The sequence below is a fragment of the Glutamicibacter sp. 363 genome, from assembly GCF_052379505.1.
GTDB lineage: Bacteria > Actinomycetota > Actinomycetes > Actinomycetales > Micrococcaceae > Glutamicibacter.
Genome location: NZ_JBQSYR010000013.1, coordinates 1 through 114,050, shown reverse-complemented (window position 1 = coordinate 114,050; position 114,050 = coordinate 1). Strand labels below are relative to the sequence as shown.

Annotated in this window: 103 protein-coding genes and 3 pseudogenes (1 of these 106 running past the window's edge); 63 read left to right on the top strand and 43 right to left on the bottom strand. The window is 61.2% G+C overall.

Annotation, left to right across the window (positions count from 1 at the left end; genetic code table 11):
• From allB to ACT3UA_RS09770, 6 genes are all read left to right on the top strand, one after another.
• Positions 1–1,037: the 3' portion of an allantoinase AllB gene (gene allB, locus ACT3UA_RS09795; protein ID WP_444616237.1), read on the top strand. Its footprint begins 343 nt before the window's first position; only the last 1,037 of its 1,380 coding nucleotides appear in the window; its start codon lies off the left edge, out of view; its stop codon occupies positions 1,035–1,037.
• A 283-nt stretch (positions 1,038–1,320) separates the two neighbouring features.
• Positions 1,321–1,638 (top strand): hypothetical protein, encoded by a 318-nt coding sequence (locus ACT3UA_RS09790; RefSeq protein WP_141393585.1) that lies wholly within the window; start codon positions 1,321–1,323, stop codon positions 1,636–1,638.
• A gap of 204 nt (positions 1,639–1,842) precedes the next feature.
• Complete coding sequence (locus ACT3UA_RS09785; protein ID WP_444616235.1) at positions 1,843–2,265, top strand: hypothetical protein; 423 nt, start codon at positions 1,843–1,845, stop codon at positions 2,263–2,265.
• A gap of 602 nt (positions 2,266–2,867) precedes the next feature.
• Positions 2,868–5,201, top strand: a complete 2,334-nt coding sequence (locus ACT3UA_RS09780) for a sigma-70 family RNA polymerase sigma factor (protein ID WP_444616233.1) — start codon at positions 2,868–2,870, stop codon at positions 5,199–5,201.
• Positions 5,202–5,693: 492 nt separating this feature from the next.
• Positions 5,694–6,317: a cyclodeaminase/cyclohydrolase family protein gene (locus ACT3UA_RS09775; protein ID WP_105552556.1), complete on the top strand. Its 624-nt coding sequence runs from the start codon at positions 5,694–5,696 to the stop codon at positions 6,315–6,317.
• Entirely contained in the window at positions 6,314–7,201 is an 888-nt protein-coding gene (locus ACT3UA_RS09770; RefSeq protein ID WP_096287972.1) for a bifunctional 5,10-methylenetetrahydrofolate dehydrogenase/5,10-methenyltetrahydrofolate cyclohydrolase, read from the top strand. Before ACT3UA_RS09775 ends, ACT3UA_RS09770 begins: the two co-directional genes overlap by 4 nt.
• Before the next feature lie 610 nt (positions 7,202–7,811).
• On the opposite strand, the gene ACT3UA_RS09765 is transcribed toward ACT3UA_RS09770, so the two are convergent.
• The 5 genes from ACT3UA_RS09765 to ACT3UA_RS09745 form a co-directional block, all read right to left on the bottom strand.
• Positions 7,812–8,513: a nucleotidyl transferase AbiEii/AbiGii toxin family protein gene (locus tag ACT3UA_RS09765; protein WP_444616230.1), complete on the bottom strand. Its 702-nt coding sequence runs from the start codon at positions 8,511–8,513 to the stop codon at positions 7,812–7,814.
• Positions 8,510–9,046, bottom strand: coding sequence for a type IV toxin-antitoxin system AbiEi family antitoxin domain-containing protein (locus tag ACT3UA_RS09760; RefSeq protein ID WP_444616228.1), 537 nt, complete (start codon positions 9,044–9,046; stop codon positions 8,510–8,512). The genes ACT3UA_RS09765 and ACT3UA_RS09760 overlap by 4 nt, the downstream gene beginning before the upstream one ends.
• A 419-nt stretch (positions 9,047–9,465) precedes the next feature.
• Positions 9,466–11,985: a GcvT family protein gene (locus ACT3UA_RS09755; protein WP_444616226.1), complete on the bottom strand. Its 2,520-nt coding sequence runs from the start codon at positions 11,983–11,985 to the stop codon at positions 9,466–9,468.
• Positions 11,986–12,056: 71 nt separating this feature from the next.
• A complete protein-coding gene (locus ACT3UA_RS09750) occupies positions 12,057–13,442 on the bottom strand; it encodes a flavin reductase family protein (protein WP_096255428.1) in 1,386 nt (461 codons plus the stop codon).
• A complete protein-coding gene (locus ACT3UA_RS09745) occupies positions 13,439–14,743 on the bottom strand; it encodes an aromatic ring-hydroxylating oxygenase subunit alpha (protein WP_096288342.1) in 1,305 nt (434 codons plus the stop codon). The genes ACT3UA_RS09750 and ACT3UA_RS09745 overlap by 4 nt, the downstream gene beginning before the upstream one ends.
• A gap of 155 nt (positions 14,744–14,898) precedes the next feature.
• Here ACT3UA_RS09745 and ACT3UA_RS09740 point away from each other — a divergent pair, with 155 nt between their 5' ends.
• From ACT3UA_RS09740 to ACT3UA_RS09730, 3 genes are all read left to right on the top strand, one after another.
• Entirely contained in the window at positions 14,899–15,837 is a 939-nt protein-coding gene (locus ACT3UA_RS09740) for a LysR family transcriptional regulator (RefSeq protein WP_444616223.1), read from the top strand.
• 129 nt (positions 15,838–15,966) lie between these two features.
• Entirely contained in the window at positions 15,967–17,181 is a 1,215-nt protein-coding gene (gene fdhA, locus ACT3UA_RS09735) for a formaldehyde dehydrogenase, glutathione-independent (protein WP_444616221.1), read from the top strand.
• Between the two features lie 233 nt (positions 17,182–17,414).
• Entirely contained in the window at positions 17,415–19,313 is a 1,899-nt protein-coding gene (locus ACT3UA_RS09730) for a BCCT family transporter (RefSeq protein ID WP_096288346.1), read from the top strand.
• Positions 19,314–19,373: 60 nt separating this feature from the next.
• On the opposite strand, the gene ACT3UA_RS09725 is transcribed toward ACT3UA_RS09730, so the two are convergent.
• On the bottom strand, positions 19,374–20,036 hold the full coding sequence (locus ACT3UA_RS09725; protein WP_096288460.1) for a GntR family transcriptional regulator: 663 nt from the start codon (positions 20,034–20,036) through the stop codon (positions 19,374–19,376).
• 664 nt (positions 20,037–20,700) lie between these two features.
• Between ACT3UA_RS09725 and purU the strand changes: the two genes are divergently transcribed.
• Positions 20,701–21,573, top strand: a complete 873-nt coding sequence (purU, locus tag ACT3UA_RS09720) for a formyltetrahydrofolate deformylase (RefSeq protein WP_096255420.1) — start codon at positions 20,701–20,703, stop codon at positions 21,571–21,573.
• 133 nt (positions 21,574–21,706) lie between these two features.
• Here purU and ACT3UA_RS09715 read toward each other — a convergent pair whose 3' ends face one another.
• Complete coding sequence (locus ACT3UA_RS09715) at positions 21,707–22,642, bottom strand: PucR family transcriptional regulator (protein WP_444616218.1); 936 nt, start codon at positions 22,640–22,642, stop codon at positions 21,707–21,709.
• Between the two features lie 277 nt (positions 22,643–22,919).
• On the opposite strand from ACT3UA_RS09715, the gene ACT3UA_RS09710 reads away from it, so the two are divergent.
• From ACT3UA_RS09710 to ACT3UA_RS09700, 3 genes are all read left to right on the top strand, one after another.
• On the top strand, positions 22,920–23,204 hold the full coding sequence (locus ACT3UA_RS09710; protein ID WP_096288350.1) for a ribbon-helix-helix domain-containing protein: 285 nt from the start codon (positions 22,920–22,922) through the stop codon (positions 23,202–23,204).
• An 8-nt stretch (positions 23,205–23,212) separates the two neighbouring features.
• Positions 23,213–23,512 (top strand): type II toxin-antitoxin system RelE/ParE family toxin, encoded by a 300-nt coding sequence (locus ACT3UA_RS09705; RefSeq protein ID WP_255248523.1) that lies wholly within the window; start codon positions 23,213–23,215, stop codon positions 23,510–23,512.
• A gap of 127 nt (positions 23,513–23,639) precedes the next feature.
• Positions 23,640–24,863 carry an amidohydrolase family protein gene (locus tag ACT3UA_RS09700; protein WP_444616216.1) on the top strand — a complete coding sequence of 408 codons (1,224 nt, stop codon included), beginning with the start codon at positions 23,640–23,642 and terminating at the stop codon, positions 24,861–24,863.
• Between the two features lie 15 nt (positions 24,864–24,878).
• On the opposite strand, the gene ACT3UA_RS09695 is transcribed toward ACT3UA_RS09700, so the two are convergent.
• Entirely contained in the window at positions 24,879–25,370 is a 492-nt protein-coding gene (locus ACT3UA_RS09695; protein WP_444616214.1) for an Lrp/AsnC family transcriptional regulator, read from the bottom strand.
• 68 nt (positions 25,371–25,438) lie between these two features.
• On the opposite strand from ACT3UA_RS09695, the gene ACT3UA_RS09690 reads away from it, so the two are divergent.
• Both ACT3UA_RS09690 and ACT3UA_RS09685 read left to right on the top strand, forming a co-directional pair.
• A complete protein-coding gene (locus ACT3UA_RS09690; RefSeq protein ID WP_444616212.1) occupies positions 25,439–26,077 on the top strand; it encodes a LysE family translocator in 639 nt (212 codons plus the stop codon).
• A gap of 66 nt (positions 26,078–26,143) precedes the next feature.
• A complete protein-coding gene (locus tag ACT3UA_RS09685) occupies positions 26,144–27,076 on the top strand; it encodes a 2-dehydropantoate 2-reductase (protein WP_444616210.1) in 933 nt (310 codons plus the stop codon).
• A 71-nt stretch (positions 27,077–27,147) separates the two neighbouring features.
• On the opposite strand, the gene ACT3UA_RS09680 is transcribed toward ACT3UA_RS09685, so the two are convergent.
• Genes ACT3UA_RS09680 through ACT3UA_RS09665 form a run of 4 tightly spaced genes read right to left on the bottom strand, consistent with a single transcriptional unit; the run spans position 27,148 to position 31,797 of the window.
• Positions 27,148–27,987: a class II fructose-bisphosphate aldolase gene (locus ACT3UA_RS09680; protein ID WP_444616208.1), complete on the bottom strand. Its 840-nt coding sequence runs from the start codon at positions 27,985–27,987 to the stop codon at positions 27,148–27,150.
• Positions 27,988–27,990: 3 nt separating this feature from the next.
• Complete coding sequence (locus ACT3UA_RS09675; RefSeq protein ID WP_096288360.1) at positions 27,991–29,373, bottom strand: GntP family transporter; 1,383 nt, start codon at positions 29,371–29,373, stop codon at positions 27,991–27,993.
• A gap of 55 nt (positions 29,374–29,428) precedes the next feature.
• Positions 29,429–30,322: an NAD(P)-dependent oxidoreductase gene (locus ACT3UA_RS09670; RefSeq protein ID WP_096288363.1), complete on the bottom strand. Its 894-nt coding sequence runs from the start codon at positions 30,320–30,322 to the stop codon at positions 29,429–29,431.
• 26 nt (positions 30,323–30,348) lie between these two features.
• Positions 30,349–31,797 carry a four-carbon acid sugar kinase family protein gene (locus ACT3UA_RS09665; protein ID WP_444616205.1) on the bottom strand — a complete coding sequence of 483 codons (1,449 nt, stop codon included), beginning with the start codon at positions 31,795–31,797 and terminating at the stop codon, positions 30,349–30,351.
• A gap of 168 nt (positions 31,798–31,965) precedes the next feature.
• On the opposite strand from ACT3UA_RS09665, the gene ACT3UA_RS09660 reads away from it, so the two are divergent.
• Positions 31,966–32,682: a FadR/GntR family transcriptional regulator gene (locus ACT3UA_RS09660; protein WP_444616203.1), complete on the top strand. Its 717-nt coding sequence runs from the start codon at positions 31,966–31,968 to the stop codon at positions 32,680–32,682.
• Positions 32,683–32,806: 124 nt separating this feature from the next.
• Here the strand turns inward: ACT3UA_RS09660 and arfB are convergent, their stop codons facing one another.
• The gene (arfB, locus tag ACT3UA_RS09655; RefSeq protein ID WP_444616201.1) at positions 32,807–33,229 is read right to left on the bottom strand and encodes an alternative ribosome rescue aminoacyl-tRNA hydrolase ArfB; all 423 of its coding nucleotides are present in this window, start codon (positions 33,227–33,229) and stop codon (positions 32,807–32,809) included.
• 117 nt (positions 33,230–33,346) lie between these two features.
• On the opposite strand from arfB, the gene ACT3UA_RS09650 reads away from it, so the two are divergent.
• On the top strand, positions 33,347–33,802 hold the full coding sequence (locus tag ACT3UA_RS09650) for a DUF6069 family protein (RefSeq protein WP_444616199.1): 456 nt from the start codon (positions 33,347–33,349) through the stop codon (positions 33,800–33,802).
• Positions 33,803–33,871: 69 nt separating this feature from the next.
• Positions 33,872–34,165, top strand: coding sequence for an antibiotic biosynthesis monooxygenase family protein (locus ACT3UA_RS09645; protein ID WP_096288373.1), 294 nt, complete (start codon positions 33,872–33,874; stop codon positions 34,163–34,165).
• A gap of 60 nt (positions 34,166–34,225) precedes the next feature.
• Here ACT3UA_RS09645 and ACT3UA_RS09640 read toward each other — a convergent pair whose 3' ends face one another.
• The 5 genes from ACT3UA_RS09640 to ACT3UA_RS09620 all read right to left on the bottom strand — a co-directional run bounded on the left by ACT3UA_RS09640 (position 34,226) and on the right by ACT3UA_RS09620 (position 39,579).
• Positions 34,226–35,791 (bottom strand): molybdopterin-dependent oxidoreductase, encoded by a 1,566-nt coding sequence (locus ACT3UA_RS09640; protein WP_444616196.1) that lies wholly within the window; start codon positions 35,789–35,791, stop codon positions 34,226–34,228.
• A gap of 114 nt (positions 35,792–35,905) precedes the next feature.
• Complete coding sequence (locus tag ACT3UA_RS09635; RefSeq protein WP_444616194.1) at positions 35,906–37,294, bottom strand: cryptochrome/photolyase family protein; 1,389 nt, start codon at positions 37,292–37,294, stop codon at positions 35,906–35,908.
• An 85-nt stretch (positions 37,295–37,379) separates the two neighbouring features.
• On the bottom strand, positions 37,380–38,123 hold the full coding sequence (locus tag ACT3UA_RS09630; RefSeq protein WP_096288379.1) for an anti-sigma factor: 744 nt from the start codon (positions 38,121–38,123) through the stop codon (positions 37,380–37,382).
• Entirely contained in the window at positions 38,124–38,714 is a 591-nt protein-coding gene (locus ACT3UA_RS09625) for a sigma-70 family RNA polymerase sigma factor (protein ID WP_096288381.1), read from the bottom strand.
• Between the two features lie 181 nt (positions 38,715–38,895).
• Positions 38,896–39,579, bottom strand: a complete 684-nt coding sequence (locus ACT3UA_RS09620) for a fasciclin domain-containing protein (protein ID WP_096288383.1) — start codon at positions 39,577–39,579, stop codon at positions 38,896–38,898.
• 425 nt (positions 39,580–40,004) lie between these two features.
• On the opposite strand from ACT3UA_RS09620, the gene ACT3UA_RS09615 reads away from it, so the two are divergent.
• Positions 40,005–40,481 carry a hypothetical protein gene (locus ACT3UA_RS09615; RefSeq protein WP_096288385.1) on the top strand — a complete coding sequence of 159 codons (477 nt, stop codon included), beginning with the start codon at positions 40,005–40,007 and terminating at the stop codon, positions 40,479–40,481.
• A gap of 176 nt (positions 40,482–40,657) precedes the next feature.
• Complete coding sequence (locus ACT3UA_RS09610; RefSeq protein WP_444616191.1) at positions 40,658–42,559, top strand: glycerophosphoryl diester phosphodiesterase membrane domain-containing protein; 1,902 nt, start codon at positions 40,658–40,660, stop codon at positions 42,557–42,559.
• Positions 42,560–42,610: 51 nt separating this feature from the next.
• Here ACT3UA_RS09610 and ACT3UA_RS09605 read toward each other — a convergent pair whose 3' ends face one another.
• From ACT3UA_RS09605 to ACT3UA_RS09595, 3 genes are read right to left on the bottom strand one after another with little or no spacing between them, the layout of a single operon-like run.
• Entirely contained in the window at positions 42,611–43,846 is a 1,236-nt protein-coding gene (locus ACT3UA_RS09605; protein WP_096288389.1) for an ABC transporter permease, read from the bottom strand.
• Positions 43,843–44,550, bottom strand: coding sequence for an ABC transporter ATP-binding protein (locus ACT3UA_RS09600; protein ID WP_444616189.1), 708 nt, complete (start codon positions 44,548–44,550; stop codon positions 43,843–43,845). Before ACT3UA_RS09600 ends, ACT3UA_RS09605 begins: the two co-directional genes overlap by 4 nt.
• A complete protein-coding gene (locus tag ACT3UA_RS09595) occupies positions 44,550–45,620 on the bottom strand; it encodes an efflux RND transporter periplasmic adaptor subunit (RefSeq protein ID WP_096288393.1) in 1,071 nt (356 codons plus the stop codon). Before ACT3UA_RS09595 ends, ACT3UA_RS09600 begins: the two co-directional genes overlap by 1 nt.
• A gap of 170 nt (positions 45,621–45,790) precedes the next feature.
• Here ACT3UA_RS09595 and ACT3UA_RS09590 point away from each other — a divergent pair, with 170 nt between their 5' ends.
• The 3 genes from ACT3UA_RS09590 to ACT3UA_RS09580 all read left to right on the top strand — a co-directional run bounded on the left by ACT3UA_RS09590 (position 45,791) and on the right by ACT3UA_RS09580 (position 49,075).
• Positions 45,791–46,108 carry a hypothetical protein gene (locus tag ACT3UA_RS09590; RefSeq protein ID WP_096288395.1) on the top strand — a complete coding sequence of 106 codons (318 nt, stop codon included), beginning with the start codon at positions 45,791–45,793 and terminating at the stop codon, positions 46,106–46,108.
• Positions 46,109–46,285: 177 nt separating this feature from the next.
• Positions 46,286–47,428, top strand: coding sequence for a phosphate ABC transporter substrate-binding protein PstS (pstS, locus tag ACT3UA_RS09585; protein WP_096288397.1), 1,143 nt, complete (start codon positions 46,286–46,288; stop codon positions 47,426–47,428).
• A gap of 279 nt (positions 47,429–47,707) precedes the next feature.
• On the top strand, positions 47,708–49,075 hold the full coding sequence (locus tag ACT3UA_RS09580) for an MFS transporter (protein WP_096288399.1): 1,368 nt from the start codon (positions 47,708–47,710) through the stop codon (positions 49,073–49,075).
• 14 nt (positions 49,076–49,089) lie between these two features.
• Here the strand turns inward: ACT3UA_RS09580 and ACT3UA_RS09575 are convergent, their stop codons facing one another.
• A complete protein-coding gene (locus tag ACT3UA_RS09575) occupies positions 49,090–49,839 on the bottom strand; it encodes a histidine phosphatase family protein (protein ID WP_444616185.1) in 750 nt (249 codons plus the stop codon).
• A gap of 24 nt (positions 49,840–49,863) precedes the next feature.
• Positions 49,864–51,096, bottom strand: coding sequence for an MFS transporter (locus ACT3UA_RS09570; RefSeq protein ID WP_444616183.1), 1,233 nt, complete (start codon positions 51,094–51,096; stop codon positions 49,864–49,866).
• Positions 51,097–51,560: 464 nt separating this feature from the next.
• Here ACT3UA_RS09570 and ACT3UA_RS09565 point away from each other — a divergent pair, with 464 nt between their 5' ends.
• Complete coding sequence (locus ACT3UA_RS09565; RefSeq protein ID WP_096288403.1) at positions 51,561–52,205, top strand: arsenate-mycothiol transferase ArsC; 645 nt, start codon at positions 51,561–51,563, stop codon at positions 52,203–52,205.
• 28 nt (positions 52,206–52,233) lie between these two features.
• Here the strand turns inward: ACT3UA_RS09565 and ACT3UA_RS09560 are convergent, their stop codons facing one another.
• From ACT3UA_RS09560 to ACT3UA_RS09545, 4 genes are read right to left on the bottom strand one after another with little or no spacing between them, the layout of a single operon-like run.
• A complete protein-coding gene (locus tag ACT3UA_RS09560; RefSeq protein WP_444616181.1) occupies positions 52,234–54,033 on the bottom strand; it encodes an ABC transporter permease subunit in 1,800 nt (599 codons plus the stop codon).
• A gap of 12 nt (positions 54,034–54,045) precedes the next feature.
• Positions 54,046–55,566: an ABC transporter substrate-binding protein gene (locus ACT3UA_RS09555; RefSeq protein ID WP_096288407.1), complete on the bottom strand. Its 1,521-nt coding sequence runs from the start codon at positions 55,564–55,566 to the stop codon at positions 54,046–54,048.
• Between the two features lie 18 nt (positions 55,567–55,584).
• Positions 55,585–56,271: an ATP-binding cassette domain-containing protein gene (locus ACT3UA_RS09550; protein WP_096288409.1), complete on the bottom strand. Its 687-nt coding sequence runs from the start codon at positions 56,269–56,271 to the stop codon at positions 55,585–55,587.
• Positions 56,268–57,005, bottom strand: coding sequence for an ATP-binding cassette domain-containing protein (locus ACT3UA_RS09545; RefSeq protein ID WP_444616178.1), 738 nt, complete (start codon positions 57,003–57,005; stop codon positions 56,268–56,270). Before ACT3UA_RS09545 ends, ACT3UA_RS09550 begins: the two co-directional genes overlap by 4 nt.
• A 313-nt stretch (positions 57,006–57,318) precedes the next feature.
• Between ACT3UA_RS09545 and ACT3UA_RS09540 the strand changes: the two genes are divergently transcribed.
• From ACT3UA_RS09540 to ACT3UA_RS09525, 4 genes and pseudogenes are all read left to right on the top strand, one after another.
• The gene (locus ACT3UA_RS09540; protein WP_176484267.1) at positions 57,319–58,317 is read left to right on the top strand and encodes a pyridoxal-phosphate dependent enzyme; all 999 of its coding nucleotides are present in this window, start codon (positions 57,319–57,321) and stop codon (positions 58,315–58,317) included.
• Positions 58,314–59,945 carry an FAD/NAD(P)-binding protein gene (locus ACT3UA_RS09535; RefSeq protein WP_096288413.1) on the top strand — a complete coding sequence of 544 codons (1,632 nt, stop codon included), beginning with the start codon at positions 58,314–58,316 and terminating at the stop codon, positions 59,943–59,945. Before ACT3UA_RS09540 ends, ACT3UA_RS09535 begins: the two co-directional genes overlap by 4 nt.
• Complete coding sequence (locus ACT3UA_RS09530) at positions 59,945–61,366, top strand: alanine racemase (protein WP_444616175.1); 1,422 nt, start codon at positions 59,945–59,947, stop codon at positions 61,364–61,366. Before ACT3UA_RS09535 ends, ACT3UA_RS09530 begins: the two co-directional genes overlap by 1 nt.
• Before the next feature lie 260 nt (positions 61,367–61,626).
• A pseudogene (locus tag ACT3UA_RS09525) lies at positions 61,627–61,923 on the top strand (transposase); the annotation flags it as partial.
• A gap of 29 nt (positions 61,924–61,952) precedes the next feature.
• Here the strand turns inward: ACT3UA_RS09525 and ACT3UA_RS09520 are convergent.
• A complete protein-coding gene (locus tag ACT3UA_RS09520; RefSeq protein ID WP_096288415.1) occupies positions 61,953–62,741 on the bottom strand; it encodes an IclR family transcriptional regulator in 789 nt (262 codons plus the stop codon).
• A 51-nt stretch (positions 62,742–62,792) separates the two neighbouring features.
• Positions 62,793–64,706 carry an FAD-binding monooxygenase gene (locus ACT3UA_RS09515; protein WP_444616173.1) on the bottom strand — a complete coding sequence of 638 codons (1,914 nt, stop codon included), beginning with the start codon at positions 64,704–64,706 and terminating at the stop codon, positions 62,793–62,795.
• A gap of 589 nt (positions 64,707–65,295) precedes the next feature.
• Here ACT3UA_RS09515 and ACT3UA_RS09510 point away from each other — a divergent pair.
• The 4 genes from ACT3UA_RS09510 (at position 65,296) to ACT3UA_RS09495 (ending at position 67,618) form a co-directional block, all read left to right on the top strand.
• Positions 65,296–65,607 carry a VOC family protein gene (locus ACT3UA_RS09510; protein ID WP_444616171.1) on the top strand — a complete coding sequence of 104 codons (312 nt, stop codon included), beginning with the start codon at positions 65,296–65,298 and terminating at the stop codon, positions 65,605–65,607.
• 22 nt (positions 65,608–65,629) lie between these two features.
• Positions 65,630–66,010 (top strand): VOC family protein, encoded by a 381-nt coding sequence (locus ACT3UA_RS09505; RefSeq protein ID WP_444616169.1) that lies wholly within the window; start codon positions 65,630–65,632, stop codon positions 66,008–66,010.
• A gap of 380 nt (positions 66,011–66,390) precedes the next feature.
• Entirely contained in the window at positions 66,391–66,522 is a 132-nt protein-coding gene (locus ACT3UA_RS09500; protein WP_444616167.1) for a hypothetical protein, read from the top strand.
• A gap of 79 nt (positions 66,523–66,601) precedes the next feature.
• Entirely contained in the window at positions 66,602–67,618 is a 1,017-nt protein-coding gene (locus tag ACT3UA_RS09495) for an Ldh family oxidoreductase (RefSeq protein ID WP_444616165.1), read from the top strand.
• Positions 67,619–67,757: 139 nt separating this feature from the next.
• Here ACT3UA_RS09495 and ACT3UA_RS09490 read toward each other — a convergent pair whose 3' ends face one another.
• Positions 67,758–68,990: a glutaminase gene (locus ACT3UA_RS09490; RefSeq protein ID WP_444616163.1), complete on the bottom strand. Its 1,233-nt coding sequence runs from the start codon at positions 68,988–68,990 to the stop codon at positions 67,758–67,760.
• Positions 68,991–69,167: 177 nt separating this feature from the next.
• On the opposite strand from ACT3UA_RS09490, the gene ACT3UA_RS09485 reads away from it, so the two are divergent.
• Positions 69,168–69,443, top strand: coding sequence for a hypothetical protein (locus ACT3UA_RS09485; RefSeq protein ID WP_444616161.1), 276 nt, complete (start codon positions 69,168–69,170; stop codon positions 69,441–69,443).
• 156 nt (positions 69,444–69,599) lie between these two features.
• Positions 69,600–70,088, top strand: a complete 489-nt coding sequence (locus tag ACT3UA_RS09480) for a hypothetical protein (protein ID WP_444616159.1) — start codon at positions 69,600–69,602, stop codon at positions 70,086–70,088.
• A gap of 19 nt (positions 70,089–70,107) precedes the next feature.
• Here ACT3UA_RS09480 and ACT3UA_RS09475 read toward each other — a convergent pair whose 3' ends face one another.
• From ACT3UA_RS09475 to ACT3UA_RS09460, 4 genes are all read right to left on the bottom strand, one after another.
• Positions 70,108–71,391, bottom strand: coding sequence for a type II toxin-antitoxin system HipA family toxin (locus ACT3UA_RS09475; protein WP_444616157.1), 1,284 nt, complete (start codon positions 71,389–71,391; stop codon positions 70,108–70,110).
• Positions 71,392–71,697: a helix-turn-helix domain-containing protein gene (locus ACT3UA_RS09470; RefSeq protein ID WP_444616155.1), complete on the bottom strand. Its 306-nt coding sequence runs from the start codon at positions 71,695–71,697 to the stop codon at positions 71,392–71,394. It abuts the gene before it with no gap.
• Between the two features lie 400 nt (positions 71,698–72,097).
• Positions 72,098–74,686: a TOTE conflict system archaeo-eukaryotic primase domain-containing protein gene (locus tag ACT3UA_RS09465; protein WP_444616153.1), complete on the bottom strand. Its 2,589-nt coding sequence runs from the start codon at positions 74,684–74,686 to the stop codon at positions 72,098–72,100.
• Positions 74,687–74,757: 71 nt separating this feature from the next.
• Complete coding sequence (locus ACT3UA_RS09460) at positions 74,758–75,720, bottom strand: hypothetical protein (protein ID WP_444616151.1); 963 nt, start codon at positions 75,718–75,720, stop codon at positions 74,758–74,760.
• Between the two features lie 35 nt (positions 75,721–75,755).
• On the opposite strand from ACT3UA_RS09460, the gene ACT3UA_RS09455 reads away from it, so the two are divergent.
• A complete protein-coding gene (locus ACT3UA_RS09455) occupies positions 75,756–76,076 on the top strand; it encodes a putative quinol monooxygenase (RefSeq protein WP_444616149.1) in 321 nt (106 codons plus the stop codon).
• 96 nt (positions 76,077–76,172) lie between these two features.
• Entirely contained in the window at positions 76,173–76,973 is an 801-nt protein-coding gene (locus tag ACT3UA_RS09450) for an IclR family transcriptional regulator (protein WP_444616147.1), read from the top strand.
• Between the two features lie 17 nt (positions 76,974–76,990).
• Here the strand turns inward: ACT3UA_RS09450 and ACT3UA_RS09445 are convergent, their stop codons facing one another.
• Both ACT3UA_RS09445 and ACT3UA_RS09440 read right to left on the bottom strand, forming a co-directional pair.
• Positions 76,991–78,577: a GMC family oxidoreductase gene (locus ACT3UA_RS09445; RefSeq protein WP_444616145.1), complete on the bottom strand. Its 1,587-nt coding sequence runs from the start codon at positions 78,575–78,577 to the stop codon at positions 76,991–76,993.
• Positions 78,574–79,023, bottom strand: coding sequence for a hypothetical protein (locus tag ACT3UA_RS09440; RefSeq protein WP_444616143.1), 450 nt, complete (start codon positions 79,021–79,023; stop codon positions 78,574–78,576). Before ACT3UA_RS09440 ends, ACT3UA_RS09445 begins: the two co-directional genes overlap by 4 nt.
• A 417-nt stretch (positions 79,024–79,440) precedes the next feature.
• Between ACT3UA_RS09440 and ACT3UA_RS09435 the strand changes: the two genes are divergently transcribed.
• The gene (locus ACT3UA_RS09435; protein ID WP_444616141.1) at positions 79,441–80,229 is read left to right on the top strand and encodes an SDR family NAD(P)-dependent oxidoreductase; all 789 of its coding nucleotides are present in this window, start codon (positions 79,441–79,443) and stop codon (positions 80,227–80,229) included.
• 148 nt (positions 80,230–80,377) lie between these two features.
• Here the strand turns inward: ACT3UA_RS09435 and ACT3UA_RS09430 are convergent, their stop codons facing one another.
• The 3 genes from ACT3UA_RS09430 to ACT3UA_RS09420 form a co-directional block, all read right to left on the bottom strand.
• Positions 80,378–80,509 carry a helix-turn-helix domain-containing protein gene (locus tag ACT3UA_RS09430; protein ID WP_444616139.1) on the bottom strand — a complete coding sequence of 44 codons (132 nt, stop codon included), beginning with the start codon at positions 80,507–80,509 and terminating at the stop codon, positions 80,378–80,380.
• Positions 80,510–80,860: 351 nt separating this feature from the next.
• Positions 80,861–81,277, bottom strand: coding sequence for a hypothetical protein (locus tag ACT3UA_RS09425; protein ID WP_444616137.1), 417 nt, complete (start codon positions 81,275–81,277; stop codon positions 80,861–80,863).
• Positions 81,278–81,310: 33 nt separating this feature from the next.
• Complete coding sequence (locus tag ACT3UA_RS09420) at positions 81,311–81,541, bottom strand: hypothetical protein (RefSeq protein WP_444616135.1); 231 nt, start codon at positions 81,539–81,541, stop codon at positions 81,311–81,313.
• 246 nt (positions 81,542–81,787) lie between these two features.
• Here ACT3UA_RS09420 and ACT3UA_RS09415 point away from each other — a divergent pair, with 246 nt between their 5' ends.
• From ACT3UA_RS09415 to ACT3UA_RS09355, 13 genes are all read left to right on the top strand, one after another.
• Positions 81,788–83,116: a C-glycoside deglycosidase beta subunit domain-containing protein gene (locus tag ACT3UA_RS09415; protein ID WP_444616133.1), complete on the top strand. Its 1,329-nt coding sequence runs from the start codon at positions 81,788–81,790 to the stop codon at positions 83,114–83,116.
• The gene (locus ACT3UA_RS09410) at positions 83,109–84,587 is read left to right on the top strand and encodes a C-glycoside deglycosidase beta subunit domain-containing protein (protein WP_444616131.1); all 1,479 of its coding nucleotides are present in this window, start codon (positions 83,109–83,111) and stop codon (positions 84,585–84,587) included. The genes ACT3UA_RS09415 and ACT3UA_RS09410 overlap by 8 nt, the downstream gene beginning before the upstream one ends.
• Positions 84,588–84,826: 239 nt before the next feature.
• Complete coding sequence (locus tag ACT3UA_RS09405) at positions 84,827–86,119, top strand: ABC transporter substrate-binding protein (protein ID WP_444616129.1); 1,293 nt, start codon at positions 84,827–84,829, stop codon at positions 86,117–86,119.
• 49 nt (positions 86,120–86,168) lie between these two features.
• A complete protein-coding gene (locus ACT3UA_RS09400; RefSeq protein WP_444616127.1) occupies positions 86,169–87,167 on the top strand; it encodes a carbohydrate ABC transporter permease in 999 nt (332 codons plus the stop codon).
• Positions 87,168–87,171: 4 nt separating this feature from the next.
• Positions 87,172–88,008: a carbohydrate ABC transporter permease gene (locus ACT3UA_RS09395; protein ID WP_444616125.1), complete on the top strand. Its 837-nt coding sequence runs from the start codon at positions 87,172–87,174 to the stop codon at positions 88,006–88,008.
• A gap of 108 nt (positions 88,009–88,116) precedes the next feature.
• Positions 88,117–88,893 (top strand): TIM barrel protein, encoded by a 777-nt coding sequence (locus ACT3UA_RS09390; RefSeq protein ID WP_444616123.1) that lies wholly within the window; start codon positions 88,117–88,119, stop codon positions 88,891–88,893.
• Complete coding sequence (locus ACT3UA_RS09385; protein WP_444616121.1) at positions 88,890–90,449, top strand: GMC oxidoreductase; 1,560 nt, start codon at positions 88,890–88,892, stop codon at positions 90,447–90,449. Before ACT3UA_RS09390 ends, ACT3UA_RS09385 begins: the two co-directional genes overlap by 4 nt.
• Before the next feature lie 40 nt (positions 90,450–90,489).
• Positions 90,490–90,885 (top strand): C-glycoside deglycosidase beta subunit domain-containing protein, encoded by a 396-nt coding sequence (locus ACT3UA_RS09380; protein ID WP_444616119.1) that lies wholly within the window; start codon positions 90,490–90,492, stop codon positions 90,883–90,885.
• On the top strand, positions 90,882–91,985 hold the full coding sequence (locus ACT3UA_RS09375) for a sugar phosphate isomerase/epimerase family protein (RefSeq protein ID WP_444616117.1): 1,104 nt from the start codon (positions 90,882–90,884) through the stop codon (positions 91,983–91,985). The genes ACT3UA_RS09380 and ACT3UA_RS09375 overlap by 4 nt, the downstream gene beginning before the upstream one ends.
• Positions 91,986–92,005: 20 nt before the next feature.
• Complete coding sequence (locus tag ACT3UA_RS09370) at positions 92,006–93,031, top strand: sugar phosphate isomerase/epimerase family protein (protein WP_444616115.1); 1,026 nt, start codon at positions 92,006–92,008, stop codon at positions 93,029–93,031.
• Between the two features lie 34 nt (positions 93,032–93,065).
• Positions 93,066–93,464 carry a C-glycoside deglycosidase beta subunit domain-containing protein gene (locus ACT3UA_RS09365; protein WP_444616113.1) on the top strand — a complete coding sequence of 133 codons (399 nt, stop codon included), beginning with the start codon at positions 93,066–93,068 and terminating at the stop codon, positions 93,462–93,464.
• Positions 93,461–94,621 carry a Gfo/Idh/MocA family protein gene (locus ACT3UA_RS09360; protein ID WP_444616111.1) on the top strand — a complete coding sequence of 387 codons (1,161 nt, stop codon included), beginning with the start codon at positions 93,461–93,463 and terminating at the stop codon, positions 94,619–94,621. The genes ACT3UA_RS09365 and ACT3UA_RS09360 overlap by 4 nt, the downstream gene beginning before the upstream one ends.
• A 9-nt stretch (positions 94,622–94,630) precedes the next feature.
• On the top strand, positions 94,631–95,635 hold the full coding sequence (locus tag ACT3UA_RS09355) for a sugar phosphate isomerase/epimerase family protein (protein ID WP_444616108.1): 1,005 nt from the start codon (positions 94,631–94,633) through the stop codon (positions 95,633–95,635).
• An 87-nt stretch (positions 95,636–95,722) separates the two neighbouring features.
• Here ACT3UA_RS09355 and ACT3UA_RS09350 read toward each other — a convergent pair whose 3' ends face one another.
• Positions 95,723–96,937, bottom strand: a complete 1,215-nt coding sequence (locus tag ACT3UA_RS09350; RefSeq protein ID WP_444616106.1) for an ROK family protein — start codon at positions 96,935–96,937, stop codon at positions 95,723–95,725.
• Between the two features lie 433 nt (positions 96,938–97,370).
• On the opposite strand from ACT3UA_RS09350, the gene ACT3UA_RS09345 reads away from it, so the two are divergent.
• The 11 genes and pseudogenes from ACT3UA_RS09345 to ACT3UA_RS09295 form a co-directional block, all read left to right on the top strand.
• Positions 97,371–98,858 carry an MFS transporter gene (locus ACT3UA_RS09345; protein ID WP_444616104.1) on the top strand — a complete coding sequence of 496 codons (1,488 nt, stop codon included), beginning with the start codon at positions 97,371–97,373 and terminating at the stop codon, positions 98,856–98,858.
• A gap of 13 nt (positions 98,859–98,871) precedes the next feature.
• Entirely contained in the window at positions 98,872–100,482 is a 1,611-nt protein-coding gene (locus tag ACT3UA_RS09340; protein ID WP_444616102.1) for a GMC oxidoreductase, read from the top strand.
• 154 nt (positions 100,483–100,636) lie between these two features.
• Positions 100,637–101,656: a VOC family protein gene (locus ACT3UA_RS09335; RefSeq protein ID WP_444616100.1), complete on the top strand. Its 1,020-nt coding sequence runs from the start codon at positions 100,637–100,639 to the stop codon at positions 101,654–101,656.
• Between the two features lie 4 nt (positions 101,657–101,660).
• Positions 101,661–102,599 carry a fumarylacetoacetate hydrolase family protein gene (locus ACT3UA_RS09330; protein WP_444616098.1) on the top strand — a complete coding sequence of 313 codons (939 nt, stop codon included), beginning with the start codon at positions 101,661–101,663 and terminating at the stop codon, positions 102,597–102,599.
• Positions 102,596–103,579, top strand: a complete 984-nt coding sequence (locus ACT3UA_RS09325; RefSeq protein ID WP_444616096.1) for a cyclase family protein — start codon at positions 102,596–102,598, stop codon at positions 103,577–103,579. The genes ACT3UA_RS09330 and ACT3UA_RS09325 overlap by 4 nt, the downstream gene beginning before the upstream one ends.
• Positions 103,580–103,615: 36 nt before the next feature.
• The gene (locus ACT3UA_RS09320; protein ID WP_444616094.1) at positions 103,616–104,740 is read left to right on the top strand and encodes an FAD-dependent monooxygenase; all 1,125 of its coding nucleotides are present in this window, start codon (positions 103,616–103,618) and stop codon (positions 104,738–104,740) included.
• The gene (locus ACT3UA_RS09315; protein ID WP_444616092.1) at positions 104,737–105,804 is read left to right on the top strand and encodes an amidohydrolase family protein; all 1,068 of its coding nucleotides are present in this window, start codon (positions 104,737–104,739) and stop codon (positions 105,802–105,804) included. Before ACT3UA_RS09320 ends, ACT3UA_RS09315 begins: the two co-directional genes overlap by 4 nt.
• Positions 105,804–106,799, top strand: a complete 996-nt coding sequence (locus ACT3UA_RS09310; RefSeq protein WP_444616090.1) for a fumarylacetoacetate hydrolase family protein — start codon at positions 105,804–105,806, stop codon at positions 106,797–106,799. Before ACT3UA_RS09315 ends, ACT3UA_RS09310 begins: the two co-directional genes overlap by 1 nt.
• 69 nt (positions 106,800–106,868) lie before the next feature.
• Positions 106,869–107,234: an SDR family oxidoreductase gene (locus ACT3UA_RS09305; RefSeq protein WP_444616088.1), complete on the top strand. Its 366-nt coding sequence runs from the start codon at positions 106,869–106,871 to the stop codon at positions 107,232–107,234.
• Positions 107,231–108,199: a LysR family transcriptional regulator gene (locus ACT3UA_RS09300; RefSeq protein WP_444616086.1), complete on the top strand. Its 969-nt coding sequence runs from the start codon at positions 107,231–107,233 to the stop codon at positions 108,197–108,199. Before ACT3UA_RS09305 ends, ACT3UA_RS09300 begins: the two co-directional genes overlap by 4 nt.
• A 249-nt stretch (positions 108,200–108,448) precedes the next feature.
• Positions 108,449–108,814: pseudogene (locus ACT3UA_RS09295) on the top strand (transposase); the annotation flags it as partial.
• 40 nt (positions 108,815–108,854) lie between these two features.
• Here ACT3UA_RS09295 and ACT3UA_RS09290 read toward each other — a convergent pair.
• Positions 108,855–110,522, bottom strand: a complete 1,668-nt coding sequence (locus tag ACT3UA_RS09290; protein ID WP_444616084.1) for an alkaline phosphatase D family protein — start codon at positions 110,520–110,522, stop codon at positions 108,855–108,857.
• Positions 110,523–110,628: 106 nt separating this feature from the next.
• Between ACT3UA_RS09290 and ACT3UA_RS09285 the strand changes: the two genes are divergently transcribed.
• Complete coding sequence (locus tag ACT3UA_RS09285; protein WP_444616082.1) at positions 110,629–111,075, top strand: SRPBCC family protein; 447 nt, start codon at positions 110,629–110,631, stop codon at positions 111,073–111,075.
• Between the two features lie 510 nt (positions 111,076–111,585).
• On the opposite strand, the pseudogene ACT3UA_RS09280 reads toward ACT3UA_RS09285, so the two are convergent.
• A pseudogene (locus ACT3UA_RS09280) lies at positions 111,586–112,433 on the bottom strand (ISL3 family transposase); the annotation flags it as partial.
• Positions 112,434–112,474: 41 nt separating this feature from the next.
• Positions 112,475–113,272: an IclR family transcriptional regulator gene (locus ACT3UA_RS09275; protein ID WP_287041613.1), complete on the bottom strand. Its 798-nt coding sequence runs from the start codon at positions 113,270–113,272 to the stop codon at positions 112,475–112,477.
• A gap of 150 nt (positions 113,273–113,422) precedes the next feature.
• Here ACT3UA_RS09275 and ACT3UA_RS09270 point away from each other — a divergent pair.
• Positions 113,423–114,050 (top strand): 2-dehydro-3-deoxygalactonokinase (locus tag ACT3UA_RS09270; protein WP_444616080.1); only part of this gene is annotated, 628 nt, incomplete at its 3' end.

The following is a 114,050-nucleotide window of genomic DNA, read 5'->3' as shown; positions in this document are numbered from 1 at the left end:
TCCCGCCCACGGTGAACCTCGAAGCGCTGGAAATCAAGCGCGAGGCTGCCAGCAAGAGCGCCTATGTCAATGTCGGCTTCTGGGGCGGCGCCATTCCGGGTAACAAGAAGGACCTGCGTCAGCTGCACGAAGCCGGCGTCTTCGGCTTCAAGTGCTTCCTGCTTCACTCCGGAGTCGACGAGTTCCCCTCGCTGACCGTCGACGAGATGGAAGAGGACATGGCAGAGCTTGCCTCCTTCGATTCGCTGATGATCGTGCACGCCGAGGACTCGGAGATCATCGATAATTCGCCGAATCCTGTCGGCGGACAGTACGCCGGATTCCTCAACTCGCGTCCGCGCGATGCGGAGAATACCGCTATTGCGCAGGTCATCGAGCGCGCCCGCAAGACCGGGGTGCGCGCCCACGTGCTGCACCTGTCCAGCTCGGATGCCCTGGAGATGATCCGCGAGGCCCGCGCCGAAGGCGTGAAGCTCACCGTGGAAACTTGTCCGCACTATCTGACGCTGCTCGCCGAGGACATCCCGGACGGCGCCACGGCCTTCAAATGCTGCCCGCCGATCCGCGAGAACGACAACCGCGAACTGCTGTGGAAGGGCCTGGAAGAAGGCATTATCGACTGCATCGTTTCGGACCACTCTCCGTCCACTGTCGATTTGAAGGACGTGGAGAATGGCGACTTCGGCGTCGCCTGGGGCGGCGTCGCCTCGCTGCAGCTGGGCCTGCCGCTGATCTGGTCCGAAGCCAAGGGGCGCGGGCTGAAGCTGGAGCAGGTGGTGCAATGGATGGGCGTGAATCCTTCCAAGCTTGCCGGGCTGAGCGCCAAGGGCGGCATCGAAACCGGCAAGGACGCGGATTTCGCGATCTTCGCTCCAGAGGACACCTTCGAGGTGGATGTGGCCAAGCTGCATCACAAGAACCCGATTTCCCCGTATCAGGGCAAGACCCTGAGTGGCGTGGTCCGCCGGTCGATCATCGCGGGGGCCGACGTGGACTTCCAGACTCCTGGCGGAAAGCTGATCCGCCGCGAGCACTAGGAACTGGCTTTTGCCGGACCCCTCTTCTGCCTTTGAACTGGCGGGAGAGGGGTTTTCTCGTGCCGGATCGCGCGCTGGCCTCCAGGCAAGGCCGCATCGTAGCCTCAACACCTCCAGATTCCAATGCTTCCGGGTACATTCACTGTTTAACTGCCCGGTGTTCGGCTCACCCATAACAAAGAGGTATCGATTGGACGAGGCACGCGCGAATTGAGCCTCCCAGCTCATAGACTGTGAGCCATATGGGGATAGAGCAGTCGTCACTTCGAGTACAGGAATGGTTATGAACGCGAATACTGCTACCTCGATAATGACCAAGAACGTCGATGACCTGGCTTTGGCCGAGGTGGTGCATGCTTCACTGGTCTTAGGCTCAATTGTCGTGGCTGTGCTCCTTGCTTTCGGGATCAAGACCTATGTCCATTGGCGGCGGCATCCCAAGACCTCCCAATCTTTCGAGCCATCGGCCGAAGAAGATGGCGCCAAGCAACCAGCACAGAGCTCGCGGCAACGTCCTGCACCGCGGATCGAAATACTGCCGACTCTCGGAGACCTGCGCGGAAGCGGACGGATGAAGCGCGGCCTCGAAGACTCAGGCTGAAGTCCCGGCGCAACGGCGTGGAGGGCCACGAACCACACGTGTGGAGGCGTGGCCAATTAAGCGGCATCTTGGCTGGAGGCAATTCGTAGATTCAATGGCGAGTCTGGGCGCTATCTAGCAGCGCCGCCGGACATCCCGAGTTCTGCGGACGGGATCAACCGCATTTCTCCGAGACATCCCGACACCGCACCGGAAGGTGAACGAGTGACTGCCCAGTTCCAGCCGCATCCGGCGTTTCAGCGATTCGTAGGCTGGGCCAACCCCAGCGCAAGGTTGCTGCTTGTTCGTGCGGCTCAGGGCACGGGAAGATTCTGGTTCGCCAACTCCTGGATCGGCGACGGGACAGGAGAGGTTCATGATTTCTCCGCCAAGTCGCACAGCGACTGCTCCGAGTTGCCGATGCTTGATCAGCAGCTGGCAGAAGATCCGAACCTCCGTGCCGCAGTCATTCTTTCTCCCGGGCACGCCGTGTGGCACTTGGCTCTGCATGCACCGGTTCAATTTGCAGAACAGCGAGATCTGTCGCTTAGCCTCGCTTGTGGGAACCGCACAGGAATTGGAGAGCAACAGCAATCGGAAAATGCGCCACCGGCGCAAGGTCCTCAACGAATGAGTAGTAGCCATTGATCGTGAAATGGGCTTTCTGTCATGAACAGATGGCATGAATTCCCTGGTGCATGACTAAGTCAGGCTGAGTGGCTAGGGGAGATTCAGCATAGCTTCGACTGGATTATTTTTCAGATCTTCCAGTTTGACAACCTGCCTAGACTCTAGAACTTGGGAGGCTGCCTGTTTCGACAAGAGGGGGTAAAAGTGGTGGGAAGCGCTACCGATGTGTTGATACAGAACAGTTACCGATGTCCCGATACAAAACAAAATTAAAAGAACTTGCCTAAACTCGCGTCATGATTCGGTGGTTGGGGACTCTTAACGTGTAGAGGCGATGAACCGGGTGCTTGGGGGACTCGAATTCACGCCGTTCGCGTCGGCGACTGAATGGCTTGCTGCTTGGGGCGCAAGCCGTTCAATCACTGGAGCAATAAAGAGCAACCACTGGTTGGGATCTGTTGAGATCCTGTGAATATCGGAACGGATGGTCTGTTTGGAGCCCCTTGGTCCTTCTTGGTGATAGGGTCTACAAATATTAACTGGATAAGTGCGAGGTTTTGAAAAATCCGCCGGGGTGAATTCGGTTAGTGGACGCATCGTTTTCGAAGTATGGGGACTTTATGGCAATTGATTCGGGAGCCGAAATTGCGGGGGCTAGCGATTCGGAACTGATTCAGGGCGCACGCGTTGGAAGCCGGGTGTGCCAAGAGCGGCTGTACCAGCGCCACAAGCAAGTTGCGCTGGCAGTTGCCTATCGGCATACCGATAATCCGTCTGAAGCAGAGGATATTGTGTCCGAAGCTTTTTTGAGAGTTTTCGCAAGCCTCAAGCATGGGTCCGGGCCGACCGAATTCTTCCGCGCGTATCTGTTGACCTCGGTTTCCAGGGAGGCCTTCTCTAGAAACAGAGCTGCGCGGCGTGAAGCCGACATCGATGAGATCGCAGAGTTCGCGAGTGAAACCCCGGATGCTGACGAAGTCATGCGGCGCGCCGAATCAGAGATCGTTATCCGCGCTTTCAAATCGCTGCCGGAGCGATGGCGTGCAGTTTTGTGGCATAACGAAGTCGATGGGCTTCCTCCCCGCGAGATCGCGACGATTCTTGGTATCACTCCCAACGCAGCGTCTGCGTTGGCCGTTAGAGCCCGTGAGGGGCTACGTGAGTCTTACCTTGCTGCCCACCTCAAAGAACATGCAGGCCTCGTTGCCGACTGCGCGTCTGCGCGCAAGCAGCTACCCGCGTTTATTCGAAATAACTTGAGTCCCAAGGCCACTCGATCCCTGAAGTCGCACCTTAAGAATTGCCCAGACTGTTCGCTTGTTTACGGCGAGCTTAAAAACATCGGCGCGCCCATGCGCAGCGTGGTGCTGCCATTGTTCGTTGGGGGAACCACTGTCTTAGGTATTTCAGCGTCAGGGGGACTGGCGCAACTCGGCGGCGGAATTACCGCCGCTACTGGTGGTTCCTCGGTTGCAGTATCGACTGCCGGTTCCGGGGCTGCAGCTGTGGTGACGGGAACCGTGAGTGCTTCGGCAGTTGCAGCTGGAGTGGGAGCTGGCCTAGCTGCGCTGGCGGTGGCCGCTTCAGCGGTCGGTATTTTGACGCCACTATTTGACGACCGTTCAACAGCACCCGTTGCATTGCCTCAGGAGCGGTCCGTTGAACAAGAGCCGGATAATGTAGATCCGATCGATGCGCCCTCCGCATTGGAGGACATCCTCATGGATCTCGTGTCATTTGAGTCCGCCACACCTGAATCGGAGGGCCGGGAGGGGCTGGACGACAGCCAAATGCGCTTGCCTCTGCAGAGTCCCGAGGGCCAGCGATCGGATCTCCCCGATAACGCCATTGCTGACTATCCTTTGAATTTGGGTAGTCCGGGCACTCCTACAATGCCTCCTGTAGAAGAAGCGTCCGATCTTCCGGCTTCTGCGCCTACGGTTGAACCGACGCCGGAGCCGACGGTGGAGCCTTCGCCGGAACCTACGGTCGAGCCTTCGCTGGAACCTACATCGGAACCAACGCCGGAGCCTTCGCCGGAACCTACGGTCGAGCCTTCGCTGGAACCTACATCGGAACCAACGCCGGAGCCTTCGCCGGAACCTACGGTCGAGCCTTCGCTGGAACCTACATCGGAACCAACGCCAGTGCCTACGGTTGAGCCGACGGTGGAGCCTTCGCCGGAACCAACGCTTGATCCGACTGTGGAGCCTTCGCTGGAACCTACATCGGAACCAACGCCAGTGCCTACGGTGGAGCCTTCACCGGAACCTACGGCGGAACCTTCGGTCGAGCCTTCGCTGGAACCTACATCGGAGCCAACGCCAGTGCCTACGGTTGAGTCGACGGTGGAGCCTTCGCCGGAACCTACGGCGGAACCTTCGGTCGAGCCTTCGCTTGTACCAACGCTTGATCCGACTGTGGGGACTTCGCTGGAACCTACATCGGAACCAACGCTTGATCCGACTGTGGAGCCTTCGCTGGAACCTACATCGGAACCAACGCCAGTGCCGACGGTTGAGCCGACGGTGGAGCCTTCGCCGGAACTTACGGTGGACCCAACGGTCGAGCCGACACCGGATCCATCCGAAGAACCGGTTGATCCAGAAGAGCCCGAATCGACATCGAGTTTTGACGTGTCGGTGGAACGAGTTAGCGACCGCTTCTTACCGCAGTATGTTTTCACAGTCGTCCCCGGAGCTGTAGCGCCCGGAGAGACCTTTGAGTTCAGCATGAAGATGGACCGCCGCTACTGGGGTTGGGCTAGCTTCGGACAGAACTGCTCGTCGAGTTCACGGTACTCGCAGCAGATGAACGTTGAATGCGTGGTCTCCGAGGACAGCCCTGTAAAACTGACGATCACGGTTCTACACGGACGCGGCAAGCTGGGTGTCCTTGTCGCGCAACCCGGAGCACCTGGATCAGGGGTCGAATTCGCTGTCCCTCGGCAGTAGCACCGGGCGGACGGGTAGGAAGCGCGCATCCGCCGTAAGCGGGTGCGCGCTAACGAAATCCCCGACGAGCAGATATCGCTTTGCGCCCGGCTATTGATTGGCTGATGGGCTCACCGATTACCGGTACGACATCATAAATATCGACCAGACAGTTCACTGCTGCTCTCATATGTTCAGGGTTTGCGGATGGCTCACCGTATCCTTGCTAACTTTTCTTTTCCAGAGAGGATCAAAAACTCTTGACCTGCATTCGGAATGTGTTTTAGGCTTCAAGGTAACCTGATATACCAATTGGATACTAAATGAAGATTTTGTGCTGGGCCCCAAGGAGGCACTTGATTCGCGCGAAATCCAACGGTCTTGAGGCCATACGAATAACCGTCACAAATGGCCGGCGCTGCACTTGCTTGCGGCTCCGACCCAGACGCAAAATCTTCTCTCCGGTTGGCCTAGGGATCCACAGCCAAGCATTCTGAGCGAGGGTAAAACCCAATGATCTCCAATGAAACAATCACCAGCTACCTTGAACGGCTCGCTTCTAAGGCGCCTACTCCGGGGGGAGGTGCTGCCGCGGCCTTGCACGCCGCCCAGGGCGCCGCGCTGGTGTCCATGGTTGCCGAGTTTACCTCCGGACCGCGATTCCGAGAGGTCGAGGACAAAGCTCAGCCGATCGCCAAACACGCACGCGTACTGATGCGTTCGGCGCTGTTCGAGGCGCAGGAAGACGAACGATTGTTCGGGGCCTTAGGCGATGCATACAGGATGCCCAAGGAGGATGAAGAGCAACAGGCAGCGCGCACCGCGGCCATACAAAGCGCCACCATTGCCGCGGCCGCACCGTTGGTCTCAACCGTTGAATCCTCCGCGGTGGTCATTGAGCTCGCCCAGCGTTTGGTCGAGATCGGAAACCGATCGGTGATCAGCGATGTGGCTGCCGCCGCCGAAGCGGCGCGAGCCGCCCTGGGTACCGCGCTGGTGACGCTGGAAATGAATATTGCGGCAATACAGGAAGCCGAACAGCGCGAACGCTTGAGCCTCGTGGCCAGCCAAGCCGCCGACGCGATCGTGGCGGCAGAAGCACTCAGCGCGCAGGTCCGCTTGGTGGTGGCTGCATGACCGCGCAACGCCTCGCCGGACAGCCGGTGGCCGCAGCCATCCGTGAACGCACCGGCCAACTCGTTTCGCGGCTGGCGAGCGAAGGGATCACCGCCCGGGTGGCGGTGGTGCTCGCAACCGACAACGAGGCAACGTCCTGGTATGTGCGCTCCATTGAACGCGCCGCCGAACGGCTCGGAGTTCACTGCCAGGTGCTCGACTTGGCCACCGGCACCCAGTCGGAGATTGCCCAAGCGATCCGTGCCTTGAACGCAGACGAGAAGGTGTACGGCATCATTCTGCAGACGCCGCTGCCCGAATCGGTTGACCCGGCCTCCCTGGTGCAGCTGATTGACCCGGCCAAGGATATTGATGGAGCCAACCCGCTGAGCCTGGGCAGGCTCAGCGTGGGCCAGCCGGCCTTTGCGCCGGCTACGGCACGTTCGGTCATCGAAATCCTCGAACACTATCAAGTCCCACTCGCCGGAGAGCACGTTGCGGTGGTGGGCCGTTCCGCGGTGGTGGGCAAACCGCTCGCCCAGCTCTTGCTGCAGCGCGACGCAACGGTGAGCATCTGCCATTCTCGAACCACCAATCTCGCCGAGATTACCAGGGGCGCGGCGGTGACCGTTGTGGCGGTTGGCCGGGCGAACCTGCTCACCGGCAACGAGGTCAGCGATTCGTCGGTAGTCATCGATGTGGGCACCAATGTCACCGAGGATGGCCAGCTGGTAGGCGATGTTCACGCGGAGTCGGTGCAGCCACTGGTCCGGGCGATGAGCCCGGTGCCCGGGGGAGTAGGCACGGTAACCACCGCCCTGTTGATCCTGCACGCAACGCAGGCGGCGCTAGCCGCCCTTGAAAATGCCGCATCGAAAGGAGCTCCCATGGCCGGACGCAGGTAGCTGTTCGCCAGCGTTTAGGGCACAAGTGCAAGGCAAGCCAGCCCGCATGGTTGCTTAGGACGTTGAACCGGCAGGTACAAGGCAACAATAGTATCTTCACGGTGCGCGTTGGCCTGGATCCGGAGTGGGATCTGGCGCCGGCGCAGCGCTGGAAAAAATAGCCGCTGCATCATCGCTTGGAAGGCCGATGATGCAGCGGCTTTCTTTGTGTTCCAGAGATTTTTGCCGTTCGAGCGTTGGCGTGGCCTGCCCACCGCAAACGGCCCATGCCGTGTTGCGGGTGGTTCAGATCAACGGGCAGTGCAATTCGAAGGGCCGCCACCTTGTAAATGAGCCAGGTGTATGCGGTTGAATGAGCTCCACGTAGAACTGGGACAAATTGGACACCAAGTCTCGAAGTCTACTGCGGTAGTGAGAGAGCTTCGCATCATCACGGCTCAATGGTTGGGCCCAGTTGATGAAGAATGGGGGTTAGAAGTGGTAGATGGGGCGTGATCGATCTGGGCGATGAATTCGTTGACCCATTGAACGGCGGAGATGACATCAGCGGCTACGTTGAGTCCATTTGCTGCTTCGGCATAGAGGGATTCCCAGTCGGTTTCTTCAACCGCTACAGGTGGCCAAGGGTGTGCGCTTTGCGGTAAGTGAAGAGTCGGACGCAGGTTGATCGTACTTGCGTGAGATCTAGTTGCTCTTGGGTGCCCAGCAGCTGAAGGTCTACGAGGTCCCGGGCTCGGTCACTTCCAGGAGCGGTAGATGCATGGATTTTCTGGGCGATTTGATGATCTGCTGGCATTACCGGCACAGGAGCTGGGGATGGTAAGCCGAGAGAAGTGAACATGTCGATAAGGTTCTCAGCAAGAACCAGTACGGGGTGTTCCGCGTCGCCGATTTCATTGTGGCCCAGTTCAAAGGGGACGGTGCACCATGCTTTACCCTTGTAGTCGAGCTTGACGTCGAAGGGTTTCATTACATAGAAAGCCGGGACTCCTGCGGGTTTCAGTTGCTTCTTTTCAACAAGACGTCCGGTGAAGCCCTCCCATCCTTCTAGGAGGCGATCTGCGAAATCATCGCGGAACTTTGCCAGTCCACTGGCCCGTGCGGCGTCGAGGTCACGCGTGAATCGTGTTCCAGTGCCATATCGCAATGCCATAGCACTTCCACCTTTTACGGATCCTCCGGGGAGCATTTGCCCGACAATGACCAGTGCCATGGAGGTGCGTCGCCGGGTGACTAAGCTTTCCTCACCTTCTAAGTTTCTAATGCGCTGGTTGAGCGCTGTGAGATTTGCGAGTGGGGTTGGATACTTCATACGGAAAGTTCCTTACGTACCTGGCGCCATTCTGCAGAGGTGAGAAGTCCTTCGGCGCGGGCCCTGGTCGCGGCGTCTCGTAGTCGTGATGCGGGTACTTGTCCGCGGCATTCAATGAGGGCTTCGGCAACCCGTTGCGCCGGAATCCCCTGATAGTGAGTCACTTTTGTGTCTACGGAAGCTCGAACGAGATTTATATAGCTAGGCATGGCTCGACGTACGCGATGGGTTGTACCAACTGTAATCTTTCGAGGGTTCACATCCGCCAGGCCCAGGAGGGCAAGGACAGTTTCTCCTCGCAGGTGGGAATCGACGCCCGCCCGTAAGGTGGCTTCCGCGAACTGATCGTGGTCAGTTGGTGGAATGTCGGTGACCCGGTAAAGGCGGTACCCGGTGTGTTCCAAACCGCCTCGGGCGGCAAGTTTTGGCAGCTCCACCGCCGGCACACCAGCGTCGGTGGCGCCGGTGACAGTGACGTAGCCATAGTTGTCGTAGGCGATCTCTCGCAAGATGTCTCTATAGCTTTGCTTCATGTCAATATTATACCGTTAACAGTATAAAATTGACACCACTATCAGCGGGCAAAATCCCTGTGCTGTATTGCCGAAGGCCGTGACGACAGGACTCCTCAACCCAGCGAATCCTGCAGTATGCGCTCAATGATGCTCGCGGTAGGTCTATTCGCGACTGGAATGTTCAGTTAATTGCATTGTTCCGTAACTACCGGAATGCATCTATTTACTGAACATCGGACGGGTGCGGTAGTTCATCACACAGGATGCCAACGACGAAGCCCGGTCTTGAGGAACCCCGGGTAGTTCCACTGCTGATCAAACGACGCGGAAACCAGAACGCAGCGCGCGTCTCGTACCTATATATGCGTATATACGGCAAAAGGCCGGGCAGCTGTTCATTATGAACGGCTACCCGGCCTCCCGGTGGCTGGATGTTGCTAGCTGGCCGAGGTGGCCAGCGAAACTCCGCGCAGCCGGTCCATCTGCGGATCGTACAGCGGATCATCGACCACGGTGGCGGCGATCGGCTTGCCGAAGTACTCGATCGCCACCGCGTCTCCGGTCTGCACAGTCTTCGGCAGCCAGGCGTAGGCGATGGGCTTGCGCACCGTGTAGCCAAAGGTGGCGCTGGTGACATAGCCTGCCGGTTCCCCGTTCACGTACACCGGTTCCTTGCCCAGGACCACGGACACGCCATCATCGATGGTCAGGCAGCGAAGCCGCTTGGTGGCCGCGGCGGCGCGGTCCGCCAGGGCGGCCTTGCCCACGAAGTCCACGGTCTTGGTGGCCTTGACCGCGAAGCCCAGCCCGGCCTGTTCCGGCTCGTGCTCGCTGGTCATGTCGGTGCCGAAGGAGCGGAAGCCCTTCTCCAGTCGCATGGAGTTGAACGCTTCGCGTCCACCGGCGATGATGCCGTGCTCCTGGCCGGCTTCGAAAAGCACATCCCAGAGCTTGGCGCTGACATCCGCCGAGGCGTAGAGCTCCCAGCCGAATTCGCCCACATAGGACAGGCGCATTGCGGTCACCGGAATGCCGGCGATGGAGATCTGCTTGGTGCGGAAGTACTTGAGCCCCTCATTGCTCATATCGTCTTCGCTGACCTTGGCCATCACCTCTGGGGCCAGCGGGCCCCAGAGCCCGATGCAGGAAGTTCCGGCGGTAATATCGCGGACGGACACCCACTGGCCCGGGTTCGCCTCGTTGAACTTGCGGGCCTCGCGGTCCAGATAGGCGACATCCACATTCGAGTTGATGCCGGCCTGGTAGAGCTCTTCGGAGATGCGGGCCACGGTGATATCGCTGGTGATGCCGCCGGCGGCGTCCAGCAGCAGGGTGTAGCTGACCATGCCAGGTGCGCGCAGCATATTCGCTGTGGTCAGGCCCTGGAGCATCTGCCCGGCGCCCGGGCCGGCGACTTCCACGCGCTTGAGCGGGGTCATGTCGAACATCGCCACGGCGGTGCGGGTCTTCCAGGCTTCCACCGCGGCAATCGGCGAGTGGAACATGTCCGACCAGTCATCGCGCGCCGGGGCGGCCCATTCGGCGGGCAGCTGCTCGAGCAGGGAGGCATTGGCCTCGTACCAATGCGGGCGCTCCCAGCCGGTGCCTTCCAGGAAGAAGGCTCCCAGTTCCTGCTGCCGGGAGAAGAACGGGCTGGTGCGCACATTGCGCGGCTTCAGCCGCGGCTCCAGCGGGTGGCGGATATCGTAGATCTCCACGAAGTTCTGCTGCGAGGTTTCGCTGACGTACTCCTTGGTGGTTTGCATGTCCTCGAAGCGGTTCAGGTCGCAGTCGCTCAGATCGGTCTTCGAGGTGCCGGTGGTGATCAGTTCGGCTACGGCCTTGGCGATGCCCGGCGCGTGGGTGACCCACACGGCCTCGGCCACGAAGAAGCCGTCGACCTCCTTGGACTGGCCCACCAGCGAACCGCCGTCCGGGGTGAAGGAGAAGATCCCGTTGAAGCCGCGCTGGATCTGGGTATTGCGCAGATCCGGCAGCAGTTCCTTGGTCGCTTCCCATTCGGCGGCGAAGTCCTCGGGGGTGAAGTCCAGCGAGGATGGCATCCGCTCGGAGGTGATTTCCTCGGGCTTGTAGGTCCGCAGGGTGTCCAGGTCCACGGGCATCGGGCGGTGCGCGTAGGAGCCGATGCCGATGCTCTCTCCCCACTCGCGGTAGTAGAGGTCGCGATCCTGGTAGCGCAGGATCGGCCGGCTGGCGCCGGCCGGCAGTTCGTTGATGCCCGCGAGGCTCGGTGCAGGGGTGGTCCAGGCGAACTGGTGTCCCAAAGGCAGCAGCGGGATCTCGGTGCCCACCATCTTTCCGATATTCGGGCCCCAGAAACCCGCGCAGGAGACCACGATATCTGCCTCGTAGCGGTCCTCACCGCAGATGACCGCGGTGACCTTGCCGCCGGATTGCTCGATATCGGTGACCACGGTGCGGTCGCGGAATTCCACGCCCGCGGCCTTGGCGCGTTCCATCACCAATTGGGTTCCCTTGGCGGCCAGAGCCAATCCGTCGTTCGGCGTGTAGAGGCCGCCGAGGACCAGCTCGGGGTTGAGCATCGGGAACTTCTTCAGGCAGTCCTCCGCGTCGACCACGTGGGCCTCCACCTCATAGGAGCGGTTCCACCCGGCGCGGCGATGCAGATCTGCCAAGCGCGCTTCGGTGGTGGCGATCTCCAGTCCGCCTACGCGCAGGTAGGAGCCACGGCCGTCGGCGCCCACCAGAGAGTCGAGCTTCTCGATGGTGTACTGCGCGAATTCGGTCATGGATTTCGAGCCGTTGGACGAGAAGACCAGGCCCGGGGCGTGGGAGGTGGAGCCGCCGGGGATATCCAGCGGGCCCTGTTCGATAACCAGGGTATTGGTGTGGCCCAGTTGGACAAGTTCGTCCGCCAGGTTAGCGCCGACGATTCCGGCTCCGATGATGACGACCCGAGGTGAAGTTTGAGACATGGGGGACTCCTTATGTACTGATGGTGTGGTGGAGCAACTGCTGGCGGTACTGGGGGATCGGGCCGCGACGGCTAGGCATCGATGACCAGATCGGTTTGCGCGGTGGAGCAGCAGGGCAAGAACTTGCCGGCGGTGATCTCCCGGGCGCGAATGCCGCCCTGGTGGTTCATCTCCACGTCCCCTTCGAGCTTGACGACCTTGCAGGAGCCGCACATGCCTTCCTGGCAGTTGGCCCCGATGCGCACTCCGGCGCGTTGGGCTACCCCCAGGATGCGCTCATCCGAGTTGATCTTGACGTTGATCGCGGTCCGCAGGAAGGTCATGGTCAGCTCGCCTTCGCCCACGGTGGGGAAGGAGGAGGCGGCAGGCGGCTCTTCTTCGGTGACCAGCGGTTCGGCCGGCGGCAGCGGAACATCGGAGTCGACCACGACCAGCTTTTGGCCGACGGCCTCGAGGGTGCCCGTTTCGTCATAGTCCGGCTCGTACATGCTCAGCTCCGGCGGCTGGCTCTCGTAGAACTCCTCCACCGATTCGGCGACTTCTTCCGCGATGCCCTCTGCCAGTGCGATTTCTGCCTGGTATTCGAGCAGCGTCTTGCGGTCTCCGGAGAAGAATTCCATGAACACCGAGGTGTCATCCACGCCGACTTCGCGCAGCAGCTTGGTGGCCGAATTCAGATAGCCTTCCGGACCACAGGCAAACACCTTGCGCCCGTTGGCATCCGGGGCCACCGCCTCGATCATTTCAGCGGTGAGCCGTCCGGAGTATCCGTCCCAATCTGCGGGTTTTTCGCGATTTCCGAGCGAGTAGGAGACCCTGATGCGCGGATCGACCTGCTTGATGTATTCCAGCTCGCGCCAGAAGGGGAAGTCTCCGGGCACGGTGCCGTGGCAGAGCACCACCACATCGGCCTGGCCGGGCAGCGAGTGGATGGTGCGCACCATGGAGATGATCGGAGTGACCCCGGCCCCGGCGCCCAGGAACAGGAAGCGGGCGCGGCGGTCGGAATCGCCCAGGTGGAAGGCCCCGACCGGGCCGAGCATATCCAGCACCATGCCCGGACGCAGGTTCTCATGCGCCCAGGTGGATACCAGTCCCTTGGGGTCGCGCTTGATGCTGACATTGAAGGTCCAGGGCACGGTGGGCGCGCTGGAAATCGAATAGCTGCGGTCCACCGTCTCCTGGTCTTCGCCATGCACCGGGAAAGCGATGTTCAGGTACTGCCCGGCGCGGAACGCCAGCGGTGCGCCATCGAGGCGGCGGAAGACGAACGTCATCAGCCCGCCGGCTTCCTCGATGGTCTGCACGCATTCGGCCAGGAATTCCTGGGGATGCCAGGGGCCCAGTGCGCGCGCTGCGCTCGCCGGGCCTTCTTGGCTGCTGAGCACCCTGTTCCAGGGCATTTCCAGCCCGCGCAGGCGCTGGGCGCTGCTCAGGAGCTTGGCGGTACCGGTCATGCCAGGTGCTCCAAAACGCGCTGGGTGTACCAGTTGATGAATGCTTCGACCTGGTATTCGCTCTTCATGTACGGGCCGGGTTCGTAGGCGGGGCTGCTGGCTCCGGACTGGCAGAGCTCGACAAAGGCCTTGTCCTGCAGATTCGTCTGCTTCCAGGTGTGGGTGAGCGTCTCCAGATCGTAGTCGTCGCCCTCCACCGCATCGTCGGCCACGAGCCAGGTGGTGCGGACCAGAGTCTGGTGCTCGTTGATGGGGAACGCGGCGAAGGTGATCACGTGGTCGGACTGGAAGTGGAACCAGCTATTGGGCTGCAGGTGCATGGAGCAGCGGCCCAAGCGGAAGTCGCGCAGCTCGCCGAGCAGCTTCTTCGAGAGCCGGTGCCCGTCGGCGGAGAAGGACTCTCCGTCGCCATCCAGGGATTCACGGGAAATGCGGATCCCCGCGACGCGGGTGTCCAGCTCCTCGACGACTTCGTACGGGATCCCGTAGCGGCGGCAGCGTTCTTCCAACCCTGCCTGGGCTTTCTGGTTGCGTTCCCAGACTTCTTCGAGATGCGTAGGGACGGTCTCGTCGGTCAGGCCCCAGGTGGGGAACAGCGAGCAGGCTAGTTCCGGGTGGCCATCGCAGTGGTAGCACTCGCGGTTGTTCTCCATCACCAGCTTCCAGTTGCCCTCTTCGATGATGTTCTGCTGGTAGGCGACCTTGGCGCGGGAAATATCATGCGGGGCCAGGTAGGGTTCGAAAATTTCGGCGACCTGGTCGAAATCCTCAGGTGGCTCCTTGGCCAAGGACACAAAGATCAGCCCGGCGTGGATCCGGCCGTGGGCGCGCTTGAGCGCAAAGCAATTCTTGTCAAAGGTTCCCTCGCCCGGAGCCGAGGCGTGGATCAGGTTGCCCTCGGGGGAGTAGGTCCATGAGTGATAGCCGCACACCAGGTTGCCGGTGCTGCCCGAGGCTTCGGTCAGCACGCGGGCACCGCGGTGGCGGCACACATTGTGCAGCACGTTGACGCCTCCGTCATCGGTGCGCAAAACGATCAGCGAATGCGGCCCGTAGTCGAGGGTGACGTAGTCTCCGGCCTCCGGGATTTCGGCAACGCTGGCGGCAAAGAGCCAGTGGGTTCCGAAGATTGCCTGCATTTCGACCTTGAATACCGCAGGATCCGTATACAACGGTGCCTCAAGCGAGTAGCCCTTGCGCCGATTCTGAAAGAGTTCGGTAATCTCGGCGAGCTGTTCATCGCTTACCGTTGAGGCGAGCTTGCCACGCGTCGAGTGCGGAGTGCTTACCGAAGCGGTCATATTTTACTCCTAGAAGCCGGACGCCTGCAGGCGCCCATGAATGTGAAAATGGGGAAGATTCATTGTGAGTCGAATCACCATATGAGTCGAGACTAGAAACAATCGGCCAACAAGAAAAGCGCAAGAAAGTGAATGAAATCGTGCAGAATAGGTGCATGATTGATCCTCGACTCATTACCCTTCGAGTCTTCTCCTCGGCGGGCACCATTGCACGGACCGCCGAACTCACCGGATACTCGCCATCGGCGGTCTCCGCACAGCTTCGTGAGCTGCAGCGTTCCCTGGGAATCAAGCTGATGATCAAGGATGGGCGCGGGGTGCGGTTGACCGTCGCGGGCCGGCACTTTGTGGCGGGACTCGACGACATTGTGACGCAATGGGAGCTGCTGCGGTCCTCGGCGCTGTCGGCCGAGGGGCAGGTTCAGGGCGATTTCGGACTGGGCGGTTTTTCGACGGCGGCAGCGCAGCTGCTGGCCCCGCTGGCATCGACCCTGCGCAGAACGCGGCCGCATGTCGAGGTGCGGCTCGTGGAGGCCCAGCCGCAGCGCTGCCTGGATCTATTGCTGGCCGAGCGGATCGACCTCGCCGTGATCGTGGCATCGCAAACACCTGGATCAAGTGGCGGCAACGCCAAGTTCGAGCAGACGGTGCTGCTCGATGACCCGCTCGATGTGGTGCTGCCCGCGGAGCATCGGCTGGCGATGAATAAATCGGTGTCGCTCTCAGAGCTCGCCGAGGATCCGTGGATCTCGGACTCGGAGCAATCGGTCTATCGAGCCCTGTTCGTTGCCGCCTTCACCTCGCTGGGGGTCACCCCGCATATTGCCCACGAGGCGGTCGAGTGGGAAACGATGATCGCCTTCATCGGGGCGGGACTGGGAGTGGGATTGATGCCGCGCTTGGCGACCTTGGGCAGTGCGGAGAATGTGGTGCGCCGCCGAATCTCCGGAGCAATCAAGCCATCGCGGCGAATCGTCGCGGTGACGCGCAAGGGCAGCAAGGGGGCGCCGCTCATCGAGGAATCTTTGACGGTTCTGCAGAGCACCGCAAAGAGCATTATTTCCCAGCGATTGACCGAGGAATTGGACGGGTAGCCCCTCCCTCTGGCATCGGCGGGAGCGCGAGTCAAGTTTCGGTTTCCTGTTGACATAGATCACACTCATGAGGAGACTTGGCCTAATTCCAATTAGTATCCAACTGATATTTCAAGGGAAAGGTCCACCATGGGCAACTTGGCAGTAAGCTACGCCGGCGCCGGCAAGGTCGAACTCATCGATTCGCCGTATCCGGAATTTGAATTGAAGGACGGCCCGGGAGTCCACCCGGCAAATATTGGCCGCCAGGTCCACCACGGCGTCATCCTGCGCACCATCGCCACCAATATCTGCGGCTCCGACCAGCATATGGTCCGTGGCCGCACCACTGCCCCGGAGGGTCTTGTGCTGGGCCACGAGATCACCGGAGAAGTGATCGAAGTCGGTCGCGACGTGGAGTTCCTCAAGGTGGGGGACGTCGTTTCGGTGCCCTTCAACATCTCCTGCGGCCGCTGCCGCAACTGCAAGGTCGGACAGACCGGCATCTGCTTGAACGTCAACCCGGACCGTCCGGGTTCCGCCTACGGCTACGTGGACATGGGCGGATGGGTCGGCGGGCAAGCCGAATACGTGCTGGTTCCGTACGCAGACTGGAACGCGCTGAAATTCCCGGACCGTGACCAGGCCATGGAGAAGATCCTCGACCTGACAATGCTTTCGGACATCTTCCCCACCGGGTACCACGGCGCCATTGGCGCCGGAGTGACGGTCGGATCGACCGTGTATGTCGCCGGCGCCGGCCCCGTGGGCCTGGCGGCGGCGACCTCGGCGCAATTGCTCGGCGCGGCGACCGTCATCGTTGCGGATCTCAACGCCGACCGGCTAGCCCAAGCGCGCAGCTTCGGATGCGAGACGGTGGACGTCTCGCTCGGCGATCCGGGCGAGCAGATCGCACAGATCCTGGGCACGCCCGAGGTCGACTGCGGCATCGACGCTGTCGGCTTCGAGGCGCGCGGCCACGGGCACGACGCCGGGAAGGAGCAGCCGGCCACCGTGCTGAACTCGCTCATGGAGATCACCCGGGCCGGCGGCAGCCTCGGCATCCCCGGGTTGTATGTCACCGGAGATCCCGGAGCCAGCGACGAGGCGGCCAAGCAGGGTTCGCTATCCATGCGCTTCGGGCTAGGTTTTGCCAAGTCCCATACCTTCGTCACCGGCCAGTGCCCGGCGATGAAGTACAACCGAGGGCTGATGCAGGCGATTCTTTCGGACAAGGTCTCGATCGCCAAAAACGTCAACGCAACCGCCATTCCGTTGACCGACGCACCCAAGGGATATGCGGCCTTCGACGAGGGTGCGGCGCAGAAGTTCGTGCTCGACCCGCACGGACTGATCGGCGCCTAGCTCGCGGAGCGCAGCGCGGGGACGCAAGGTTTACTCCTTCGGCCCCGCGTTTGTGCCGTAGCCGGTGCATCATTCGGCGACCGCCGTGCCCCTGCCAGTTCATCGAGCACGGCGGTCGCCGCCTTTAACCTGACCGAGCAACGACTTTGTTGCGCCCGTTTTCCGGTTGCGGGCAGGCCAAGCCGCGGAGCCATTGCGGAAGGCCGTCATGTTCCACCATCAAAGGAAAATCTATGAATCGCAGTGATCAACCAGTTCAAGATCTAGTCAGCGAGCTGCATTCGGCTCGCCGGCGCAGGCCGAGAAAATACCCGTCAGGCGGGACCGACTATTGGGTTTTCGGAATTGCCGGCGCCCTGGCGCTGGCGTTCATCGCTTGGGGGTTCGCCTCGCCGACCGGTCTGGGAAACACCGCGGGCAAGGCCTTGGACTGGGTAATCACGAATACCGGTTGGATGTTCGTGATTGCGGCTACCGTCTTCACCATATTCGTGCTGGTTGTGGCGGCCAAGAACTTCGGCCGCATCCCGCTGGGTAAAGATGGCGAGAAGCCGCAATTCAGCACCATCTCCTGGATTTCCATGATGTTTGCCACCGGAATGGGCATCGGACTGGTGTTCTACGGTGTGGGTGAACCGTTGTTCTTCTACATGTCCCCTCCGCCGGGAACGGTTGAGGGGCAGAGTGCCGCGGCCGTCGGCACCGCCATGGGCACCACGCTGTTCCACTGGACGCTCTTCCCCTGGGCCATGTATGCGATTGTCGGCTTGGGCATGGCCTACGGAAGCTTCCGCTTGGGACGGCCGCAGCTGTTCTCCGCGATGTTCAGCTCAATTTTTGGCGAGCGGGTGGTCAACGGCTGGGGCGGCAAGACGATTAACATCTTGGCCATCCTGGCGACGCTTTTCGGGTCGGCTTGCTCATTGGGACTCGGTGCGCTGCAAATCGGCGGCGGAATACAGTCTGCCGGACTCCTGCCGACCGTGGGCTCCGGAGTTCTGGTCCTGATCATCGCGGTTCTCACCGCCTTGTTCGTCGGTTCGGCGGTTTCCGGCATTGAGCGCGGAATTCAATGGCTTTCGAATATCAACATGATTCTTGCGGTCATCCTCGCGGCTATCGTGTTCATCGGTGGACCAACGTTGTTCATCTTGAATGTGATTCCAAACGCGGTGGGATCCTTTATCAGTGATCTGCCTGAAATGGCTTCGCGAACGGCTTCTTCCGGCGACGGAACCATGGCCACCTGGTTGTCATCCTGGACTATCTTCTACTGGGCCTGGTGGGTTTCATGGACCCCGTTTGTCGGTCTTTTCATTGCCCGCATCTCGCGTGGCCGCAGCATCCGCCAATTTGTCACCGGAGTGCTGCTGGTGCCGTCTACGGTGACGTTGATCTGGTTCGCCATCTTCGGCGGCGGTGCGATCGGCCTGCAGGAGCGGGCGGAACGTTCCGGAGACATGGGCCAAGCAATGGCGCAGATGGTGGATGGGGTGCCGAATATCAACTTCAATTCGGTGCTTTTCGATCTGCTTGGAAGTTTGCCCTTCCCCGCATGGTTTGGAACAGTGCTCATCGCGTTGACGGTGGTATTGATCGCGATCTTCTTCGTCACCGGAGCCGACTCGGCCTCCATCGTCATGGGCGCGCTGAGCGAACGCGGTGCCGAGGAGCCGTCCAAGAAGTCGGTGATTTTCTGGGGTGTTTCGGTTGGTGCGGTGGCCGCGGTCATGCTGCTGGCCGGAGGAGACCACCCGGCTGCGGCATTGAACGGATTGAAGAACATCACCATCGTCTCGGCGCTGCCGTTCGTGCTGGTGATGCTGCTGCTCTGCGTGGCGATTTGGAGAGATCTGAGCAAGGATCCCCTGGTGCTCCGGGGCAGAGTTGCGCTTGAAGTCCTCGAACAAGCCGTGGACGATGGGATAGATCGGCACGACGGAGAGCAGTTCTGCCTGATGACCACCGAGCAGACGATCGTCACGGTCCAGAATGCGCCCCTGAACGGTGAAGCGAAGGACGTTTTTGCAGATTTGGACGAGGAATACGTTGCGGAGTTGGGCTCCCCGAATGGCCTGCCCGATTCCCTGGGCCCCGACGGGGATCTGGAAACCGAAAAGGCAGCCAAATAAGCCAAGCGCCTTGCGCACTAGGCCTGGCGGGCCGAGCAATCCGTCGCCTAGCTCGGTCCGTCAGGGTGCGCGACGCAAGGCCTGCTCAAAGTGCGTGACATGCGCCGAGACCAACCGCGCCGCCAGCTCGTCTTCGCCCTCGAGGATTGCACGCAGCAAGGCCGAATGCTCGGTGATGTGCTCGGCGATCGGCGGCATTTGGTCAATCACCAGGCACCAGATCCGCGTCACCAGATTATCCAAGCGGACGAGGGTCTCCTCAAGATGCTTGTTGGCGCTGGCCTTGTAGATGAGCCGGTGGATTTGCACATCGAGCAGCAACAGCGAACGCTGATCGACGCTCCCGTCCAGGGCATCGATCGTGTCCAGGTAGTTGGTGATCTCGGCCCTGATTCCGGCATCTTTATTGGCCGCCGCATTTCGGGCAGCCAGGGGTTCGAGACTCTGGCGGATTTCGGAAATATGGTTCAGCTCGTGGAAGTCAACGGCCGTGGCAAAGGTGCCGCGGCGCGGGTAGGAAACCACCAGGTGATCCGTTTCCAGCCGTTTCAGGGCTTCCCGGATCGGAGTGCGCCCCACGCCGAGTTCTTCGGCTAGTTGCGGCTCATGAATTGGGTGGGTGGGAGCAATTTCGAGCAGTACCAGGCGATCGCGAAGTACGCCATAGGCATGATCGGCCATCGATTGGGTACCTGTATCGGTGCCTGCGGTCTTAGGGGGCATCAAATTGTCGCTCTCTTCACTGGTCATATATCAGTTGCCAATAATCAAAGGGTATCGCTCGAGTGCCAATCGGTCACTTCCTCAGAGCTGCGAAAGAGTCGTTGCGGACCAAGCGCCAGCGGTTCACTCACCGGCGCGGCTCCAGTACGAAGTTCAGGCCTTGGCGCACTTGCGCGGCAGGCGGCCCTGAAAGCCAAGAAGGTGCGCCCGTTTGCCTGGGGGGAACGTGGATCCGTAGGGTTGCGAAATCGCTTGATGCAGCGGTTTTCCGGGCAATGAAAAATCCCCTAAGAAACTTATTGACGCTGTGACGCAGCGAACATAGACTTGTGATCAGTTATTGATATATCAGAGATTGGAATCAGGGTTTGATCTGTCGATTGCCGAAGTTGAGATGCAGAAATCAACTTCCGATTTCGGAACGGACTTTGGGCCCGTGCGGGATACTGGCATTGGATTCACCCCTAATCTAAAATCATTGCTCACAGCAGCGATACCCTGCTAGGGAGGGGTGCGGATCTTCTGGCATTGGTGAGCCAATGCAAGAAGGAGGGCGTGGTTGGTCAACAACGACAGATCGCAGGCGTAGACCACATCGATTCCCCACGAAATGTACGAGGCGTGACGGGACACTGTCATCTCGGTGAACCTAAGGAGCGGCAAAATGACCGAACTGAACAATAAATATGTCTTGACCCTCACCTGCGCAGAGCGCCCGGGGATTGTCCATGCCGTGACCGGTCTGCTGCTGAAGCACCATGGGGACATCCGGGAGCTGAAGCAGCATGATGACCAGCGTTCTGGGACGTTGTTCATGCGCATTGAGTTCGAAGTGTCCCAAACTTCCAATGTCGCTGCCGAAATCGCCGAATTGGAGTCGAGCTTGACCGAACTGGCAACAGAGCACGAAGCCACCTGGGGCCTGCGGGCCTCGGGCAAGAAGAAGCGCGTGGTGATCATGGTGTCAAAGTTCGGGCACTGCCTGCATGACCTGCTGTTCCGCGCGCGCATGGGGGAACTGCCGGTCGAGATCGCAGCGGTCGTCTCAAACCACCCGGATCACCGCCAGCAGGTGGAGTGGAATGGCATACCGTTCTTCCACGTTCCGGTCACCGCCGAGACCAAGCCGGAGGCAGAGGCCCGGCTCATGGAGCTCGTTGACCGTTTTGATGTGGACTTGGTGGTGCTCGCCAGGTACATGCAGGTCCTCTCCGATGATCTCACCCGGCAGCTCACCGGACGCGCGATCAACATCCACCATTCATTCCTCCCGTCCTTCAAGGGTGCCAAGCCTTATCACCAGGCCTTTGAGCGCGGCGTAAAGACCGTGGGTGCGACGGCGCACTACGTGAACAGCGAATTGGATGAGGGGCCGATCATCGCCCAGCAGGTCCAGAACGTTGACCACAGCTACGGGCCGGAAGATCTTGTCGCGGCCGGTCGGGATACCGAATGCAAGGCGCTGTCGGACGCGGTGCGCTGGCACTGCGAAGACCGGATTTTCCTCAACGGCTCACGCACCGTGGTGCTGCGCTAGGTTTTTCCCGCAAGCTGGCCTGCAGGTGCGCAGAGTTCCGCGTGGCGAGCCCAAGGCCGCATGGCGTTGAAGGGTGCTCGTGGATCGTTCGTGATGAATGGTCTGCGAGCATTCTGCTTTGTCTCGGGTCCCGTCAGCGGCGTTGGGTCTGCCGGTAGACGCTCAGGCTCAGCGACAAAATCGTCAGCGTGCGCGCATCATTCAGATCTGTTTCAAGCAGTGATTCCAGCAGTGCCAGGCGCTGGTAGAACACCGAACGCGACAGCCGGCAGCGAGTTGCTGCCTGTGAGCGGTTGGTCGGCGAGGATAGGTAGGCTTCCAGCACGCGAAGGCACTCATCGCGCCGGTTGGTTTCCAAGGCCAAAATGGGTGCCAGCACTTGCTGCGGCAGACGTTGCACTGCCGGTTCGTAGCGCAATTCATGGGTGAGCAGAGCCAGCGGGTAGCCGGCGGCCAGGACCACCGAAGAGCTTGGAGCCAGGCGCAGTTCACAGCCCTCGGTAGCCTGCTCGATCGAGGTCCTGATCTGCGCGAGCTCTGCAACTATTTCTCCCAGATAAATGGGGCCTTCGAAGGCAGGGGATTGCACTGCTTGCACCATCGCTCGCTGGAAGTCGTCTTGGAAGTGGTTGGTTGCGGTCGAAACGATGCCAAATAGTTTGGGCGTTGGTGAATGAAGCGTTCCAATGACTAGATTCATCCCGTTTCCGGCATGCTGCTCAATTTCCTTCACCGCGCTTTTCGGGTCTTGTCCCGAGGCGAGCCGAACGGCGAAGCCGCGCAGGGCCCGTTGCCGGACCGGGAATCCGGCAGCCTCAAATTTTCCGGTCAACAGCTTCAAATTGATTTCCCGGCTATTGAGCAGATCATCGAGCAGCTCGCAGGCCGTATCGAACTTCCACAGCGCCGGACCTCGTGTGCGCAATAGTTCGGTCCCCAAAGCGATGGCAGCCATGGTGAGCACATGCAGCGAGCCGGCCAGGTGCGAGGCGGAGCCCGGTGCGATCAAGGAGCCAAAATTCTTACCGTGGATTTGCACCGGAATCACCTGGCGCTCGGTATTTCCCATGAACTGGCAAATACTTCAACGGCAAGGACGCCTTCATGCTCATCAGCAACGCCCGCCTCTGGGCTGGGTCGTCCCGCAACACCCTTGTAGAAGTCGGCAAGTGCGTCGCGCTCTGCTGGTAGAGGACTAGGCCCAGTGCTGCGATCGACGGCTTGAACCGCAGTGACTGCTGTGTCGGCCATTGAAGTGTGCAACCACCGTATTTGAAGAGCGGGAAAGCTCTTCTGGCAATCTGCAATGCGGAGTAGGATTGAATCCTACTGAAAGTGAGGCTGCGATGCGTACTACCAAGCAATTGAGCATCACCTTGCCTGGAACAATGGCCCAAGCGCTCAAGGCTCGAGTAGCTTCGGGCGCATATGCCAGCGAGAGCGAAGTAATCCGTGATGGGCTGCGTGCCCTTTTTGCACGAGAAAGTGCCATCGAGGCATGGTTGCAAGATGAGGTAGCCGCTTCGTACGACGAGTTGCGGGCAGACCCCTCCAAGGCAGTCAGCGCTGCTGACTTGCGTGCCCACCTGGCGCAAGTTCACGGGGAACGCGGACGCGAAAACGACTCTTGAGCTACGAAGTGGTCTATTCGCCGCGCGCAAGGAAACAGCTAATGGACCTCTACTCCTGGATTGCCGAGCAGTCGGGAATTCCCGAGCGGGCTGAAGGATTTGTTTCCTCGATTATCGCGTTCTGCGATGGGCTGGCGCAGTTCCCGTTGATTGGTGTGGCTCGCGATGACCTGAGGCCGGGTCTGCGGACCATAGGTTTTCGCCGCCGCGTGGTAATAGCGTTTGCGATCCTCGGAGAGTCAGTCGAAATCCACGGAGTCTACTATGGCGGGCGTAACTACGAAGGCAGCATGATTAGCGAAGCCTAAAACCGTCCGGCGAACAGCGTGGGGCCCTTCCCTGACTGCGGAGAGGGTGCCAATCTTGTACGTCGTTGTGGCGCTCTCGCGGTACTGTCGAGCTAGCAGGCACTTGTCGAAGTTAAAGGAAAGCTCCATGCTCATCAGCAACGCCCGCCCCTGGGCAGGTTCGCCCAGCGATATCCTCATCGAAATGGGCAAGATCGCTTCGATCACCGCCCACGACCCGCAACGGATACTGCAAGCGGCGGACGTCGATGGCCGCGGGCGCATCCTGATCCCGTCCTTCTCCGACGTGCATGTGCATCTGGACTCGACACGGATCGGCTTGCCCTTCCGCGAGCACACCGGACGGCCCGGGGTCTGGGGCATGATGAGCAACGATCGGGAGAACTGGCGGGATGCCGAAATCAGCTTGCCCGACCGCGTCGCGGGAACCCTGGAGCGGATGATCGCCCGCGGCACCACCCGGGTGCGCTCCTTCGCCCAGGTGGATGTGGATACCAAGCTGGAGAAGTACGAGGCCGTGGTGGCCGCGAAGGAAAAGTTCGCCGACGAGGCCGAGGTGCAGATCATGGTGTTCCCGCAGGCCGGGATCCTGCGCGAGCCGGGCACCGAGAAATATTTAGAGGATGCGCTGAAGGCCGGCGCCGACGTCATGGGCGGCATCGATCCCTGCGAGCTGGACCGCGACCCGGTCCGCCATCTCGATACGGTATTCGCCCTGGCCGAGAAGTACCAGGTGGAGGTCGACATCCACCTGCATGAGCAGGGCACGATGGGGGCCTTCTCCGCGGAACTGGTCGCCGAGCGCACCCGGGCGCTGGGCATGCAGGGCAAGGTCAACCTCTCGCACGCCTACGGGCTGGGCGGCGTCAACGCAGCCACTAGCCGGAAGCTGATCGACACCTTCGCCGAGCTGGACATCTCGTTGACCTCGGTGGCCCCGAGCACCTCCACCCATCTGCCGCTGGCCGACCTGGCCGAGGCCGGGGTGCGCTTTGGGCTGGGCCAGGACGGGCAGCGCGACTACTGGAGCCCCTATGGCAACTGCGACCTGCTGGACCGCACCTGGCAGCTGGCTTTCGTGAACGGGTTCCGCCAGGACGAGCTGATCGGGCACGCTCTGGCGGTGGCCACCATGGGCGGCGCATCGATCATGAGCCCTGAAGTGCCGCGCCTGGCCTCGGTGGCCGACCGTCCCGGACTGGCGGCCGGGGACCGGGCCGACCTGGTGCTGGTGGACGGCGAAACCATAACTTCCACCGTGATGGACCGGGGCGCGGACCGCACCGTCATCCATGACGGGCGCGTGGTGGCCGAGGGGCTGAAGGTACTGTCGGTCGAGCATCCGTACTGAGGGGACGCGCAACCGCTACCGGTGGCGCAGCGAAGCCACCCAGGGTTCGCCGAAGATCAGCTGGGTGCGGCAGTGCGCGACCTGGGGCAGGGCGAGCAGCTTGTCGATGATCAGCGTCTGCAGCTCGGTGCTGTTGGCCACCGCAACATGGACCAGATAGTCCTCGCTGCCGCTGACGTTGTACAGGGCCAGGGTTTCGGGCAGGGCGAGGGCCTTCTGCACGAAGTCGTTCGCGGTGTCGCGGGCATGCGGGCGGATCTGGATACCCAAAAAAGCCTGCTCGCCCTTGCCTAGCAGGCTCGGCAGCACATGGGCGCGGGTGGCCACGATGGTGCCATTGCGGCGCATCCGCCTGATCCGCTCCAGGCAGGTGCTGGGTGCCACCCCGACCTTGGCCGCGATCTCCTTGTTCGGCAAGGTCGCATCCACCTGCAGTAATTCCAGGATTGCCCAATCCACCGAATCCAGTTCGGGAGATTTGACAGAATTCATCTCTGAGTCGCTCATGATCAGATTCTAGCGAATCAAGACCTTAGGCTGAACCCGGAACCACAGCGGCGGACCGGAGGAATGGCATGGGAATTGAATCATGGGCGGCTTTCGCCCTCGCGCTATTGGTGGCCTTGGCGGTGCCCGGCCCCGATCTGGCTCTGGTGGCGCAGTCCGCTACCCGGTCGGTACGGCAAGGAGCCTCCACAGCCGCGGGAGTGGTCACCGGGCTGATGCTGCATGCGCTGCTCGCCGTGGCAGGGGTGACCGCGCTGCTGGTCTCGGCACCGAGGGCCATGACCGTGGCGCAGCTCCTGGGTGCCATGGTACTGCTGTGGATGGGGATCGGCATGCTGCGCGCAGGATTGCCCCGGGTGGACGGCGCAGTGCCAGTGCACGCCCCGCAGGCCCGGGGCGGCTACGCCCGCGGGCTGCTCACCAATGCGACCAACCCCAAGGCGCTGCTGTTCTTCGCGGCCATTCTTCCCCAGTTCATCGGGCAAGCCGAAGGCGCCGGGTTTAGGACCGCATTGCTTTGCGCGACGGTGGTCCTCGGGGCCGGGCTGTGGTGGGCCGGGGCCATCACGGTCATCCGGTGCTGCGGAGTGCATCGCTCGCCATCCGCTGGCCGCATCGTGACCTTGGCCGGCGGAGTATCCTTGGTGGCAATTGCCGCCGGACTCTTGGCTGCAACGGCGCTGGGGCTGGTTCATGGATCTGCCTGAGAAGCCCTCGATCCCAAAGAATCGTCACAGGGCGCCAATCCGGGGCCCGCTGGAAAGGAAGAGCAGATGACCCGCATTCTGATTGCCGGCGCCGGTGCCACCGGCGGCGCACTGGGAGCCCGCCTGCTGGCGGCCGGAAGGGACGTCACCTTCTTGGTGCGCGAACGCCGCCAAGCCCAACTTGCCGATCATGGACTGCGCTTCAGCGCTCCGGACGCCCAGGGCACCTGGCCGGTGCGGGCCGTGACCGCATTGGCCAGCGAAGCGCCCTTCGATCTGGTGATCGTGGCGGTCAAGGCTCCGGCCGTGGCCGGGCTGATCCCGGAACTCTCCGCTGCGCTGGGAAAGAGCACGCAGATCCTGCCGCTGCTCAACGGCTTGGGCCATATCGATGCCCTGGAAAAATCCTTCGACGGGCAGGTGCTCGGCGGCCTCGTGAAGATCGTGGCCACGCTGGACGAGCACGCGGTGGTCAGGCAGCTGACCGGCCTGTGCCAGCTGGGCCTCGGCGGCCTGCACGGGCAGTCGATTCCCGAGCCGGTGCTTTCCGCCCTGGACGTGGAAGGCATAGAGCTCCAAGTGCTGGACAACGCCATGGCCCGGCTCTGGGAGAAATGGTCCTTCATCGCCGCGGCCGGGGTCATCACCTGCCTGTTCCGCGGGAATATCGGCGATATCCTGGCCGCCGGGGGAGAGACGAAGATCCTGGAAGCCATCGGGGAAAGCGAGCGGATCGCCTCCGCGGCCGGCTATCCGGTCAGCGACGCGGGGCATGAGCAGTCCCTCGGGCTGCTCACCGAGCCGGGCAGCGCATTCACCTCCTCGCTCTATCGCGACCTGGGCCACGGGGTCCCGCTCGAGGCCGAGCACATCCTCGGGGATCTGGCCGCCCGCGCGCAGCGGCTGGGCGTCGCCGCACCATTGCTGGATGCCGCGCTGCTCCAGCTGCGCACGCACAGCCAGGCGCTTGACCGTGCCGGAACTGCCGCCACCGGGTAAGCAGCGGATAAGCCAAGGGCCGCGGCGCAGGAACCGGAAAGTCCCTGCGCCGCGGCCCCGAAGGCAGCAGGCTAGCTGGCCACCAGCGCGGCGAACGTTGACGCTGCGACCTCGGACACCGCGCGCTCCCAGTCACCGAGCAAGCCCAGGACGTTCTGCCCGTCGGCGCGGCGGGGTTCCAGCTGCTCCGCCAGCATGGTGAGCGTCGAGGTGCGCAGCTCGGTATTCAGATTGACCTTGCCCACCCCAAAGGCGATGGACCGCGAGAGGTCCTCCGCGGCGATTCCCGACGCACCGTGCAGGACCAGCGGAACCGTGGATTCGGCATGGATGGCCTTCAGCACGTCCCAGTGGATCTTCGGCTCGCCCTTGTAGCGGCCGTGCACATTGCCGATGGCTACCGCCAGCAGGTCCGCGCCGCTGGCTTCCAGGAACTGAGCTACCTGCTCTGGATCGGTCAGCTGCGAGGCGCTCTGCTCGAAGGCCTTGTCCTCGTTGCCGGGCAGCGCGCCGAGTTCTGCTTCCAGCACGATGCCCGGGCCGATCAGCGAGCGCACCTGCTGCACGAAGGCGATATTCTCCTCCAGCGTGCCGGCCGAACCGTCGGCGAGCACCGCGGTGGCGCCGGCGCGCACCGCGCGGGCAATCAGCTGCGCGTCGTTGGCGTGATCCAGCTGCACCGCCACCGGCACCGCGGCCTGTTCGCCCAGGGTGCGCAGCGCGCAGATCAGGCGCAGCCCGGAGGTGCTGGACGCGGTTTTCGGCGCGACATTCAGGATGACCGCGCGCTGCTGCATTTCGGCTTCGGCCACCACGGCCAGTGCGGTGGTGAAGTCGTAGCAGGTGAAAGCCGGGACGGCGTGGCCTGCGGCCATGGCCTCGGCGACCAGCTGGTTCATGGGGATGAGCATGGATTAGACTCCTGCGGCGGTGACGATGGCGTAGACAAGGGAGGTGAGCGCGAATCCGGCGACACCCAGCACGGTGGTCAGCACGGTCCAGGTGCGCAGCCCGTCGGCGACGGACAGGCCCAGGAAGCGGGTGACGATCCAGAAGCCCGAGTCGTTCACGTGGCTCAGCCCGAAGGCGCCGAAGCCGACGGCCGCCAGGATCAGCGCGGTCTGCACCGCGGAGAAGCCGCCCGCCTCGACGGCGGTGGCCAGCAGGCCGGTGGTGGTGATGATCGCGACCGTGGCCGAACCCTGCGAGGCACGCAGGATGGCCGCCAGTACGAAGGCCATGACGATGATCGGCAGGCCCGCGGAGGACAGTGATTCGGCCAGCACGGTGCCGATGCCCGACTCGGTGAGCACCTTGCCGAACACGCCGCCGGCGCCGGTCACCAGGATCACGATGGCGGCCGGGGCCAGCGCCGAGTCCATGACCTTTCCGGTTTGCTCGCTGGACCAGCCGCTGCGTATTCCGAGCAGGTAGTAGGCAACCAGCACGGTGGTCAGCAGCGCAATGGCCGGGGATCCGACGAAGCCGAGGACATTTGCCGCGGTGGATTCAGCGGTGACCAGCGTGCCGCCCACGGTGCCGAGCATGATCATCACGATGGGCAGGAGAATCATGGAGATGACCATGGACGAGGTCGGGGCCTTGGTTTTGGTCAGGGTGTCGCCCGCATCGGTGCTCTTGCCGAAGGAGGCGAACTGTTCCGCGGTTTCCGGGAGCATGGGAATCTCGCGGCGGTTGATGCGCTTGGCCACGAAGTAGCTCAGCACGCCCAGCGGGGCGCAGAAGGCCAGGCCCAGGATGGTGGCCCAACCGACGTCGGCGCCGAGGATTTCGGCGCCTCCCACGACACCCGGGTGCGGCGGGACCACCACGTGGATGGCCAGCATGATCGCGCCGACCGGCAACCCGATCTTCACCGGGGAAACATTCAGCGCCTTGGCGAAGCCGTAGATGATCGGCACCAGCACGATGAATCCGACGTCGAAGAAGACCGGGATGGCCAGCAGGAACGCCGCGGTGGTCAGTGCGGCGATGACGCGGCGCGGGCCGAAGAGCTTGGTGAACCGGGAGGACAGGACCTGGGCTCCGCCGGAGATCTCGATGACCTTGCCGAGCATCGCGCCGAGGCCCACCAGCACCGCCACGCTGCCCAGGGTGCCGCCCATGCCCTCGGTGATCAGCCCGGCCACATCCTGCAGCGGGATCCCCGCGGCCAGGGCCACCAGGATGCTGACCAGCAGCAGGGCGATGAATGCTGGCATCTTGAATTTGATGACACCGACCAGCAGCAGGGCAACGCCGGCTACCGCGATCAGTAAGAGCAGAAGTGGGCTCATGAAAATTTCGTCTCCTTTGACGGGAATGCTCAGGGGCAGCTGCGTGCAGCCGACTTTACTTGGCGGACTTCGGGGCGAGGACCTTGATCACGGCCGAATCATCTGCGGCCGCCAGCTCGTGGGCCTCGCCCAGCAGGTAGAGCTGTTCGGCAGCCGAAGCCACCGGAGTGGGCAGGTGCAGCGCGCGGGCCGCGGAAGTCACGATGCCCATGTCCTTCACGAAGATATCCAGCCGGGAAAGCACCTCGGCGCCCTGATCGGCGTAGGCCTGGAGCATGCGCGGGCCGCGGTTGCCGAGCATGAAGGAGTTCGCCGCTCCGGCCTGCAATGCCTGCAGGGTGGTTTCCTGGTCCAGGCCCAGCTTCTCGGCCAGCGCCAGCGCTTCGGCGGCCGCGGCGATGTGCACGCCGCAGAGCAGCTGGTTCACGGTTTTCAGTGCCTGGCCGTCGCCGGGCTTGTCGCCCACGATGCTCAGGGTCGAGGCCAGCAGCTCGAGCACCGGGCGGACCTTGGTTAGCTCCGCCGGCTTAGCGCCGACCACGATCAGCAGATCTCCTTCGCCGGCGCGCACCGGGCCGCCGGAGAGCGGCGCATCCACCAGGCCGACGCCCAGCTCGTCCAGGCGGGCCGCGGTGGCGGGGACCGCATCCAGCCCGACGGTGGAGGTCAGGATGACCACCGCTCCGGGCTTCAGCGACTGGGCCACGCCCGTTTCGCCGAACAGCACGGAGTCCAGCTGCTCGCCGTTGCGCACGGCCAGCAGCAGCGCGTCGGCGCCGGAGACCGTCTCGCGGGCGTTTTCGAAGGTGCTGATTCCGGCCTTGCGGGCCAGTTCCATGCGCTCGGCCGAGATGTCGAAGCCGTGCACGGTCAGTTCGGTGGCCAGGCGGGTGGCCATCGGAAGGCCCATGGCGCCCAGGCCGAGGACTGCAACAGTGGTGGTGCTCATTGGTGTCTCCAAATCTTGGGGTGGTGCTAGAAGGTGGTGCTCAGGGTGCGGGTGGCCTTGGTCAGCGAGCTGTCATCTCCGACATTTCCGGCGAAGACCACGTAGGGGATGCCAGCTGCCGGGCCGTCCACCGATTCCCAGAGCGAGACGATGCCCGGCAGCATCGGCCCGCGCACGATCGCGTGGCGGATCTCCAGGCCGTGGGCGGCCACATCCGAGGAGGTGATCCCGCCCTTGGCGATGACGAACCGCGGGGGCGTGCTGTGCAGGATCCGGTTGACCACGCTGACCACCGCGGCGCTCACGGTGCGCGCGATCTCCAGGGATTCGGCCGCGTCGGCGGTCTTCACCAACGTCCGGGAGGTATGCACGATGACGTCCTGGGTAGCCAGGGCGGTCCCGATCTCGGCGGCCTTGGCCGCGAGGTAGCTTTCGCTCTGCTCCGAGAGGATGGTGGGCACCTCCAGTTCGATCACGGTGGCGTTCGCATGCTGTGCGGTCAGATCCGCCAGCTGGCGGGTGGTCACCCCCACGTGGGAGCCGACGACGATCAGCCCGCCCGCGGTGCGCATCCCGGCGTCATTCCCGGCAAAGATCTCTTCGGTGCTCAGCGGCTGGCGCACGTCCTGGCCGATGCGGGCGCGGACGAAGGGTGGGCCGACGCGGTAGAGCACCCGGGTGCCGGCCGCCTCGGCCAGTTCCAGGCCTGCGGCCAGCGCGCGCAGGTCATTTTCGGTGACGATATCGGCGGTGGCCACCTGCGCGTTTTTCGTCTGTGCCAGCTTGTCCGCGATGCCCTGGGCGCCGGAGCGGATGGTGTCCAGATCCAAGACCAGGACCTCCTCGGCCGCCACGCGGCCGCCGGTCTTTTCGGCCACGTAGTCGGGCAGGTAGCTGGTGCTGAAGCCGAAGGTGGCATCCTTGGCGAATTCGGTGGCGCTGACTTTCGCCAGCTCTCCATCGCCGGTGCGCATATAGTGCTCGCCGCCTACGGTGAGCCGTCCGGCGTCGCCGAAGGCCGGGACCATCAGCACCGCGTCCACCGCGTTCTGGGCATCGATGTCCCGGAGCGTGGCGGTGATGGTGTCGGTTTCCAGCGGGAAGTGGCCGCGCAGGGTTGAATCGCTGCGGCTGACAAAGGCCAGGATGATACCCGACTCCGCCGCGGCCTGCGAGGCGGCAGCCACGATCTGCTCATTGCGTTCGGCGGCATCCGCCGCGTCGAGGGAACGGGTATTGGTCAGCACATAGACGGCCAGCGCGCGCCCGCCGTCCAGCTGCAGGCCGAAGGCCCAGCGGAAGTCCGCGACGTCCCAGCTGGTGAGCACCGGCAGGTTGCTGACCGATTGGGTGCCCGTCGGGTCATCGTCGAGCACCACCAGGACGCGGCCGGTGGCGCGTGCCGCGGCGGCGATCTCAGCAGGTTCGATTTCGCGTTCCGGGAGGTATCCGGCGAGCAATTCGGACTCGAGCATGAACAAGGACTCCTTCGTCTTTGGGCGACCGACTGACTTCATTGGTAAGATGTCAGACATCTGTCATGAGGAATAGTGTTCCACGGAATTCCGCACACCGCAACAGCCGCGGGCACATAGACTGGACAGGTCTGCAAAGGGGCATCGGGCCTCAAGGATGGAGGAACCGTGTCTCGAAAGTCACTGGTCACGCAGGTAGCGGATGGCGTGCTGGATCGGATCATCGGCGGCGAATTAGCCGTTGACGAGCTCATTCCCGGCGAACTGGAGCTCTGCGCGGCGCTCGACGTCAGCCGCATGACCGTGCGCGAAGCGATCAAGATCCTCGCGGCGCAGAACATTATCCGGGTTGAGCGTGGCCGCGGCACCTATGTGAATCCCGTGGGCATGTGGAGCTCGCTGGAAGCTGTGCTCCGGGCAACCACCGAGGGCGTCGGGGCCGCCGCGGCCGCCGTGCAACTCATTGAACTGCGCAGAATGCTGGAGACCGGAGCCTGCGAGCTGGCGGCCGGCAAGATCAGCGACGCTCAGCTGGCCCGGCTCGATGAACTGGTTGCCGAGATGAAATCCGCCCACCAGGAAGGCGGCTTGGACCGATTCGTGGAAGCGGACCTCGAATTCCATGACCAGATCCTGCGCGCCTCGGGCAACGTCTTCGTCGCGGCCCTTTTCGAGCCGCTGGGCCGGGTGCTGGCCTCCCGTCGGCGGGAAACCAGCGCCTTTCCGCAGATCCAGGCCCATGCCATCGCGGAACACGAAAAGATCCGCAAGGCGCTGGGGCAGCGCGACAGTGCCCGCGCCCGCGAAGCCATGGATGGCCATATGCGCCAGACCCTCGAAGATCTCAATACCTTCGTACTCCAGCAGCAGGCAGGGAAGGACTAGCCCCGGGTCCAAATCACTCCGACGGGCGAAACCGTTAATGCCGCAGGTATTCGATACTCTGCTGCGGGGGAGAGTCAACGCGCGTTTTTTGCCGATGAATCAATCCACGATTCTCGTAAGAGGCCTACTCGGCAGAGGGTTTTTTGCGTTGCTGCTTGGTTTCCGAGCGGCGCGACTTCGTGGCCAGGCGACGCCGCTGCGATCCCTTGGTCGGCTTCGTTGCGCGTCGTCGGGGGCCGTCGGGAGCCAGTGCCGTGCCGACCAGATCGGCGATTTTCTGCATGGCGATCTCGCGGTTGCGCAGCTGGGAGCGCTGCTCGGAGGCACTGACGGTGAGGACCCCCGTTATGAGCCGAGAATCCAAGCGGTCCAGCAATCGTTCACGCTGGTAGTCGCTGAGCACCCGTGAACCAGCTGCGGACCAGGACAGTTCGACGCGGCTATCGGAAGTATTGACATGTTGCCCGCCGGGACCGGAGGAACGCGAGAAGCGCCAGCTGAGCTCCGATTCCGGAATGCTCAGTGCGCGCGTGATCTCTATATCCATAGATCAAGCTTCCCATGGGAAGCGAAAGCAGAATCTCTTGGGTTCAAGGCATCCAAACGGGCGTACATTTAAATTGGAGGGTTATCCGTTTTCGATTGGTCGAGGAGATGTTCAGCCATGAGTGCTGAAATGAAGTACAAGATGCCTTTCAACTACGTTCAAGTTGTCATCGCCGGATTTAGTGCGGTGGTCACGAGCGTCTTTGTGTTTTTCATCAGCGGGGTGGCCGGCGGATCGATGCGTTTCACCGGAGGCATTTTCCCGAACGTTGATTTCTTCGGTATTGTCCGCTTCATCGCGCTGCCATTTCTCATTCTGGGATTCCTGACCTTTCTGATTGGGCGTGCCCGTCCGGGGTTCTGCAAGTTCGCCCAATGGGCCGGTGCCGCGGTGATGGTGGTTTCCATCATCAACCCGATCCTGTTCGCGGCGGATCTGGCCAGCGGTATCGGGCTTTCGCTGATTCTGCTGGTCGTTGCTGCCTCGTGGTACATGGCGGTGGACAATTCAAACAAGGTGGTCAGAAAGTCCAAGCTTGAGCGGCTGCAGGCGAAACAGCTTCGCGTGGCCTGACGGGACGGATGTAGGCTGAGATATGAATCATCGGTAGCCCGGCGTCAGTTGGGCAATGAAGGGAAATTCATGTCGATCGTCGTCATCAATGCGTTGAAGGTACCAAGCGAAGCCGGTCCGGAGCTGGAGAAGCGTTTCGCCGCTCGCAAGCACTCGGTGGATGGTTCACCGGGTTTCGAGGGATTCAAACTTCTGCGCCCGGTGTCCGGCGAGGACCGCTACTTCGTGTTCACCCAGTGGGCTACGCGCGAAGATTTTGAGAACTGGCGCGAGACGCGTGCGGATGCCGCGCACTCCGGTTCGGAGAAGAAGCCTGTCGCATCCGGCGCGGATCTGATGGAATTCGAGATCGTCGAGCTCTGACGCCCAGCGACAACTGCCGGAGGCCTAGCGCCGTCAATGATGGGTCGATTCACGCAGGGTCTATGAGTCGGTGACGGAGAACTGCACGCGTTGCCAGCCGCTGGCCCCATTTGGCACCGGATCCGCGCGCTCGCTGGTCTGCATTTCTCCGGCGGCATCGTAGGCACGCACGGTGACCGAGTGGTTGCCCGGGGTTCCGCCCTTCCAGACATAACGCCATTGGCGCCAGGTATCCAGCGTGGCTTCTTCGGCCAGCTCGGCTTCCTGCCAGGGTTCGTCGTCGATCTTGACCTCGACCTTCGAGATGCCGGTTGTCTGCGCCCACGCGGTGCCTCCCATCACGACCTCACCGGGCGGGAGCTGAGTGAAGGAGCGCGGCACGTCCACGCGGGAAGACATCTTGATTGGTCCGCGATCCGACCAGCCGCGGGTGGTCCAGTAGGCTTCCTTGTCGGCAAAACGGGTGACCTCCAGATCCACTACCCACTTGGTCGCCGAGACGTAGCCGTAGAGGCCGGGGACAACCATGCGCACCGGGAAGCCATGCTCCAGCGGCAAGGGCTCATCGTTCATGCCGACGGCCAACAGGGCCATGCGGTCATCGGTGAGCACCTCAATTGGCGTCGAAGCGCTGAAGCCATCGCTGGATGTCGACAGCACCATATCCGCGCCGGCTTGCGGAACCGCACGTTCAAGTAGATTGCGCAGCGGGTAGCCCAGCCATTTGGCATTGCCCACGAGATCTCCGCCGACCGGGTTCGAGACGCAGGTCAGCGTGAGGTAGCTTTCCACCAGATCCTGGCCCAAGAGCTCGTCAAAGCTCATGGTGAATTCGTTCTCGACCATGCCGTGCACACGCAGCGACCACTCGGCGGGGTCGAGCCGCGGGACCGACAGCGCGGTGTCGATGCGGTAGAAATCCTCGTTGGGCGTGACGAACTTCGGCATTCCTGCAAGGTCGACCTGCGCTCCAGCCGGAACCTTGCCGGCTTTCACCTTGGCCGCCGGCAAACCGAGCGCCAGGCGGGCCGCCTCGGCGGCATTTCGCGTTGCGGAAATCGAGGCGCCGACACCCGCGACAACCAGCGCCCCCAGCAAGGAGAGCGAGGAAGCCAGCAGGAACTTCCGCCGGGAGGGGCCGGGGCTGGTTTCCTCCTCGGACGCCGGGGCGTAGCTCGTGGTGGCCAGCCCGGTCAGCCATTTCAGCGTTCCCAGGCCCAGCAGCGTACCGACCACCACCGGGACCAGATCCATGGGGCCGGTCGCCGAACGCGTGATGACGGCAATGCCGATCACCGCAGCAAGGACGAGAATGGCCGCCGCCGCGGCGGCAAAGCTTCGCCGAGCGAGCAGTCCCACCAGCGCCGCGAGTATCGTGGCGACAATTCCGATGGAGATGAACAGGGCGAGCTTGTCGTTGGTCCCGAAGGTCGCAATGGCGAAATCCTTCAGCCACGGCGGGGTGAAGTCGATGAAGGTCGAGCCTAGCGCTACTCCCGGCGCAGAGGAGGTGGCGAAAAATACCGACACCAATTGGGCGACCGCAAAAAGCACCGCTGCGGATACCAAACCCGCAAATCCATAGGCGAAAAGCCCGGACCTTTTCTGTCCTCTTGAATCGTCCATCTCAGACCACCTCAAACGTTGTCATGCCCATGCCCCCAATAGGCAAGGGGACCGCCTACTGGGTATTCGGAACTGTAGCGCATCTGGATTGGCGGATGCGGAAGTTTTTGGAAATTACTTGCCCTGCCGCAATTTCATCTCGCTGTAGGCTTCCAGCGCTTGTTCGCGTGATTCCTTGAGATCGACCAGTGGTTCCGCAGCCAGCGGCGCGTACCGGGCCACATAGGATCCGCGCGGATCAAATTTCTTGGCCTGCAGTTCGGGATTGAAGACCCGGAAGTACGGGCTGGCATCGGCTCCGCTGCCGGCGACCCACTGCCAATTTGCGCTATTGCAGGCCACATCCGCGTCGACGAGCGTATCCCAGAACCACTGCTCGCCGACTTTCCAATGGACCGCCAAGTTTTTGACCAGCAGGCTGGCGGTGACCATCCGAACGCGATTGTGCATCCAGCCGGTGCGCCAGAGCTGCGCCATCCCGGCATCCACGAGCCCGAAGCCGGTTTGGCCGCGCTGCCAGCGGGCAACTTTTTCTGCCACCTCGTCGCCGTCTGCGGGCCAGGCCCAAGCGAAATCGTCGAATTCGGACCGCAGGTTTTCGGTGGGAAGCTGCGGGTGGTGGTAGTTGAGATGCCAGCAGAAGTCCCGCCAGGCCACTTGGCGGCGCATGGCAGCCGCTCCCTGGGCGGCACCGGGGGAGTGCACGGCATATTTGCTGAGCTCATCCCAGACCTGGTGGGCGCTGAGATGGCCCCAGCGCAGCGCCGGGGAAAGGGCGGAAGTACCATCGAGGTCCGGGCGGTCGTGATGCTCGGCGTAGTCCTGCGCTATCGAGGAGAGGGTCTCGGCCAAGCGTTTCTGGGCCGCTGGCTCCCCTGGGGTCCAGGTCGCAGCAAGCCCCTCCGACCAATCCGGGGTTGTCGGCAGCAGTTTCCAATCATCGAGCGATTCGCTGGGCGGCAGCGGAAAGCCCTGGCGCTGCTGCGGCGCCGGCGCGGGCAACGGCGGGCGTAGTTCCTGCGCGCGCAGCGAATTGTAGAAGGGCGTGAAGACCTTGTAGCCGGTCCCGTTCTGGGTCAGCAGTTCCCATGGTTCATGCAGCAGTGCGGCGGAGTAGCTGTGCGCGGCGATCCCGTCGCCGCGCAACTGGAGCTTGAGTTCCGCGTCCACCGCGCGTTCGGCTTCGCCGTAGCGCCTGTTCCAGTGCACCTCGTCTAGGTTGCCGTCCTGGCTCAGCTCGGCGAGGATCCTGGCCGCGGGGCCGCGGCGCAAGATCAGCGGGATGCCGAGGTCATCCAGTGATTCGCGCAGGCTGAGCAGTGCCTGATGCAGCCACCAGCGCGCGGCGCCGCCGAGCGGACGGATGCCGGGGGATTGCTCATCGAGGATGTAGAGGGCAACAGTGTCTCCTGCGTCCCGCGCCGCGTGAAGCGCCGGATGGTCCACGGTGCGTAAATCATCGCGGAACAAGACCAGTTGAAGTGCCTGTTGCGGTTGGCTCATGGATTCTTCCTCATGAACAAAGCTTAGTGTATATCTAGCTAGGCTAACTAAATAACGCCGATGGAGGTCAACCGCACTGTCATCTCTAGCCGGCGAGCACCATCACCGGATCGGTGGTCGGGGCTTGTGAGCCACCTGCAGGTTCAACCGTCAAGGCTATGGCCGTGCCCTCGGGCATGACGGGGAATTGCGCGGTCCAATTGCCATGGGGCATCACGTCGGCGGGAACCGGGGACTCGCCAGCGGCTATGGTCCACAACTGGTAATCGTGCTGATCGTCGATTGCTGGCAGATCCTGTCCCAGGACAACCGACCCTGTCGAGGAGGCCAGCAGCATCATCTTGCCCTGCCCTTCTGCCATTTCCGAGCTGATGACCTTCACCTGCTGGCCGTCGAGGATGGAAAGCAATTCGTTGCGCTGGGTCTCGGCGGTGGTGGCCCGCTCGTGCTGGTTCACCGCAATGGTTGTCGGCACCGCGATCAGCACCACTGCCGCCGCCGCGGCGGCGAGCCAGCCGAAACGAGGGGCGCGGCGCTGCTTCTGCTCGCGCCGCTCGCTGAGCGAAATCGGTGCCTGGTCGGCTTGGGCCGGCAACGCGGCGAAGATCTTGTCGCGCAACTCCGCCGGCGGCTCGACCGAGGCCGCCTGGTCGATCTGCGCGATCGTTTCGCGGTAGCCGCGAAGCCAGTTGGCGGCTTCCTGGTTGGAACTGGCCAGTTCCTCGGCCTGTTGGCGTTCTTCGGGGGAGTCGAGGGCTTCCAGCGCCAACCCGGTCAGCAGCTCATGCTCGTGGGCGCTCAATGAGCCGTCAGTTTCCTTGTAATTCATTTAGGCCACCTCCAAACATGTTTTCAAGCGCTGCAGGGCGCTGCGGATTCTTGATTTCACCGTAGCCAGCGGCATCTCCCGGCTTTCGGCCACCTGGGCGTAGGTCCGCCCGCCGTAGTAGGTGTCCAAAACCGTCTGCTTTTCCTTAACGGTCAAGGTGTCCAAGCAATGGCGCACCCGCTGCGAATCGACCTGTTCCATGAGGAACTCATCGATTTCGGGGACTTCCCGCTCGACGGTGAAGCTGCGGTCCTCGCGCTGGGTTCGCGCTTCCTCGGAACGAATCCGGTCGATCGCCCGGCGGCGGGCGATCGTCGAAGCCCAGGCATAGATGGTGCCGGAACCTGCACGATAGCCTTGGGCGTTGTTCCAAATCTCGAGCATGACCTCTTGGGTCACCTCCGAGGCTTGGGCCGAATTGCGTATCAGCCGCACCGAGATTCCATAGACGATCGGAGACAGCTCTGCGTACAGCGAATCGAACGCCTGATGCTCGCCGTCGGCGACCCGCTGGCAAACATCGGTCCAATACTCGGCGGAACGGTCGCCAACCGGAGGCCTTGTGCCAGCCGCGCTCCGTGGTGATTCCATGGAGTCGAGCCTAGCACCGGGACTCGCATACAGGCGTACCAAATTACCTCTGTTCGTAGTTCATGCCCCGGACGGCCATCCCGAGTTCTGCCCATTAAACGTCTAGTGGCCGGTGTTTGAAGAGTGAACCACCAAACACCGACCAGCTAAACGCCTGGAGAATTGCTGCTACCGGCCGAGGTTACTTCTTTGCCGGTGGCATCAGCACTTCGTCGACCAGGTAGACGGTCGCATTGGCGGTCTGCACGCCACCGCAGATGACCGAAGCACCATTGACTTCGAGCTCGTCGCCGCTGCCGGTGACCTCGAGATCCTGGCCTGCAACGGTGGTGTAGGAGCCCGAAAGATCCGAAGGAACAATCTGGCCGGGGACCACATGGTAGGTCAAGATGCCGCTGAGCGTATCTGCGTCCTCAACTACCGCGTTGAGGTCCTTTTCCGGGATTGCTGCGAAAGCGTCGTCAACCGGGGCGAAGACCGTGAACTCGTCACCATTGAGGGTGTCCACGAGATCTACATCAGGGTTCAACTCTCCCGACACGGCGGCGGTCAGGGTCTTCAGCAGCGGGTTGTTCGAGGCTGCCACCGCTACCGGGTCCTTGGCCATGCCTGCGACCGATCCGTCGCCGCTTGGAACTGCCTCGGCGTAGGCGGCGCAACCGGAACCAACGAGATTCGCTGCGGGATCCATTTCCGCGTCACCCATGGCAGATTCGCTGGCCATGGCCGAGCTGCTTGGTGCGGCCATGGAGCTGGAGGCCGAAGGCTCGGCGGTTTCTGATCCGGTCGAGCAGGCGGTGAGCCCCATCGCGGCCACTGCCATCAATCCGAGAGCGCCGGCGAAATTGCGATTCATGCGTTTCATGTCTATCTCCTTGCCTTACGACGACTACTCTCGCCGTACTTCCCCGACCCTGTCGGTGCGGGCTGTCATGAAGCATTCGGAGCCGGATGGGGAAAGGATTGAAAATTCTCGAAAAATATTAAAACTCGGGATTTCGGCCTGGATTAGCGCTCGCCATGAGTGCGCGAAAGCGGCTGGCACCACCCTTGGTCTTGGACCTAGTGCTTTGTCCGGGATGAGAGCTGCCGCTGGGTCATGGCTCTGCTGGCTTGCGTGGACCGTTCGCTGGCATCAATAGGCAGTTCAGCCCGTTGGCATCTAGTCCCGTGGGTGGAGCCACTAATGCCGAGATCTCCCTTTGCCGGGCGAGGCGAAGCCGACTATCTGGCTTGTACCGTAGATATGGTGGCGACACCTAGCAAAGTACGCATGAACGAAGGAAAAGAATGAAAATTTCCCAGAACACGAAGACGAAACGAATCTCGAAAATTCTCGGGGCATGTTCATTGCTTGTTGTCTTGGGTCTATCGGCCACCGCCTGCGGCATGGTTGAGTCCTTCGGCAGACAGACCGCGGATGCCTGGAGCGTCACCTACGAAGTGTCGGTGACCGGGGGAACCGTCAATGGCATTGATGACGTGAAGTACCTGGAGGCACCGACTCGAGGCGAAGTTTCCAGTGAGACCGCGGTTGGCGAGGTGGCGACAACAAATGATCCGGCAAAAAAGCGGAGCGCCACATGGCAGGAAACGGTCATGGTGACGGCCGAAGAAGAAGCCGGAGTCTCAGCCGCCCCACGTGCCGGAGCCACAGCCACCTGCCGAGTCCTGCTCGATGGCGTCAAGGAAATCGCGGCGGTCACCGGGGAGCCCGGAAAGCCGGTGGAATGTGCGGTTAGCACGCCGGCCTTCGCCAAAAAATAGCAGGACCGCACCAGCCATTGGCACCGATCCGCCGAAGATGGCCGCCGCCCGAAGATCCCAGCCGCAGGGCGCGCAAGTCGTGCAGTTCTAGAATAGGAAGAGACCAAGGTCAACTACTTCCAAAACGTTGCACTGGCGCCATATTGCACACGAAACCTGAAAGTAGGACCCGGACGATGAAGGAACCCTCGGGAGCCGGTGAAACGGACCAAAGCGCCGGCCCCGCAACGCGTGGTTCGGACCGGTCCGGGCAAGGCCGCGGACGGTTGGCTGCGCCTTCGGCTCTTGGGCTCATCTCCCATGGGCTGCGCCTGGGGCATGCGCACACTCTGCGGTATCTCGCCGTCATCATCACCCTGCAGTTGGTCAACGCACTGGCCGTGATCCCCGGGGTCAAGGCGCTGTTTTCCCTGGCGTTGGAATCCTGCGGGCTGACGAACCTCACCGATCGCAATTTGCCGGTGATGCTTGCGGACCCGAGCGCCGTCTTATTGCTCCTTTTGATCGCCGTCCTGGTGCTGCTTGCGATGGGCCTGCAGTTCTCTGCCCTCATCGTCATGGTCAATCGACAGCAAGCCGGCCTGCCACCCACCCTGCGCGCAATAGCCAGTGAGACCTGCAGCGCCTTGGGCCGCTTTGCCCGGTACCCCTCGCCGCTGCTCATGGCCTACCTATTCGTGGTGCTTCCGCTCGGTGGGCTCGGCCTGTCTTCCGTGCTCATCCAAGGCATCGATATCCCGCCGTTCATCACCCGGGAGTACCTGAAGACACCACTGAGCGGCAGCTTGTATGCCGCCATCATCGGCGCAGTGATCTACCTCAATCTGCGCCTGATGCTGACGCTGCCAATGTTCGTGGTGGGCCGGCGACGGCCCTATCGCGCGATCGTCGAGAGCCTGCGTGCCACCCGGCGGACTTTCTGGCGCTCCGCGGCGCTGCTGGGTGTTCCGGTGCTGGCTTCCGCCCTGCTGATGTCATTTATCGTCGAGTTCCTGGTGTGGGGCTCGGCCGCCGCTGGCGGATTCCTGGAGGCCGAAGGGGCGGCCTGGGCCGCTTCGCTGAGCATCGGTGTTGGCCAGGGCCTGGGATTCCTGGTCATTGGCGCAACGACCGTGGTCATCATCCAGGTGCTCGTGGCAGCTACCCGGTCCCGGCTCGGGCTGCCAAATGATTTGGCCAGCTTGCGGGAACCGGCGGCCCCCATTGGGTCAAGGCTGCTCCGTGCGATGGGAGCCGCGGCTGCCTGCGCACTGGTGCTCGCCGGAAGCGTGAATGCGGCCCCGGTTATGGCCGGCACCTTTTCGCGTGCCGCCGACACCGCCATTCTGGCGCACCGTGGATTCTCCGGCGGCGGAGTGGAAAACACCATCGGCGGGTTGGAAGCCGCCGCAAAGCTGCAGCCGGACTACGTCGAGGCAGATTTCCAGGAGACCAAAGACGGCCACTTCGTGGCCAGCCACGATACCAATCTGCTGGTTGTCGCCGGACGCAACGAGAACATCTATGACATGAGCGTTGCCGAGGTCACCGCCGTGACCCAATCCGTGGGAGGGTTCACCGGCAAGATTCCCACCATGACCGAGTACCTGAACCGGGCGGAGGAACTGGAGATCCCGCTGCTGGTTGAACTCAAGGTGACCGGGCATGAGTCCGCCGGCTACCTGGATCGTTTCCTCGCCGAGGTGGATGCAACGGGGAGTGCCGAGGCGAATATCTATCACTCGCTGGATCCAGAAGCCGTGCGCGAGATCAAGCAGCGCCGCCCGGAGCTGCAGGTGGGGCTGACGATTGCCATGAGCATCGGAGCCATACCCGACGTCGCAGCCGACTTCATCGTCGTGGAACAGGCCTCCTTCAATCCAGCGGTGCTGCGCGCGGCTCAAGCCGAAGGCAAACCGGTCTTTGTCTGGACGGTTAATGACGAGGCGACCATTCGCGAACTATTGAGCCTCGGAGTGGACGGCATCGTGACCGACAGCGTAGATATTGCCTTGCACGACAGGGAACTGGTCTCCAGCAGCCCGCGCTCCGCCTACCGGGTGGGGGTAGCCCTGGCCCACCTGGATCTGTTCCGGTAGCCAGAACCCCCACCGGGCCAACCCGGGTGGGCCTGCCCGGCCAACGGCGTATCAGACGCGGATCGCGTCGACGATGCGTACACGGGCGGCCACCAGGGCGGGCAGGACGCCGGTCAACGCGCCGACGGCAATGGACACGCCCATGCCCAGCAGCGCGGCCTGCACCGGGAACCCGGGCATCTCATCCAGCCCGGTGGCCATCACGGCATTGATCAGCTTCGGGTTTGAGACCAGGGCCACGGAGATCAGCACCCCGAGCCCGCCGGCCACGGCGGTGGCCACCACGCTTTCCATCATCACCGAGAAGAACACCCGACCGGTGGTGGCGCCGAAGCTGCGCCGGATCCCGACCTCGCGGATCCGCTGCTTCATCGTCACCATGGCCACGTTGAGCAGGCTCAGCGAACCCAGCAGCAAAATGATGCCGGCGATCGAGCTGACCACCAGGGCGAACTGCTTCAGGGACTCGTCGTTGCCCCAGGCCAAATAGTCCTGGCGCTGGGAATCGACGACGTAGCCGGGAAGTTCCGCCTGCATCTGCCGGGCGAAATGACTGGCCAGTTCCTCGGAGCCCTCGATGGGCACCCACATGGCATAGCTGACATCGCTGAGCGGGGCGGCGGCCGCGAACCAGTGCTCGTAGGTCTCGGGCAGCATCCACATTTGCCCCATCGATCCGTAGCCCCGTGTGGAGGTGGCGCCGATGACGGTGACCGAAACGTCGCCGCCGAGGCCGCGCAGCTCGATGGTCGCCGGCAGCGTGCCCTCTTCCATGCCCAGCGCGCTGAGCGTGGTCTTGTCCACGACCACCGCGGGGGAGAGGTTCTGCGCGTCGGCGTCCTCCAGCCAGCGTCCGTGCTGGGCGAAGATCCGGTGCATCGGGCCATAGTCCGGGTCGACCACCTGCATCTCGGTATCCACCGACAGGCCCTGGCGGACCGCCTGCGTCCCGAAGGTGCGGCCGATCAGCGAGGTGTACTCGATCTTGAAGCGCTCGCTGGTTTTCTCGAAGGCCGCGGTGATCTCAGCGGAGCTCTGCGGCGGTCCTTGGCTGGCGGGGTCCATGGCGTAGGTGCTGATCATCGCCGGACGCCCGTTGCGCTCGAGCTGTTCGGTCATCAGCTGCTGGGCCATTTGCGCTCCGGCCACCGCGGTGGTCAGCGAGGCCACCGCGATGGTCACCCCGATCAGCGAGAGCAGCACCCGCAGCCGGTGGATGCGCAGCTCCTGCCAGGCCTCGAGCAAGGCGGCGATGAATCCGGTGAAGATGCGGGCCAGGGTGTTCATCGCGCGGCCTCCTGGCTCAGCGGATGCAGCCGTCCGCCGTCGAGGCTCAAGCGCTCGCGGGCCAGCGCCGCAACATTGGAATCGTGGGTGATGGTGATCAGCGCGGCGCCGGATTCGACGGTGGCCGCATCCAATAGCTCCATCACCGCGCGGCCGGTGGCCACGTCCAGCGCGCCGGTGGGCTCATCGGCGAGCACCACGCGCGGGCGGCGGACCAGGGCGCGGGCGATGGCCACGCGCTGCTGCTCGCCGCCGGACAGGGTCTGCGGCATGGAATCGAGCCGGGCGCCAAGCCCCACCCGGTCCAGCGACTCGGCGGCCAGCCTGCGGCGTTGCCAGAAGTCGCGGCCGCTGGAGTACATCAGCGGCGCCATCACATTCTCCAGCGCGGTGCGTCCGGGCAGCAGGTTGAACTGCTGGAAGACAAAACCCAGGTCCCGGCCGCGGGCCGCGGCCGCCTGCCGGGCGCTGAGCTTCGTGGCGTCCTTTCCCCGCCAGGCCAGGGTGCCCGAGGTCGGCCGGTCCAGCAGTCCGAGGATGTTCAGCAGCGTGGACTTCCCGGTGCCCGAGCGCCCGACGATGGCGATATGGTCGCCCTCGGTGACGGTCAGGTCGATACCGGACAAAATGCGCAGTTCGCTGTCATCGGGCAGCCGGACGCTGCGGGTGACGTTCTCAAGCTTCAGCAGCTGAGCAGAACTCATCAGGGGTACATCTCCATTCCCGGGCCTTCAGCCGGCTCGGGAGCGGAGCCCGGAACGTAGCGCAGCACCTCGGCTCCGGCCTCCAGTCCGGAAGCCACCTCGACGACCTTGCCGTCGGTGACCCCTAGCTGCACCTCGGTGCGGATCTCCTTGCCGTTCTCGTCGAGCAGCCACACGGCGCCGCTGCCGACCAGCCCGCGGACCGCGGTGACCGGTACGGTCAGCACCTCTTCGGCGGTTCCGGCCTCGATGTCCATGGCCATGGACAGCCCATCGAAAACGACGGTGTCCGCCGGAACGTCACAGGAAATTTCGCTGCCCGAGGCACTGGAGCCCTGCCCTTCGGCGGATATCGAGCCCATCCCCGGGTCCAGCTCCTGCTCCGGTGAATCGGCGTCCACCGTGGCCGAGGCGGTATCGCCCACGCTCAGATCCTTGCAGGTGAAGGGCTCGGGCCCGCCCTCGATGGTGATCGTGGCTTCGAGAGTTCCATCCATGAGCCGGTAGCGGTCGAGCGGGCTGATCGCCCCGACCGCCTTGAAGTTCTGCGGTTGCACCTTGGCCAGGTCGGCGCCCTTGGTGACCTCGTCGTCGAGCTCGATGGCAAATTTGCCGACCTTGCCGGTGGCCGGGGCGTACACGTCGTGGTAAGTCACCACGGGCTCGGCGGCCTGCACCGGTTCCTCCCCGGCGGAGGATTCTTGATCGGACTCGGTGGTCTCGGCGGCTTCGGGTTGGGTTTCGGCGCGGATCTGGAAGATCCGGTCGCCCTTGCTCACGTGGTCACCGGGTTTCACGAAGGCCCAGTTCACTACGCCGTCGAGCGGGGCGTTCAGCGGCTGCGCCGCATCGAGCTTGATGCTCCCGGAAATCGACAGGGTGTTCTCCACGGTGCCCGTTTCCACCATGATTGTTTCGGCCGGCACCTCGCCGGTGGGATATAGCTGGTCCTCGGCGGCCGAGCTGCTGCCGGTGAAGGCGAGCTTGACCAGGCTGACGGCGACGAGGGCGCCGATCAGCAGCCAGGCGGAAGGAAGGATAAAGCGGCGGAATACGCGGCGTTGGCTCATGCAGTTACTCTGTTCACCATTCAATGAATAGCAAAGCGTCCAGCAAATACCAAGCTTATTTGGGCAATAATCCCATCTTTAACCGAAAATGTTGGATTTTTACCGTACAGGTCAGCTACGACCTGCTTCTGGAGTAAAAGTTCTGTGCCGAGCTGCTCCTGGTCTCGCTGATGCTGGTGGCCGCCGTCTTCGAATTGGATGCGGCCCTTGGCATGTTCGCCGCCGGGATCCTGGCCAACGCGGTGCTCAAGGAGGTGAAGGCCGAGTATGCCGCCGAGGTGATGGACAAGGTGGAAATCGTGGGATTCAGCTTTCTGATCTCGGTATTCTCCGTGACCAGCGGCGTGAATTTCAACCTCGCGCCGCTCAGAACGCTGAGGCCCGCGGCCGCCCGCGGGATTCTCTCCGAGGTGACCGCTTCCGTGAGGGTCACCGGCGCGCTGACGGTCTTGATCTTTCCAGCGGCCGCCAAGCGGCTGGGGCGCTGACCGGGTGATTTGCCCAGGACCTTCAAGACTTCGAGCAATCGCGCACCGCACGCGTACCCGATTCGACGTAAGGTAGTTGCACCAGCGCGAAGTAATGAGTTTCGAGCATTGAGCAGTATGATGCTTGACTTGTGTTTTTAGCCTGTCCAACATTCAGCCAAGATTTGAGGAGCACCCGTGCGCCCCAGCCTCCCCCGCCGGTCGGCATCTGCCCGTTCACCCAAGCTCATAGTCGCCGCAAGCCTGGCTGCGACACTATTGCTGGCCGGATGCGGGTCGGACTACCCGTTGGGCGAAGCGCAGCGGAATGCCGCGGAGGGCAATACCTCGAATCTTGAAGGCACGCTGACCGGAGGCGGATCCACGGCGCAGAACTCCGCCATGAATGCCTGGACCACCGAATTCGCCACGCTGCACCCCAAGGTCCAGGTGCAGTACGCCTCGGTGGGCTCCGGCGCCGGGCGCGCCGGGCTGTTGGCCGGCGGCACCGAATTCGCCGGATCCGATGCGTACCTCAAGGAAGAAGAGATCCAGCGCTCGATCGAAACCTGCGGCCCGCAGGGCGCGATCAACATCCCCGCCTACATCTCCCCGATCACCATCGCCTTCAACCTGCCCGGGATCAGCGAGCTGAATATGGACGCAGAGACCATCGCCAGGATCTTCTCCGGCGAGATCCGCTCCTGGCAGGATCCCGCCATCACCGCGCTGAATCCGGGGGTGGAACTGCCCGATGTTCCGCTCACCGGGGTGGCCCGTGCCGATGACTCGGGAACCACCGAGAACTTCACGGAGTACCTGCACAGCGTTGCCCCCGAAGCCTGGGCCCATGAGCCCGATGGCGGCTGGCCGGATGCGACCGGCCTGGAAAAGGCCCAGGGCAACGCCGGCGTGGTGACCACGGTGACCCGTGCGGTGGGCGCGGTGACCTATGCCGATGACTCCCTGGTCGATGAGAACCTGGGCAAGGTGAAGCTGAAGGTCGGCGGCGAATTCGTGGCCGTCAGCGGCGAGGCCGCGGCCCTGGCCGTAGCCGAATCCGAACGCGCCGAAGGCCGCAAGGAGCACGACATCGCGCTGGAGCTGGACCGGAAAACCACCGCCGAGGGCGCCTACCCGCTGGTGCTGGTCTCCTATCTGCTGTTCTGCAGCAGCTATGCTGATGCGCAGACCGTGGAACTGGCCAAGACCTTCGGCCAATACGTGGTCAGCGACGAGGGCCAGAAGGTGTCCGCCGACTCGGCCAAGAGTGCCCCGATGCCCGAGCAGCTGGCCGAAGAAGCCCGCACCGCCATCGACTCGATCACCGCCGGCTCCTAGCCGCGGCGGCCTCGCTTACCCCGGGGCCGGCAGCGCGCGGGAATCGGCAACGCCGGGCCGGTGATCCTGCGGTGCCGTGCCGCCGGCACACGAGCGGACTGGAGCCGTTCCACCCCGAAGCACGCTGGCTTCCCGGGCGCCAGCGTGCTGTTGCAGCCCTTGTAGGACTATAAATACAAGCCTAATATCGGGGCTAGGGAGTCGTTCCAAGTCCGGCGCCGAGCGCCCGGATATGTGCAGGAAAATGCTCCCAGACACTCGCTATATCGAGGAGGAGCAATGACTGCAGCAGCTTCCGCATCGGGGCGTATGACGCCGGAGCAGAAAAGGGTCGCCGGTGCGACAATGGTGGGAACCACCGTGGAGTGGTACGACTACTTCATCTATGCCAATGCCGCGGCGCTGGTGTTGGCTCCGCAGTTCTTCACGCCGGCCGAAGGGTCGCTCGGTTCGATCATCGCCTTCGCCACCGTCGGCATCAGCTTCCTCTTCCGCCCCTTGGGGGCCGTGGTCATGGGCCGGGTTGGCGACCGCTATGGCCGCCGCGCGGTGCTGATCACCACGCTGATCATGATGGGCGTGGGCACCACGCTCGTTGGCCTGCTGCCAACCTACGCAACCATTGGCGTCTGGGCCCCGATTCTCTTGATCTTCCTGCGCATCGTCCAGGGCTTCTCCGCCGGCGGCGAGTGGGGCGGGGCCGCGCTCATGGCAGTGGAGCACGCCCCGGACAATGCCCGCGGAAAGTTCGGCGCCTTCCCGCAGCTTGGCGTTCCGGCGGGCATGCTGCTGGCCTCGGCGGTCAGCGCGATTATCGCCGCGGTGCTCTCCGCGGAGCAGTTCATGGCCTGGGGCTGGCGCATTCCCTTCCTGCTCAGCTTCGTGCTGATCCTCATCGGCCACTACATCCGCGTGAAAGTCCAGGAGTCCCCGGTCTTCCACGAGCTGGAGAAGACCAAGCAGACCGAGACCGCCCCGCTGTCCACGCTGTTTCGCAAGCACCCGAAGAAGGTCATCCAGGCGACCCTGGTGTTCATGGGCAACAACACCGCAGGCTACATGCTCACCGGCGGTTTCATTCTCGGCTATGCGACAAACAAGCTGGAACTGAACGCCGGAGACATCCTCAATATCATCACCATCGGTTCGGTGGCCTGGCTGATTTCCACCTGGTTCGGCGGCGTGCTTTCGGACAAAATCGGGCGCAAGAAGATGTTCATCATCGGCTGGGTGCTGTTGCTTGCCTGGCTCTTCCCGCTGTTCTTGCTCATCGAAACCGCGAACCTGGCTTGGGTCACCGTGTCCTTGGTGGTCTTCGGCGCCTTCATGGGCTTCTCCTACGGGCCGCTGCCGGCGCTCTACGCCGAGCTCTTCCCGGCGCGCATTCGACTTAGCGGCGCCTCGATCAGCTATGCGCTGGGTTCGGTGGTCGGCGGCGCGTTCGCGCCGACCATTGCCGCCGCGCTGGTGGGCAAGTTCGATACCACCGTGGCGGTATCCACGTACCTGTTCATTTGGGTGGCCACCTCGCTGCTCGCGACCCTGACGCTGAAGGACCGCACCGGAGCGGACCTGTATCCCCAGGATGGGGACACCGAGAACGTTGATCTTGGAAAGCGGAATGAGACCGGCCCGGAAAACCTCTGAGCTGAAAGCGGTCCCTATTCTCGGGTGAAAGTATCCGCGGCCGCGCCGTCGGTGGCCGGATCTTCCAGATCCGCTCCGCCGATGGCTTGCTCTTGCCACTGGGTCGCGCGCCAATTTCCGGGGGAGCCCTCGAGGATGATGGCCCCGGTGTTGGATACCGAATGCTCCGCGGAGAACGCGGCGTCCAGGTTCTCGCACCGGGCTGCGGCCCAGACGCGGATGATGGCCCCATGGGTGAAGAGCGCCGCGGTCTGCACACCGGAGGCTGCCGCCTCGGCCACGGCTTCATCGAAGCGTGCCAATTCGGATGCGCCGTCCGGACCGCCGCCGGGCATCGGGGTTTCCAGCTGTCCGTCGGCCCATCCGAGGGCGACGGACAGGTAGGTCTGGACGGACTGCGGGTCGTTGGCCATCTCCAGCGCGCCGGCGGAGATCTCACGCAATCCGCTGCGCACGGCGACCTCCAGTCCCAGGGCGTCGGCCAGCGGAGCCGCAGTTTGCTGGGTGCGCACCAGGTTCGAGGCGTAAATGGCCTCGATGCCGGTTTCGCCAAGCAGGGCCACCAGGGCTTCGGCCTGCTGCTGCCCGAGCTCGGTCAGCGGCGCTCCCGGTTCCGCCGTGTCGAGGTGGTGCCCGACGTTCGAAGGTGTTTGTCCGTGGCGAATGAGGAAAAGGCGCATGGGATCATTGTGCCCATTGCGGCGATGCCTTGGGTAGTGCGCCACGCGTTGAAGGCTCTTGGGCGTCATAGCGGCGGTGCTCATTTATGGCGGCGGCTGGTGGGTATCCTAGGCGTGCTGGATCGAGTTCAGCGGCGAGTTCTTGGGCAGCAGAACCATGACCATCGCCAAGCCCAGCGTCCCGAAGAACGCGCTCACCCACCAGGTGGAATTCCATCCGCCGGTGAGGACCACCAGCCAGGCGACGAGCATCGGCCCGGTGAAGTTTCCGATATTGAATATCTGTTGCATGAGGCCCATGGCGGCCGGGGCCGAGCCGCCCTCCGGTGCCAGATCAACCGCCAAGCGCGTCATCGTGGCCGGAACGGCGGCACCGCAGAGCGAGAACAGCCCCACGCAGAGCACCTGAACGAGCACCAGCGATGCCGGGTAGTCGATCGCGAAGGTCAATAGGGCCATCACGGCCATGACCGCAAAGGAGGCCAGCAGCATTTTCTTGCCGGCGATTCCGCGGTGCAGCAGCAGCCCGGTGATAATCGCTCCGAGCGCGTTCAGCCCGCCGACTACCGCCGAGAATAACCCGCCGAGGATTGGCGACAGTCCGTCTTCACGGAAAATGGTGGGCAAGAATCCGACGATTGCCATCCACTGCACGGTGTAGCAGCCGAAGATGATGCCGCTGATCCAGATGCGGCCGGAAGCTGCGGTCACCACGATTTTCCTCAAGGCTTCCTTGGCGCTGGTGCCTCCGCCCGGGGCAGAGGCGGAGACGAACTTGAGAATCAGCAGGATCGGGAGCACGGTCAGCACCGCAAGAATGAACCACCAGCTCTGCCAGGAGATGAAGCGCAGGGCAACCGCTGTGCCCAAGACGCCGAAGAAGGTGGCGATACCCATGAAGGCGGCCCACCAGCCCACCGCCAGATTCATGCGGTGCAGCGGCGCATGGGCGCGCACCAGGCCAGGGCCCATCACGCTGCACATGATCACCCCGACCCCCTCGATAATTCGCGTGCCCAGCAGCATCCCGGCGTTGGGGGAGAAGGAACCCAGGGCCGAGCCGAAAATGAGCAGGAGCAGGCCGAGGATCATGATTTTTCGCTGGGAATAGATTTCGGCGAGCAGCGACATAGCCAGGCCGCCGAGCATGCCGGCGACCTGGACCACCCCCAGCAGCACGCCGGAGAGGATCAACGAAATGTGCAGCTCCTCTTGCAGCACCGGAAGCGCCGAAGGGAGCTTCCAGATATGCAAGGCCGCCATAATGCCCGCAAAGACCGTTGTTATCCAGGCCGCATCCGTGCGCTGATGCGCGATAGCCGGGGTGGGTCCTGTCGCCATGCCACGTCCTTCCACGCTGGATCACGCGCAAAAAGTTCCGTGATCCGAGACATACGCATGGATTCTTTCATGCTCCGCCGCATCAGGCGCCTTTGTAACGCTTGATGTTGCACCGCGCATGGCCAGGCGGGGCCGGATTGCGCCATCACGCGCCTTCCTGGCGGCCGTCGGGAGTGTGCGGCGGCCTGTGGTGAGCCAAATGAATTCTTCATTGACCGGCAACCTGGGATATTGACAATCATCGATGTATTGCCGAAGATTAGATATCGATAGTCATCGATGTCTAGCGACGTACGTGTTGATGGTTAAGCGAGCTGGACCATGCTCTTCCAGAGCTGACGAGTTTGCCGTGGGTGTTTTTTATGCCGCCGGTGTCAAAAACGCCTTGGATAAATCACCGATCTTCACAAAGTTGCTGCGTAGCGATGAGTTGCCAGCTGAGAAAAAGGAATAGGGCAGTTCACATGACTTGGACACCGAACGACACCGATCCCACCAAGGACACCCACGTATTGGGCCGGATGTCCGAGCATTTAGCCGAACGCTACGCGGGCACGTTCACTCCCGAGATGATAGAACGCTATGTCTTCGAGTCGTATGCCACCTTGGGGCGTACCGCACGTGTGCGGACCTACCTGGCGGCCATTGCCACCCGCTTCGCCGATGACAGACTGCGCGCGCTCGCTCAATCCATGGGCAGCATTGCCAAGGACAATCCACAGGTATTATTCGTTTGCGTGCAAAATGCCGGGCGTTCGCAGATGGCCGCCGCATTGCTCGCGGAAGTATCCGGCGGGCGGGTGGAGGTCCGCTCCGCGGGCTCGTTGCCCGCCGGAGAGATTCAGCCATTGGCGGTGGAGCTGCTCAAGGAACACAATATTAGCTTGGAAGATGCGTTCCCCAAGCCGCTCACCGATGACGTGGTGCGAGCCGCCGACTATGTCATCACGATGGGGTGCGGTGACACCTGTCCCATCTATCCAGGCAAGCAATACCTGGACTGGGACGTCGCCGATCCGCAGGATATGACGCTTGACGAGGCGAGGGGAATCTACGCCGACATTGAGCATCGCGTGACCGAGCTCTGGGAACGCATCCAATCCTCCTGAGCAGCCGGACCGTCGCGGCCGCGTCGCGCTATGCTCCCGAAATGCCTGCCGGTGCAGGTTCCGCGGTCTTGGCCTCGGCACGGGCCGGCTTTTGCGGTGCGCGCCGCATCCCGGCCACGGCCACCGCGCAGACCGAGGTCAGCACCAGGGCAATCGCCGGGGTGAGCGTGGTCCACGGGGCGCGCTCCACGTAGCCGATGCCTTCGGCGAGCAGCAGGCCCCACTCCGGCATGGGCGGCTGCGCGCCGAGACCCAGGAAGCCGAGCGCGGCAAGCGCTAGGGCAACGCCCGGAAGGCGCAGCATGCCGTGGCGCAGCAGCGCCGGAAGCGTTGCGGGAAGAATATGCCGGGTGAAGATCTCGAAGCGTGACATCCCGGCCAGCGGAAGCCAGCGGATGTGGCCCATGGCCCGCGCCTCGTCGATCAGCGAGGCGGCATGCGCGGTCAGCGGCGGCCAGGTAACCCACAGCACCGCAAGCGCGGCTCCGCCGACGGAGGGGCCCATCAGCGCCGCAATGATCACCCCGGCAAGAATCGGCGGCGTGGCATTGGCGATTTCTGCCGGGCCGCGGGAGATGTCGCCGAGCACCGCCAGCAGCAGGCCGATGATGATGGCGCACAAGACGATCAATACCGCGGGGGTGATCGTCCCGAGCGTTCCATGGGCGACCCGCGCAAGCAGATCGCGTCCGCTGGAATCCGCGCCGAAGGGCAAGGAGAGGCTCGGCGCGGCCAGCCGCTGGTGCTCGATCGCATAGGGGTCCCGGGGCAGGCCGAAGGCGAGGATCGCCAGCAGCGCGGAGCAGGTAATTATCGCGGTGAAGCGTGCGATCCGCCCATCGCCGCGCGCCTCGGGCGCCGGAGGCAGTGAGCCCGGTGGAAGCGGTCCGCCGCGCAACCAGCGCCTGGCCAACGCGGTGAGGGTGCCGATGAGCACCGCGGCCCCCGCCATGAGCAGCACCCCGGCCTGCAGGGCCGGGATGTCCTGGGCATTGGCCGAACCGAGCAGATAGCGGCCGAGTCCGGGAATCGCGAATACCTGTTCCACGGCCACCGCGCCGCCGAGCAGGCCGATGAACACCAGACCCAGCTGATCGATGGTTGTCGCGGCCGCCCGGCGCAGCACCCCGGACAGGATGACCGGGGCGCCGGCTCCGGCCAGACGCCAGACGTTCACCCAGGGTTCCTCGCCGGCCCCGGAGATCGCATCCGCGAGCAAGCGTCCGAGCAGGCCTCCCGCGGGGATGCCAAGGGCAAGGGCCGGGAGGATGGCGGTCTCGAGGCCGGTCCAGCCGTAGGGCGGCAGCCAGCGCAGCTGCACCGAGACGATGACCAGCAGGATGCTTGCCAGCAGGAATTCGGGCAGTGCGGTCAGTGCAACGCCGACCGGCCCGGAACCGCGGTGCTCCAGGCCGCGCAGCGCACGCACCGCGGCCGGGGCGATCAGGCAGCTGGTGACGAGCAGCGCAACGATGATGGCGAAGGCGGTGAGCGTGGCGGAGACGGATACCGCCTGCCACACGCCCGGACCGATCTCGGCCCCGCTGACCCAGGAATTGCCCAGATCCCCGCGCAGCACCGCGGACCACCAGCGCAGGCTGGAGGCCAGCGGGCCGCCATCGAGCCCCAGCTGCTCACGGATTGCCGCCAGGGCTTCGGGCGTGGGCTCCAGTTCTGCGTAGCGCGCCCGCAGCACCGCGGCGACCGGGTCGGTACGCGAGAGCCAAGGCAGGGCGCCGGCAATCAACAGCAGCACCACGCCGCTGAGCAGGCGTGAGACCAGGGAAAGCAGCTTGTTTTGCCGCCCGCCGGGACGTCTGTTTTTCATCGGGCAGTTGCCTTACTCGGCGCCGAGCCGGGTGGTGGCGGTGATCAGCTGGCGTTCGCGCGGATCCCGTGAGGCATCCTGAAGGTCTGGAACTTCGCCCTGGATGACACGTTCGTGCAGCAGTGGAATTGCGGCATCGGTGCCCAGAATCCTGGCTTCGGCCAGCATGATCTGGTGCGGGCGTTCTTTGCCGGCTTCGGTTTCCGCGGCGGTCTCAATCCCCTGGTCAACTTCCGGGGCGCAGAGCTGGGAGATGGCGAAGCCGCCCTCGCAGCTGAAGTCCGAGGCGAAGTAGGCCACCGGGTCCCCGGAGTCCAGCACCGTGGCCCGGGAGAGGATGAAGGCGTCGAATTTTCCGTCCAGGGCATCGGCTTCGATGTACTGGTATTCGCGCACATCCTGGCTCACCTCGAACCCTGCGGCTTCCAGCTGCGCTTCGAGCAGCACCGCCACCTCGGGAAGCTCCGCCCGGTCGGTGAAGGTGCCCAAGCTGATCTCCACACCCTTCACCTTGGCCGGTTCGGCCCGGCCGGCCAGCCGCTGCTGGTAGTCGGCGTCTTGGCGGTAGTTCGCTGCGTAGGGCAGGGCCGGGCCCAGCAGGCCGTCGGCGATATCTGCCCGGTTCTCATAGACCGAGCCGATAATGGCGGCGCGGTCGATGGCCTCGCGTGCCGCGGCGCGGACGGCCGGATCCTTGAATGGTCCTTGCTCGGTATTCAGGTAGAGCGTGTTGGTGCGCGGCATTGGCACTTCGGTGAGCAGTTCCTGGTCCACCGAAGCGGCCTGCCCGGCCGGGATTGCCTCCACCACATCGGCTTCCCCGGTGCGCAGCGCCGCGGCGCGGGCGGTGCCGTCGGGGACGAATTTCACGTCGATGCCCGGGGCTTCGGCCGGCTCGCCCCAGTAGCCGTCGAAGCGGTCCAGGGTGGCGCCCGAGACGCCGTCTACGGCCACGAGCTGGAAGGGTCCGGTGCCCGTGCCGAGCGGGTTCACCCCGGATTCCGTGTAGGCGGCCGCGTCGAAGATGGCCAGCTGCGGGCTGGAAAGGCGCTGGGGCAGCAGCGGATCGGGGTCCGCGGTGGTGATGCGCACGCCCCGCTCGCCGCGCGGCTCTACGGTGAGCTCGGTGCCGTTGAGGATGCGCGGCACCGGGGTGGAATCGATGGCGCGGCGCAGCGAGTTCACCACCGAGTCCGCGGTCAGCGGCTGCCCGTTGTGGAAGCTGACACCTTCACGAATGCTGAAATTCCAGATCAGCTCGCCTTCGCGGGTCCACTCGGTGGCCAGCCCAGCGGTGGCGTCCCCGGCATCATCCAAGTTGACCAGGGTTTCCGCGGCGGACCAGCGGGAGAGCTTGAAAGCATCGTCGCTCAGCGGGCTGAGTCCGGAGCGCGGCGGCTGCATATGCGCGACGGAGATGCGGTCCGCGGAGGCTTCTCCGGGGCTGGCGGTGGAAAAGCACCCGGTGAGCGTGAGCGCGCCAACCAGGGGGAAGAGGAGCAGTGCGAGGGTTCTGGAACTTGGTCGAATCATAGGTTGTCTATTCCTTGGCTAATTGAAGAGAATTTGGTCCGGTGCACTGATGCGCACCGTGCGCGTACACCGCGCGGCAAGCTGGGGGTCATGGGTTACCAGAAGCAACGCCACTCCCGAAAGTGCGATGGTTGCCAGCAGGTCGGCGGATACCGCACGCGCAGTCTGCGGATCCAGGGCGCTGGTCGGTTCGTCGGCCACGAGCACCGAAGGGCGCACGGCCAAGGCCCGGGCAAGGGCTGCGCGTTGCGCCTGGCCGCCGGAAAGCTGGCTCGGGCGCCGATCGAGCAGCATCGGGTCGAAATGCGCGAGCTCGGTGGCCCGTACGATCAGCTGGTCGGCGGATTCACCTGGCAAGAGCCGCTCGATGGCATTTGTCATTGACTGCCGAATCGTCCAGCGCGGCACCAGAGCGGCCGCCGGATCCTGCGGGACTCCCTGCACCAGCCGGCGTCGCTGCGCGCAGACCAGCTTGTGCGGTGCGGCCCATTCGTGGCCCTGGACGTTGATCCGGCCGGAGGATGGGGCGCGCAGCCCGAGGACAATCTCGGCGAGCGTGGTTTTCCCGGCTCCCGAGGCGCCCACCACGGCGATCGATTCACCGGCCGAAATGTCAAAGGTCGTCGGGGCGAGCACCTGCCGCTCCTTGGTGCCACGCCCGTGCGTGGCGCTCACCTGGGCTACTTCCAGTAAGGCCCGGCTCATGTCCGTGCTCGTTTCTTGGCGGGTCCGGCCGACGTGATGACCTTGCCGGATTCCAGTGCCAGCCGGCGCGTGGCCAGCACCTCGGCTACGGCCGGATCGTGGGTGACCACCACGAGGGCCTGCCGAGCGGTGATGACGCGGTCCAGCAAGGCCAGGGTCTGGTCACGCGATTCGTGGTCCAGGGCGCTGGTCGGTTCGTCGGCGAGAATCAGCGGGGCTTCGCTGAGCACTGCCAGGGCGACCGCGGCGCGCTGCGCCTGCCCGCCCGATAGTTCCGCGGGCCTGCGCTGGCTCAGCGCCGGGTCACTCAGCCCTACGGCGGTCAGTGCCTCGTGGACCTGGCGGACGCTCTTGCCGGTGACCTTGCGCAGCTGCCGGGCTAGCGGGAGCAGCGGGTGCAGGGCATCGAGCCCGCGTTGCGGGATGAGCCCGATGCGGGTGAAATCCACCGTGCGGGTGCCGGTGAAAGCCAGGCCTGCGGCCCACCGTCCGGTGAGCGTGGCCAGCAGCAGGGACTTGCCGCTGCCCGAGGACCCGGTGATGACAAGGCGTTCGCCGGGGAACAGCGCAAGCTCATCGATTTCAAGCAGGGTTTGCTGCTGCCGGACGGCCGTGACACGAGCATTTTTCAAGCAGATCAGTGGGCTCGCTGGCGCAGCGAGCCCGGTGTTGGGCTGCTGCCCCAGCGCGTGGCCAGTTGTGGCGCGCTGAGCGAGGGTGCTCTTAACAGTCATAATGAGAATGATTATCACTTAGATTAGACTATTGGCGCAAATCCTGCGGTTGCGCGGCGAGCAGCGGTGCCTGCGGAGGGAATGCAGGATGGGGGCCGGACCGTTCGGCGAGGCATAGTTTCTGCAGGTATTCGTTGAATTTGGCGGTGGGCAGAGTGGTGGGAAATCAAAATCGAAACTTATACTTGCGTATTGCTAGCTAGTTCCGATCTTCCATGTTTAGACTTGCCAAACTGGGTAGCGGTGGAGGTCACACCGCATTCATTGTGCCAAGCACTTGTCAGCAGGATTTGTCACCGCCCGAATGCGAGTAATGATCATGGATAGTGTAGGAACTCTGAGTCCTTTCAACTCACCTACGGTGAAACTGGACAGGCTTTTTGACGCGCCTCGCATTGAGGTTTTTGCAAAACTGGATTTGCTGCAGCTCTCCGGGAGCACCAAGGAGCGCACCGCCGGAAGCCTGATCGATGCCTTCATGCGATCGGGCCAGTTGCAGGCCGGCGGCATGGTCGTCGAGTCGACATCCGGAAATCTGGGCATCGCCTTATCCAGGCAGTGCGTGGTGCGCGGGATCAAATTCGTGGCCGTGGTCGACGAGAACGCCAATAAGTCGGCGTTGGAAATCATGCGCGCCTACGGTGCCGAGGTTGATCTGGTGCTCGACCCGCCGGACGGGAACAGGCTCGCCGCCCGCCGCGCCCGGGTAGCACAACTGCTCGCCGACAATCCGGGCGCGGTGACTACCAACCAGTATGGTTCACCGCATAATCCCGAGGCGCATTACTCAACCACCATGCCCGAAATCATGGAAGCGCTGGATGGGCGTCTGGACATGCTCTTCGTCGCCACAAGCACCACTGGCACACTTCTGGGCTGCCAGAAGTACGTGCGTGAGCATGGTTTGTCCACCGAGCTGGTGGCTGTGGATGCGCTGGGTTCGGTGCTCTTCGGCGGCGACTCCGGCAACCGGCGGCTACCCGGACTCGGGGCTGGTATTGTTCCGGCGTTGGCCCTGCAATCCGAACCGGATCGAGTGTGCCGAATCGAGGAGATCGAGATGGTCCGCGGTTGCCGGTGGCTCGCCCGGCGCGAAGGGATTCTGGCCGGAGCGTCAACCGGGGCGATTGTCTCCGCCGTGGATCAGCTGCTCCCGGAGATTCCGGATGGTTCACGCATTGCCTTCCTGATCCATGACTCCGGGGTGCCCTACCTGCAGAGCGTCTACAACGATGACTGGGTCCGCGAGAATCTAGGTGAGGAACCGGATCTGGATAACTCGCAGTCATTGGAAGACTCTCCGGCCCGATGACCCGCATTGCCATGATTGGCGGCGGACCGAAGTGCTTGTTCGCCCTGCTCGAACTCAACGATGCACTGAATAAATGTCAGGAAAATGCAGTTCAGGTTGATGTCTATGATCCGTATCCGCCGGGGGCAGGCAGGGTCTGGAACGCCGGCCAGCCGCGTGAGCTGCGGCTGAACGTCAACTCCCGCATCATCGACGCCTCGTCCAGTTTGTGCCCGCAGAGCTTTGATCAGTGGTGGGCCTTAGGAGGCGAAAATGCTGAAGGGGAGAACCCCTACCCCGCCAGAGCCTTGGTCGGGGCGTACCTGAGCGAGCAATTCGAACGGCTCGCCGAATACGGGCGCCTGAACCTGGCACACCGGCCTTCGGTAGTCACCGGCGCCGTGCGCCATGGGATGCAGTGGGAAGTCTCCACCGAGCAAGGAGCCGAACTCTATGACGAGGTGGTGCTCGCGACCGGGCACGGACTGGCCGGATACCGTTCGGAAGGCATGCTTGGCGGGGCACTCAGCGCAGCGCAGCTGACGGTTGAAAGTGAAGCCGATTCAATAGGCAAGGTGCCGCCGGGAAGCAACGTTCTCATTCGCGGTGCGGCATTAACTGCCTATGACGTGGTTCTGACCCTGACCGAGGGGAGGGGCGGACGCTGGGAACAGGTAACGAGCAAGAGGTTCGCCGAGGTGCGCTATCTTCCCGGTGGGCAAGAACCTGCGCGCATCATCATGACTTCGCGAACCAATATCCCGATGAGCCCCAAACCGCAGCGCATCCCAGCAAGCCTGCGCGAGGTACTGGATGACTTTCGAACGCAAATTCGCCATTGGGGAGCGGCGAACGCAGCACCAAGTACCAAAGCCAATGATCAATACGCAGCTGATCTGGAAGGGCTGTGGCAGATCCTGCTGGCTTGCGCCCTGCGGTGCACGCAGCGTAGCGGCATCCGTGCCTCCGCCACGGAGCTGTTCAACACCGTACTTGCCGGGCACTCCGAAGCGATGGCTGCACTCAACTCGCCCGCCGAAAAGCTGCGTGCGAGCCTCCGAGCCAACCGCGGCGAGGATTCGGCCACCCACGAATGGATCTGGGCCATTGTCTGGTCAGGGCTCTATGCGCAACTGGTGCAGTCGCTGTCCAGAATCCAGTGGGGTGCCGCGAACCGCGTGCGGTTCAACCGCCTGGCAACGAATCTCGAACGCATGGCTTTCGGTCCTCCCGAACCCACCGCACAGAAGCTGCTGGCACTGTTTGATGCGGGAATACTCCGCCAAGAACCAGCTGCCGATGCCGCAACTGCGGATGCGATAACGATCGACGCGGTGACCGCACCAGCAGGGGCGCTCAGCGGCCCGGCACCGGAGGGACGCCCGGCTCATTCCTTGTTCGGCAGCTTGCTCGCGAACCAAGAAATCCAGATCCGCCGCGCAGAACGCGGGCTGCTGACGGACGCCGACGGTACCTGCTTGAACGCCCGAGGGGATCGGAGCGAATCGCTGGCTGCCCTGGGCAGGCCCACCGAAGACCCCACCCTGGGCCATGACACCTTGAACCGCGCCCTGCACCCGGAATACCGGGCTTGGGCTCAGCGAGTAGCAACGAAAATTACCTCCGCAAGCCAGAAAGTAGCTCCTTGATGCCACCACTGATGCACGGAACCGCTCCGCTCACCGCTCGTCTGGAACCTTGGATGGAGCGGCTCCTGGCCGACCCGGGGCTATGCCAAGAATTGATTGAAGAACATGGCTCGCCATTGAACCTCCACGATTTCTCGGCGATGAGCCGGAATATCGGGGAGCTGCGACAAACAGCGGAGGAACACGGGACCGATTTCCAGATCTATTTGGCGCGCAAGGCCAACAAGACGATCGGCGCCATCGACCAGGCCGCGGCGGAGGGTTGCGGCGTCGATGTGGCGAGTTTCCGCGAACTCGACCAGTGCCTGAAACGTGGAGTTCCGGCAGACCGGCTGATCGTCACGGCTGCGGTCAAGTCAGCGGAACTGCTCACCTTGGCGGTGGACAACGACGTGGTGCTGAGCTTGGATAATGTTGACGAGGCGCTGGATCTGCTGGATATTGCGGCGGAGTCCGGCCGCCGAGTACGGGTCGCGCTGCGCCTCGCCTCCACAAACCCAAAGATTGCTCCCACACGTTTCGGGCTCCGTGCGGAGCAGTGGCTCGACTTTCTCGAGTCTGCGGACCGAACCACGGGCTTGGAGGTGTGTGGCATCCATTTCCATCTCAATGGGTACAGCGCTCAGCAGCGGGCATTGGTCCTGGCCGAATCGTTGCGGCTCATTGATGCGTTGCGGGATTTGGGCCATGCCCCGGAATTCGTGGACATGGGTGGCGGGATCCCGATGTCCTATCTGGATGATGCCGCGCAATGGACCGGTTTTTGGGAGGATCTTGCCGCCTTGCCCGCTGGGGATGAGTCCTTGACGTGGAAATCCGATCGGCTGGGCGCCAACGGAACCGAGCCAAGCGGCTCGGTATATCCCTACCACCAGAAATTGATCCGCGGAGAATGGCTGAAGCAAATTCTTGCAAGCGACTCCGAGGGAGCGGGTGAGTCCGTCGCGCAAATGCTCAAAGAACGCGGCATACAGCTGCGCTGCGAACCCGGCCGGACGCTGCTGGACGGTTGCGGGATGACGCTTGCAGAGGTGGCCTTCGTCAAGACGCGCAGCGATGGACTCCCGTTGGTGGGTCTGCATATGAACAGAACCCAGTGCCGCTCAACGTCGGCGGACTTCCTCGTCGATCCTTTGCTCCTCCAAACAGGCACACCACGAAGCGAGCGCGTCGCGCTTAGCGCGTTTTTGGTGGGGGCCTACTGCATCGAGGAAGAGCTGATTTTGCGGCGTCGTTTCGAATTTCCGCAAGGTGTGGCCGCAGGAGACCTCGTGGCTTTTCCCAATACCGGCGGATATTTGATGCACATCATCGAGAGCGGATCCCATCAGCTGCCCTTGGCGCGCAATCTTTGCTGGGATGCCGGGGAATGGGCTCAGGATTCAGTCGATAAGCAGAGTATCGAGATGGAATTGGCGTGAAATTCTGTTAATTCGTCTCGACATTGGGGTATCGCGTGACCGCCACAGATAGCCGCTGACACATGTCGACGGAGAGCAGGACCAGCGCTCAGAGTCAGGTTCTGTCGATCTTCGCACTTTCTGTTCGACGTCTTGACTGAGAGGGACAAAATGACTGGCCCCTGATTCAAGGACAAACTTGGCTGGGTTCCCGAAAAGTAGTCCAGTGACTTTGTGAGTAATCGTATCCGGCATTGGACACAGGGGAAATCACAGAAACAATGGCACGCAGGCACACCCCAGACCAGGTCATCGTTGAAGTCCGTAAAGGACAAAAGTTGCTCAACGAAGGCCACCCGATGATCAAAGTCATCAGGGAACTGCAGATCACCGAAGCCACCTGGTACCGCTGGCTCAACCAGTACGGATCGAAAGAAAAAGCCGAAGCCGGCAAACGCACCCAAGAGCTGGAAAAGGAAAACGCCCGCCTAAAAAATGCTGTTAGCCGATTAGCTGCTCACCAACGACATCCTGACCGAGGTGGCTATGGGAAAATTCTAAGCCCCGAACCACGCCGCCTGCTAGACGAATCAGGAATTAGGATTGCTTAGCCCAGCTGGGTGTCCAAGGCATCTCGGATGTCCCCGCAAACCGAGTTGAGCAAGGAAACCACATGGGGACTTAGCAAGCTCTGCGCGCGAGAGATCGGAGCGCTCAAAGATAAGGCCAGCGTCCGGTGCTGCTCGAATATTCCGATGTATCCACCTATTGCGGCGAGTTCCGGTTCGGTCCGGCCGATGTTAATTGCATATTTCCTGGCCCGTACCTGCGCAAGTTCGGACAGCAACTGCGCGAGGCCGTCTTCGTCCAGCTCGTTCCCGTAGCTCCGGGTTGCCCGGCGGCGGTAGAGCTGGACGATGGCCGCATCGGAGAGGGCCGACAGTGCGGCCAGCCCGGCGGCGGAGGTGCCGGCAGCCAGCACCGTTCCCGACCGGTCGCCGATCCGCACCAGCTGTGGGCCCTCGACGCTGTGCAGGAAGTGGACGTTGACGCCCACCCGCTCCACCAAGTTCACGGTCTCACCCGATTCGGCGGCCAAGGCATCGAGGTGCGGGCGTACCGCGGCCACCAGTTTGCGCACCGGATTCGGAGACGCATCCAGGCGCAGGCTGGGGCCGGCGCAATAGCGCCGCTGCTCATCCTGCAACGCGAATCCCCGGTAGACGAGGGTCGCCATGAGCCGGTGGGCGGTGGAAGGCGCCACACCGAGCTCCTTGGCCGCGTCGACGACGCGCACCCACTCGCGCTCCTGGAGCAGAACCAGCAGCTTCAGGGCGTTTTCGACCGACTCGATGGCATGGGTTGGTCTCTTGACGATCCGATTACTTTTCTGCACAACAGAATTCTACGGGCTAGCGAGTTTCGTTGATCCGCGACCGCGTCAAGGTCAGACAAGTGCCGGTGAGCGCATGATGCCGGCGAAGAAGCTGGCCAGCTCAGAGTGTGCGTCCAGCGGCAGCACGTGGGCGACGTACTGGTCGGGGCGGACTACCACGATGGCGCCGCGCTCGCGGTCGATGCCGCGCGCTTCGAAGATGTCGTTCGCCGTGTCCGCGGTGAAGACTTTCTCGTAGTCGATGAGCCCCAACGGCGCCTTGCGCGGAAGCAGGAACGCGGGCACCTCTCCCGGTTCCACCTCGCGGTGGCCCTGCTGGAGCACCGCGCGCACGTCGAAGACCGCGTCGTCGTCGGACCCGGCGGGGGTGAAGGAGCGCACCGGTGAGGAGGGGTCCTCGGCAAGGAAGGCGCACAGCGCCGCCAGACGGGAATCGGCTGCGTCGGAACGTGCGGCGTCGGCGAACGCGTAGATTCGCCAGCGGCCGTCGGCCAGGGCCTGATGCCCGAGCTGAAGCGGCTTCGCGTCGGCGAGCCGGATCGCCGGTGAGGAGTGGAAACGCTCGCCGACCGGGAAGTCGGAAGCCAAGTGCTCGTGGGTGTTCGGTCCGGTGATCATGCTCGGGGAGTAGTCGGTGGCGAATCCGGCAGTGAATCGACCACCCTGGGTGAAGATGCCCTGGCGTTCGGCGGCGTCCATGCCGCCGGCCTTAGGGTTGGCCGGGTCCTTGGGTTTGGCCGCCATGGCGGTGGACCATTTGAGATCGAAGTCGATCAACTCCTGGGCAATGACCTGGCGCTCGGCCGAGTAGGTGTCCAGCAGGGACTCGGGGCTGCGTCCCTGCAGCACGGCTGCCAACTTCCAGCCCAGGTTGAAGCCGTCCTGCATGGAGACGTTCATGCCCTGGCCTGCCTTGGCGCTGTGCGTGTGGCAGGCGTCCCCGGCGATGAACACGCGCGGGGTGCGGGTGCCGCGGTCTTCGGGAAGCACGTCGTCGAAGCGATCGGCAATGCGCTGGCCCACCTCGTACACGCTCCACCAGGCGATGTCCTTCACGTCCAGCGTGTAGGGGTGCAGGATCTTCTGTGCTGCCTCGATGACCGAGTCGGAGGTGAAGCGCCCGCGGGCCTCGCGGTCGCCCGGGTCGATGTCGCCGAGGTCCACGTAGAGGCGCACCAGGTAGCCGCCCTCGCGCGGAATCAGCAGGATGGATCCGCCGGATGCCGACTGGATGGCCGCCTTCAGGCGGATGTCGGGGAAGTCGGTGACAGCCAGCATATCCATGACGCCCCAGGCGTGGTTGCGGGCATCGCCTTGCATCTTGATGCCCAGCGAACGGCGGGTGTTCGAGCGGGCGCCCTCGCAGCCCACGGCGAACTTGGCGCGGACGGTGATGTCGTTGCCGGGTTCCTCGCCCGTGCGTCGCAACGTCGCGGTGACGGGGTAGTCGCCGGCCTCGGCGACGGTTACATCGATGAGTTCCAGGCCGTAGTCGGGGACCAGCCGGGAAGGGGAGTTGGCCATGTGCTCGAGCAGCAGGTCCTGCATGCGGGCCTGGTTCACGATCACGTGGGGGTACTCGGACAGGCCGTCGGCGACGTCCTGGATCCGGCCGGTGCGTGCGATGCCGTCGGCGGAGTCCGGGCCCCAGAAGCTGGTCTCATTGACCCAGTAGGCCTCACGCATCAGGCGCTCGGCCAGCCCGAAGCCGTTGAACATCTCCACGGTGCGGCAGGCGACGCCGTCTGCGTGTCCCAGCTCGAGGGCCGCCTCGCGGCGCTCGATGACCAGCGTGGAGATCTCGGGGAACTCGGCCAGTTGCGCGGCAAGGACCGACCCGGCGGGGCCGGTGCCGGCGACGAGTACGTCAACCTGTTTGGGGAGTGTTCCCGTGGTCCGGCGTCCGGGGGCCGCGGGACGGATGTCGGGGTCGCCCGGGCGGTAGCCATCCTGGTAGAACTGCATGGTGCTCCTTGCTCTGCTGCGCCTTGGGCGCCGTGATCTGAATTGCTTAACGTAGGGCTGGTTGTTTCAAATTCACCAACAAATTCTGCACAAAGGAATGCTGGTAGTTCGTTGTGCCTGCCTCCAGAACCGGTGACGGCAGCCAAATTGCCCAGCTTCCATACAGCAGCTGAGCAAGATTCCTACTCTGGCAGTGGTGGAGTAATTGATGGCGGAAGCCTTGCTGCGATTCCACCTTCGGTGACCCGAGCGCCGCCGCTCTAAGTAGATGCGAAGAGAAACACGAGGTGGCAATCTTTGAGATGATCAGCTTCTGACCCATGGAGCTGAGACCGGGCAACAGGTGCGCTATGCAGCTACCACCTGCTTTCTGCCACCCGAGCGGAGCTACTGCTGCGCTTGGGGCGGGGTGAAGAGGCCCAGCTGGAATACGGTATTTCGGGACGGAATGAACCGCGGACCAGTAGCTCGGTGGACACTACGCTGAAGCCCATGGCAGCGCTCATTTCCTATACGACTTTTGACAGCATTGATGCTTTCGCCCAATCGGTATTCTGGGGTCAAGTTCTCGGTTTTCAACAAGCCCCGGATGATCCGAACGTTGCCGGGGGACGAAGAGCGCATGATCTTCTCCGCCGACGGTACGCAGCGCTTGCTGTTCATTCAGGTGCCCGATGCCAAACAGGTCAAAAACCGTGTGCATCTTGATCTGAAACCTACCAATGGCACCCGCGACGAGGAGCTAGCCCGGTTGCTGGCTCTGGGAGTGGAAGAAGTTGATGATCTGCGTAATCCGGATGGAACCGGGTGGGTGGTTCTTGCCGATCCGGAGGGCAACGAATTCTGCATCCTACGCAGCGACGCCGAACGCGAAACTTTAGAAAGGGACGTGAACTTGTAATTCGAGGGGCTAACGTTGGGCCATGATACAAAGCCAAATCACCCTCGGAGCAATCAACCTCGAGGCGGAGAATCCCCAAGCCTTAGCGACTTTCTGGGCCAGCGTCACCGGAAGTGAAATTTCCGGTGGCGGAGACAGCTTTTATTTGCCGCCCAACGGGGCCGGCGGGTTTGGCATGTTCTTCCAGCCGGGTACGCGGCCACGCGCTGAATCGCAGGTTGCACACTGGGACCTCACTGTTCCGTGGGGTTCACGCGCCGAGGAAGTTCAACGAGTAATCGCCTTGGGAGCCATGCATAAGTGGGATGTACTCGAAGAAGTGGCGCACGTTCAGTGGACCACACTCGCCGACCCGGAAGGCAATCTTTTCTGCATCGCGGAACACCCGCCCGTCAATCAGTAGCAGGTAGCCGGTGACCTCTTTACAGGGAGGTCACCTCGGGTGGGTCTATTCGCCCAAGTGCCTTCCGACATTGTAATATTTCGAGATTCCGTTCTTCGGCCCCCGGGCACCGAGGAACATCGCGTTGCTGGTGTTCCGCGGGCTGTTCCTCACCATGTGGCCGCGCGGGTCGAGCATCCGCGGCAAGCGCAAGCAGCCGCACGCCCTGGGCAGCATTCTGAATGTTCGTCGCCGGGAATATCCTGAGCGAGATCGGCTGACCCTTAGCGCTCACCGCGCACCTCGCAGACAATCTGGCCGCGATCGCTGAAATTGTCAGTGCGGACTCAAACCCGAAGGGGCGTTACCGGCAGCGCATCTGGACCCGGAAGATCCATCCATTGCGGCGCTGCCGCTGGGAGATCACCCCGGCTGCAGAGGTCGCCGAGCTGGCCGCATTCTTGGCCAGCGGACGTACCCGACACGTCACCGGAGCGACAACCGATATTATCGGTGCCGACTACGTACGCTAGAAGGACCAGTCAACAGTGTCTTTCTGCGTCCGAGAACCCAACTACGGCGCACGGTGGCCCCAACGTTCCTAAGGAATCCATGTCTAACCAGCTTCCAACGGTGACCAGCACACCGGTTCAATTGAACCGCTTCATTGCCGATTGCATGCAGGCATTAGGCGCATCCGTTACGGACGCCGAGTACATGGCCGGGCAATTGATTTCCTCCGAATTGGCGGGGCACGCCTCGCACGGACTGCGTCGCCTTCCCGAATATGTGGATCGGGCGCTCGCCGGACACGCGAAGCCTGGAGCGCAAGCGACTGTGGATCTGGACAGCGGAGCCTTGGTGCGGCTGGACGCGCACGAAACTTATGGGCACTTTGCGCTGCGTGATGCGACCGCGCTCGCCGTAGAACGATCCAAGAAGTACGGAATTTCGGCGGTAGCGGTGCACAGCAGCGAATATGCCGGGCGGCTGGCGCCCTTCTGCGAACAGGCCGCCGACGCGGGTGTGGTGACGCTGATCTTCGGCAATAACAATGGCGCAGGACAGATCGTGGTGCCTCCCGGTGGGTCGCAGGCGCGGCTCTCAACGAACCCGTTGGCAGCCGGGGTGCCTCGCGCCGAGGCGCCTCATCTGGTGATCGACTTCGCGACCAGCGCGGTGGCCAGCGGGCGTCTCGCCGAAGAGCGGGATCGCGGCAACACGCTGTCCAAGGAATGGGTGGGCGCCGACGGGCTGCTGAAGCCTTTCGGCGGTTTCAAAGGCTTCGGTTTGGGGTTGCTAGTCGAGGCCCTCGGCGGAGCGCTCTCGGGTTCGCAGACGGTGTCCGAGCGGAAAACCGCAGACCACCAGGGAACGCTGATCATCGCCATCGATGTGGCTCAACTGCGTGACCTGGAGGAGTACACGGCACAGATTGAAGAATTCATCAGCTACGTCAAAGACAGCGAGCTGCAGGATGAGACCGAACCCCTCCGGGTACCGGGGGAGAGATCTCCGGTTCCGGCGCAGATCGAAGCGGCCACGGCCATCACGCTGAACGTGAAGACCTGGGAGAACATGCAACGAGTGGGCGCCGCGCTTAATGTGGAGATGCCAACGGAGATTTGAGAGCTTCCAACGGATACCGCGGAACTTTTCCCAGCTGGCCGCGCCATGATTGATTAACGGTTATGAGATTTCCAAGATAGCGTCGCTGAACCGTTGAATCCGGTTGAAGCCCGGAGAGCCGGAGCCTGCCATGAGGACTTTAGGATCTCTCCGGGTAGGTCCCGTCTCCCAGATCCGGATTCGCCAAGGACTGCAACGGATCATTAATGAATATCCGCCGCCCATCCATGCGCAGCCTGCGCAATCCTTCAAGGGTCATGCGGCGCGCAACATCCGTGAAGGAATGCACGCGGGACATATCAACGTGGACTTCACTCAGTGAAGTGGAATCGGCCATGAGGTCCAAGAGCTCCGCGGCCGCGGTGAATTGCACGTTGCCCTGCAGGGTGAACACCTCGCGGCCACCGTCGCGCTGCACACCGACGACCTCCAGCCGGCCGTGGCTTGGCGCAAACAAATGCAGTCCCATATCCGCAGACAAGCGCTCAAATGCACGCCGGGCTCGCTGGCTGTTGCCGTGCTCATCAAGTCGCGGCGAGAAGCCGCCGATACCCACCTGGTCGGGAAGCACTCCCACCAGGCCGCCGGCGACTCCGCTCTTCGCGGGAATGCCGACCCTGGTGAGCCAGTCACCGGCACCGTCATACATTCCGGCGGTGGCCATGACCGCCATGACCTGTCGGGCTACGTCCGTGTCAATGACGCGCTCGTGAGTGCGCGGCTGCACCCCGCCGTTGGCGAGGGTGGCCGCCATCATCGACAGGTCGGCCACAGTCACCAGAATTGAGCATTGGCGCGTGTACCCGGCGACTACCTCATGCGGGTCGCTGGTGAGGATTCCGTAGCTGCGCAGCATATGCGCGGTGGCAAGATTTCGATCCGCGGTGACAAGCTCGGAGGCGCAGACGCTTTCGTCGATGCGGAGTTCACGGCCGGCAAGCTGGGAGAACATGCTCAGCGTGCGCGCCACTCGCTCCTCCGGGTCCGCGCGCTCGCCGACGAGCAAGCCGTGCGTGGCGATGGCACCGGCATTGATCATCGGATTCTTCGGACGGTGAGTGCCGCCTTCAAGGGACAGTTCGTTGAAGGCCTCGCCTGAGGGCTCAACGCCAATGGACTTCAGCACCCGGTCTATTCCGCGGTCCATGATCGCGGCGGCATAAGCGAAAGGCTTGGAAATGGACTGGATGGAAAATTCTGTGTCTACGTCCCCGGCCGAATAGGTGCTTCCCGTGCCGGTGGTGACCGCTAAAGCAAACAGATCAGGATCTGCTTCTGCCAATTCCGGGATGTAGCTCGCAGTTGCACCAGTGGTGTCTTCGCGGAGCGTGCCAAGAACTTCGTTGAGGTAGTCAGGTATGGGAGTTTTCATGGCTTGGATCCTCATCGGCAGAATTGAACTAGCGGGGATTGGCTCGATATGGTGCGTTTCGAAACGGGCAAACTTTTCCTGCGTTTCTAACCTACCGCGTGACTTTCGGTATTGCGCGGTAGTTTCTGTCGCCGCACGGGTGGCTGCCGCCGTGGCCGCCCGTGATGACGTATTGGTATGAGCCAGGAGAAATACACTGAGATCGTGACCCTGGGTGAGTCCATAGCGCTGATGCGCGGCATCAGTGCTGGCCCTTTGGTCCACGCCTCCACCTTTGGTCTGGGCATTGGCGGTGCAGAGACGAACTTCGCCTTTGTCAGAGACCTGAATATTGCGCAAGGTATGCGGCAGGGCGCGGGCGGCAGTAGAACCGGTTGTACCGGCCTTCCTACGCTCGGGTGCCAGCTGCCGGTGGTGCATCTCCCAGTTCTTCCCAGTGATCTAGGGGAATAGACTTCAGATCTGGACTTGCCATCGGTGGTTGGTCCCGCCTCTGTAATGGCGTCCGTGCAACCGCGGCACCTGGGAACAAACATCTTTGCTTATACAGCTTTTTTGTTTTCTTGTCTAACAACTCTCAACCCGTAGTAGGGATAATAGTTGTAACAGGTGGTGGGTCTTGATGTAGTCTCTCTTCTTCGCGAATTAGATTTCCACATCGCTGAAAGAGCCGGAGAGCACAATCTTTTAGTGGCGGTGATGCCTTCGGTGGAACGAGTCTCTGCGCGCACAATTCGTAATTCTATTGCTCATCAAGGTTCTCGGGTACGTCCCATGTTTGCGGGCCGAACAGCCACCGATGGTGTTCTTGAGCAAGCGCGCGCAGGGCAGATTGACGTGCTCACGGAGCAGTCGCTGCAGCTGATCCTCAAAGGTACAGTTTTCACTCCTGAGCCTTTCGAGCAGGCTGCTTCTGTTCAGCGGAAGAACCCGCGCAAAGTGCCGTGGGGGAGTTGGGCGATCGAACGGTGCCTTTTGTGGGCTGACAGGCCAATGCATCAGTCGGAGAACGCAGGATGTTTGGGTGTGAACCAGCAGATGGGATCGCGCGTTTGTAAGAATCTCGGCCCTCTGGTCACTAGCCCCATTTTCCCTTGATGGGGCTCGAGGTTTGCGCTTAGGCTACCGGGCCAATGTATTGTTCGATGAGGTTGCGGTCGGCTTGGCGGATATTCGCTTTTGTCGCGTACTGGCTCCAATTATCAATGGCATCATTGACCTCTGAAATAATGCTCTTATAACCAACGATGCCGTGTTGCTCTCCAAACTGGTGCATCTGTGAGGCAGTGACGTGCAGGAACTTGCCGTTGACCCCCATTAGATGCTGGTCAACCCATTCACTATCCTCGCGGTAAGAGAAAGTGACGTCATAGGCTGGCGCGAGCGACCACTTACCCTGCTCGTCCATGAGAAACGAGTGGTTTTTGGAGTGGTCATCACAGTTCCAAGCGGCATAGTTGAACACCATGCGACGGAAGGCTTCGGCCTTAGCCTCTTGGCCTAGATTCAACTCGCTAATGGTTTGCAGGAACTGTGCGTAGTCGTGGGTACCGACCAAGTTGAAGTCTAGATGCTTCATCGCGCACAAGCTTTGCATGTGCAGTTTCTCTAGCCCTCCAGGGCGGTCGAACCTTCGTATCATGAAATGTGAACGACCGTTTTCGTGGTGCAAACGCGTTTCAGGCATGGTGATTCCGGCAGCTTTAGCCATAAGCGAATAGGCGTATTCGATAAGTCCGAACCCCATGGTGTCACCGAGTTTCTCGTCTTGGACACCGTCGAATTTCAGTAACCAAGATTCGGTTCCGGCAACAGGTTCCTGTCCGGGGGTGATATGCCCGTTGTCAGGGTTGAAGTTGATGACCGCTTTGGCTCTGGCGCCGCCGGCGCTGGTTCCCACTGCCAATATTTGAGCGAGAGCGGCTTCTGATTCGATGTCGTCGTTCAGGGTGCCTGCAACTGCCTTGCGTGCTGAAACTACGAGGTCGCTGAGGACCAAGACGGTGGCTTTTGATGCTCTAGGGCTGGTTGCTGGTTCGAATTCGAGGGCTCCCATGGCTCGACTGCCAGTGTAGGCAAGACGGTCAAGGACGGACACATTTTTTGGGTCGGCTCCTCGGCGTGCCATTTCAGCGTTGATGATCGCATTGCCGAACCTGTCTGGAAGCGAGTCGGCGATCCCGGGAGGCAGTTGCCTCCACGTGTTTTCGCTGAGACCAGGGTAGGTGAAAGTCCTTTTCCTCGGCGAGGGCTTCATGCTCAGCGGGAAGAAGGTTCGGTTAGGCTCGGCGCCGGGCGCGAATTCGAAGGTGTAGGCGTTTCGGACGTTGCCGCGGTTTAGCGCGCCGATTGTCTTGCCCCAAGCTTTGACTTCGATGACGTTTACGTGTTCGAAAGCCATTTAACGTGTTCTCCTTGAGGCGCGTTGTGGGCGTGCTGGCTTGTTTTTGGAGAGGCGGAGGGCTTCCATCGGGCTTAGTTCGCTGTAGCCCTCGTCGAGTGAATCGATGATGTCGAGACGGTCAAGCGCTCTCAGAGCGCGTAGAAATGTTTCGAGTTTCACTCCGCGGCCGTTTTCAAGGTTCTGGAGTGCACTGAGGGACAGATCACTGGCGCGTGCGAGTTCAGATTGGGTGGTGTCTCTACCTAGCCGTGCTTCGCGGATCAACTGGCCTACGCGATGCTCTAGATCACCGATGGTTTCCATAACTCTTACCTTAGCAACTTTTACAGTGATTTTGTAGGATAATAAGTCCGTTGGCAACTATTACTGGCGGTGTTGTTAAAATTGCTAAAGCAGTTGTTTTGCCCGATACATGTGCCAAAGCATGCAAACGAAACTTTGAGTATTTGCTACTTTCGCCATCGCTGAACCAATCAAGAATTACCTCAAAGTGCATCGGGAAGTGTTGATCGTTTTGAGCTGACCAATCCAACTGTGATGGGCTTGGTCATGAAGGGATTGGCGGTGTGGAACGTGCTTAGTTCACGTCCGACGCTGTTTGCCAATGGTATTCATGAAGTTGCTCGTTCATGGATGGGGGATTCGGTTGGCCCTTGATGAGAAGGAAATAGAAAGTAGCAACCCGCCACTGCGATCTGACTCTTTACAGCGTATCTAGCGCGGGCTGTGAGTGCTCACCGTCCCTGACGATGATCTTGAAACCCTTCTTGACGATGACCCTGTGCCTACGACGGGCCATATGCGCGAAGACGGGAACCTCCACATCAACGAAGTCGTGGATGCGGATCACTCGCTGCGCGTCATCTGTTCGCTGAATGCGTCCGATCAGCTGCTCGATCTTGCCCTTAAAACTCGCGGGGGAGACCATGAACAATGTGTCCAGTGTAGGCAAATTGAAACCCTCTCCAGCAATCTTGTCTGAGGCCACCACCACGTAGGAATCCCCTGCCTTCTCCACCTCTGCCAGTTGCGCGCTGATTGCTTGACGTTCCTTCTTGCTGAGTTTGCCGTGAAGTTCGATCACCGGGGTGGTGGTGCCCGAATTTTTGATGAGGTCAACAAGGTTGTGGATCTGTCCGGTGCGATTGGAAAGTACTAGGCAGTGTCGGTTCTCATTTAGCTCTGAGAGCACGAGATCGGCCACCTGTTGGTTGCGCCCCTGATCGTGGGCGATCTCGTTATATAGCTCCTGCATTCCGGCGCCGTCGGTTTCCTGCGTTTGGGGCTCAAAGGGTGTTTCATGAACATGCAGTTCACGCGTGGCAGCCAGTGGGGTCCCAGCTTCATGGCGGATGGGCCCGCATTGCATAGTGATTAGGCTATTGAGCTCATCTGCACGGTAGGGTGTTGCCGTGAGTCCCACCCAGAATCCTGCCTTGATCTTCTCGACGGCAGCTAGGGTAGAAGGTGCGGCGACCGAATGGCATTCGTCGATGATGATCTGGCCATAGCCAGTGAGCGTTTGGGGATCGGCGTTGCGGCCCCGTAGCGACTGCATCATGACAAGGTCCACCTTCCCGCTGAGCTTTCGTTTGCCATCACCAAGCTGTCCGATGAATTGTGGATCCAAGCCCAGGAACTTCTGCAGGCTCTCGCGCCACTGGCCCAGCAACTGTGTGTTGTTTACCAAGATTGCGGTGGGTACCTGACGCTGTGCAATCAATGCGCAGGCGATGACGGTCTTTCCGGACCCGGTGGGCGCGACGATAACTCCTTCGCGGTGAGGCAGGATGGAGTCGAGCATCTCTTGTTGTTCCGTGCGTAGCTCACCCTGGAATGACTGCTCCAGCTTGGTCCGAGGCTTGCGCGGATAGGTGACCTTCACCGTGAAACCGGCGGTGCGCAAAATCTTGATGGCTTCGTCGGTGACGCCTCGTGGCAAGAGCAATTCTTCCTCGGTGTGACTGAAACATTGGATCAGACGTGGAAACCCGTAAGTGCTCATGCGTTGTGCTTGCCTACGGTAGAACTCGGGGTTAGCCTGACACGCCAGATGCTTGAGCTCGGTAATCACGGCGCTGGGCAACACCGGCAGCGGGATGTGCAGTTGGGCTTCGCGCAGCACTCGAATCGGCTGGTTTTTGACCAGACCTCGCAAACTAGCACGGGGACGACGCGGCGCTGGTTCGCTGGCCGAAAGCTTGGGACCGACGCTCACGTTGCCCAATTCTTCTAAGTAATCCATCACCGCCTTGGCGCTCGCCGGCACTACCTGATCCAACGCCGAGAAATAGTCTGGCAACGGTTCAAAGGTCTCCGGGTCAACAAACACCGTTCGCCCCTGTGCACGGGCTGTTCCTTCCAACGGCAACGCGATGAGGTTGCCCAGCCTGTTGGCGCCCGGAGACTTGACCGGCAACGTATCCTGCGAAGGGAAGAGACGGTCATAACTTTCCAAGGGCAGACCGGTACGGTATTCCATGGCGCTTCGAATAATTCCGGCACCCATGGCCCTGGCTTGAATTGCGGGGATGCGCTCGGTGAAGAAGATCCATATATGTGCGCCTTGACCCGATCGCGAAATCTCCACGAGGTTATCAAATCCAGCACCATGTGCTGCCGCAGCATAGGCGGTGGCGTCTGCCTTCCATTCACCCTTATCAAAGTCGCACACCAGTAAGTAGCAATGGTCATCATCCATCAATGGATACAGGCCAACGTGATAAGGATGAGTTCCTTCGGCAGTGGGCTTCAGATGCTGATAAATCACATCATCGCTCAGCGGCAACAAATCGGACTTGGTGACGTCCTTGGGGCTAACCCAGCCCTTTGTTTTCGGTCCCCAACCTTTCTTGCCAGTCTTGGCACTTAACCAGCTTGTCGCAAATGCATCGGTCCGACCGCGGAACCGAGAACGGAAGTGTTGTAGTTTGTCCTCTGCTGATGACAAATGAGTAATCGTAGAGGTAACTGGGGTAGCAGCCGGGATAGCTGGCAGTTGCATGGGTGCGGGCGCTGGTGCCGGCGCAACAATAGAGGATTCGAGTGCCGACAGGTCTGCACGCACCAGATGAAGCTGGTGCTCCAAGGCAGCGACGCGTTGTTTGAGCCGCGCGACCTGATTGCTGATGTCATCCTGAGCTGGCACAGACGATCTCCTCGTGGAGCGAACCTTGCTACATGAGCATAACCAGTGGCGTGCCCTCTCATCGGTAAGAAGTACACTGCGCTGTACTGCATTGGTTGTGCGGTTGTCGCTGAGGGCCTGAATTTTGGCCGTACTTGATAGCACTCGGTCAACGTGAACTTCCCTGTTCCTTGAGGTCTAAAGGCGATGAAATACCTCGATGCCTGACGGTCGCGTCAACCCTCGCGCGGTTCGATCGCTGCCACCTCGACGGTTTCCAACCTCGGGCGCAGATGGTCTCGGTGCTCAACCACCCCCGTGACCCAGCTGATCACCAGCCCGTCCTCGGTGTCCTCGAGGGTGGCCAGATTGTTATCGAACCAAGGCCCCTTGATGCCGTCCCAGCGAAAGGGCGGGTCAGGCACGTGTGCGCTGCGCGCCATCCAAGCCCCGAACGGGACGGCCGGCCCCAAGGCCAAGGCCGCGGCAAAGTAGCGCATCAACCGGGGCAGTGGGTTGCGGATGGGCGAACACACAGCTTGCAGGATCCTGCTCCCGTTCTCTCCTTCGACTTCGGAGACGTAGGAGAAGTGCACGTCTCCGGAGAGGAACGTGACCGTCTGCGGGGCGGGGCCGCGCTTGCCATCGGCGACCTCGGTGGCCCACCGGGCCACATCCTGGAAGCTTTTTTGGAACGCGGCCCAATGTTCAAGGTCCACGGCCCGGCGCAGTCGTTCGCCCAGCCACGCCCGGGCCGGGCCGCGTTCCCCGGAGGAGCAGACCTCGTTCCACGCTTCCACGTGATGCAGGCCCATGGGCAGCAGGAAGGGCAGTGAGGTAGCGACCAGCAGGTGGCGGAATCCGCCTTGCATGTGCTCGTCGAGCCACGCACTTTCCGGTGCGGCATCGACGCGCTCGGCGAACCGGTCCAGGTCGGCAGTGATATCCAATTCTTCGGGGCCGGTGTGGGAAGCGATGCGTTGCCACAGTGGATCTGCAGCCGATCCTCGTGGGGCGGAGCGCGAGTGTCCTCTTGGGATTGCGGCATGCAGGCAAGCCGCTGGCCGGCAATATCCGTTCAGTGGGAAAGTACATAGCGCCTGGAACCGCAATAGGTTCGCGTTTGCGTTCTCGCCTGCCGATAATGCCCATTGGCCCAGCAGCAGGGTGTCGGAGACACTGGCATTGGGCCCTGCCAACGCAGGGAAGTCTTGCCATCTGAAAGGACGAGATCATGTACTTTATTGTCGTTAAATTCCAAGTTAAGCCCCAATGGTCAGAACGCTGGCCGGAACTGGTACGCAACTTCACCGAAGCAACCCGGCAGGAACCGGGAAACCTCTGGTTCGATTGGTCCCGTAGCCTGGAAGATCCGAACGAGTATGTGCTGGTTGAAGCATTCCAAGATGATGCCGCTGGCGTTCATGTCGGCAGTGACCACTTCAAGCAATCCATGATCGACATGGCCCCGGCCCTGGTTGAAACCCCCCGGATTGTGAGCCGGCAGATTGAAGGGGATACCTGGGACCGCATGGGCGAGCTGGAGATCGGCTAGCACGAGCATTGCTTGAATTCTGGAATACTGCGGCAAGGCCAGATGCGGCTGCGACTCAAAATTGCAGTTCGCGCCTCGCATCGACAAGATGAGGACATGGGATACAACGATTCACTAGCTGGCCTTGCCTCGGTTCAGAAGGCTTTCGCCTTATTGGACGTCGTGGCTGCTCATAACCGGGGCATGGCAGCCAAGGAGATCGCGGCAGCACTGCAGATGCCTCTGCCTACCGTTTACCGCCTGCTCAAGACCCTTACCCTGTCGGGCCACCTGGTCCACTTGCGCGATGAGGGCCTCTACGCGTTGGGCTACAAGCTGCATGCTCTGGATAGTTCCCTGCGCCGGCAGGTGGGAACCCCGCCGGCGGTGGCCCGGTTGATCCGGGAACTTCATACGCGGGCGGACGCCGCCGCGTACTACGCGGTGCACCGTGGTGAAGATATTGTCGTCGCGCACGTCGTTGAGTCGGCGACCCGACCGCGGATCACCCCCATGGGGTTCGGTTTCAACAATGGTGCCCATGCGACCGCTTTCGGCAAGGTGCTGCTCGCCGCCATGGACGCCGAGCGGTGCAGCGCCTACCTGGAAAAGCATGGCATGCCGGGGATGACCTCTGCGACGATCTGCGATTCGCAGAGTTTTGCCATCGAGCTGGAATCCGTGCGGGAGACCGGCATCGCCATCGAACAGGAAGAGTTCATCCGGGGCGCGTCGTGCATGGCCGCTCCGGTCACCACACCCGGGGGACAGGTCATTGGCTCGGTCGCAGTCTCGATGTCCCCGGCAGAGTTCCAATCCAGCCAGCCAGAAGTCTCCGTCTTGCTGCGCGATGTGGCCTCAAGGGTTAGCCGTGCCCTGCGCGGTACTTCGCTATTGGACGCCGCCAGCGCCGAGTAGCGAAGCACCGCAGCCAGCTAGAGCTTGGCCTGGGCCATTTGCTGGACGATGTATTCGGCTTGGCGAATGGCCAGCGCCACGATGGTCAACGTCGGGTTGGCGGCGGCTCCGGTGGTGAATTGCGAACCATCGGAAATGAACAGGTTCGGCACGTCATGGGCCTGGCCATAGGCGTTGACCACCCCGTCCTCGGGACGATCACTCATGCGCGCAGTACCGAGATTGTGGGTTGAGGGGTACGGGGGCGTGTGGTGCGTGGAGCGTGCACCAACCGCTTCGAAGAGCAGCGAACCTTGCTGGTAGCCGTGGGATCGCATGGCGACATCGTTGGGGTGGTCATCGAAATGGACATTTGGCACGGGTAGGCCCAGGCGGTCGGTCACGGTGCTGTTGAGCGTGATCCGGTTGCTTTCCTGCGGCATGTCCTCGCCGGTGATCCACATTCCCGCGGTGCTCAGGTAGTCATCCAAAAGCGCAGTGAATTCCGGCCCCCAGCCGCCGGGCTCCACGAAGCTGGCGAGGAAGGCTGGCCCCAGCGCGATGGTCTCCATGTAGTAGCCGCCGCAGAATCCACGGTCCGGGTCATGCCGGGACTCATCTGCGATCAGCCCAGCCATGGTTTCGCCGCGGTGCATATTCACCGGCTGATCGAACTTCGCATAGACGCTTCCGGTGGTGTGGCGCATGTAGTTGCGCCCCAGCTGGCCCGAGGAGTTGGCCAGTCCGTCGGGGAACAGCGGTGAAGCCGAGAGCATGAGCAGGCGCGGAGTTTCGATGGAATTTCCGGCTACGGCCACGATGCGGGCCCTTTGCCGATGCGGATTCCCCTCGGAGTCGATGTAGATGACTCCGTCCACCTTGCCCGCCGCGGTGTGGGTGACCTGCACGGCGTGCGAGTCGGGACGCAAATCCAGCAGCCCGGTGCGCAGGGACTTGGGAATTTCCGAGACCATGGTGGACCATTTGGATTTGTTCTTATCGCCTTGGAAATTGAAGCCGTCTTGGATCGATGCCGGTCGCCCGTCATAGGGCTCGGCATTGGTGGCGTAGGGCCCGGTGGCGTATTGGCGGTAGCCAAGGCGCTGAGCTCCGTTGGCAAAGACCTTGTAGTTGTTATTCGCCGGCAGCGGTGGACGGCCATGGCGGTGGGTGCTGCCCATTTTCTGCTCGGCGCGGTCGTAGTACGGTGCCAGATCTGCCAAGGTGATCGGCCAGTCCAGCAGGTTGGCCCCATCAACTCGTCCGTAGGTGCTGCGGGCCTTGAACTCGTGGGCTTTGAACCGTGGTGTGGCTCCGGACCAGTGGGTCGTGGTTCCGCCGACCGCCTTGACGATCCAGGCCGGCAGGTTCGGGAAGTCGCGCGCCACCCGCCACGAACCCGAAGTGGTGCGTGGATCCAGCCAGGCCATCTGGTTGAAGGCGGCCCATTCATCCTGGTGGTAGTCCTCGTTTTCCAGGTGCGGGCCAGCTTCCAGCAGGACAACTTTGACTCCCTTGGTCACCAGTTCGTGGGCCAAGGTTCCGCCACCGGCACCTGAACCGACAATGACGACCACGGAGTCGTCATCATGATCGTGTACGGCTGATTTTTCTTCGGCGCTCATCGAGTGCTCCCTTCCTCAAGGATTCCTGAATCACCCAGGACATTGCCCACGGGCGGAGTGTTTGCTGCAGGTGCATAAGCGGTCACTGCGTAGGGAAGCGGGCCCAGCTCCAGCACGGCCTCTTCGCTTTCCTCAATGCGCGGCTCGGGCAGCCAGGTCAGATCATTGAAGCCACGGTTGATATAGCCGCCTTGGGAGAATGATTCACCTTCGTAGCCCAGCGCCTGATGCACTTCCGGGTCATCGTAGAGATTGAGGACTACGGTGCGCCGGATGAAGGCGAAAAACTCCAGATCCGCGATGCGTTTGAGCACCGCCAGCGCGCGGTCATCTTGCAGGTCCAGGAAATGCTCTTCACTGAGCGTATCCAGGGTCATCAAGCCCTGGGTCAGGGCCATGCGGAACCAGCTGGATTCGGCGGAAGCCTCAATGATTTTCTCGGTCATCCGCTCATAGGGCCCATCCGGGAATTGCGCATGCGGAAAGGAAACCCGGATGATCCGAGTTAGGATCCGGCGTGCCTCATCAGAGAGCTCAAGCGCGTTAAGAGATGAATATTTTGCGGGGAACACCATCGTTGTCACCTCATCTACTAGACGGTCTGGTCACGGCCTGTGCCAGTTCCATCGGGGAGCCGGCAGTGAAGCCTTAACTGAATTGTGTATCCTGCGTCACAGTGCCGCTAGGGCTGTTATCAGCTGGTGAGAATGCCTTCCGTGGGGCCTAGCAGCGAGCAGGTGCGCTTTATCGCTCAGTGAGAACGGTGCTATCGCGATGCTGGGAGCAGGGCACAAGCTGGGCACATTCGACGGGCTAGCCAGACCGTCGACCAGTTTGAGCAGTATCCAACAGGAGGAATCACCATGGCAGAATCCACTGCAGGCGTAGCGCTGATCACCGGAGCGGGCCGCGGGATCGGACGGGCCATTGCCGAGCGATTGGCTGATGATGGGCAGGATATTATCGTCGCCGACATCCCAGGAGCCCAGGAGAATATCGATGCAGTGGTGGCCGCGGTTGAACTGCGCGGACGCCGAGCGGTCGGGGTGACGGGAGATGTTTCGAACCCCGAGGATGTGCAGCGCATGATCGCTGAAGGCACCGGTGCCCTGGGGGACCTGACGGTATTCGTGGCCAACGCTGGCATTGCGCAGGTGGACGAGATTTTGGATGTGAAACCCGAAGCGCTGGATCGCATGCTTGACGTGAACATCAAGGGAGTCTTCTACTCCTACCAGTTAGCGGCCAAACGCTTCATTGAGCAGGGTACCGGTGGGAAAATCATCGGTGCGGCTTCCATTGTCGCTTTCCGCCCATTCCCCATTCTTGCCTCCTATTCGGCTACCAAGTGGGCGGTGCGCGGGCTGACTCAAGCGGCCGCCATGGAATTCGCCAAGCACGACATCACGGTCAATTCCTATGCCCCGGGAGTGGTGGGAACGGCAATGTGGGATCTGATCGACGAGCGGCTCACCGCCCGTGATGGAACCCCGCGCGGCAGTGCTCTGCAGGCGCAGGTAGACAATATCTTGGCCGGACGCGTTTCCGAGCCAGCAGACGTAGCCAAGCTGGTGTCGTATTTGGCTGGCCCGGATTCGGATCATATGACCGGCCAGACGGTCCTGATTGACGGCGGGATCAACTTCTCCTGACGCGCAAACAGGAAGGGGATTCCCCGTGGAGCACCGTTGCTCCACGGGGGAATCCTTGGCCTAATTAGGTTGGCGGCCTCGAAGAATAAACACGGCATGGGCGCTAGGCGCCCGCGCGTCTGTGTCACGACCGGATCAGAGCCCGGGCTCAGCGTCCATCGGGGCGTTGCACCATGGTGCTGATCAGCCGGTTATACAGGGTATTGGCATGGAAATGTATTTCTGCGCAGGTGCGTGCATGGTGCTGGGAAGTCTCCAGATAGGTAGACAGGGTAAGCAACAGATCAGTGTCTCGTTCCGAGTCGTAATCCAGAATCTTCCCCTCGCTTTCAGTGACAAATGACGAGATTTCGTTGCGGCCCGAGTGGCTGAAAACGGAGCGGTAAATTCCAAGTTCATGAGCTTCGGCGATATCGTGTGGCCTGCCCAGCGCGTTGAGCAGCGACGTTGCCTGGGTTGCCGACAGGTAGGCTGCCCGCAGGCCCGCCGCCGCTAGCCGCTAACCCGACCGTGTCAGGAAGCTGGGATCCGTGCTGGACGGTGAGGGCTTTGACGGCTTCGACTGTGGTTTCCGGCAGCAACGTCATCAGATGCTAGCCGTATTGCCCCGACCAACCGTGGAAATGTTGGGCTACCCGCAAATCCAGGAAGCGCACTTCGCCCGATTGCTGCATCCGGGGTTGGCAGAAACCACCATCAACGCGGAGATCGAATCGATTTCGATCCCCACAACACCAGCAAGACGTCGGACGCTGTCTTCATTAGCACGGCGGCCCAATTCAGTGGCCAGAAATTCGCTATGTGTGCGCATTTCCATTTCTGCCAGCGAGCGTTGTGATGCGACCAGAATGGCGATAGGAGCGGCGCCCAGCGGCGGCATGCACAGTGCTTCCCCGTCCAAGGGTTCGGGGGAGTCTGCCAAGACCGCACCGCCGTAGCCGGTGACCAGCAGCATCGGCACCGCCACACGGTGCATTCCTTCGGTGGTCTTGAGAATCGCGGCGTTAGCGGTGGAACTGGAGAGTAATTGCGCAAACTCGGCATCCATAAAACACACTGGCATATTCACAATGCTGCGCAATTAGGCAAGGATCTGAGCCTTCGCACGACTGCGGGTCACCGATTGAGTGAGCCGTTCACGCAGGCCCAAGGCGCGCTGATGGGTGGCATTGGCTTCTTCCAGCCCTGCCATCGCGGAACGTAACCCGGCTTCGGAGCGTGGCTGCTGGACTGCGTCGCCGCGTTCGCGTTGCTGGTCGATGAACTCGGTCATTAGCGCCGGCGAGGATCCAACTCCCTTAGCTAAAGACAATCGCTGATATTTTCAAGGTCTCTCTTTGCCGACGTTCAGCTTCGGCGACATGTCAGCGCATTGGCGTATGGGCGGAGGATGAGGCAGCGCAATGGCACCCCTGAGCACTAAATGCACCAACTGCTCGTGAGTAGACTCCGCCCCTTTCGGTTAACCTCAAATTCGTTTTGCTAAAAATTAACTACCTTTAGTGCAAAAGCTACATAAGGTTGGTATTCTCGAATGAGTATAGAGAGGTGGGTCACAATGCTGCTAGAGAGAAGCCTGATCCAATCGGCAGGTTTTCGTAACGTGTACCAAGATGGACGCGTCACTGGATTTCAGTTCAGGGTCCGGATGCCCTCATATCGAGGTATGGCTGCGTCACTGATTGACGGCATTGCGGTTTCCGTGGGGAATCGTGTGATGGTGGGCCCGGAAGTGCCATTGTGGAGTTTCGGGGGAAAGGATTTCACCCTTGAGCAGCTGTGGCACAGCGGGAACTTGCGATGGCCGCTGGAAGAAGCGGCGGTAGTGACCGTTCCGCTCGATGGTGGTCTGCCTGCGGGTGTGCACGAGGTCAGTGTCGAATTGCGGCTGCGGATGTCCTATGTTCCGCTTATTCACCAGCCTTCGCTGTACCGCGAAACGCGGATGGTTACCTTGGCCCCGCAGAACATCGGTGGGCAGTTTCAGTATGGGGTGTCTCTCTACAGTTTCATGGGGGACTACGGCACGGTCATGGACCTAGAAACCTCGCTGGCCGCCATCAATGATATCGGTGCCACCGGTGTGGAAATCCTTGGTGAGGGGCATGTTCCCGGTTATCCCAACCCTTCTACGGCGTGGATTGATGATTGGTTCCGATTACTTGAACGGTATTCATTGGAACCGACCAACTATGGGTCCTGGATTGACACCCGGCTGCATCCCGGCCGAGGCATGACTGAGCAGGAAGGCGCTCTGGCTCTGCGCAGAGACCTCACTCTTGCGCATCAGCTCGGTTTCAAATTTGTCAGGCCAAAATTTGGCGTGGTTTCCGATGACCTGGTGCCCGACCCAATCTGGCGGGGAGCGGTTGAGCGAAATCTGGAACTGGCTCACGACTTGGGAATTGTCATTTGTCCCGAGATCCATTCACCGACACCCATCAAACATCCGGTCGTGCAGGACTATATCGATCTCATTGAGCGCACAGGTACCGAGAACTTCGGTTTGCTCATTGACACCGGAATTTTCCAGGATCGCCCTATTCCCCTGCGTAAGGGTGAAAGCCGCGAAACTAGACCGGCCTTCCTTGACGGTATCGGCGTGGACCCGAATGACCTTGCCGAGATCTCCAAATATGTGGTTTTCATCCAAGCCAAGTTCCACGACATAAACGACCAACTCGAAGACCAACAGATTCCATGGATTCCGGTCATCAACGCACTGGAGAAAGTGGGATATCGCGGATATCTGTCCAGCGAGTATGAGGGCGAACGCACCGCTTGGCGCGCCATTGAACAGATTAGACGGCAACACACACTGCTCCGGGGAATTGCTGCGGAGAGCGAACTACCAAAGATTCACCAGAAAGAGGAAAACCATGCCTAACGGCCTCATCGACGAATCCAGTCTCCGCGTCCACCCTGAAGGCCTTGCGATAGCCCTGACAATTCCTTGGTATCGAAGCCTTTGGTTATCTTCGGTATCTTCCCTGAAGCTGACGGTAGATGGGGTTGAGATTCCAGCTGAGGACCTGCAATTTGAACTGCGTGGTGTGCGCTACACCTTGGACGAACTACCCAGCCAGGATCAGGTCCTCTGGTTCCTTCAGGATCACCCGCTGCTCATTGCCACATTGTCGGTACCCGTAGAGCTGGGGTCACTGCACAACGTACGAATTTTGGGGGAGCTGCGACTGCCATACATGCAAATCGCCCCGGGTGCTGATGGCGGGCCAGGAATGTATGTCCCGAATTTCGTTAATCAAGAGCGGGAGTTGACCGCAACGGATGGTCCGCTGGAAGTTCAGATTGACACTCAAGCGGTTGAGGCGCCGGCGCCAAAGGCGGACGCTGATCCCTTTGATCTCGGTTTGACACTATATTCGGCCAGTGCGGAGTACCGCGCGGGATGGTACGACTTCGACAGCTTGCTTGAACGGGTTGCGCAGTTGGGTATCGGCCCCGGTATCGAGATAGTGGCTTCACAAATGCTTCCGGACTACCCACGGGTCACACCTGAATTCACCAAGGTGTGGAAGGGGGTCATGGATAAATATGGGTTCGCCGCTAGCTCCTTCGGCGCGAACTTGGACATGGGACGCCGTCGCGACCGCGACATGACCCCGGACGAGGAATTCGAGTTCAGCCGCACACTCTTTGACGGGGCTAAAGCCCTGGGTTTCCCGCTGGTTCGTATTCAAAGCGCCAAACCTGAGCTGCTGCGGCGGTTGCTTCCGGTGGCCGAAGCGCATGAGTTGAAACTGGCCTATGAGATCCACGCTCCAATGGGTCCAAACTCACCTGAGATCATGCGGGTGCGAGAGGTTTACGAGGAACTGAACTCGCCGCTATTGGGCTTTGTTGCCGACTTCTCCTCCACCATGCACAGCATGTCACCCACCCTGTTGCGCGCCGTGTCCCGGGCGGGACTGGATGAGAAAGCCGTACAGCGCCTACAGGACATCTGGGCCATGGATGCATCGATGCGTGAACGCCAGGAGCAGTTCATCGAATATCTGCGTGGCCGAGACTTCGACCCGGCACGGTTGGGGTCCTTCGCTCATCTGGCCTTTAATATGCATGGGCACGTCGAGCCGGGGCAGTGGGCTGAAATTATGCCGCAAATCTTCCACGTCCACGCCAAGTTCTACGATATCGACGAGCAGGGCAATGAGCCTGCCATTGATTATCCGGAACTCGTACGCGTTTTTGTTGACGGTGGATACCGAGGGTATTGGTCCAGCGAATGGGAGGGGCATGCCTTTGCCGAGCTGGGAGAGGTCGACCCGTTGGTCCTGGTGCGCAAGCAGCACGACCTGATTCGCCGTAGTATGCGCTCGCTGACGGCCGGAGTTTAGGCGGCAAACCACATGATGGCGCACAGTGCACACCTTGATTTTTTCAGGTGTGCACTGTGCGTAGGTCTGCGTCGTCAGGCCAAACGAGGCTAGCAGGGGCATGTAGAAGTCGTACAAATACTTACTTATGTCTACTATCTGCAAAACTTATGTACTTTTCAGGCACATGTATCCATAATTGGGAGTGACCGGGATCACCCTTCGGTCTTACACTCACAATGAAGTTTGAAAGGCTGGTCATGACTCAGCACCGACGCTCCGCAGGTTTTAGGCTTGCAGCCCTGGCAATTCCCACCGTTGCGGCACTCGCTCTGACCGGTTGCGGGGGATCTTCCGGCAGCGCTTCCGACGCTCAGAGCCAGGAACTATCACTCACGTTCGCAACCTCCAATACTGTCGAGAGCCCCTACGAGGCCTTAGCAAAGCAGTACATGGAAGAGTTCCCGGACGTAAAAATCACCCTGAACCCGCAGCCTAATGATTCCTACGACCAAGTGGTGCGCACCCAGCTGCAGGCAGGCAACGCCTCCGACGTCCTGGTGACCGCCCCGGGGTCGGCATCGGGTCGAAGCATCCTGCCACTGGTGGAAGCCGGCTTCCTTGAACCTTTGGGCGAATCGGCGGCGGCGTTAGTTCCGGAGGGAAGTGAAGCGCTGTTCGGCTCAGATGGCAAGGTCTACGGACTTGCTCCGGAGATCACCGTGGTAGGCCTGGTATCCAATGACACAGCTTCCGCTGCCGCAGGGGTCACCGAGTTCCCTGAAGACTTCGCGGGCGTCCTCGAACAGTGTGGGGCGTTGGCTTCGAACAACAAATCCATGTTCGCGGTGGCCGGTACCGCTGCCCCCAACACCGGATTGTTGGGAATGCAATTGGCCGCGACCCGGGTCTACTCCGCAGACCCTGACTGGAATGACAAACGTGCCGCTGGAGAGGTGACGTTCGCTGGTTCAGAGGGCTGGCAGAAGGCGCTAGAAGCCGTGGTTGCCTTGAAAGATGCCGGGTGCTTCCAGCGTGGTGCTGAAGGCGCCGGCTTTGATGTGGTGACCAAGGCATTGGTGAGCGGAAACTCGCTGGCGGCCTTCATCCCAGGCCCGAGCAACATGCAGCTGAAAAACACCGCCGAAGACCAAGACTTTGAAGTGAGGGTGCTGCCCAGCGAAGGTGGCCCAAGCGAAGATTTCATCTACGCCAGCGCCAACTATGCATACTCGATCAACGCAGCTTCCAAAAACATGGACGCAGCCAGCACATTCCTCGAATGGCTGGCAAAGCCGGAACAGACCAAGGCGTTTGCTGAAATTGACGGCGCCTTGCCAGTGACTGGACTGGAAGATTTCGACTTCGCCAATAGTGCCTACAAAAACGTGGCAGACCTGATCCTGAACAAACGCTACGCACCCCTGCCGAACAGCGAATGGTCCAATGCAGCAGTTTATGACGAGTTGGGCACCGGCGTTCAAGGGTTGTTGACCGGACAGCAGACACCGGCCCAGGTATTGAAAGCCATGGACACTGTCTGGGACCAGTAACCCGCAGGGACCTAAGTTTGCAGTTTCGGAAGAATAGGCAGAAATTATCATGACGGTGACATCACAATCGACCCAGCGTGAGGCCAACGAGCCAACGGGTGGCCAAGCACCTATCGTGCGTGCGCCGGAAGCTACGCGCTCCGGGCGGCACGGCCGGGTTTCAAAAAAGCCAGCCCGACCTCAATGGGGTCTGGAATTTGGGCACTGGTGGTGGGCGTTGCCCGGGATTGTGTTGGTTTTCGCCGTCCATTATCTGGCTACCGGTATCGGCGGGTTCTTCGCCTTCACCAACTGGTCGGGCATCGGCTCGTTCGACGTCGTAGGGTTCAAGAATTTCGAAGCGATTTTTGGTGACCCAACAAAAATTCGTTCCCTGGGCAACACGCTGTTCTTTGCCTTCGGTTCGGTGCTGCTGGGCAACATCCTCGGACTCCTACTCGCCCTAGGGTTGAACCGGGTGGTGAAAACACGATACGCATTGCGTACCTTGTTCTTCATGCCGGTCGTGCTCAGCCCGCTAGCTACCGCGTATATCTGGAAGTTCATCTTCGACTTTGACGGCCCGATCAACGTGTTGCTCACCTCGATTGGCGCCGGCCACCTGGCCAAGCCATGGCTGGCCGATCCGCAATGGGCAGTCTGGACTGTATTGGTGGTGCTGACTTGGTCTTCCACCGGATTCGCCATGGTCATTTTCATGGCGGGCCTCACCAGCGTCCCAATTGAAGTCGAAGAAGCCGCCGCGATTGACGGGGCGAGCCTCTGGCAGCGTTTCTGCCATGTCACCCTGCCAGCCCTGCGTCCTGCGGTGGCGATCGCCATGACCTTGGGGATTGTCCAAGGACTGCGCGTGTTTGATCCGATCATGGCGTTGACCAGCGGTGGCCCCGCCGGGGCCACCGAGACCCTGGCTACGGAGGTCTACAAACAGGCATTTGCCCTCGGAAACTTCGGAGGCGGCGCCGCGCTGGCACTGGTGCTGGCTGTAATTATCCTATTCTTTGCCGTGCTTCAGCAGCGGCTCACTCGTTCGAACCCGGAGGATTAAGCTCATGTTCCGCTACACCAAGCTGACACTACTGCGAGAAATTGGGCTCTGGGTCCTCGCCCTGGTGTTCCTGGCGCCCTTCTATTTCCTTGTTACCACGGCACTGAAGTCGGGTTCAGAAATGTACACAACCTCACCGCTGGCGTTGCCCGAGAGTATGGATTTCAGCGCGTTTGTTGATGTCCTGACGGCCACTGGCAACTCAAATGTCCTCGCCGGCCTGCTCAACAGCCTGATTATCACCGCCGGCAGCATTGTTTTGCTCATCGCCATGGGCTCACTGACCGGATATGTTATTGCTCGCAACACCCGACGCTGGAGCAAGGCAGCCTACTACCTGTTCCTGATTGCCATCATCCTGCCTGGGCAGCTGGGCGCGGTGCCGCTCTACATGGGCGCCCGAACCATCGGCTTGACCGGATCGTCCTGGGGCATGATCATCCTGTACACGGGCATGCTGCTTCCGGTATCCGTCTTCCTATACTCGAACTTCTTCAGAGGGCTGGGCACCTCCTACGAAGAGGCGGCCACCATTGACGGGGCAACCCGTTTTCAGATTTTCTCCAAGATTGTGCTGCCGATGATGGCACCGGCCACCGGAACCGTCACGATTTTCGCGGGATTGATTGTCTGGAATGACTTTTTCACTTCGCTGATCTTCCTCGGCGGATCCGATAACCAGACACTACCGGTAGCGATGTACTACTACATCGGTTCGTTGGTTTCGGAATGGAACTCCATTTTCGCCATCGTTATCGTGTCCATGATCCCGATTCTGGTGCTCTTTCTTTTCGCTCAGAAGCGTTTCATTCAAGGATTCGCTGGCGGCCTGAAGGGCTGATCTTCCCCTACCTAACGTAGATGTTTCACCACGCATAACCTAGTGCGCCCAAAAACAGGGCGCACATCCACAAAACCACTGATTTCCACCCTTGTGATAGGAGTACCCATGTACGAGCTTGCGCCTAATATTGACCTACTTTTTGGTGAAGCCGGTGAGTCCGCCGCGGATCGGGTTCGTGCCGCTGCCACCGCCGGATTCGGTGCCGTGGAAATGTGGGGCCCGACGGGTAAAGACATCCCGGCCCTGAAGGATGCACTTGAAGAGACCGGTGTGAAGCTCACCGCTCAACTGGCCGAACCGCGAACCCAATTTATGATTCCTCCCAAAAATCATGCACCGTTTTATGCGGGTCTACAGGAGGGTGTCCAGGTCGCCTTGCAGCTGGGCTGCCCACGTATTGTTGTCGGTTCGGGAACCGGTTTTGGTGGGCGTAAGCGCCAGGATCAGCTTGATGAGCTGATCGAGATTTACACCAAGGCCATTGACTTGATCAAGGGCTCGGGAATCACCTTGGTATTGGAGCCGGTCAACGTGCGTGTGGATCACCCCGGTGCACTGTTGGATCGCACTTCGGAGGCTGTATACGTGGCCCGCGGAGTTGATTCGGCACAGTTTGGCGTGCTCTACGACCTCTACCACTCGACCGTCGAAGGCGAGGATGTGGAACGCGAACTGTCCAACGCGGCGGAGCTGATTAAATATGTGCAGATTGCCGACGCACCGGGTCGTGGTGAACCAGGTTCCGGGTTGATTGACTGGACCTCTCGCCTCGCGCAGCTACACACCAGCGGATACCGCGGCGAAATTGGCCTGGAATACTATCCAACGGTCACTTCGGCCCAGTCGGTGAAGCGTATTCAGGAGCTGGTGGCAGCACAATGAGTAATCGCCAGTACCCGCTGGATGTAGATGTTGCCATTGTGGGAAGCGGTCCGACGTCCGCGGCCTATGCCAGGATCCTTAGTGAACTGGCTCCCGAGGCGCGGATCGCCATGTTTGAGGTGGGACCCAGCATCAGCAATCCGCCCGGGGCGCATGTGAAAAACATTGGCGACTCGACCGAGCGTGCCGCGGCGCAGCGGGCCTCTCAAGGTCCCGGCGCCGGGGCTCAAACGGTCAATTCCCCCGGAGAGGTGAAAGCCGGAACCCGGCAGGCCCGCCCCGGTACGTTTTTGCTCTCCGAAGGATTCGACGCTCCTGGCGAGGAAGGACTGCCGGTGGCGGCCATGTCCAGCAACGTCGGGGGGATGGGTGCGCACTGGACCGGTGCCTGCCCGCGGCCGGGTGGAACCGAGCGGATCGATTTCCTGACGGATCTTGATGAGCTGCTGGCCGAAGCCGAACGGCTGCTGGGGGTGACTACCCAAGCATTTGAGCAGGCACCGTTGCCGCAGAAGGTCCGTGAGCTACTGGCAACCCAGATTGATCAGGGGCGTGCGGCTAAATACCGGGTGCAAGCAATGCCGCTTGCGGTCCGCCGACGAGCCGAAGGAGAGTTGGTATGGTCGGGAGCCGATGTGGTGATGGGTGAAGCCACCCGGGCCAATACGAACTTCGCACTCTTTGATAACTCTCTGGTGGTGCGGGTGCTCACCGAAGGGTCGGTAAGCACCGGAGTCCAGGTCCGCGATCAGCGAACCGGAACCCTGCATTCGGTGGCTTCCCGCTTTGTGGTAGTGGGAGCCGATGCGTTGCGCACGCCGCAGCTGTTGTGGGCCTCGGGCATCCAGCCCGAAGCCCTAGGGCGTTATCTCAACGACCAGACGCAAGTGGTTTTTGCCAGCCGTCTGCGGGGGGTGGACGCACAGCTGACCGCCGGAAAATCCGGCGCGGGATTGAGTGAACAAAGCGGAGTCTCCTGGGTTCCCTACACGGATGAAGAACCCTTCCACGGGCAGATCATGCAGTTGGATGCCTCACCGGTGCCGCTGGCGGATGATGACCCGATGCTTCCCGGGTCGATTGTTGGCCTTGGATTGTTCTGCGCCAAGGAACTAAACCCCGCCGATCGAGTGGTTTTTGATGACCAGACTCCGGATTTCTACGGTATGCCTTCGATGCGTATCCACTACCGGCTGAGCGAAGCGGATCACCAGGTGATCGAGCGTGCGAAGCAGCAGATTGTGCGGCTGGGGAAGGCCGTGGGCGATCCGCTGGATGAGCGCCCATTTGTGCTGCCGCCGGGTTCGTCGCTGCACTACCAAGGCACCACGCGTATGGGTGTGGCCGATGACGGAACCAGCGTGTGCTCACCCGACAGCGAGGTATGGCAGGCCTCTGGTCTATTTGTGGCCGGTAATGGCGTCATTCCCACCGCCACCGCCTGTAACCCCACATTGACCTCGGTCGCCTTGGCCGTGCGTGGTGCACGGCGGATCGCAGAAGAACTCAATAACTCTTTACTTATGTCTGAATCAGACAATAGAATGAGTGAATAAGGAATAAGTTACTCGTGATGCATCTACACAAGGAGACCCGATGATTGCCGATCGCATAATCGAGCAGGGGACACTAACCACCCATGAAGACCAAACGGCCGTCGAGGTACGTATCCCTTGGTACCGTGCCCTGCCAGGGTCCTGCATCGCCGGCGCGAAGCTCACCGTTGACGGAAACGAAGCCCCGGCCGACAGCCTGCGCTGGAGTATGAACGGGCGAACCTTCAGCTTCGAAGAGCTGGTTCAAGAGACCGACGAGTGGTGGTTCCCGCTGGATTCGGCCACCCTCACCGGGCAGCTGCCGCTGCGCCAGGATACCGAGGAACACGAAGTCCAGGTAGAACTGAAAATTTATATCCCGTACATCATCACCGATCACGGGGTACTGCACATTGAAGAAAGCGACACCAAAACCATGAAGGTGGAACAGCGATGAACACTCTGGGAACACCAATCCAGGGGGTCACCCTCTACAGTTTTACCCGGGCCTCCCACGCGCGGCAGTATGACCTTGAATCGTTGATCCGCAAGGTTGCGGCCGAAAGATTCGGTCCAGGGCTTGAACTGATCGGTTTCTCAAGCCTTCGCGGCTTCCCGAACCGCATCGATGACAGTTTTGTGGGCAAATTCCGCGAGCTGGTGCAGGAAGTTGACCTGGTTCCCACCTCGCTAGCGGTCAATGTTGACACGGGACTGCGCCGCGATCGGTTGATGACCCAGGATGAGACGGTCGAATACATGCGGGCCCAGATCGAGGTGGCCGCCCGGCTGGGATTCCCGATAGCCAGGGTGCAGATCTCACTGACACCGGATGCCATGGAAAGCCTGCTTCCAGTGGCGGAGAAATACGGGGTGACCCTTGCACTGGAGGTCCATGCCGACCAGCACGGCGCCCACGAACGGGTGCTGGCATTACGTGATCGCTACGAGAAACTGAACTCGCCGCTGCTGGGCTTCACCGCCGACTGGGGTGCCACCGTCACCGGGTTTGCCCCCTCGCTGCTCGAGGCCTACCGCCGTCGTGGCGCCAGCGAAGAATTGCTAGCCGCGGTGGTTGCGATGTGGGACGGTTTCTACGCCGAAGGCCCACCGAACACCCAGAAGGTGCACGGTGAACGATTTGGTGCGTTCATCGGGTTGGCGGCCCGCTACGGGCACCCGGAGCTCGGAATCGACTTTGGTATCAACGGAACCGGACTGTTCGGCCCGGCCCCCATCGAAACCTGGCAGGAAATCATGCCGTGGGTACGCCACGTTCACGGCAAATTTTTCGGTATCGATGAAACCGGTGAAGAACCCTCGGTTCCGGTACGCGGCCTGATCAAACAGCTGGTAGACAGCGGCTACCACGGCGCGATCTCCAGCGAATACGAAGGTTGGCATTGGAACAACTGGCAGGATCCGTTTGAGATCATCCGTGGCGAGCACGCGCTGCAGCGTGCGGCGGCCAAGGATGCGGGCTCCAGCATGATCACCGACTCACGCAGCGCCCGCGAGCTACTTCACTCGCACCTAGCCCAGCCGGCACGCGGCTGAATATCAAGGAAGGAAACACCATGACTGAAGGCATCGCAGGCTCGGGTATTGAGCTTGGTATCACCTTGTACTCTTTAACCTCGGAATTTGCCGCGGGACAGTACAACCAAGAAACCCTTATCAAGGCGGCAGCGGATCACGGACTGGGGCCAGGGGTGGAATTTAACATCGCCCAGATGCTGCGTACCTACCCGCACGTTGATGATGATTTCATCAAACTGTGGCGTACCAGCATGGACCGTTACGGGCTGGTTCCCAGCGCGGTAGGCACCAACCTGGACATGGGGCGGCGCAAAGATCGGGACATGACCCCAAACGAGGAATATGAGTTCTTCGCCGCGCAGCTACACACCGCTCACCAGCTCGGATTTAACCGCATCGTGATTCGTTCGGCAGGCAAGGATCTGCTGCGCAGCCTGCTTCCGCTGGCCGAAAAATACGATCAAAAGCTTGGTTATGAGATCCACGCGCCACAGGGCCCGAACGATCCAAAGATCTTGCAGATCCGTGAAATGTATCAGGAGCTGGACAGCGAGCGCCTCGGCTTCACCGCTGACTTCAGCTCAACCATGCACTCGCTGTCACCAACCCTGTTCCGCACGCTGCGGCAGATGGGCCTTGGTGATCAGCACCTAGAGGTCATGCAGCAGATCTGGCGCGAACCGCTGCCAATGCAGGAGCGCAACCAGAAATTTGAGGACTACCTGATCGCGAACAACTTTGATCCGGCGCGGTTAGGTCCGTTCACACGTCTGGCCTACAACATGCATGGGCTGGTTCCGCCGGAGGAATGGCTGGATATCATGCCGCAGATCTTCCATGTGCATGCCAAGTTCTACGACATCGACCACGAAGGCAACGAGCCGGCCATGGATATTCCACGGATTGTCCGCCAATTTGTACAGGGTGGATACAAGGGCTTCCTCTCCAGTGAATGGGAAGGCCACGCCTTTGCGGACCTGGGCGAATCGGACCCAATCGACCTGGTGAAAAAGCAGCACACCCTGATGCGCCAGGCCATCGAAGACGCCGTCGTCCCGGCATAACACAACCCAAGGCACAGATTGATAAGGAAAATCCATGGCAACTCATAATTCTCTTTTCCAGGACTCAAACGTCAGCCGGCACCCCGAGGGCTTGGCGGTCTCCGTGCAGCTCCCGTGGTATCGAAGCCTGTGGCTCTCTGCGGTGGACAACGTTGAAGCACGTGTTAACGGGGTGACGGTACCCACCGATAACCTTCGATTTGAACTGCAAGGCACCAGCTACCGCATCCATGAGCTGCCCGAACAGTGGGACACCCTGTGGTTTGTTGCTGACCGCCCCGACGTGGTGATCAGCCTGGAGAACCCACCGGCGCAAGGAGAGTCGGTTGAGGTTGAAGTGGTGCTGACCATGCGTCTGCTGTACATGCAGATCGCCCCAATGCGTTATGTCACCAACCGGGTCGCAGTTGGGCGCCAGCTGGTGCTCTCATGAGCAGCTTAAAAGTGGCCATGATTGGCCATGGATTCATGGGAGCGGCACACTCCCAGGGGTGGCGAACCGCGCACCGGGTCTTCGATCTGCCCGGTAAACCGCAGATGACGGTGCTGGTGGGGCGCAACAGCGCCAATCTCGTGGCGGATGCCGCCAAATGGGGTTGGGAATCGAGCAGCACAAACTGGCGCGAGGTCATCCAACGCGACGATATCGACATCATTGACATCGTCACCCCGGGTGCCTCGCACGCGGAAATTGCCATTGCCGCTCTCGAAGCGGGCAAACACGTACTGTGCGAAAAACCCTTGGCGAATACCGTTGAGCAAGCCGAACGCATGGCCGCGGCGGCCGAGCGTGCGGCAAGCTGCGGGGTGCAAACCATGGTCGGATTCACCTACCGGCGGGTACCGGCGGTCAGCTTCATGCGCCAGCTGATTCAGCAGGGGGTGCTCGGTGAGATCCAGCAGGTTCGTGCCTCCTACCGTCAAGACTGGTTGGTGGATCCCTCCGCGCCGTTGTCCTGGCGCTTGCAACAGGACCAGGCCGGCTCCGGGGCCTTGGGAGACATTGGCGCTCACGCCATCGACCTAGTGCAGTTCACCACGGGGTTGCACACCCAAGAGGTCAGCGGTGTGCTGCAGACCATCACCGAACACCGTCCACATGCCGACGGCAGTGGTTTCGGTCAGGTGAGCGTGGATGACTTGGCGCTGTTCACCGGGCGGCTCTCCAATGGGGCCTTGGCCTCCTTCGAAGCTTCACGGGTTGCTACTGGGCGGAAGAACGCCTTATCGATCGAGATCTCCGGGTCCAAGGGTGCGCTTGCCTTCGACCTGGAGGAGCTGAATAGCCTGCAGTATTTCGACCGGGAAGATCCGCAAGATCGCCAGGGTTTCCGCAACATCCTGGTGACCGAACCGGTCCACCCGTACCTTTCGGGTTGGTGGCCAGCAGGACACATGCTCGGATACGAACACGGCTTCTCTCATCAGGTCAAGGACTTGATCGAGAGCATCCATGACGGAACCCCGGCGCATTCAAGTTTCGCCGAGGGTCTGCAGGTTCAGCGTGTGCTTGACGCGGTGACCCGCAGCGCGGCCACTGCCTCGGCCTGGACATCGGTCGGGCACCAGGCCGAGATCCACGTAGTTTAGGAGAAAATCATGTCTAGACCCATCACACTTTTTACCGGACAGTGGGCGGATCTTCCGTTTGAACAGGTGGCCAAGCTTGCCGGGCAATGGGGTTATGACGGTTTGGAGATCGCCTGCTGGGGTGACCACCTTGATCCCAACCGCTGGGACGATGAGCAGTACATTCACGGAAAACTGGAGGTGCTGGAGCGTTACGGGCTGAAGGTCTGGACCATCTCCAACCACCTTAAGGGCCAAGCGGTTTGTGATGACCCCATCGACCAACGGCACCGGGAGATGCTCCCAGATTCCGTGTGGGGCGACGGGGACCCGGAGGGTGTCCGAAGCCGGGCGGCCGAAGAACTGAAAAACACCGCCAGGCTGGCGGCACGGCTCAATGTCCAGACGGTGACCGGCTTTACCGGCTCATCCATCTGGAAGTATGTGGCCATGTTCCCACCTGCGTCGGACTCCATGATCGATGCGGGCTATCAGGACTTTGCGGACCGCTGGAATCCGATCCTTGATGTTTTTGACCAGGAAGGTGTCCGTTTCGCCCACGAGGTCCACCCCTCGGAAATCGCCTATGACTACTGGAGTACCCAGCGGGCGTTGGAAGCCATCGGGCACCGCGAGGCGTTCGGGTTGAACTGGGACCCGAGCCATATGGTGTGGCAGGACATTGACCCCGTGGGATTCCTCTGGGATTTCCAGGACCGGATCTATCACGTGCACTGCAAGGACACCAAAATGCGTTTGGACAACGGACGCAACGGGCGTTTGGGTTCGCACCTGCCGTGGGCCGATCCCCGTCGCGGCTGGGATTTTATTTCCACCGGTCATGGAGACGTACCGTGGGAGAATGCGTTCCGAATGCTGAATTCGATCAACTACCAGGGCCCGCTGTCCGTGGAATGGGAAGACGCAGGCATGGACAGGCTTGTCGGAGCCCCAGAAGCGTTGGAGTTTGTGCGGAAGCTATCGAAGTATGAGCCATCGAGTGCGGCATTTGATGCCGCGTTCAGCACCAAATAACAACCCACAAAACCGCATCGGGCAGAAATGGCCGGTGCGGTTTTGTGGGTTGTTTGGCTGGTGGCAGTTCGGCCCGCGATCTGCCGCTTAGCGTACGGTGCTGCGGTCCGGGGAGGGCCGACCGTCGGCAAACCAGCGGGGGAACGTGACATCGAAGAGCTGCTCGATGGCCAGTTCGACACCGCCATGCAGTGGTTCAAGTTCGTCATTAACCGATAACGTAATGGTGATATCACGGGTGGCTAACGGAATGGATCGTTCATAGATCCGCTGACGCACATCGGCGAGGAACAGTTCACCGACGGAGGCAATGGCGCCACCGAACACGATCACCCCTGGGTTAAACAGATTGACCAAAGTGGATACGGCCTCCCCGGCCACCATCGCGGATTGCTGAATCAGGGAAATGGCCAGTGGATCACCGGCCTGCGCGGCTACCGAAATCACCTCCAAGGTGATTGGCTGCTTTTTGGCCAGCGCGGCCAACGGGCCGTCGCTGCCAGCATCAACTGCCTGCTGGGCGTCACGAACCAGCGCCCAACCGCCGCCGACGGCTTCGAGGCAACCGACTTTGCCACAGCGGCACGGAGCGGTGGAATCCGGGATTCGCACATGTCCGATATCCCCGGCAGCCCCGTTCGCGCCACGATGGATCGAGCCCTGGGAGAGCAACCCTGCGCCGATGCCGGAACCGATCTTGCAATAGATTAAATCTACATTCGCTTCGCGGCGCCGGGCACGCTCACCCAATGCCAGCAGGTTTACGTCGTTATCCACCCAGACCGGCGACTCGAAGCGCTGTTCAAAGGGGGTCCTGATGTCGTATCCGTTCCAGCCGGGCATAAGAGGGGGCGCGGCCGGGCGTCCACTGGCGAAATCTACCGGTCCTGGAAGTCCGATGACCACACCCCACACCGCAGGCGCTGCGTTCTTGTCCAGGATCGTGTCGATCTGCTTAAACAGTTCCTTAATGGTTTTGGCTGGTCCCTGCGCGATATCCCACTTACGTTGGACATGTTTTTGCAGCTTGCCATCGAGGTCCGTAATGCCAACGCGGATACGCTGGGCGCTCAGCGCGCAGATGATCAACACACCTTGTTCCGAATGGAACCTCAAGGTGCGCGGTGCGCGGCCGCCAGAGGAGGCGGCGAAATCGCTGTCTTTGAGGAAACCGTATTGGATTGCCTGATCGATGCGTTGGCTGACGACGCCGCGGCCTAGCCCGGTCACCTTGCCGATTTCCGGTCGGGTTGTTGCTTCCCCGGTGCGTACGAGGTTGACGATCCGCAGAAGGCTCGTCACTTCGTCTGTTTGGGCTCCGAAGTGGAGCGTCGACATTGTTGCCATAACTGATAATTCTTGCATATCTTAAGCGAAATGACAGGATGCCGGGCGAACTAATGTTGAAAACAACACAACTTATGCGTTTTACAAACCTATAGAGTCATCTTGCGTGATCGACGGCTAAGCACGCCGTGAGCTCACCTAATGTCGAACACTACCTCCTCTTCAAGATGCCTGAAAAACATGTCAATGCAAGTAGCTAGACTCACCGCTCTGGGAACCATAAGGTTGGAAAGCTTCAAACTTTCGTTGTTTTTAGACTTAAGTCAGGATATCCTAGAGATGACGTAGGGGCCCGCTGGCCCGTTTGCGCCGGGAGAAATCGGTGCAAGCACATTCTGTCGCGTAGACGACCCGATCGATCGGGCAGATAACTATGAAACTTTCACCCTTGAGGCTCAGGCTGCTGGTCACCTGTCTACTCACCGTCTCGTTTCTCGGCGCCATGGACCACACGGTGGTCTCCACCTCGTTGGCCACCATTGCCGGTGAGCTCGGTGCACTTCAATACATGAGCTGGATCGTTGTTGGCTATACGTTGGCCAGCACGGTTCTCCTGCCGGTACTCGGTAAACTGGACGACATCCTTGGACCACGCAAGATCTTCCTTGGATCCCTGACCGTTTTCCTTCTCGCTTCCCTATGCTGTGGGTTCGCTGCCGACTTTAGTTGGCTAATCGCCGCCCGTGTAGTTCAGGGGATGAGCGCCGCGGGGCTGCAGCTGATGTCGCAGACCATCATTGCGCGAGTGACCACCCAACGCGAACGTCCGCGCTACATGGCGATGATCGGTGCCGCGTTCCCGGTCGCAATCTTGGTGGGACCCTTGCTTGGAGGGATCATCACCGATCATTGGGGCTGGCAGTGGGTCTTCTGGATCAACATCCCCCTCGGAGTGGTCGCCCTGGTGCTGGCCTTGTTTGCCCTGCCGCGACTGGAGGGCAATTCCGCGCCACGTGGTTTTGACCTTGCCGGAGCCGGAGTCTTCACGATCAGTCTGGTAGCACTGATCCTCGGAATTACCTGGGCCAGTGACCGCGGAGCCTCGATCTCGACGGTCGCGATCCTGTCGGTTAGCCTGCTCGGTTTCTTACTGTTCTTGTGGATCGAAACCCGCGCGCCTGAGCCCATGATCCCGCTCAAGGTTTTTGGCAATCGAACCATCGCTGCCGGAACTGCGCTCTCTGCCATTATCGGCGTGGGATTGTTCTCGATCACCGCCTACCTGCCGACCTATGTTCAAATGGCCTATCAGACCAGCGTCACGGTCTCTGGGTTGGTTCCGATTGCCACCGTTTTCGGTATGCTCTGCAGCAACCTGTTCACCGGATGGTGGGCCAGCCGCACTGGCGGTTACTGGATGTTCCCGGTCATTGGCACCGCGTTGGGCGCCGCCGGACTATTCGCCATGGCTCTGCTTCCGGTGGGGCAACCACTGTGGGTCCCCATGGCCATTATGGCCGTGGTGGGGATCGGTACCGGTTCGTTTATGAACCTGATTGTGGCCCTAGTGCAAGGTGCGGTGCCAGTGCGGCAAACCGGAACTATCACCGCAACGATCAACCTCGTGCGACAAATCGGTTCCACGGTGGCCACTGCGGTGATCGGCGTGAGTATTGCCGCCGGAGTCGCCGGGTTGCTGCCGGTGGGGTTGGATGCGGCCACGCTCACCCCGCAACAGGTCCATGCTGCCCCGGCTGCGGTGCAAGCAGAAGTGGCCGAGATCTACAATTCGGTATTCACCCCCGTCTTCACGGCACTAGCCATCGCGTACGTCGTGGGAATCATAGCCGCACTTTGCCTACCCCGCGGCCGGCTGAGCAACGCTCCCGCCGGTGCTCCCCTTGAAACCGCGCAACCCGTCACTACCGGATCCTAAAAAGGAGAATCTTATGTCTCAACCCACCATCGCCATTGTTGGCAGCGGACCCATCGGCTCGGCTTACGCCCGGGTGCTCATTGAGCAGCATCCCGACGCGCGGGTAGTGATGTTTGAAGCCGGCCCGCAACTCACCGAGATTCCCGGTGAAAGTGTACGCAATATCGAAGACCCCGCGGCCAAGGCTCAAGCTCGCGAGAAGTCCCAGGGCCCGCAGGCCGGAGCGTATCGCGCATCCTTGGGCATCCCGGAGGCCACCGTTACCGAAGGCATGTTCACCGCCCGACAGGGAACGCACCTCCTGGACTTCGGTGGCCCAGGCTCGGCCCACGCGGCCAGTTTCCCGGCCGCCGCGGCGGCAACCAATGTTGGTGGTCAAGGTGCTCACTGGACCTGTGCCACCCCCGAGCCCGCGTTTAGCGAGAAGATCCCCTTTATTCCGGAGGATGAATGGGATTCCTTGATGGTGAAGGCCAAGAACCTGCTGCATGTGCAAAGTGCGGCCTTTGCCGACTCGGCGGTGGGGGAAGCGATCCGTAGCCTGCTGGACGAAGAATTTGGCGCTGAGCTGCCCGAAGGGTATGGGGTAGGTACCTTGCCGGTGGCCGGCGACCCGCAACCGGACGGGTCGATCCGCTGGGCCGGTGCTGATGTGGTGCTCGGGCCGTTGATCACCCCGGGAAGTGAACAGGCTTCGCGCTTCGAACTGCGCGACCTGAGCTTAGTGCTGCGTGTTGAGCTGGACGGGCAGCGTGCCACCGGGGTGAGCTACAAGGATCTGCGCAACGGGCAGAACTCATTCTTCGCCGCCGATGCGGTGGTGGTGGCCGCTGATGCATTCCGCTCCCCGCAATTGCTCTGGGCCTCGGGGGTCCGTCCTGCAGCCCTGGGGCACTATTTGACCGAACATCCGGTGGTCATCTCCACCGTGGCCCTGGATGCCATAAAGATGGAGCGTTTTGCTACCGCGGAAGATCTCAAAGCCGAGCTTGCCCGCCGGGCGCTGAACCCGGCGGATCCGGTGGCGGCGGTGAATCGTATTCCGTTCTCTGAACCCGGACACCCCTTCTCAGTCCAGGTGATGTACACCGAATCCACCCCTTTTCCCATGGATACAGGGGCCGAACACGCGAATAACCGCTGGGGTTACGTCAACATGGGCTACGGCATGCGCAAGCAACCGCGGTTTGAGGATGCGGTGAGTTTTGATGACAGAGAGCCGGACTATCGCGGGTTGCCCGCCATGCGAATCGACTACGCCCTCACAGCGGTGGAAGAAGCCGAAATTGAGCAGGCAACTCTACGGTTGCGACGAGCCGGCGAAGCGCTTGGTGCATTTGTCGCCGAACCGCGGCTCATGCCCAACGGGTCTAGCCTCCACTATCAGGGCACTATGCGTATGGGCGAACACAATGACGGTACCAGTGTCGCAGATCCCTATTCTCGGGTGTGGGAGCATTTGAATCTAGTGGTCGGCGGCAATGCACTGATTCCCACGGCCACGGCCATGAACCCGACGCTGATGAGTGTGGCCATTGCGGTCCGTGGTGCCCGCCAGCTAGCCGATGATCTGGCGGCCAACCCTGAGCTGAGCTCGGCGTCCGATACGGTCACCGCGGTGTAGCTGGGTACCGGTGCCCGCTCATTTGTGGGCACCGAAGGTATTTGTTAAGCAAATATCAAGCATATACAGAACTCTGTTCCGCGAATACTTGAACTGGACCACACTGGTGTTGTAGCTCACAATTTGGCGCTGCATTAACTCGAAAGGCATAACCATGGAACGTCCACTATCTCATCTTGCCCACTTGGAAATTACCAGCCCGGATGTCGAAGCCTCGGCGGTCTTCTACGAGGAAAAGTTCGGTATGCGCATTGTCGAACGTGCTGAGGGCAAGATCTACCTGCGTTGCTGGGGTGACTACTACCGCTACAGCCTGGTGGTTGTTCCGGGCGAGGACGCCTCGTTGGCTCGGATGGCCTGGCGTACAAACAGCCCGGCGGCCCTGGAAGCTGCGGCAGCACAGGTTGAAGCCAATGGTGTGCAGGGAGTCTGGAGCGAAGGCGGCCTGGGATACGGGCGGGCCTATGAATTCACCGGCCCTTACGGCCACCACATGCGGTTGACCTACGATGTGGAGCGTTTTAACGCTGAGGAAGAATTCGCTTCGACCTACCCAGACCGTCCGGAGAAGCGCAGTAGCCACGCTGCCGCCCCACGGTTCCTGGATCACGTCACCGTCGCCAGCTCGGACGTGCGCGGCTTCGCCGACTGGTACAACAAGGCACTTGATTTCCGCATCATGGCGTTCACCGAACTCGACGAAGCGCCAATCACCGTTTTCTCGGTCTTGACCACCAACGAAAAGTCGCACGACCTCGGTGTGGTGCTTGATACCTCCGAGACCCCCGGACGTGTGAACCACATTGCCTTCTGGGTCGACACTCACGAAGACCTGCTGCGCACCGCTGATGTGATGATGGAGAACGGAACCCCGATGGAATACGGGCCATCCATCCACGGCATCGGCGAACAGAACTTCCTGTACTTCCGCGAACCAAGCGGGCTGCGTGTGGAACTGAACTCCGGCGGCTACCGCAATTACGTCCCGGACTGGGAAGCCAACACCTGGACCCCATCTGCGGGCTCAAACAACTTCTACCGCAACGGTGCGATGCCACATTCGATGACCGAGTCCTTCCCGCCGGCCGACGGTCTGACCGCCACCGAAGAGGGCGCCTCGGAAGAAATGAAGGCCGCGTTGCTGAACCCATACGCCGAGCAGGGACGAGGCTAAGCAGATGACGTACTCGCTGATCCGCTTCACCCAGCCCGGCTCGGAAGTCGAACAGGCTGGTGTGCTGGTCGATGGACATGTTCACCCAGTGCCGCCCCAGATCAACGACCTGGTGGAGAACTGGGCTGCGTGGGAAGAAAAGATTGAGCACCTGATTGCCGACGCGTCCACCGCGGACTCGATCAACGTGAACGAGGTTAGACTGCTTTCCCCGGTGCAACCGCAACAAATCATCCAGGCCGGTGCCAACTACCGTACCCACGTCATTGATCTGGCGGTCTCTCACAAAACCGAAGACCAGAGTGAGGAAGAAGTCCGTGAACAAACCGCACGGATGATGGACAAGCGCTCCCAGGAGGGTTTGCCCTACTTCTTCATCGGCCTGCCCAGTGCAATGGCCGCCCCGAACGATGAGCTTTCGCTGCCTTACTACAGCCAGTCCCACGACTGGGAGCTGGAACTCGCAGCGGTTATCGGAAAGTACACCTATCGGGTCAGCGTTGAAGAAGCCCTGGAACACGTTTTTGGGTACACGATGGTTAACGACATCACCACCCGTGACCTCGTTTTCCGTCAGGACATGCCCGCCATCGGCTCGGATTGGTACCGCGCAAAAAATGCGCCGGGATTCTTCCCTACCGGGCCGCTGTTGGTTCCTTCGAAGTTCATTTCGGACCCGCAGCAGCTGACCGTGACGCTGAAGCTGAACGGGCAAGTGATGCAGCACGAATCTACATCCGACATGATCTTCAACGTTGCCCAACTAGTTTCCCATGCCTCGTGGAATATGCCATTGCTGCCAGGGGACCTCGTTTTGACCGGTTCGCCGGCCGGGAACGGAGCGCACTGGGGACGTTTGCTGCGTGATGGGGATTTGATGGAAGGCAGTATCACCGCATTGGGAACCCAAACGGTGGCGTGCCGGGACGAGGTCCGGGTATGAGCACCGAAACCCACACATGGGTAGGTGCCGCCCCGGAGCAAGCCATCGCCCAGGCAGCACAGCGTTACCGTAACTGGGGGCGCTGGGGTGAGGATGATGTGCTGGGTACCCTGAATTTCATCACCGAAGCCAAACGTGTTCAGGCAGCTTCCCTGGTACGCCGCGGCACCACCTTTTCACTCTCGCAGCCATTCAGCTCCGAAGGGCCGCAGAAAGGGTGGCGCCGGCGCACCAACCCGGTACACACCATGACCGATACCGGGGTAGAGGCCGAGTATGGCATGCAGGGCTTCCCTCACGGTTTCGGGGGCGCCGATGATGTGATCTCGATGCCCCTGCAGTGTTCAACCCAGTGGGACGGCTTGGGCCATATTTTTGACCGAGGCAAGGCCTGGAATGGCCGCCCCGCCAGTCGTGTGGTGACCTCCGAGGGGGATCAGGTCACGGGAATTGAAACCGCCGCCTCCCAGATTGTGACCAGAGGGGTGTTGCTCGATGTTGGCCGGGTTTTTGGGGTCAACGGGGAGCTGCCCGATGGTTTTGCCATCACCGAGGAACACCTTGAACAAACCATGCACGCTCAGGGTGCCACCTCACAGGTGAGCAGCGGGGATATTGTAGTCATCCGTACCGGGCAGTACACCCGGGCCAAACGCGAAGGCTGGCAGGATTATGCCGGTGGGGCGGCCCCAGGATTGTCTTTCGGGACCGCCGGCTGGCTGCATCGCAATGAGATTGCCGGGGTAGCAACCGACACCTGGGGTTTCGAAGTCCGACCCAATGAATTTGAGGGGGCCTTCCAGCCCCTGCATCAGGTGGCGATCCCCAACATGGGTCTTTTCTTGGGAGAAATGTGGGATCCGGATGTATTGGCGGAACACTGCGCCAACGATGGAGTTTATGAGTTCATGCTCAGTGCCGCACCACTGCATATCGTCGGAGCCGTAGGCTCGCCGGTTAACCCGCTCGCCATCAAATAGGCAACGGTCCCCCAGAACAACAAAGGAGAAAATCAGATGGCCGCAGTATCTACCGTTGGTATCGTCGGCGCCGGCGCTGCCGGGCTGGCACTCGCAACGTTCTTGGCTGACGCGGGAATTAAGACCGAAATTCTGGAGAAATCCGAGGCCCCATCCACCCTGGGGTCCGGGATTACCCTGCAAGGCAACGCGTTGCGAATCCTGCGCCAGTTGGGTTTGTGGGAGGAAATCTCTGAACACGGCTACGCCTTCAACGACTTAGGACTGCGTGCACCGAACCCCGAGGGAACGGTGCTGGCCATACTCGATGATGTGCATACCGGAGGGCCGGAACTTCCGGCAACCTTCGGGATGTACCGCCCGAAGCTGGCCGCCATCATGCGCGAGCGGGCACTCGCCGCCGGTGTAGTGATCAGCTACGGCCAGACTGTGAATACTGTTCAAGAGCTCGGTCACGGGGCGCGATTGACCACCGAAGACGGAGCAGTCAAGGAATACGACCTGTTGGTTGGTGCCGATGGAATTCATTCCACCGTGCGTCGGGCCATCGGGATCACCGCTGAACCGCAATCTACCGGAATGGGGATCTGGCGTGCATTTGTTCCGCGACCGGCCGAGGTCGTTCGAACCGACCTGACCTATGGCGGAAGCTGCTTCATCGCTGGATACTGCCCCACCGGGCAGCAGGATATGTACGCCTACCTGGTGGAGCGGGCCCAGGACCGTCATGATCAGAAAGACGCCACGATCATGGCCGAACTTGCCGCCAACTATGGTGGTCCGTGGAATGAAATCCAGCAATCTCTGATCGACGGCGCACCGGTGAACTACACCCACTTCACCCAGCATGTGGTGGACGGGGATTGGCACCGTGGCCATACCGTCATCATTGGTGACGCAGCACATTCCTGCCCTCCAACCATCGCCCAGGGTGCGGCGATGGCCCTGGAAGACGCCGCCGTCCTGGCCGAACTGTTGATTGGCGCCGACGCGGTAGACAACCAGCTGTGGGAACAGTTCTACACCCGACGTGTTGAACGAGCCAGTGCGGTGGTTAAGGCTTCGGTGCAGCTGGGCCAGTGGCTTTTGGAAGGCGAAAAGAACGCGGATGTCCCGGGTCTAATGGGTGGCCTGGCCTCGCGACTGGTGGTGCCGGCATGAGCGAGAATCAGCCAATCATTGACGTTCACGCCCATGTGCTGCTCCCGCAGCTAGAAGCGCTGGTCAAGGAACACCACCCGGAGGGATTGGCCGAACAGCAACAAACTGACCTGTTGCGCAACGGTGCAGCATCCCAGCAGAATTCTGGGCTGATGATCCGTGAACGCTGGCCGCTGCTCACCGACCTGTCAGCGCGACTGGAACACATGGACAAGAGCAGGGTGGAGGTGCAAATCATTTCACCCTCACCCTCACACTTTTATGCATTCGCCAACGTGCAGCTTGCGACCACGTTGTTTCAAGAAGCCAATCGGCTGGTGCGCGAATACATCGAACGGGCTCCGAGTAGATTTCATGGGCTGGGGCTGGCACCCCTGCAACACACGGAGCTGATGGTGGCGGCCCTGGAGGATGCGATGCTCACCCGGGGTCTGCTCGGAGTGGAAATCGGTTCCTACGCACCGGATCCACAGGGGGCAACCGTTGAACTCTCCGATCCACGCTTGGATCCCTTCTGGAACCGAGCCCAGGAATTGGGTGCGATCATCTTTTTGCACCCATTCGGATGCCCCCTGGAAGCCAGACTGGATAAGTTTTACCTGGCCAATACCGTGGCGCAGCCGGCAGAGAATGCGGTCGCGTTATCCCACTTCATTTTCGCCGGGGTACTTGACCGGTTCCCGGAGCTAAAGCTGGTTGCCGCCCACGGCGGTGGCTACCTGCCACAGGTTATCGGTCGTTCAGATCATGCCTGGGAGGTCCGCCCCGAGGCCCGGGTCTGCGAACACCGGCCGTCAACCTATCTCACCCGCCTCTGGTTCGATTCACTGGTACACAGCCCCTTAGAACTTGCCCGACTCGCCGAAACCGTGGGCAGTGATCGAGTTCTTCTGGGATCTGATTATCCGTTTGATATGGGCAGTGATCACCCGGTAGATGAACTTGAAAAAACCGAACTGGGGCAAGCCCAACGCGAAGCCATCCTGCGGGTGAACGCCGCCGAGCTGGGTCTGGGCTCCCTATCTCAAACTCCGGGCACGGACCTGGAAGGGAGCGAAGACTAATGGCAATTGTGGCGCGCTGGAAGGAAGCCAGCGGCAACGAATACAGTGGTTTTGTTGCTGAAAACCGGTGTTACGCGCTGCCCAACGGCGGTAGCGTTCAAGACCTCTGTGAGCTGGGGCTTGCAGCCACCGTGCAGCTGGCCACGCAGACCATCGCGACCGGCGTCAGCGTTGGACTAAATGAGGTTCAGCTGCTGGCCCCGCTGCAGCCGCCAACCATCCGTGATTTTGTCGCCTTCGAGGAACACGTTGAAGGAGTCCGAATCTCGGTGGACGGCGTCGCCGGGGTCGTTCCCCAGTGGTTCGAGGCTCCAACGTTTTACTTCGGCAATCCCCACACCGTGCGCGGTACCGGTGAAATCATCCCGATTCCAGCCGGCTGTGAAGAGCTGGATTTTGAACTTGAGGTGGCCGCGGTGATCGGGGCCGTGCCCGGGAGTAATGGGGAAAGCCTTGATGCGGCCCTGGCCCATCAACATATTTTCGGATACACGATCTTTAACGACTGGTCCGCGCGAGACCTGCAACGCCGCGAAATGAAGGTCAGTTTGGGACCGTGCAAGGGCAAAGATTTTGCCAGCACACTGGGACCGTGGATCGTGACTGCGGACGAACTTGAGCACCGCCATGACGCTGAGGGTTTTTTGGCCTTGGAAATGCGGGTGAATGTTAATGGTCAGCAGCTAGGACTGGACCTGCTTTCTCATATGGGATGGCCCTTTGCCGAGTTGGTGGCTTATGCCTCTGCCGACTCGGTGGTTCGCCCAGGAGATGTCTTGGGCTCTGGTACCTGTGGAAGCGGCTGCCTAGCTGAACTGTGGGGACGTAACGGCGCACAAACCCCACCACCGTTGCAGCCGAAGGACACAGTGGTGATGAGTGTGGAGGGTATCGGAACGATCAGCAACACGGTTGGAGTGCGCCGCGAGGCGGCCAGCCGGGTCCCAGCCACACCTCGCCCGCGCCTTTCAGCTGCGCAGCGGCCGCGAACATGAGTCTGCGGCTGGCTGGGAAAACCGCGGTGGTGAGTCAAGGAAGTGTTGAAGTCTGATCGACGTTGACCAGTGGGCCCGGCCGGGATCCGTGCGAATTCGGCTCATCCGGGATTCATCAAGACGCCCGTGATTGCCTGCGTAAATCCAAGCTTTCGTGAGGTGGCAATTCTCGAAACAACGCTGGGTCGTGCAGGTCGGAGCGAGGATGTGGCCAACGTGGTGGTGTTTTTGATCAGCGAGCTGTCATCTTTTGTCAACGGTGCGGAAATCCCCGTAGACGGGGACAACTCGCTCGCGGCGGAGCCAAATCCGTCTCGGATGCGCTCAAACGAACAGGTGTGGGCTCTAACAGTTCACCTCGTTCGCCACCGAAATCACCTCGACGCTAGTGAAACCGACAATGCGAGGGAAGTAAAGTCTAAGCTGACACCATGAAGAATCTTGATATAAATCTGTTGCCAGCGCTGCAAAGCCTGCTGAGAATGCGTAATGTCACGCGGGCAGCGGATTTTTTGGGACTGAGCCAACCGGCCACCAGCGCCGCCTTGTCCCGACTGCGCCGCTACTTCGATGATGAGTTGTTGATCCGTTCCGGGCGTAACTACGAACTCACCCCGCTGGCTCAGGACCTGCAACCCTTGGTGGAATCGGCCATGCACGCGATTGACCGGGTATCGACAATCAAAAGCCAGTTCAACCCTGCCACGAGTGATCGAAAATTCGTGATTGTTGCTTCCGACTATGTGGCAGCGATGCTAGTTGAACCCTTGCGCGCGATTTTGCGTGTTGAAGCGCCGGCGGTCTCCGTGGAAATTACACCAACTTCGGCGACCTCCTGGGATCACGGTAACGACGGACGGTGGGATCTGATTGTTGGGCCCATGGGTTATGATCTGCCCGGGCATGGTAAACCGGTTTTCCGCGATAGTTTCGTGGCAGTTTTAGATGCCGATAACCCGGTACTGGACAAGCCGGACCTCAGCGCCCTGGACCTAGCCAAACTCCCACAAGCGGTGGGCTATTTTGGCACGGACATCCGGACACCCGGTGACCAATTCTGGGACGTTTTGGGGCAAAACCCTGTGATTGCCGCGCGTGTACAAGGCTTACTTTCCTTGCCGCTACTAGTCGAGGGAACGGATCTTGTCGCCTTGGTGCCGCGAATGTTGGCCTACAAGTATTCGAGGGGAACGAACATGGCGATTGTGGATTTCCCTGTGGAGAATGAAGCTGCGCTGGTGGAAGCCATGTTCTGGCATACAAGCCGTGATGATGATCCGGCCAATTCCTGGCTCAGGTCGGTAGTGCAACGCGCATGCGGGAAACTCCATGAGATACTAGAGACTTTAACTCCTGAAGTGCGTCATGCGACCACCCGTGATAACTCGTATTTAGATTAATAGTTGTGGGTAATGGTGTCAAAGTGTAATGCTGGCTAGACGAGATTTTCAAGTCAAGTGAGACCTCTAAGTCTTAGACCAACATCTTTTCCTCAGTTTTCTGTTTGATCAGTTCGTTATTCCAAGCCACTTCGGGCAACAACTTCTGCTCTTCATTCAAGTTCCGGACACCAAGCAGCTGAACAATCGGATGCATCCAGATCTTAAACCGGCGAAAGGCACCCGTGACGAGGAGCTAACCCGGCTAAGCCCGGGGTCGTTGTCAGGACCGCTGCGATCATCATCGCTGAGATCTCCGGCAAAAGCTTCGCTAGCGCTGCGGTGTTGGCTTCCTACGCTGGATTGGCGCCGACCACACGCCAGTCGGGGACTTCCATCAGGTCTGAGCGCGTCAGTCATTCAGGTAGCAAACGATTGAAACGGGCGCTCTTCCTCTCGGCGTTCGCGTCCATCCGTTTCGATCCAACCAGTCGGGAATATTGTGATCGGAAACCAGCCCAAGGCAAACGCCACAACCAAGCACTCATCGCGCTGGCTCACCGACGGCTCAACGTCCTGTTCGCCATGATCCGAGACGGCTCACCTTATGACGTTCCGGAGCTGAAAAGTGCTTGACTTTTGACATAGGGGCATCCCTCGATGCCTGACGGTCGCGTCAACCCTCGCGCGGTTCGATCGCTGCCACCTCGACGGTTTCCAACCTCGGGTGCAGATGGTCTCCGTGCTCAACCACCCCCGTGACCCAGCTGATCACCAGCCCGTCCTCGGTGTCCTGAAGGATAGCCAGGTTGTTATCGAACCAAGGCCCCTTGATGCCGTCCCAGCGAAAGGGCAGGTCCGGCACACGTGCCCTGCGCGCCATCCAAGCCCCGAACGGGACGGCCGGCCCCAAGGCCAAGGCCGCGGCAAAGTAGCGCATCAACCGGGGCAGTGGGTTGCGGATGGGCGAACACACAGCTTGCAGGATCCTGCTCCCGTTCTCTCCTTCGACTTCGGAGACGTAGGAGAAGTGCACGTCTCCGGAGAGGAACGTGACCGTCTGCGGGGCGGGGCCGCGCTTGCCATCGGCGACCTCGGTGGCCCACCGGGCCACATCCTGGAAGCTTTTTTGGAACGCGGCCCAATGTTCAAGGTCCACGGCCCGGCGCAGTCGTTCGCCCAGCCACGCCCGGGCCGGGCCGCGTTCCCCGGAGGAGCAGACCTCGTTCCACGCTTCCACGTGATGCAGGCCCATGGGCAGCAGGAAGGGCAGTGAGGTAGCGACCAGCAGGTGGCGGAATCCGCCTTGCATGTGCTCGTCGAGCCACGCACTTTCCGGTGGATCGAGCAGGGCACGCGCTTCGGGGTCAAGGCTCCGGGCGGCACGTGAGTCCACCACGATCAGCCGCACCGTATCCCAATCGCGGCAGTAGCTGAAGCTGTATTCTTCCGGTGCGGCATCGACGCGCTCGGCGAACCGGTCCAAGTCGGCAGTGATATCCAGTTCTTCGGGGCCGGTGTGGGCCGCGATGCGTTGCCACAGTGGATCTGCAGCCCGCCCCTCGGGGGAGAGGTTGCCCAGGTGCTGATAGATCCAATACGAGCCGAGACCCGCAACAATGCGTTGGTGCCACCAGCTTCTCTGCTCCATGTCCTGTTTCCAACGCAGCGAGGAGTTCCAATCGTCGCGGATGTCGTGGTCGTCGAAGATCATGGCGCTGGGCAGGGTGGAAAGAAGCCAGCGGTTGGCCGGGTCCGACCAAGCCAACCGGTACAGGTGGGCGTATTCCTCGAAGTCCTTCAGCTCCGCCCCGGGTTCGTCCCTGATATCGCGCCGGCTGCGGATGAACTCGCGCATCTGGTCACTGGTGGAGTCCGCATAAACCTGATCCCCGAGGAAGAGCATCAGATCCGGCCACGGTCCGTGCGCCGGGCCCGCCATGGACAGGGCATAGGCGCGCATCGCGTCAACTCCGTGCTTGCGGTTGCCGGCCGCGTCGTGCGGAATGCTGGTGCGGCAGGACCCGAAGGCCAGCCGTGGATTCTTGGCGGGGTCGATGGTGGCGATGATCGATTCGGGGAAGCCGTCCTCGCGCGGCCAGACAGCGCTCCCCTGGAGATGCACGTTGTAGGGATAAACGCTTCCAACCTCCAGCCCGCTCACCTCAACTAACGCATAGTGGTGGCCGTGGGCAGCAAAAGTCGGCGCACGCCAGGTGTCTTCACCGCAACGGACCTCGACGGTGCCAGGCCGGGCTGTCTCCACCCAGATACTGGCGGAGGTGGCATCCACGTGGCGGAGCATCGGGCCAAGTAAAAGGTCCTGATCGCTTCGCTGGCTCATCGATTTCCTTTCCTGATGTTCAGGTCAACCAAGAATGGCACAACAACATCGTTGGGGATAGGCCCGGCTGCCGGGCACGGGAGCAGATGATGCCTAGGATGGGCTGATGAGTGAATCCCCGTTTCTGCAAACCCGCCGCCGCCTCGTGGCTGCCGCGCCTTCAGAGATCTTCGAACTGCTCAGGGATCCCGCCATGCACCCGGTCATCGACGGCTCCGGAACGGTGCGGGCCTCAAACGCGAAGGGAAGCAAACTCACCCTGGGCAGCGAGTTCGGCATGCAGATGCGCCTGGGGGTCCCGTACCGGATCAGCAATACCGTGGTGGAATTCGAGCAAGACCGGCAGATCGCCTGGCGGCACTTTAGCGGGCATCGGTGGCGCTACGAGCTGGAAGCTGTCGGGTCAGGGACAATGGTCAGCGAAACCTGGGACGCGAGCCGGGTGCGGCACCAATGGCTGCTGCGGCTGATGGGCTTCACCCGGAGCACCGGGCCCAATATGGAACGCACCCTGGAACGGCTGGCCGCGCAGTTCCCCGAGGCCACCGAGTAAGGGGCCCATTGCCCTGAGTAACTCGTCGATGACGAGGCAAAACACCGTGCCCAGCCGCAGCGACGCGTTCTTGCGCTAATTCACCGAGCTCATCGGCGGTCCGCTGGGAAAACACAGCAATCCGGGGCGGATCTACCCGGACTTCCTCACCATCGAGAGAGTGCTGGTGCTCCTCAACGTGGTGGTCGCACTGGTGGCCGTCGCTTTCAAGAACGCCTACACCTGAACCTTGCTGTTCGGACTGGACCGCGCTCTTCGACGCTTGCAGGTTCGCCGAGAACGCGTCCGCCACCACGGGAACCGAATTCGACTGGGCGCTGGCATTCTTCGATCTGAACTTCTTGTAGGTGGCGGTCCGGATTGCTGGGTGCAGGCTCTGAGATGCGGCGATGGTGGTGCTAACCCCCGGGATCAACCTGGCGGCGACGAATAACTGGTACATGAGCGCGGTGGCGTTCCTGGCCGGGGTGCTTGTCGGCCGGGCGCCACAAGAAAGGTCTTCACGGGCTCTTAAAAGTTAAGCGTGGTGCAGAGTGCTCGGCAGGGCCGCAACCCTGCCGTGTATAACAATATCCGAAGCCGATAATGCCCATGATTCCTATAACCCCGACCAATCCGTTTCAGGTTCTTCGCTGTCAGATTCGCTTCCTCATTCCTGGCGTTCGTCAGCCTCGTTCGGCTGAACACCAAAACCTCACTCCTCCACGCAGCGAATGTGCGGTACATCGACTTCACCTCAACCATTTTGTTGTTATCAGGGATTTCTCCTGCACCGCCCATCTGGATTGGAATTCATGGGTATCCGCGGCTTTCAACAGTTGCCGCACGCGCTCCTTGTTCGCATGAATCACCCCGAATTCCGCGTCAGTTCCATGATCACCTTCAATCGTTCAACCTGCTCGATCGACAGGTTCTCCTAGTTGCAGCTCAGCAGCTGCCGGTACTTGTAAGGCCGGATCAGCCGCCCGGCCGCGACGCTCGTGCACTTCGTGGGAGCTGCGCCGGCGGACCTGCATGATCATCAGAGTCGCCCGCTGAATCACGTGGAAATGATCCACGCTGACCTTAGCCTTCGGCAGATTATCTCGCACCGCCTTGCAGAATTCCGATGACTTGTAGATTGCGACGTACTGCACACTTTGATACCAATACCGTGGCCGGGATTTCTACCATCGTTTCACTGCGGTGCCACGGCGACCGTCCACGGTATCCAAGTTCTTTCCGTTATCCAGATCAGTAACCACGATCGACCAGGGCTCAATCCGCACGACTTTCCTAGTCCTGTCCCAAGCGTGGCGGACTTCGCGGAATCGGTGCTTGTCGATGTCGAATAGGCGGAGGGACATCCGGTCCACATCTAGGTATGGACTGCCGTTTCGCGCTCTAAATGCGAAGCGTCCTAGAAGGTCTTGCCCGAGTAGCCCAACTTGCGCGAAATTTGCGTGGCGGTAGATCCCATCACGGACTTGAGCGCTTTCATCCGCTCGTCAGGCATGTAGGGATTAGTGGCAGACATGCTGATGGCGGCGATGATCTGGCCACTGCCGTCGCGGATCGGTGCGGCGACGCATCGGATGCCAGGCTCATTGTCTTCCAGATCCAAGGCGATGCCTTCTTTTGCGTAGGCTTTCATCCTGGACAGGAACGCCTCCTTGGTTTGATGCGAGGCCTGTTCTACAGGCGACTCGGAATCAAAGGTGGATTCCCAGCGCAGGGGAGTATCAAGCAGGAGCGCTTTGCCGATGCCGGTGCGGCTTAGAGGCATGCGCTGTCCGACTCGTGAGCGCATTTGTGCGCCGCGAGTTCCGGGGACTTTGTCGACATAAAGCACCTGCGCTTCGTCTTCCACCGCTAGATGCACCGTGTCCTGGTACTTGCGGGCGAGCTCTTCCAAAATGGGTTTCGCAATAACAGGGACCGGGCTTTGATAGAGGGCATGGAAACCCAGCTCGATCAGTGCCGGACCCAGGCTGAAATCGGTGCCATGGGTGCTGCGCAGGAATCCGCGCTGCACCAGGAGCTTCACCATGCGTTGCGCAGCGCTCTTTCCGATATTGGCTGCGGCTGCCACTTCATTCAGATTCGTCGCACCGCGGCCAACAGCGCGCAGAATCTCCAGTCCGCGAGCAAGTGTGAGCGTGCCCGGAGGAGGAGCGTCAATTGAATCGTCTGTGGTGGGTTCGGGATTCATGGTCATGACGTGTCCCTTAGTATGAAAAGATCAGAGTATTTCATCCCACTATATACAACGCCTTTTGAACTATTGGGATACCTCCGACACTATTCAGATGTGAAGGGGAGCACAGCTGAACGATCTTGTGCAGTCCATGAAATGAAAACAGGAGTTATGACAAACATCGCCGAAGCCCAGTTGATCGCCTTGGACTGGGGAACTACGTCCGCACGCGCCTACCTCATGGGCGCCGATGGCCACATCGTGGCGGAACGCAGTGCAGCTCTTGGCATCATGCAAGTGGCCTCGAAGGCGCAAGCCGAGACCCAGTCCCTCGATGAGGCCTTCAAGGCGACGCTGACCGAACTGTGCGGCGATTGGCTGGATAACTTCGAGAATGTCCCCGTGATCGCCTGCGGAATGGTGGGCAGTCAGCAGGGCTGGACCGAAGCGGCCTACCGACCAGTTCCAGCCAATTTGGCTGATCCAGAATTCGAGTTGGCATCAGTGGAGATCGCTCCGGGCCGAACGATGCAGATCATCCCCGGCGTCTTGGACCTCAAAGAACTTCCAGACGTCATGCGGGGCGAAGAAACTCAAATCCTCGGTGCCATTGATCTTGCCGCCCTGAACGCAGATGACTCCGAAGAGCAGCTGTTCCTGCTCCCGGGGACGCACTCCAAATGGGTCAAGGTCTCCGGACGCACGATTACCGAATTCTGCACTTCCATGACAGGTGAGACGTTTGCACTGCTCAGCACCCAGTCCATCCTCTCCAAGCTCATCGAGCCAGCACCATCGG

Coding starts and splice junctions, on each gene's coding strand:
- ACT3UA_RS09495 (WP_444616165.1), top strand. CDS start 66,602: ATGTCTAACCAGCTTCCAACGGTGACCAGCACACCGGTTCAATTGAAC.
- ACT3UA_RS09775 (WP_105552556.1), top strand. CDS start 5,694: ATGATCTCCAATGAAACAATCACCAGCTACCTTGAACGGCTCGCTTCT.
- ACT3UA_RS09450 (WP_444616147.1), top strand. CDS start 76,173: ATGGGATACAACGATTCACTAGCTGGCCTTGCCTCGGTTCAGAAGGCT.
- ACT3UA_RS09750 (WP_096255428.1), bottom strand. CDS start 13,442: ATGACCGGTACCGCCAAGCTCCTGAGCAGCGCCCAGCGCCTGCGCGGG.
- ACT3UA_RS09725 (WP_096288460.1), bottom strand. CDS start 20,036: ATGCCCCCTAAGACCGCAGGCACCGATACAGGTACCCAATCGATGGCC.
- ACT3UA_RS09330 (WP_444616098.1), top strand. CDS start 101,661: ATGACGTACTCGCTGATCCGCTTCACCCAGCCCGGCTCGGAAGTCGAA.
- ACT3UA_RS09615 (WP_096288385.1), top strand. CDS start 40,005: ATGAAAATTTCCCAGAACACGAAGACGAAACGAATCTCGAAAATTCTC.
- ACT3UA_RS09560 (WP_444616181.1), bottom strand. CDS start 54,033: ATGAAAAACAGACGTCCCGGCGGGCGGCAAAACAAGCTGCTTTCCCTG.
- ACT3UA_RS09680 (WP_444616208.1), bottom strand. CDS start 27,987: ATGCTCATCCCCATGAACCAGCTGGTCGCCGAGGCCATGGCCGCAGGC.
- ACT3UA_RS09340 (WP_444616102.1), top strand. CDS start 98,872: ATGTCTCAACCCACCATCGCCATTGTTGGCAGCGGACCCATCGGCTCG.
- ACT3UA_RS09320 (WP_444616094.1), top strand. CDS start 103,616: ATGGCCGCAGTATCTACCGTTGGTATCGTCGGCGCCGGCGCTGCCGGG.
- ACT3UA_RS09765 (WP_444616230.1), bottom strand. CDS start 8,513: ATGAAGTATCCAACCCCACTCGCAAATCTCACAGCGCTCAACCAGCGC.
- ACT3UA_RS09365 (WP_444616113.1), top strand. CDS start 93,066: ATGGCAACTCATAATTCTCTTTTCCAGGACTCAAACGTCAGCCGGCAC.
- ACT3UA_RS09360 (WP_444616111.1), top strand. CDS start 93,461: ATGAGCAGCTTAAAAGTGGCCATGATTGGCCATGGATTCATGGGAGCG.
- ACT3UA_RS09275 (WP_287041613.1), bottom strand. CDS start 113,272: ATGACCATGAATCCCGAACCCACCACAGACGATTCAATTGACGCTCCT.
- ACT3UA_RS09710 (WP_096288350.1), top strand. CDS start 22,920: ATGCGTACTACCAAGCAATTGAGCATCACCTTGCCTGGAACAATGGCC.
- ACT3UA_RS09435 (WP_444616141.1), top strand. CDS start 79,441: ATGGCAGAATCCACTGCAGGCGTAGCGCTGATCACCGGAGCGGGCCGC.
- ACT3UA_RS09310 (WP_444616090.1), top strand. CDS start 105,804: ATGGCAATTGTGGCGCGCTGGAAGGAAGCCAGCGGCAACGAATACAGT.
- ACT3UA_RS09390 (WP_444616123.1), top strand. CDS start 88,117: ATGTACGAGCTTGCGCCTAATATTGACCTACTTTTTGGTGAAGCCGGT.
- ACT3UA_RS09440 (WP_444616143.1), bottom strand. CDS start 79,023: ATGACCGAGAAAATCATTGAGGCTTCCGCCGAATCCAGCTGGTTCCGC.
- ACT3UA_RS09380 (WP_444616119.1), top strand. CDS start 90,490: ATGATTGCCGATCGCATAATCGAGCAGGGGACACTAACCACCCATGAA.
- ACT3UA_RS09510 (WP_444616171.1), top strand. CDS start 65,296: ATGATCCGAACGTTGCCGGGGGACGAAGAGCGCATGATCTTCTCCGCC.
- ACT3UA_RS09695 (WP_444616214.1), bottom strand. CDS start 25,370: ATGAGCGACTCAGAGATGAATTCTGTCAAATCTCCCGAACTGGATTCG.
- ACT3UA_RS09665 (WP_444616205.1), bottom strand. CDS start 31,797: ATGCTCGAGTCCGAATTGCTCGCCGGATACCTCCCGGAACGCGAAATC.
- ACT3UA_RS09300 (WP_444616086.1), top strand. CDS start 107,231: ATGAAGAATCTTGATATAAATCTGTTGCCAGCGCTGCAAAGCCTGCTG.
- ACT3UA_RS09670 (WP_096288363.1), bottom strand. CDS start 30,322: ATGAGCACCACCACTGTTGCAGTCCTCGGCCTGGGCGCCATGGGCCTT.
- ACT3UA_RS09410 (WP_444616131.1), top strand. CDS start 83,109: ATGCCTAACGGCCTCATCGACGAATCCAGTCTCCGCGTCCACCCTGAA.
- ACT3UA_RS09625 (WP_096288381.1), bottom strand. CDS start 38,714: ATGGAATCACCACGGAGCGCGGCTGGCACAAGGCCTCCGGTTGGCGAC.
- ACT3UA_RS09325 (WP_444616096.1), top strand. CDS start 102,596: ATGAGCACCGAAACCCACACATGGGTAGGTGCCGCCCCGGAGCAAGCC.
- ACT3UA_RS09285 (WP_444616082.1), top strand. CDS start 110,629: ATGAGTGAATCCCCGTTTCTGCAAACCCGCCGCCGCCTCGTGGCTGCC.
- ACT3UA_RS09540 (WP_176484267.1), top strand. CDS start 57,319: ATGATCATGGATAGTGTAGGAACTCTGAGTCCTTTCAACTCACCTACG.
- ACT3UA_RS09715 (WP_444616218.1), bottom strand. CDS start 22,642: ATGGGAAATACCGAGCGCCAGGTGATTCCGGTGCAAATCCACGGTAAG.
- ACT3UA_RS09780 (WP_444616233.1), top strand. CDS start 2,868: ATGGCAATTGATTCGGGAGCCGAAATTGCGGGGGCTAGCGATTCGGAA.
- fdhA (WP_444616221.1), top strand. CDS start 15,967: ATGGGCAACTTGGCAGTAAGCTACGCCGGCGCCGGCAAGGTCGAACTC.
- ACT3UA_RS09530 (WP_444616175.1), top strand. CDS start 59,945: ATGCCACCACTGATGCACGGAACCGCTCCGCTCACCGCTCGTCTGGAA.
- ACT3UA_RS09445 (WP_444616145.1), bottom strand. CDS start 78,577: ATGAGCGCCGAAGAAAAATCAGCCGTACACGATCATGATGACGACTCC.
- ACT3UA_RS09645 (WP_096288373.1), top strand. CDS start 33,872: ATGTCGATCGTCGTCATCAATGCGTTGAAGGTACCAAGCGAAGCCGGT.
- ACT3UA_RS09385 (WP_444616121.1), top strand. CDS start 88,890: ATGAGTAATCGCCAGTACCCGCTGGATGTAGATGTTGCCATTGTGGGA.
- ACT3UA_RS09740 (WP_444616223.1), top strand. CDS start 14,899: ATGATTGATCCTCGACTCATTACCCTTCGAGTCTTCTCCTCGGCGGGC.
- ACT3UA_RS09515 (WP_444616173.1), bottom strand. CDS start 64,706: ATGCAGTTCTACCAGGATGGCTACCGCCCGGGCGACCCCGACATCCGT.
- ACT3UA_RS09395 (WP_444616125.1), top strand. CDS start 87,172: ATGTTCCGCTACACCAAGCTGACACTACTGCGAGAAATTGGGCTCTGG.
- ACT3UA_RS09745 (WP_096288342.1), bottom strand. CDS start 14,743: ATGACCGCTTCGGTAAGCACTCCGCACTCGACGCGTGGCAAGCTCGCC.
- ACT3UA_RS09470 (WP_444616155.1), bottom strand. CDS start 71,697: ATGGAAACCATCGGTGATCTAGAGCATCGCGTAGGCCAGTTGATCCGC.
- ACT3UA_RS09755 (WP_444616226.1), bottom strand. CDS start 11,985: ATGTCTCAAACTTCACCTCGGGTCGTCATCATCGGAGCCGGAATCGTC.
- ACT3UA_RS09590 (WP_096288395.1), top strand. CDS start 45,791: ATGCTGGTGGCCGCCGTCTTCGAATTGGATGCGGCCCTTGGCATGTTC.
- purU (WP_096255420.1), top strand. CDS start 20,701: ATGACCGAACTGAACAATAAATATGTCTTGACCCTCACCTGCGCAGAG.
- ACT3UA_RS09690 (WP_444616212.1), top strand. CDS start 25,439: ATGGGAATTGAATCATGGGCGGCTTTCGCCCTCGCGCTATTGGTGGCC.
- ACT3UA_RS09570 (WP_444616183.1), bottom strand. CDS start 51,096: ATGGCGACAGGACCCACCCCGGCTATCGCGCATCAGCGCACGGATGCG.
- ACT3UA_RS09575 (WP_444616185.1), bottom strand. CDS start 49,839: ATGAGCACCGCCGCTATGACGCCCAAGAGCCTTCAACGCGTGGCGCAC.
- ACT3UA_RS09555 (WP_096288407.1), bottom strand. CDS start 55,566: ATGATTCGACCAAGTTCCAGAACCCTCGCACTGCTCCTCTTCCCCCTG.
- ACT3UA_RS09355 (WP_444616108.1), top strand. CDS start 94,631: ATGTCTAGACCCATCACACTTTTTACCGGACAGTGGGCGGATCTTCCG.
- ACT3UA_RS09635 (WP_444616194.1), bottom strand. CDS start 37,294: ATGAGCCAACCGCAACAGGCACTTCAACTGGTCTTGTTCCGCGATGAT.
- ACT3UA_RS09400 (WP_444616127.1), top strand. CDS start 86,169: ATGACGGTGACATCACAATCGACCCAGCGTGAGGCCAACGAGCCAACG.
- ACT3UA_RS09790 (WP_141393585.1), top strand. CDS start 1,321: ATGAACGCGAATACTGCTACCTCGATAATGACCAAGAACGTCGATGAC.
- ACT3UA_RS09490 (WP_444616163.1), bottom strand. CDS start 68,990: ATGAAAACTCCCATACCTGACTACCTCAACGAAGTTCTTGGCACGCTC.
- ACT3UA_RS09535 (WP_096288413.1), top strand. CDS start 58,314: ATGACCCGCATTGCCATGATTGGCGGCGGACCGAAGTGCTTGTTCGCC.
- ACT3UA_RS09335 (WP_444616100.1), top strand. CDS start 100,637: ATGGAACGTCCACTATCTCATCTTGCCCACTTGGAAATTACCAGCCCG.
- ACT3UA_RS09600 (WP_444616189.1), bottom strand. CDS start 44,550: ATGAGTTCTGCTCAGCTGCTGAAGCTTGAGAACGTCACCCGCAGCGTC.
- ACT3UA_RS09315 (WP_444616092.1), top strand. CDS start 104,737: ATGAGCGAGAATCAGCCAATCATTGACGTTCACGCCCATGTGCTGCTC.
- ACT3UA_RS09415 (WP_444616133.1), top strand. CDS start 81,788: ATGCTGCTAGAGAGAAGCCTGATCCAATCGGCAGGTTTTCGTAACGTG.
- ACT3UA_RS09425 (WP_444616137.1), bottom strand. CDS start 81,277: ATGGATGCCGAGTTTGCGCAATTACTCTCCAGTTCCACCGCTAACGCC.
- ACT3UA_RS09620 (WP_096288383.1), bottom strand. CDS start 39,579: ATGAAACGCATGAATCGCAATTTCGCCGGCGCTCTCGGATTGATGGCA.
- ACT3UA_RS09685 (WP_444616210.1), top strand. CDS start 26,144: ATGACCCGCATTCTGATTGCCGGCGCCGGTGCCACCGGCGGCGCACTG.
- ACT3UA_RS09610 (WP_444616191.1), top strand. CDS start 40,658: ATGAAGGAACCCTCGGGAGCCGGTGAAACGGACCAAAGCGCCGGCCCC.
- ACT3UA_RS09405 (WP_444616129.1), top strand. CDS start 84,827: ATGACTCAGCACCGACGCTCCGCAGGTTTTAGGCTTGCAGCCCTGGCA.
- ACT3UA_RS09565 (WP_096288403.1), top strand. CDS start 51,561: ATGACTTGGACACCGAACGACACCGATCCCACCAAGGACACCCACGTA.
- arfB (WP_444616201.1), bottom strand. CDS start 33,229: ATGGATATAGAGATCACGCGCGCACTGAGCATTCCGGAATCGGAGCTC.
- ACT3UA_RS09290 (WP_444616084.1), bottom strand. CDS start 110,522: ATGAGCCAGCGAAGCGATCAGGACCTTTTACTTGGCCCGATGCTCCGC.
- ACT3UA_RS09370 (WP_444616115.1), top strand. CDS start 92,006: ATGACTGAAGGCATCGCAGGCTCGGGTATTGAGCTTGGTATCACCTTG.
- ACT3UA_RS09650 (WP_444616199.1), top strand. CDS start 33,347: ATGAGTGCTGAAATGAAGTACAAGATGCCTTTCAACTACGTTCAAGTT.
- ACT3UA_RS09730 (WP_096288346.1), top strand. CDS start 17,415: ATGAATCGCAGTGATCAACCAGTTCAAGATCTAGTCAGCGAGCTGCAT.
- ACT3UA_RS09630 (WP_096288379.1), bottom strand. CDS start 38,123: ATGAATTACAAGGAAACTGACGGCTCATTGAGCGCCCACGAGCATGAG.
- ACT3UA_RS09545 (WP_444616178.1), bottom strand. CDS start 57,005: ATGACTGTTAAGAGCACCCTCGCTCAGCGCGCCACAACTGGCCACGCG.
- ACT3UA_RS09700 (WP_444616216.1), top strand. CDS start 23,640: ATGCTCATCAGCAACGCCCGCCCCTGGGCAGGTTCGCCCAGCGATATC.
- ACT3UA_RS09640 (WP_444616196.1), bottom strand. CDS start 35,791: ATGGACGATTCAAGAGGACAGAAAAGGTCCGGGCTTTTCGCCTATGGA.
- ACT3UA_RS09475 (WP_444616157.1), bottom strand. CDS start 71,391: ATGGCTTTCGAACACGTAAACGTCATCGAAGTCAAAGCTTGGGGCAAG.
- ACT3UA_RS09605 (WP_096288389.1), bottom strand. CDS start 43,846: ATGAACACCCTGGCCCGCATCTTCACCGGATTCATCGCCGCCTTGCTC.
- ACT3UA_RS09375 (WP_444616117.1), top strand. CDS start 90,882: ATGAACACTCTGGGAACACCAATCCAGGGGGTCACCCTCTACAGTTTT.
- ACT3UA_RS09580 (WP_096288399.1), top strand. CDS start 47,708: ATGACTGCAGCAGCTTCCGCATCGGGGCGTATGACGCCGGAGCAGAAA.
- ACT3UA_RS09455 (WP_444616149.1), top strand. CDS start 75,756: ATGTACTTTATTGTCGTTAAATTCCAAGTTAAGCCCCAATGGTCAGAA.
- ACT3UA_RS09595 (WP_096288393.1), bottom strand. CDS start 45,620: ATGAGCCAACGCCGCGTATTCCGCCGCTTTATCCTTCCTTCCGCCTGG.
- ACT3UA_RS09770 (WP_096287972.1), top strand. CDS start 6,314: ATGACCGCGCAACGCCTCGCCGGACAGCCGGTGGCCGCAGCCATCCGT.
- ACT3UA_RS09485 (WP_444616161.1), top strand. CDS start 69,168: ATGAGCCAGGAGAAATACACTGAGATCGTGACCCTGGGTGAGTCCATA.
- ACT3UA_RS09760 (WP_444616228.1), bottom strand. CDS start 9,046: ATGAAGCAAAGCTATAGAGACATCTTGCGAGAGATCGCCTACGACAAC.
- ACT3UA_RS09550 (WP_096288409.1), bottom strand. CDS start 56,271: ATGAGCCGGGCCTTACTGGAAGTAGCCCAGGTGAGCGCCACGCACGGG.
- ACT3UA_RS09675 (WP_096288360.1), bottom strand. CDS start 29,373: ATGAGCCCACTTCTGCTCTTACTGATCGCGGTAGCCGGCGTTGCCCTG.
- ACT3UA_RS09505 (WP_444616169.1), top strand. CDS start 65,630: ATGATACAAAGCCAAATCACCCTCGGAGCAATCAACCTCGAGGCGGAG.